This window comes from Emticicia sp. 17c, from assembly GCF_037153985.1.
Classification (GTDB): domain Bacteria; phylum Bacteroidota; class Bacteroidia; order Cytophagales; family Spirosomataceae; genus Emticicia.
Window position 1 is genome coordinate 57,672 of the sequence record NZ_JBBAYI010000005.1, and the last position, 115,343, is coordinate 173,014.

The following is a 115,343-nucleotide window of genomic DNA, read 5'->3' on the forward strand; positions in this document are numbered from 1 at the left end:
GCAACCGCTGGTATACCTATGAGTTTGATAAACCACAGGCTATGTCGCGGGTGTTTGGCCCTTTGGCGCGTTATAAGTTTTATCATTCAAAAGATGATAACGCACACTGGAAACTCGATTTTCAGCACCCCAATAAATATGTCTGGAACTACTTGTGCCAGAAAATATATGAGTGCCAGCAAGCCTACCATTTCGATTTTATGCGTGGCGATATGGCCCACGTGCAGCCAAGAGCCGAAGGAGTGCCTGCTACCATTGACGACTACTATGACCCCCTTAGGGCAGTTAAAAAGTATGTACAGAACAACGGCGTGCCTTATTTTGGTTTTTTTGCCGAAACCTTTCTGGCTGAGCCTGACAGCATGAGCTATGGCGATGAGCGGCAACATCTGGAAGCCATAGAGGCCGATTCAACACTGGGCGATTTACAGTCGACAATTGTTGGCTCGGCAGAATATATGCACAAATTTGCCAATTATCGGGCATGGTTGAGAAACCAGCGTTTTGCGCCCTGTTATACACTTATTACGGCCGATAGAGATGCCCCCCGATTTGATGTGTTTTATCAGACCGGAAACCATCTGCGGTTTTTTATGGGTTTGTTTCTGACAGATATGCCCAGTTATATGAGCTTGGGCTTTGAAACCCGTAACCTGCACCTCGAACGAGGCCCTAACGAAGAGTATAGCAAGCTATATGTGTTTGAAATAAAAGACCAGAATGAAACCGACAAGGTAACAAATGGCCTCTTTAGTTGGGGGAAAAACTTTGAACAATTTGCTATTTTTGAACAAATTCGGGCATTGGCCGAAAATATATGGGACGAAATTAAAACAAGAGAGGTGCGCTGGTTGTTAGAACCTCATGAACAGCAAAAGCTGATGGTGTGGACATTGCAGGATAACGCCAAGTATGTTTTTGTGGCAAATCTGGATGCCAGCCAGCCCATTGACGACCACGTACTGAAAGAAGTAACATTTAACCATCCGCTTACGTTGCTGTTCGATACCGCGCATTATTCTGCCCAACATGAATGCAGGGTATATGCACTAAATTAAGACTGACAAACACATAACTTTGGCTTAAGGCCGCTATAAAACTTACAGCAATGGACTTCGGAAAATTACAGGATATTTCAGGGGTAGATTTTACGCTTCCGCCTGAAAATCTGTTTACAGCTAGCATATTATCTTCGATTAATACGCCTGAAAACCCTGAGGTTTACATTGGCCCACCTATATGGGCTAATAAAGACTGGGTGGGTAAGGTGTATCCGTCAAACGCTAAAGAAAAAGACTTTCTGCATTATTATATCAGGCAGTTTAATACCATTGAACTGAATGTAACGCATTACCAAAGCCCCACACCAGCCATGATTAGCCGCTGGAAAGAAGAAGCCACCAAAGGTTTTAAGTTTTGCCCCAAGTTTCCACAGGCAATCAGCCACGACCGGCAACTGATAGGAACAGAGGCCCTGACAGCCGAGTTTTGCCACGCGGTTTTGCAGTTGGGTGATAATCTGGGGCGGACCTTCCTGCAACTTTCGCCAGCGTTTGAGCCTAAACAACTGAAAACCCTCGAAAAATACCTTAAATCGTTGCCGCCGGCTTTTCCGGTTTCTGTGGAGTTCAGGCATGAAAAATGGTTCAGTAATAAGGCCGTATGGCGGGAAACCTGCACGATGCTGGCCGAACTCGGCGTAGGAACGGTGATGTCGGACGTATCGGGGCGCAGAGATGTACTGCACATGAGCCTGACCAATAACAGCCTGATGCTGCGCTTTGTAGGGAATGAACTACACCCAACCGACTACACAAGGGCCGATGAATGGTGCTTGAAAATAAGTGACTGGATTAAACGAGGTTTGCGCCACATTTACATTTTTATTCATTGCGGCGACAACAAATATGCCCCCGAGCTAACAAGCTACTGGATAAAAAACTTAAATAAAAACGCTAACCTTCGTATACAGGAGCCTAAGATTACACCGCAGGTTGTACAGGGAAGCCTCTTCTGAAAAAATTCTTGCATTATTACGCGTAAGTCTATAACTTGCAGAAAATTATACTAAAGTCTTGAAGTTAAATTTTATATTATTTCACAAAGATTTTAGGAAAAAAGCCATTGAAAACTCAAAGATTTTTTTTCCTGACAAATTTAGCGAATAAATAAGCCCAGCATTTTGTTGGGTTTTATTTTTTTGCGCTGTTGGGCAAACGAAAAAAAACCAAAAACAAATAAAATCTTGATTATCAGCCAGTAGCTTGGCCGAAAACCCATTTTGAAAGTAAATCTAATGAAAAGCATTTTAGTGTATTGCGGTGCAAATACGGGTAAAAACCCCGCCTATAAACTAGCCGCCGAAACTTTAGGCAAAAAACTTGCAGAAAATAATATAAAACTGGTATACGGAGCCGGTAGTGTGGGCTTGATGGGCGTTGTTGCCGATGCCACACTGGCACATGGCGGGTATGTGGTAGGGGTAATTCCTGATTTTCTGATTAAAATGGAAGTAGGGCATAAAGGGCTTTCGGAACTACACGAGGTCGAAACAATGCACGAGCGCAAAGCCTTGATGGAAAAACTATGTGAGGGCATTATTGCGCTACCCGGTGGGTATGGGAGTATTGACGAACTCTTTGAAATACTAACATGGGCGCAATTGGGTTTGCACAGTAAGCCAATTGGTATTTTAAATGTAAATGGGTTTTATGATTTTCTGCTGAAACAGCTAGACCTTATGGTGCAAGAAGGCTTTTTAAAACAGGAAAGCAGAGATTTATTGCTCATAGCTGATAATGTTGACGACCTGCTTCAGAAAATGGATGACTTTAAGCCTGTTCCACACAAGAAATGGCTTAACCGAGGCGATGCCTGATAAGCATCGTTCTGTGTTTTGTAAGTAGCATCTTAAGGTTTTCAGGTAAAATACTTCATAGACATTTGGGGCTGCCTTACTAAGAGTATATATACTAAAGGTAGTATAAATGAGGCTTGTCAATTAGCCACATATATTAAAATTATAAACCTTCTCCTGCGCAAGCAAAGCCTGTAAACGCTCGGCTAATAAGAACGTCGTACCGATTTGTATATGGCATCATGACTTTTATTGACTTTGAGCCTGCTGTTGTATTTAATAAACTTATTTCCTGACTTGTCGGTCATGAAAAACAGGTCAGGGCAGAATCATCGAAAAAATGCTTGGCATAGCCATTTTAAAGCCCCACCCGCAAGCCCTTTTATTCAATAACGGATAATCTTCTCTTGGCCCTTCGTGTTTCTTGTAGCTTGTTAGGTCTATTACTGCATTCCAATAATAATGTATAGGGTATTCTCAGGCAAAAGTTTCAGCTTAAGCAACTGTAAATAATAAAATACTGAACAGGTATAGGGGGAGATGTTTTATTGAGTTGTCATGAAAAAGACCCGCAGATTGGTGTTTACTTCTGTAATGCAGACGTTCATCCTTAAAAAATTCTGCTTTATCATATAAAACTTTGAGTGCTTCACGGGCGTTAATAGTTTTGTAGCCAAACTATGTTTTGTTTTATTTATTAGCTTATAATACATTCACAATCAACGGTAATTACTTGAAAAAATCCAATTTATGAAAAAAATACTCCTATTTATTTTGAGTTTATTTTACTTCACTAATCTACACGCCCAAGATAAACTAACAGTAAGCGGTTATGTAAAAGATGCTGCTAACGGAGAGGGGCTTATTGGCGTTTCGGTATATGTGCAGGAAATGAAAACAGGTACACAAAGCAATACTTATGGCTTTTATTCGCTTACACTCCCCAAAGGCACTTACAATCTGGTTTTTACTTACATAGGATATGAAAAAGTGATAAAAACCATCGATTTATCGGCGCAGGATATAAAACTGGATATTGAACTGAAAGACGATTCAAAGGTTTTACAGGAAGTGGTAGTGAGTACCAAAAAAGCCGACGAAAACGTGAAAAGTCTGGAAATGTCGGTCAATAAAGTAGATATTAAAACTATCCAAAAAATGCCGGCATTGCTAGGGGAAGTAGATATTATTAAAAGTATCCAGTTTTTACCCGGTGTAACGTCAGTAGGTGAAGGAACCTCTGGTTTTAATGTGCGCGGTGGGGGTATTGACCAGAACCTTGTCCTGCTCGATGAAGCCCCCGTTTATAACTCTTCGCATTTATTCGGGTTTTTCTCGGTATTTAATCCTGATGCAGTTAAAGACGTTAAACTCATCAAGGGTGGGGTTCCGGCGCAGTATGGCGGTCGGGTGTCGTCTATTCTGGATGTAAGAATGAAAGAAGGCAATGCCAAGAAACCCCAGTTTTCGGGCGGAATTGGTAGTATTTTTTCAAGATTCACTTACGAACGGCCTATTATTAAAGACAGGGGTTCGTTCATTGTTGCGTTGCGCCGTTCTTATATTGATATTCTGGCAAAACCTTTCCTGAAAGACGACCTGAAAGGCTCGAGGTTTTATTTCTATGACTTTACGGCCAAAGCAAATTTCAGGATGAATGAGAAGAATACCTTCTTTTTATCGGGTTATTTCGGGCGCGATACCTTCGGGGCCGACTTTGGCTTTAACTGGGGAAATGCCACCACGAGTTTCCGCTGGAACCACGTATTTAATAATAAGCTCTTCCTGAATAATACGGTTTTTTACAGTAACTACGACTACGCGCTGCAATCGGACCTGAAAAAAGAAAACAAACAGGATGCTTTCCGCTGGAAATCAAACATTATTACGTATAGTATCAAGCCTGACTTTACTTACTACCCCAACACCAATAACACCATTACCTTTGGCGGGCAATTAACTTATTATACATTTAACCCGGGGCAGGCAGTAGCTATTTCGGGTGGTGTTGAAAGAGCCATTGGGCTGGCCGATAAGTTTGCGTCGGAAGCAGCTTTGTATGTAGGTAACGAGCAGAAAATCGGCTCGAAGGTTTCGCTTCAATACGGCTTGCGGTACTCGTTATATAACTACATGGGCAAAGGAACAGCACTACAACTAGGCGATGCCCCCGCCGCAGGCGAACGCCGCACCATTATAGACAGCAAGTCGTATGACTGGGGGCAGTCTATTCAGAAATATGGTAACTTTGAACCCCGCTTTGCTGCCAATATAGGGCTGGCCGAAAATAACTCTATCAAGCTGAGTTATAACAGACTGGTGCAATACCTGCATTTGTTGTCGAACACCACGGCTTCGTCGCCGTTGGATGTCTGGACTCCGAGCAGCAATAACATTAAACCACAGCTAGCCGACCAGATAGCACTGGGGTATTTTCATAATCTGGCCGATAATATGTATGAAACATCGGTGGAAGTGTACTACAAGAAGCTGTATAATCAGATTGATTATGTTCGGAATGCCGATTTGTTATTAAATCCGAACGTGGAGGCCGATTTGCTTTTTGGCGATGGCAGAGCCTACGGTGCCGAATTTTATGCTAAAAAAACCAGAGGAAAAGTAAATGGCTGGATAAGCTACACACTTGCCCGCACCGAGCGCAAAATACCCGGGCTTAACCAGAACAATTGGTTTCCGAGCAGGATTGACAAAACGCATAATCTGGCAGTAGTTGGTATCTATGACATGAACGACCGCTGGACTTTCTCGGCCAATTTTACCTTTAGTACAGGTACGCCGGCCAGTTTCCCGACCAATAAGTTTGTTTGGCAGGATATTGCCCTTCCGCATAATTATTATGATACCCGCAATAATTACCGGATTCCGGCTTCGCACCGACTGGATTTATCGGCTACCCGCCAAAACAAGCACGCACTTTTCGAGAAAGGCACTAGCGAATGGGTATTTTCGGTTTATAACGTGTATAACCGCCGCAACCCGTTCTCGGTATTTGTAAGGCAGAACGAGAACAACCAAACCCAGACAGAAGCCGTGAAATACGCCATTTTTGGGTCAATTATTCCGGCAGTTACCTATAATTTCAAATTTTAATAAATCCAACTTCCGTAATTCATATTTCAGATGAAAAATAACATATTAATTCTGTTCATAACCTTTGTTTCGTTGCTACTCGTCTCGTGCGAAGACGTAGTGCAGATTGAAGTGCAGGACGGCGTATCTCAGCTTAGTGTCGATGCCGTAATTACGAACAAAGCCGAACCGCAAACTATTAAGTTAAGTTTATCGCAGGCATATTTTGACAACTCGCCTGTAAAGCCCGCTTTAGGTGCAAGCGTTATTGTATTTGATGAAGACAGCGTAGCGTACGAGTTTGTAGATGTTAAAAACAATGGTAGCTATGTGTACGATGCCAAAACCAGACCGCTCAACAAGATTGGTAAACAATATGCCTTGTATGTAAAATACGAGGGCGAAGAATTTGTTTCGTTATCAAAACTGAACAGGGTTCCAAAAATAGATTCTATTGATTACAAGGTTGAGCGTTTCCCGATAAAACCAGAGAATGGCCCACAGGAAGGATTCTTGCCACAGTTTTATGCCACCGACTTTGAGGGCGAAGGCGATTGCTACTGGATAAAAGCGGCTAAAAACCATAAATATTTTTCAAAGTCGAGTCAGATTAGTGTAGCCTATGATGCCGGTTTTAGCCCTGGCTCAAAATCAGACGGGCTGTTGTTTATTTTGCCCGTTCGGTTGTCATTAGGGGGGGAGCTATATTCAGATAAAGATACCCTTACTGTTGACCTTCATTCTATTACTAAAGAACAATTCTATTATTTACAGATAGTGCAGCAGGTTTCGGCAAATGGCGGGCTTTTTTCTACGCCTCTCTCTAATTTGCCTACCAATATTATTAATCGCAATGCCCAGTCAAGCAAAAAGGCAATCGGCTTCTTTGGTATATCGGCCGTTAGTTCGATGGAGGTCGTGATTGATAAAAATAAAGCCAAACCAAAAGACTAACCGAGCATTTATTACAGTCAAAATCCGGCAGTATCTGAGCAATAAAGGTACTGCCGGATTTTTTGTTGGCTGTGCTGGCAGCTTATTATAAAGCTAGGCTAGCCGAAGCCTGAAAGAAGTTGATAGAAGCTAATGGCTCTTATAACTGCAAAATACCAGATTATATCGCAGAGCAGATTTAATTTATCAAACTTTTGCCTACTTTTATACTATTCATATCAATACTACCATAAAATTCTCATGAAAAAGTACTTCATCATTTACTTATGGCTCCTCTGCACAGGGTTTGTACTGGCACAGGACAAACCTAAACCCGCGCTTACTTGGAAAGACGTATCGAACTGGAAAGCCATTCCGGCTTTTGGAGGCACACAGCTTTCGTCGGACGGAGCATGGTTTGCTTACATACTGAACCCAAACGAGGGCGATGCCGAACTGGTACTCAGAAAAACCAGCGATACCACCCAAATCAAGTATCCTGTGGGAGCAAGTTCGTTTTTTAGTATGAGCTTTTCTGACGATGCCAAATGGTTCGCCTTTAAGGTTTATCCGAAAGATAAAGATAAAAAAAGTAGTGCGAAAGGCCCAGCACCCAAGCCATTGCCCGAAAAAGTGTTTTTAATTAACCTCTCGAACAAAAAGAAAACAGAGTTTGAAAGGGTAAAATCTTTTTCGTTCAACGGCGAGATGTCGACCGTACTGGCTTTGCACCTGACACCCGCCGGAGCCCCTGCTGGCCCTGATGCCGCCAAAGGTTCGGACTTGTTGCTGTTCGATTTGGCTTCGTCAAAAACACAGAATATCGGTAACGTATCGGAATATGCCTTTAATAAAAAAGGTGACTGGATGGCCCTGACAATAGATGCCGCCGAAAAAGCCGGAAACGGTGTATTGGTGCGTAACATGAACACCAACGTGGTGATGATTCTGGATAACGACAAAGCAACGTATAAATCGTTAAACTGGACTGAAAAAGGCGATGGACTGGCTTTGTTGAAAGGCATAAAGGACGAAAAATATAAAACAGAGCTTAACAGCGTTTTAGGAATTAAAAACTTTGGCGGAATGCCCGAACTGGTAAGCTACGAGCCTAAAAAAGATACAACGGCCTTCCCGAAAGGAATGACTATCAGCGGTAACAGAAGCCCGTTCTGGTCAGAAGACCTCAGCCGTTTGTTTTTTGGTATAGCCAAAACCGAGCTAGCCAAAAAAGAAACTCCTAAGCCTGCCGCCAAGAAAGATTCGGCCAGAAAAGACGGCAACGACCTCGACAAGCTAGCTAAAATAAAAGCCGATACCACTATTAAAACCCTCGACGACCTTGCCAAAGCATTAGCTAAAGCCAAACCCGACTCGAGCAAGAAAGTAGCTGCCGCAGCCCCTGAAGCAGATAAAGAAAAACCAGATATGGCTATCTGGCACTGGCAGGATAAACGTTTGCAGTCGCGCCAGCAAGTACAGGAAAATCAGGATAAAAACTTTAGTTTTGTTTCTACCTACGATGTAAACAATAAAAAGTTTATCAGGCTAACAGACAGCACTCTTAAAAGCCTGAACATTGCGCCTAAGCAACTATACGGCATAGGGCAGGATTTAACCAACTACGAACTGGATAATAACCTGAGCGGCCAGACATATACCGACATTTATGTGGTTGATGTAAATACAGGTAAACGTACAAAAGTGATAGAAAACCACTATGTACCTAATTTTCTGGCTAATCCTACTGCCTCGCCCGATGGCACTAAATTCTTGTACTGGAAAGCAGGTAGCTGGATGGTATATGACATGAAAAGCCAGACCTCACGCATTATATCGGATAAAGCCGCTACCTCGTTTATTGATGTTGAAGATGACCACAACGTGAGCAAGCCACCGTATGACGTAATGGGCTGGACAAACGACAGCCGCTTTGTGCTGGTAAGCGATGGCTGGGATGTGTGGCAACTATCGGCCGATGGCTCGGCTGCTCCGCAGAACCTGACAACAAACGGCAAGGCTGAGCAAATCCGTTACCAGAGCCGTTATGTGCTTGACCCCGAAGAAAAAGGAATTGACCTGACCAAAACGCAGTATTTCAGAATATATGGCGAATGGACCAAGAAAAGCGGCTTTGTTGCCCTCGAAAACGGAAAAGTAAAAGGCTTGCTATGGGAAGACACCGCCTTGAGCGGCTTAAACAAAGCTAAAAAAGCCGATGCTTATGTGTATACTCGCCAGACTTTTATAAGCCCAACAGACTATTACCTGACTACTTCGGCTGATTTGGGGAATGGCAAAAAAATAAGCGAAAATGCGCCTTTGATGAATAAATATGCGTGGTCGCCGTCGGTAAAACTTATCGATTATAAAAGCGATAAAGGCGATAAACTACAAGGAGCTTTGTTTTTACCAGCAGGCTACGAAGCCGGTAAAAAGTATCCTACAATTGTGTATTATTACGAAAAACTATCTCAAACGCTCCATAACTTCGCAAATCCGGTGTTTTCGGGTACGGGCTGGAGCCCAAGTATGTATACCTCGAATGGCTATGCTGTGTTTATTCCAGATATTGTGTATAAACTCAACGACCCGGGTATGTCGGCGGTTTGGTGTGTAATTCCGGGAGTAAAAGCTGCGCTTAAAACCGGAATCATTGACGAAACCAAAATTGGTATTCATGGGCATAGCTGGGGTGGGTACCAGACCAGTTTCCTGATAACCCAAACCAATATGTTTAAAGCTGCGGCAGCAGGTGCGCCACTAACCGATATGATTTCGATGTATAACCTGATTTATAAAAACAGTGGGTCGTCGAACGGAGCTATTTTTGAAGCCTCACAAGGGCGTTTGCTTCCACCGTGGGAAAACTGGGAGGCATACAACCGTAACTCGCCTTTATACCACGTAAAGAAAGTAAACACGCCTTTATTGATGTTGCATAACGATGCCGACGGAGCCGTAGACTTTACGCAGGGGATAGAATATTACAATGCCTTGCGCCGCCTGAAAAAACCAGTAGTTTTAATTCAGTATAAAGGCGAAAACCACGGGCTGGTAAAATTGCCTAACCGTAAAGATTACGCTGCCCGTATGATGGAATTTTTCGATTATCATCTGAAAGGTAAACCTGCACCAGACTGGCTTGAAAAAGGTATTGACCGCCTGACATTAGACGAACACCTCGATAAAAGGGTAATGGGCGAAGAATAACGCCTTTTAGGTATATATTATAAAAATCCTGTTGTGTATAAAACTGCAACAGGATTTTTGTTTTCAGGGCTTTATGGAGTGTCGGCTTAAAGCAATGTTACTTATTTTTCATAAAAAAAATCTTTAAAACTAGTTCTTTCAGGAAATGGTCTTTAATTTGTTACTTCAAAAATGAACCAATCTTTTACTGTTGTATGACTAACTTGTATCCTCCTCAACCCAAAATTACAGATTATTCTTTCCTGAACCCCTCGAAAAACTTTACCAAAAATGTTAGAAATGTGTTGTTGGCAATGGCGTTGTTTTTTGTTACTTACCTTTTGCTTATTGCGCTAGCCTTAGGGCTGCTTTATGTGGCTGTCTGGGTAGGGATAGGTATAATGGCTTACAGCATTAACTGGATTACTGTTGTCATAGGTTGTGGTATTATTTGTTGGGGTCTGATGTTTCTGGCGTTTTTGTTGAAATTTGTTTTTTCGGTGCAGAAAGATAATAACGATAGTCGGGTCGAAATTACAGCACAACAACATCCGCATCTGTTTGATTTTATTAATCGCCTGGCGGCAGAGGTAAAGGCATCTTCACCCAAAAAAGTTTTTATTGTGCCTAATGTAAATGCAGCCGTTTTTTATAATTCAAGTTTCTGGAGTATGTTTCTGCCCATAAAAAAAAATCTGGAAATAGGGCTGGGGCTGGTTAACTCACTTAATATAAGCGAATTTAAAGCGGTGCTGGCACACGAGTTCGGGCATTTTTCGCAGCGGAGCATGAAAATAGGCAGCTATGTGTATAGCGTTAACAGGGCAATTTATAACATGGTATATGAATATGACGAATGGGATAAACTGCTAGATAAATGGGTAGACAGTGGAGGTATTTTCAGCCTGTTTGCCCGAATTACACGCAAAATGGTAAGTGGGGTTCGCTTACTATTAAAAAGCGCATATAAGCTCATTAATATCCGTTATATGGGGCTTTCGAGAGAAATGGAATATAACGCCGATTTAATAGCTGTAAGTGCTGCCGGTAATGAAGCTGCTATTTCGGCACTCAGGAGGGTTATTTTTGGAGATGAGGCTTATAAGCGCGCCATTGACCAGCTTGCTTTTTTAATGAATAACCAGAAACGCACCGACAACATTTATGAAAAACAACTGGCCATGATTGAATACATGGTAAAAGATAAAAACCTTGTGGTGCGGAATCAACGGCCGGTATTGACCGACCATTATATGCAGACAACAGCCCCTAAAAACAGGGTTTATTTTAAAAGCCAGTGGTCGTCACATCCTGACCAGCAAGACCGCGAAAACAATATAAATACTGTGCATATTCAAGCCGAAGTGAATGAGGAATCGCCATGGCTTTTATTTAATAATGCCGAAAAATTACAGCGCGAAATTACAAAACGATTTTATGCAGAAGTAAAAGAAAATGAGGATAATACTACCGAAATTATTAACAAAACGGCCTTTCTTTCGAGTGTGGACGAACGGTACGAGCAGTACAAGTACCCGCCTGTGTTGAGGCATTTTTATGATGACCGATTTTTGTTTGAAATTAACCTTGATGCGCTTGAGTTGCAGGATGAATCAGTGGAAATGGTGGGGGTGTTCAGCGAGGAAAACAAAAAACTGCTCGATGTCTATTACCGAAACCTTGAGGATAAACAAGTGCTGGAGGGCATTAGAGATGGGCATATAGAAACGCAATCGTTTGATTTTGACGGAGAGAAATACAATAAAGAGCAGGCCGAGAGGATTTGCACACAACTGGACCAAGAAATTGAAGAGCAGAAACAGAACCTTGTAAAGCTCGAGAATCAGGCCGCAAGGCTTGGGTATCAGGAAGCTGTAAAAAAAGGTAATGCGCCGGAGTTTAAAACAAAAATTGAAATCTATATGGTTTTAATGGAAAAACTTAAAACGGTTGATGTGTTCAGAGAGCGAATAGAACAGCTTACAAACTATATCAGGGCTAATCTTCCGTTTGACGAATACAGCATACTACCCGTACAAGAGGCTATTAATACCTTATACAAGGATGTTTTGCAGGAACTGGAGGCAATGAAACAAATAACAATGCCAAAACAAATAAGAGAGGCTTTTATTGGGGAGTCGTTTCATGAATATGTGCTGAATGAACCTCTGGAAGCAGCCGGAAACGGCTTGTTTTCGTTTGAAAAATTCAACAGGTTTTATAACCAGCTATATTTGATAAACCAGCGAATTAATTACGCCTGTGTAAATGCCTTACGTGACTTTATTTATTTGCAGGGCAGCCTTTTTGAAGTGTCTGATAAATGAACGGTATAATTCATAAAAAATGCCCTCTCGTACGAAAGGGCATTTTTTATAGTATACACGCAATTTATTTGATTCTGAAAGCGGCTTTCATTTTATAGCTTAGCTTTATTTTCTGATACTCAAGGGTGCTGTCGTCCATAGGGGCCATATCTCCGGCAGCCATCATTCTTGTGTTTGCCAGCATAGGGCGAGGTGAATAAAACTGGTCGTCAAGCTCTTCAATGAGTAATACTTCTCCTATTTTTTCATTGATAGAATCGAGCAGGTATGCTGCTTTTTCTTTGGCAGCCTGCAAGGCTTTTATTTTGATTTCTTTTCTGTATTCTTGTATCTTCGAGTGGTCTACGTGGTCAATGGTTACGTATTCGATGCCTCGGTCGTCAACTCCATCCAGAATTACGTCTGACTTGTAAAGATTATTCATTTTCAGAATATACCTTTTGCTTTCCAGAAAAAACTGTGGCTTTTTTTTGTCGACCCAGTTACGGTAACCAGCTACTGTTCCGATTGTGAGGTTTTCACGCGGGAAGCCAGCCTTCGAGATGGAAGCAATGAGTTGTTTTTCCAGTACATCAATAGATACTTTGTCTTTCTGGTTTTTTTCATCTTTGAAATATTCCTTGAGCGAAATAGCAAAATAAATTTCGTCTGGTACAATTTCCATTTCGGCGGAACCTGTTACGTCAATTTTTTTGATGGGTTCTTTTTCCATTTTGTCTTGTGCCTGAGTATTAAATATAAAGCCTGAAAGCAGGAAGGCGAAAATCAGTCGTTTCATTGTTTTTAGTTTTATGTTAAGAATAAACGTTGTGTTTCGCAAGCATAACGCAATAGCCTGAACAAATGTTACATATCAGGGCAGATAAATAATAAAGCTCAGCACTTAACGATTAAACTGTAAACGTTGCCCGCGGTGGGTTTCATCGAATTTGCCATTAGCGAAAGCAATGTTACCCGAAACAATGGTATGCGTAACTTTTGAGCGGAAATTGGCTCCTTCAAACGGCGACCACGCACATTTACTGTATAGACTGTCTTTATCTACTGCTGTGTTCTGGTTCAGGTCTACGAGGGTCAGGTCGGCCCAGTAGCCTTCTCTGATATACCCCCGACGGTCAATCTGGAAACACTCTGCCACGGCATGAGCCATTTTGTGGGCAATTTTTTCGAGCGATATTTTGCCATCCTGATAAAACTCAAGCATAACATTAAGCGAGTGTTGCACTAATGGTAAGCCTGACGGTGCCTGCCAGTAAGACTGTTGTTTTTCGTCCCAAGTGTGTGGGGCGTGGTCGGTGGCAATAACATCGAAGTGGTCGTCGAGCAAAGCCTGAAAGAGTTTTTCCCGATGGTTATGTTTAATAGCCGGATTACACTTAATCTGATTGCCCAGTTGTTTATAGTCTTCGGCATCGAACCATAAATGATGCACACAAACTTCTGACGTAATGTGTTTCTCGGCAATAGGCCCCGACTGGAATAAGGGTATTTCGTCGCTGCTCGAAATATGCAGAATATGCAAACGGGTTTTGTGTTTTTTGGCTAGTTCTACGGCTAAAGACGATGATTTATAACAAGCCTCTTCGTTGCGGATAATGGCATGAATATCATACGGAGGGTTGTCTGCATAAAGGGTTTTGTATTTTTCCAGATTGGCTTTTACTGTGGCTTCGTCCTCGCAGTGTGTAGCAATCAAGGTAGGGAAATTGGCAAATACTTTTGATAACACATGGGCGTTATCGACCAGCATATTTCCCGTCGAACTCCCCATAAATATCTTTAAACCGCACACATTCCGAATATCAGTCCGCATTACCTCATCGTAATTATCGTTTGAAGTACCCATGTAAAAAGAGTAATTGGCCAGCGAGGTTTCGGCGGCTATCTGGTATTTATCGGCTAGTAGTTCTTGTGTGAGTGCATTAGGCACGGTGTTGGGCATTTCCATGAAACTGGTGGTTCCGCCGGCTATGGCTGCCTTTGCTTCTGTATAAATAGTGGCTTTGTGGGTTAAACCCGGCTCACGAAAATGCACTTGGTCGTCAATTACGCCCGGCAGCAGGTATTTACCAGTGGCATCAATCATGCGGTTGGCTTTCAGGTGGGCCAAATCTGGGGCAATTTTCTCAATAAAACCATCTTTAATAAACACATCGCGTGGTTCAATTTTACCTTCGTTCACCACAAGGGCATTTAATATAAGAATTGTCATAAGGTGCTGGTTATAGTTTCAGGGACGAAATTAATAAAAATAATACGAGCAAAGTCTTTTTAGGAAAGATATTGGCTCGAACCCGTTTAAAATAAAACAAGATAACCGCATGGCAGTTATCCTGTTTTATTGAGCCTATACATTGTAAGGTTTTTATATCATGCGTTTCAACCTGAACGAAGTAAAGCGTAGTTCGCCTTTGCGCCTGATGAAAAGCTCTACCTCTTTGCCTTCTTTTCGTGACAGAATTTTATATATTTCGCTGATAGCCATGTTTTTGACGTTCTGGTTATTGACGAAAATGATTTCGTCGCCCTCTTTCAGCCCTGCTTCGTCGGCGGGTGAGTTTTCAATAACTTTATTGACGTAATACTGGTTGAACTGGTCGCCGCGGGCGCGTACATCTAGCCCGCTCATGTCATGCTCGAAGGTTTCGTTGATACGGTTTTTAATGGGTTTCAGAATCATGTAGCCGTCGCGGTAATTAAGGGTTACATTAAAGCGGCGTAACAGTTCGCAGCCGATGCTTCCCTGACGGCCTTCGTTTGAGGGCGGGAATTTCATGCTGAACGATAAGCTATCAGGAAATGAAGCCAGAATGTTTTTCATTTCGAGTGTACCCATTCTGATTTTATCTACGCGGCCAATATGCCCGTTAATTTCGCCGTTAAGCCCTCGGCCCAGATTGGCCCTCATTACCTTGTCGGGTAGCTGAATGGCTTCTTTCTGGCTTGCGCTGAGCAGAAGTGCGTGCCCCGCTCCGGTGTCGATTACGAGGCGCATCGGAATTTCCTTGTCGTTACTTACCATTGCGATGGCATCGGTATAAGGCTTCGACTGGGTTAGTACGATAGGGTAAATAGTGCCTAGCGAGCGTTTGTATTTAAACTTGTTGGGGTCGTAGAGGTAGAGCATTTTATGCTCAAAGTCGATAGTTACTACGAAATTACTGAAAATATCATGCCCGAAGATACCGTGTATAGGCACACCCAGAAATTCGGATAGTTTCAGTACGTCTTCGTCGAGCACCACAATGTTCTGCTGTGTTGCTACGATGTCGCCCATTTTGATGGTATGCCCCACTGATACGTTAGCCATTAGTTCGCCACCTTCGCCTGCGCCTGCAATTTTAACTCTGCGTACATATTTTACGTCGAGGGTCATGGCGCGTTTGGGGTCTGTAACAATGGTAGAGGTAACTCCAGTATCCAGAATGAAACGAAGGGTATCGGAGTCGTCAAGAGTTGCTTTTAAAACAATAAGGTTAGCATGTAGGTCAAAAGGAAATTTGGCAAATTTCTGTTTCTTCCCTTTAAAATGGTACCCATAGCGGGTGTCTTTCTTCCTGTCTTTTTGAGCAAAAGCCCATAGGCTAGTAATCAATAAGATAGCTATCATGCAGAGTCGGTAAAACTTTTTCATAGCTATTGCTTTTTCTATAAATCTCTGGTATTAAAATTCTAAGGAAATTTAGAATAATTTTTATAGAAACAAAAGTTTTTTAAAAAGAGTTTTGGTTTTTTAGCGCATTTTTAATCCTTTTTCGGAAAAAACGCTAAAAAACCATTTTTTGGCTCAAGCATTAGGCTTTTTTAGCCGATTTTTACCGATTTAACGTAGTTTACAACGTCGGTTTTGAGGTCGGAAGCCGATTGTAACACACGAATAAACTGGCTGCCAATAATGGCTCCGGCGGCATACTGCGAGGCTTTCGTGAAGGTTTCGTGGTCTTTAATGCCGAAACCGATTAATCGTGGATTTTTCAGGTTCATGGCATTTACCCGATTAAAATAAGCCTCCATTTCGTTAGAAATTCCTGAGGTTTTGCCCGTAACGCTGGCACTACTTACCATGTAAATAAAGCCGTCGGAGATTTCGTCGATACGGCGTATACGCGCTTCGGTGGTTTGCGGTGTAATCAGGAAAATATTCAGCAAGCCGTATTTATCAAATAGTGGTTTGTATTCGTCATAATACTCGTCCATTGGCAGGTCGGGCAGAATGAGGCCATCAACGCCTGTTTCCTGACATTTCTGGCAGAAATTCTCAAGCCCGAACTGTATCACAGGGTTAATGTAACCCATGAGTATAACGGGTATCTGTACTTTCTGGCGCATATTTTTCAGCTGTTCAAAAAGCACTTTCAGGCTCATGCCATTGTCAAGGGCAATCTGGTTCGATTGCTGAATGGTTTCGCCGTCGGCCACGGGGTCAGAATAAGGCATACCGATTTCTGCGATGTCGGCCCCTGCTTCCTGAAGGGCTTCCAGTATAGGTAACGTATCGTTCAGGTTTGGGTAGCCAGCCGTGAAATATAAATTCAATACGCTTTCGAGCTTGGTTTGAAAAAGCTTTGTTATCCGATTCATAAATGTATAAGAAGAAAATAAGCAGAAGAAGAAAAAAACAGGCGAGCCTTACAGCCTAAGCGTTGGCTCGCCTGAGCGGGGGCTATTATTATTTGCTTGTCCAGTAGTCGAGCACCAGAACTTTGTCCAGATGTGGCCCTAATACTTTGCCAAATGCTTTATGGGCTGGGTGAGGTAAATACACTTCACGGTCTTTTTCTGACTTGAATGTCAGAAAAAACATGTGTGTATAACCTTGATTGAGGTTTTCGGGGCTGTTGTTGGTTCCCCATTCAAAACCAGAGATTTCCTTAATCTGACCCGGTAAAGCTCTGAAAGCATCTTCTACTTTTTTGATGTCTTCGGGTGTGCTTGAGTCTTTAAACTTGAATAAAACCGCGTGGCGAAGCACTTTCGCCGGTTCTTTTTTTTGTGCGTTTGCCATGTAGGTAAAAGATAATAAAGCGATTGCTAATAGAAGGGTTCTCATTGGTATTTCCAGTTTTAAGATAGTTACAGATATTTCATATAAGTAGCCAGGTCTTTATCGCCCCGACCTGAAAGGTTAACTACGACGGTTTCGTTTGCTCCGGCTTTAAGGTAAGGCAGAACACCCAGTGCATGTGCCGACTCGATGGCTGGAATGATGCCTTCAAGTTTGGCTAGCTCGAAACCTGCCTGAATGGATTCGTCGTCGGTGATGGCATAAAACTGCGCACGGCGGGAGTCCCACAGGTGGGCGTGTAAAGGGCCTATGCCCGGGTAATCAAGCCCTGCCGAAATGCTATGGGGTTCTACCACCTGCCCGTCTTCGGTTTGCATCAGAATACTTTTGCTGCCGTGTAAAACACCGGTTTTGCCCAGAAATGTGGTAGCAGCCGACATACCCGACTGAATGCCATGCCCGCCGGCTTCGGCGGCAATGAGTTTCACGTCGGTGTCGTCCAGAAAATGGTAGAAAGCTCCGGCGGCATTCGACCCCCCACCTACACAGGCAATAACGTAGTCGGGTGTTTCTTTGCCTGTTTTTTCGAGAAGCTGAGAACGGATTTCGGCCGAAATTACGGATTGAAATCTGGCTACCATGTCGGGGTATGGGTGTGGGCCTACCACACTACCGATGATATAATGGGTATCAACCGGATTGTTTATCCAGTGCCTCATGGCTTCGTTGGTGGCATCTTTCAGGGTTTTTGAGCCGCTTGTTGCAGGGCGAACCTCCGCGCCTAGCATTTTCATACGGGCCACGTTTGGGGCTTGTCTCTGGATGTCAATTTCGCCCATATAGACGATACATTCCAGCCCCATAAGCGCGCAAACGGTGGCTGTGGCTACACCGTGCTGGCCTGCGCCTGTTTCGGCTACTATTTTGCGTTTGCCTAGCCTTTTGGCTAGCAATATTTGCCCAATGGTGTTGTTTACCTTGTGCGCACCTGTATGGCAGAGGTCTTCGCGTTTGAGGTATATGCGGGTATTGTATTTTTCAGACAGGCGGTTGGCAAGATACAAAGGGGTAGGGCGGCCTACATAATCTTTTAAAAGCCCCTGAAATTCTTCCTGAAAATCGGGCTGGTGAATAATGGTCAGGTAGTTTTGTCGTAGTTCTTCTACGTTAGGGTATAGCATTTCAGGAATATAAGCTCCACCAAACTTACCATAGTAGCCTTTTTCGTTTACACCAAAGGCTGATTCTGTTTCCTGTCCTTTATGGTTCTGTATGCTTGTCATTTTGTTGAGTTGTTCTGTGTCATTTAAATCTCTCAGGTATCCTGAAGCCTCCTTCGCCCGTGGCGATTACTCAAATGGCTGGCTCATTTCTGGGGCATTTTATGCTTACTTGCGCCAGAAAGGGGTTTGCGTTTACTTGAGATGTTTGCTTACAGGGGTGTTTCGTTGGCTTCCTGAATTTTACTGATAAGTGTTGCTATTTTGTCGATGTCTTTCACTCCGGGCGAAACTTCAAATTTGCTGTTTATATCAAAGGCATAGGGCTTTGGTTCGAGGTCAAGCAATTCGCTTACGTTGTCGGGGCTGATACCACCTGCCAGAAAGAACGGTTTCTGGTTGTCGTATTTTTTCAGCACGTTCCAGTCGAAAGTAACCCCGTTGCCGCCGTAGCCTTCTCCTTTTGCATCGAAAAGGAAAAAGTCAACATGGGGTTTATAATTGTTCAACTGGCTGAAAATAAAGGCTTCGTCGACCCGAAACGCTTTAATGATATTGACCCCTTTTAACCGCAGGCTCTTGCAAAAATCGGGTGTTTCGTTGCCATGAAGCTGTGCATACTGTAAGTTGTACTTCCTGACGGTCTGCAAGATGTAGTCAACAGTTGCATTTACAAAAACACCTACTTTTCTGATTTCTCTGGGTATTGCCTGTATGACATCAATATCAAGTTGATTTCCGACAAAACGAGGCGATTTATCATAAAAAATAAAGCCCATGAAATCAGGTTTTAATTCAACCAGTGCTTTGATATTCTCGGCATCGCGCATGCCACAAACTTTCAGTTTCATAAAAATATTTCCTTGCCCCCAAAGGAAATTTGATGGTTACTCATACCCGGGACTAAGCATGAATTTTAGAAAAACCTACAAAAAGACATCAAAATTAACACTTTTTATCAGATTTTAGCAATAAATTCAGCGAGTTTTGCACCAGGGTTTTGGTCTTTCATGAAAGTTTCGCCAATCAGAAAACCTTTGTATCCGGCTGTTTTTAGCAAATGAATGGTTTCGGGCTGGCTGATACAACTTTCAGAGATTCGGACAATCCGGTCAGGAATCTTGTCGGCCAGTGCTAACGAGGCATTCACGTTGTTTTCTGCAAAGTTTTTCAGGTTACGGTTATTTACTCCTATAATATCGATATTGTCGAGCGGGCTTTGGGCTAATTCTTCTTCGTCATGGATTTCCAATAACACTTCCAGCCCTAGCTGGTGTGCCTGCTGGCTTAAAGTTGTAATCTGCTCGGGGCTTAAACAGGCGGCTATCAGTAAAATTACGTCGGCTCCCCATGCTTTGGCTTCATAGACCTGATAAGGGTCAATCATGAAGTCTTTTCGTAGAATGGGCGTATCTGGGTTGGCTACGCGTGCCTGTTGCAGGTCGGCTTTGGCTCCACCGAAAAACTCGGTATCTGTAAGTACCGAAAGGCCCGATGCTCCTGCCTGTGCATAGCCTTGTGTGACAAACTCGACGCTTAGCTGATTGTTAATAATGCCTTTCGAGGGCGACTTCCGTTTGTGTTCGGCTATAATGCCCGTTGCCGTTGGTGCAGCCAACCGTGCAGCCAATGAAATTGTAGGTCGGTCAAAGAACGCCTCACGCATGAGGTCGTCTGTCGATACCTGTGCTTTGGCAGCGGCTACTTCAATGGCTTTTTGAGCAACTATTGTATCTAATATGGTCATTGTGGTTTTGTGGTTACGCTTCAATTAATTGCTTCAAGGCGTTGAGGGCTTTTTTACTCGCCAACGACTCTTTGGCTTGCTCGATTCCCTCTGCTATGGAAATACCACGGGCCACGCTTAAAGCTACTCCGGCATTGGCCAATACAACATTGGTCTGGGCGGTGGTTCCTTTGTTTTCAAGGATGTTTATAAGAATACGCGCCGAGTCTTCAACGGTATTGCCTCCGTGCAGGGCCGACTGGTCGGTCAGGTCAAAGCTAAAGTGTGTGGGCGAATGCACCACTACTCCGTGGCGTGTGCCTATGTTGAAATCGTTGGTAAACGAAATTTCGTCATAGCCGCCCATGTCGTAAATAATACCAAATTGCACCGCCGACCGATTAAATAACTGTGTGTAGAGGTCGAAAACCTTCATGTCGTACACGCCCGTGAGTTGTTTTTGTACTTTGGCAGGGTTGAGCAATGGCCCTAACATATTGAAAAAGGTTTTCAGCCCCAGTTCTTTACGGATAGGAGCCACGTATTTCATGGCCGGATGAAACAGTGGTGCGTGCATATAGCATATACCTGCGGTTTCTATTTTGCGTTGCAGGAAATCGGTATCGTTTGTAAACTTCACGCCGAGGTATTCGAGCACGGTGCTTGAACCTACGGATGACGACACCCCATGATTACCGTGTTTGGCAACAGCCTGCCCCGCCCCAGCTACCACAAAGGCCGAAGTGGTAGATATATTAAATGTATCTTTGCCGTCGCCTCCGGTGCCACAAACATCCATGGGGTCAAAGCCGGATAAATCGATAGGCACTGCCAGTTCGAGCATGGCTTGCTGAAAGCCCTCTAGTTCTTCGACACTTACGCCACGCATCTGAATAGCCATCAGGAAGGCGGCAATCTGCGAATTATTGCTTTCTCCGCGTCCTATTTGCAGCAATGCTTCGCGGGCTTCCTGAGTTGAAAGCTGCTGGCTCTGAAGTAAAATTTGCAAGTATTGTTTCATAGGATTTTACTGATTAGGCGTATTAATTTTTCATCCAGTTTTCAACCATTTTTACACCGTGCTGTGTCAGGTAGGCTTCTGGATGAAACTGTACTCCTCTGACATCGTATTGCGTATGTGCTTCGGCCATGACGAAGCCTTTCTCGTCGATGGCTGTTACTTTCAGTTCGGCAGGCATGGTTTCTGGTACAACCGTCCATGAATGATAACGGCATACTTCTATTCGGGGCGGAATACCCTGAAAAAGTTTTTCGCTGGTATCGGTAATAATGCAAGGTGTAGTAACGCCATGCAGCACGTCGCCCATGTTGTGCAAACGCGCACCGAAGGCTTCGCCAATGGCCTGATGACCCAGACAAACCCCGAAAATGCTTTTGCTTGGAGCGTATTCACGAATGAGGTCGAGCATGATTCCGGCTTCTTCTGGGATGCCCGGCCCGGGCGAAAGCAGAATTTTATCGTATTTGGCTACTTCTTCTAAAGCTATTTTATCGTTTCTGAATACATCTACGTTCCCGCCGAGGTCTTTCAGGATATAGACCAGATTATAAACGAAAGAATCATAATTATCAAGAACCAGAATTTTCATCGTATGCAATTTTTATTGATGGGTTGTTATGTCTTAACTTGTTAACCAAAAACACTTTAAATGTCGCTTGCCATTTCAATGGCTTTTCGCAGGGCTGCCAGTTTCAGGTGAATTTCTTTCATTTCGAGTTCTACATCCGACTTAGCCACTACGCCCATACCTGCCTGATAAAACAAGGTGTTGTTTTTGCTCAGAAAGGTGCGTATGGCAATGGCATGGTTAAAATTCCCTTTGAAATCCATGAAACCAATGGCCCCGCCATAAATGCTGCGGTTGGTAGGCTCAAAGCGGTTAATGATGGTCATGGCGTTATGCTTGGGCGCGCCAGAGAGCGTGCCAGCCGGAAAGGTGTCGGCTACCAGTTGTAAAGGGTTGGTGCCTGTGTGCATTTTTCCGGTTACTTTTGAAACCAGATGAATCACATGGCTATAAAACTGTACTTCCTTGAAAATATCAACTTTTACTGAGTCGGAGCTTCTGGATAAATCATTCCGGGCAAGGTCAACGAGCATTACGTGTTCGGCCGATTCCTTGGGGTCGGCATGAAGCTGGCGGGCTAGTTCGGCATCGCTTTCGTCGTCGCCGGTTCTTCTGAAAGTGCCGGCAATCGGGTGAATTTCGGCTTGACCGTCTTTGATGAAAATCTGTTTTTCGGGCGAACTGCCGAAGATGTGGTAATCGCCACCATCGAAATAAAACAGGTAAGGAGAAGGATTAATGGAGCGAAGCGCGCGGTAAACGTTGAAGTCGTCTCCTTCAAATTTTCGGGCGAAACGTCTGGAAGGTACAATCTGGAAAACATCGCCGCGTAAACAATGCCCGATACATTTATTGATGATTTCGCGCATATCCTCATCGTTGATGTTGGTTGTTTCTTCGGTATCGGCCTTGAATTTTGAAGTGGTCATTTTTGGGTTTTTAACGAAAAACTCCAGTGTTTCAAGCCCTTCTTTCATCGGGGCGGGTTCTTGCCCTTCGGGTGTATAGGTATGCTCAAAAATATAAAGCTCGTCTTTGAAATGGTTAATGGCAATAACATAGCGGTATACCCGATACAGGATTTGCGGAATAGTGGTTTCTGGACTTTTGGGCTGAATTTCGATGTCTTCAAAATATTCAACCGAATCGTAGGTGATATGCCCGAAAAGCCCGTTGGTTATGAAAGGGAACTCGCTGGCGGGTTGTTCAAACTTGGCGGCAAATTCCTGCAAAACACCTACGGCATCTTTGCGGTTGGCGAGTGCAAAAGTAGTGTTTTGCCCATTCGGAAATTTCTGGGTAACAACATCGTTATCAAGCTGAAAACTGGCTACTTCGTCGCAGGCAATATAGCTGAAACTATTGTGCATGGCGTGGTAGTCGGCACTTTCAAGAATAACCGAATGAGGGTAGTGGTTACGGATACGCTGGAAGATTCCGACAGGCGTGAGCATATCGGCCAGTAAGCGTTTGTATCGGGTTGTTATACCAAATTTTTGCATTGCTATTAGAGATTCGTATGAATGTTTTTATTAATCGTTGTCAGGGTTTCTATGAACTCGTGTTGCCTTTGCGGCGATATAATGATGGAGTCATATTTGCCGTAATATATTTCGATCCGGTGGCTCACCGACAAGGCCGGAGAACTAAGCGGGCTATTGGTTTTTTCAACTTTTTGGATGTCGTGCACATTAATTTTTAGTTTATACACAAAGCCACAAACAATGGTAAGGGTGTTGTCTTCAATGAGGTAGTAGGTTCGGCCCAAAAGGCTAAGTATAAATAATGTTACTACCAGAAGCACCACAAGCGGTATCCATTGGGTATCGAGTATGCTTTTTATCTGCAAGCCTACCAAAAGGCACAAAACCGGTACAAAAAGCCAGAAACTTATTTTTGAATAGAATTTATGGTTCATAGCATAAAAAAAGCGGCTTACAGGATGAACCGTAAGCCGCTGAATATATTTTTAAATTAAATACATAGCCAAGCTGTTCATCCTGTGTAGGAAGAACGCCACCACCAATTGTTAGCTATGATATTTTGTTGAGTCATTGTCTGTGTTTAAAATCTTGCTACAAAAGTATTGAGTAATTTTTAAAAACAAAATTTTTTTGAAAATTTTATCAGATAAGATTTTTAACTTGCCAGAACCACGGGTTTTTGGGCAGAATAACTGGCAAAAACCTCATAAAACCAATTATGGGGTGTAATCGACGGGGAGGTCTTCGGCTACTAGTTCCCAACTCCAATAGCCCTTGTAATGAATACCGGCGGCATCGAAATACTGCCCGTCGCTTTCGATAGTTATATTGGGTCTTAGCAGACTAATGGTTGATACCTGTGGCGTAGCCCTGAAAACATCGTTAGGTTTCTGGTTCCGCTTGAAATAGGCGAACGGTTCAGCCTCGTTTACGTAGGTTACTTCCAGCAAATTATTAAAGCTCAGTAATGGGTGAACCCTTGTTGAAAGCGTGCTGTCAAGAATGTGCTTGTATTTAAGGGTTTGCTGCGGGAGGTTGTTTTTATTGAAAAGTTTTGTGGTTATATAAACAGTCGAGTCGCCGGGGAGTGCCACCAGCAGGGTGTCTCGGTTAGGGAGGTACTTCTTCACAACTTCCCGGAGCATGAAGCCTTCTTCAACCAGTTGCCGTTGATATAAAGCCCGCATAAAGTGCATAACCGAGCCATAGTAGGCTTTTTGTCGGTTTTTTACCCATTTTTGTTCTTCTTCGGGGTTGTTCGGAATCAGCGTTTCATAAACTACATGGCCGCTATAAAAAATCCGCTGTGTTGTTTTATTTAACGAGTATTCGTCTAACTGGAATTTTAGCCGATACCCCAAGCCTCGGTTTTCGATAATAACAGGCTCCTGAGCTTTTGTTGTAAACTTTTCGGGTGTGTTTTCAAAATACAAAACCTCGGGGTTGAGCAGTTTGCAATGAATGGCGTTTTCGCTTTGACCGATGAAGTTTCTGACGAAAAAATCGACGTTTTCCTGCCAGTCGAGTCCTTTTTTGCGGCGTGCTTTGATGGTAACTGCATCTAAAGCATGGGACGACGGAATCAGATTAATGCGATAGGTCTTGCGGCTTTCGGCCTGAAGGGGTATCACCAGTTTTTCAAACCCAATGTAGGAAACAACCAACTCGAATTTTCCGGCCGGAATGTTCCTGAGCGAAAACGTACCGTCGGCTGAGGTTTGTGTGCCTTTGGTGGTGTTTGCCAGAAACACATTTGCCCCCGGCAGGGGTGTCTGGTCCTGATTGTTAATGACGATGCCCTTTACCTCAAACTGTGCGTAAGCTACAAATGAGCCTGGCAGCCAAGTGAGCAAAAGCAAAAATAAGGGCTTCATAATTATAAAACAGGTTTACTTGTAGGTATCAATAATACCTCCGTTCTGAAACGAAACTTCTTTTACAAGGCTGGCGGCATTGAAATAGAGCATCATTGAGCGTGCATTGGTTGGGTTCTGGATGTACTCACATTGAGGGCCTTTTTCCAGAAAATAAACAAAAACCTTTTCGTTGCGGCGGCTCAGAATCTGGTAGTCGTAACGGCCGAAGTTTTCAACCACCTGATTTTCGGTTAAGCCCATAATTTTTGGCCGTAAGCCTTTTAATTCGTCTATCAGTTTATCTCTTTTGCCTTCGCAGCCGCCTCGGTCAGTTTTGAAACTCTTTAAATCAAAGGTGCCTAAATCTGCTTTCTTTTTTTCGCACGCCCCCAGCACTATAAGAGCTATAATTAATATTTTACGCATACTTCTTTATTTATATTTTTACTTCTACCATCTGCTTACTGAGGCGACTTTTCTCGGCCATAAAGCCCATTACGTGGCTTTCAATAGAGGCATCAATCGTCGAGGTTAATAATTCGGGTTTGTTTTGTGCCACAGCCTGCACAAAGTTTCGGGCCAGACCGTAGTCGCCCCCTGCATGGCCCGATGCCTGACTTTTGTATTCGGGCAGCTCGCTTGCGCGCCATTTGGTATTTTGCTTGGTACGGAAATCATAGGTTTGTATTTCGTCCATATCGCCCCAGACTTCCCCGTGCGAAAACATCAGGCGGGTTTTACGGGCTTCAAACGAAGTAAAGGCCTCCATAGCAAAGTTTACGGTAACGCCCCCCTCAAACTCCATTGAGGTAGTGTAGTGGTCGGGCTGGTCGTTATTCATTCTGTAAACACAACGGCCATAGGGCGATGTTTTCAGTTTTTCCAGAATTTCATCACCTTGTTTGGCGGGGTCGTCGGTTACGTCAAGCACACGAATACGCAGGCGTTGTTTATGATAAATATTAATGGCCGAGAAAGGGCATTCGGCTTCGACCTTACAGCCGTCTGTGCAGCGTTCGGTGCTGCCTTCGGGCGCGTTTTCTTTTTTAAACCAGCTTAACGACCCATGAGCCGCTATGCTTTTGCAAGGCTTGCCGATAATCCAGCGCAGAATGTCGAGGTCGTGGCACGATTTCGCCAGAATAATCGGGTTGGTGTCTTTGGCTACGTGCCAGTTGCCGCGCACATACGAATGCGCCATGTGCTGATACTCGATACCCTCCAGGTGGTTTACGCTGATGAGCTTACCAAACTGGCCACTCTGGGCAATTTCCTTTAGTTTTCTGAAATAAGGGGTATAGCGTAAAACGTGGCAAACGGCAATAATCCGTTTGGTTTTTTTAGCCATAGCCAGAATATCGAGGCACTCCTGATAAGAAGGCGAAATGGGTTTTTCGAGCAATACGTGGTAGCCCATTTCGAGGGCCTTCATGGCTGGGCCATAGTGGAGGTCATCGGGGGTTGAAATAATAATGGCATCGGCAAACTTGGGTACTTTAAAAACATCTTCCCATGTTTTGAAGCGGTTTTTTTCTTCAATATTATGTGCTTGTGCAAAGCGGTCGTTACGAAACGGAACAGGCTCGGCCACACCTACCATGTCTAGCTCGTTCGGAAACGCCAATGCAAAACGGCCATATACATTGCCGCGGTTACCAGCACCTAACACAATGGCTGTTACGGGGCGGTCTAGGGTAATGAATCGGTCGTCGAGTGGGAGTTCAATAGGGTCATTTTCGGGGTTTTCGGCAAAGGCATCTGCGTTCAGGAACGACAAGCCACTGGCTGTTAACCCAAAAGTTTTTAATATATCTCGTCTTGAAAAACTGTCCATAGCGGGGTAGAATGGGTAAAACTTTTTACATCTGCAAATATAGTATAAACACAACTATATGTACCGCTGCAAGGTAAAATAGAAAAAATACTGCCCAAGAAAATGCTGGTAGTAATGAATGAGTATTGCGGTAGTTTTTTGTAGCCTGTTATACAGACAACAAAGAACTGGCACTTGTTGTTCAGAAAGTTCAGTTCTTTGTTGCGCTTGTTGTTGGCATCGTAAGCCTATTTTTAGTTTGTCGGCGGCGTTGCCAGTAAAACAAAAATACCTGAGCCGTAGGTAGAGCTTACTCTTGCCACTCCCATACTTTGAGCTTGGTTACTTTAGCTCTGCCATTGCGGCTGAATAACTGCCAGTCTGATTTGCCTCCTTCCGGAAAAACAAGGCTGGTAATAGTGGCTTCGCCGTCGTTGCCAAAGACTTCAACCGATGATTTATCGACAAATATCTGCATCCTGACCGTTCCTCGGGCTGTTTTCATCGGGATGGCATCCATAGAAGGGAAGTTGGCCGAAATAATTTTACCCGAATTAATGCGGTTTACATAGAGTTGTTCGGTGTCTCGCTGGTATCCTATGAGGGTTTCCTGATTAGTGCTTTGGTTACGAAATACTTTTACGCCAACTTCGCTGGCTCCTGACAGTTCAAATTCTACATCAATCATATAAGCACTACTCTGGTTGTGCCACATCATGCCGTTATCTTCTTCAATACCCATTTCTTCCATTTGTACAATACCACGCCAGTTTTTGGCTTTCAGGATTTCGTCGGCAGGTTTTTGTACAAGCCTTATACCTTCGGGCATTGCTTTCAGGCTTATTTCACGCGGGATACTCATCTGGCCTTTCCACGGGAAAGTCGGCAGGGCATCGGTATATTGCCAGCTTGCCATCCAGCCTAATAGGAGTTTTCTTGGCGTGTTGTTAAACGGAATAGCCGCATAAAAATCCTTGCCATAATCGACATACAGTTTTGTATCGGGCTTGTTGGTATTGGTAAAGGTTTTGCCATCGAAGTTTCCTACGAAATACTGCATCCCGACGAAATCAGGATGTGGATTACTAGCCGATATAAACAAAACCCATTGGCTGGTGGCTTTGCCTTCTACCGGAAGCTCAATCAGGGCGGGGCATTCCCATATTTTGGTAATATCGCCCTGCTTGCCAAATTCGCTCAGGAAATTCCAGTTCAGTAGATTTTTTGAGCCATAAATGTGTATTTTAAACTCGGTTGGTAGGGCAAGTGTCATTATCCATTGTTTGCTGGGTTCGTGCCAGAATACGTTTGGGTCACGGAAGTCTTTCATAACCTTGCCGTCAGGGAGAGGCGCGGCAATTAGCGGATTCTTCTTGTATTTTGTCCAAGTGCGGCCCTTGTCGGTTGAATACGCCAGATGCTGATTTTCTTTTTTGCCGTGGTAGTCGGCCGTATAAATGGCTATCATGCTGTTTGCGCCAAAGCCGCTGGTGTTGTTTTTATCGACCACAACGCTTCCTGAGAAAATCCAGACCGAATCTTCAGGGATAGCCACGGGCAGGTGTTCCCATTTAACCAAATCTTTGCTCACGGCATGGCCCCAACTCATGTGGCCCCATTTGTTTTCAAACGGATTGTGCTGATAAAATATGTGCCATTCGCCATCCAGAAAAACAAGTCCGTTGGGGTCGTTTGTCCAGTTTTGGGCAGGCGAAAAATGAAAAGCGGGCCGCCATTGTTCGGTAGGGGTTTGCTGGGCATACGCCACACCGACTATGAGCGAAAGCAAGAGTAGAATAATAGGTCTCATAGGTTATGAATTAAGGGAATATACCTACAAACATAAAATAAATTCCTAAACCAAGAAGATTCTGCGATAAATAATTTATCATAATTTCATTTTTTATTGAAAATTCAGAAATATTTATTTGTATATTCTTTCTAAAAAAGGCTCAGATTGGTTTCAGGAGGCATTCGGGCGGTGTTTTCATTCCATTTCAGGTATGTTTGTTTTCCCGTGTTTCCTTTGTACCTTTGCCCCATTATGCAAGAGTTTTTTACAGATTCCGTACAGAAGTTACGAGAATTTAAGGATTTACTGGCCTCGCCCAAGAAAATTGTTATCACTACTCATCAGAATCCCGATGCCGACGCACTGGGGTCGTCGCTGGGGTTAGCTGCTTATTTAACCAAGAAAAATCATGCTGTAACGGTTATTACGCCTACCGATTATCCTGAGTTTTTACAATGGATGTCGGGCGAGGAGCAGGTGATAAATTTTGAAAGCGAGAAACAGGAAACAGCCAAAAGGCTGATTGCCGAAGCTGAGATGATTTTCTGCCTTGATTTTTCGGCCCTGAACCGTATCAAAGGTATGGAAGAATATATAAGAAACGCCTCTGCCCGAAAAGTACTGGTTGACCACCACCAGCAACCCGAAAACTTCGCTGATTTTGTGTTCTGGAACGAAAAGGCGGCGGCTACTTGCGAGCTGATTTTTTTGTTGATTGAAATATTGGGAGATAAAGCCCTGATTGATGTTCCGGCTGCCGAATGCCTTTATGCAGGGTTGGTGACGGATACGGGTTCGTTCAGGTTCGATAGCACTACCAAAGACGTGCATCGGGTGGCTGGCGAACTGATAGCGATAGGGGTGGTAACCAATAGTATCCACCGAAAAATTTTTGATAATAACCCACTGGAAAGAATGCAGTTTCTGGGCTTTGTATTGAGCCAGAAATTAACATACCTGCCCGAATACCGAATTTCTTACATGGCTATATCGAAAGAAGAACTTGCCAGATTCGGCTCCAAAAATGGGGATACCGAAGGCATTGTAAACTATGGGCTTTCGATTAAAGGCGTAACCATGACCGCCATGTTTGTAGAACGAGACGACATGGTGCGGATTTCGTTCAGGTCGGTGAAGGATTTTTCGGTGAGCGATTTCGCCAGAAAACATTTTAACGGAGGTGGGCATAAAAATGCAGCCGGAGGGCGTTCTTATGTGGGGCTGGCTAAAACCGTTGAGGCTTTTCTGAACCTTCTGCCCGAATATCAGGCCGAATTGCTGAGCGGAGAGTAACGGTTTTTATAAAGTATTTTTATTTAGTAACAAATTATAATTTAATACAATTTCATGACAAAATTTTTGAAATCAACTCTGGGCCTTGTAATCACAGGGGGCTTACTTTTCTCTTGCGGGGAGTTCAAAGTAAAAGAAGAAAACGATGGCTCAAAATACCAGATACACCAAGCAGGTAGTGGTAAAAAACCAAAGGTAGGAGATTTAGTAACCTTCGACTTGGTAATTAAGGCTCCGAACGATACAGTATTTACAAATACCTATAAAAGAGGCGAGCCAATTAAGTTTGCCTTACCAAAAGGCGTATTTAAAGGCTCGTTCGAGAACGCCCTTTTACACTTGACAGAAGGCGACAGCGCAACGGTTTTTGTTAGCTCTGACTCATTGTTTCTACGTGAACAACAACCGATGCCTCCGGGGGTAACAAAAGGCTCTGAAATCAGATTCATCGTAAAAATCAGATCGGTTCAATCGGTTGAAGACTACCAGAAAGAACAAGAAGCCAAGAAAAACAACGAAGTGAAAATTATGGAAGAGTATGCAAAGAAAAATTTCCCTAATGCCACTAAAACACAATATGGTATCTATCGTGTCGTTGTGAAAGAAGGAGCCGGTGCAACCATTGCACCCGGAAATTCCGTCAAAGTAGAATATACAGGTAAATTAATGAATGGAAGGGTTTTCGACTCGTCGGTAGGAAAACAACCAATCGAACTTACTGTCGGACAAGGGCAGGTAATTCCGGGTTGGGAGCAAGCCTTACAGACCATGAAAAAGGGCGAAAAATGTATTTTCTTTATTCCATCTAATTTAGCTTATGGCGAGAGTGGCGCAGGCGGTGTAATTGAGCCGTTTTCTCCATTAATTTTTGAAATGGAAATTATAGATGTTAAATAATAATTATTAAGTAATGAAAAAGGTTATACTTGTATTAGTTGTATGTTGCGCTGTGTTATTAGGTGCCTGTGGTGGTTTTCTGGAAAATGATGCTGAACAAACCATTAAGCAGAACGACCAAGAAATGGTAAATTATATTGCCGCGAAGGGTCTTCAGATGACAAAGGCAAATAATGGAATGTATTACAAAATCACAAAAACCAATCCTTCTGGCGATAGCGTAGGTATTGGCGATGAAGTAAAAATACATTATACGATTTCATTATTGGATGGAACCAAAATAGACAGTACAGAACGCTTGAAAAACGCGCCATTTACAGGTATTTATGGAGGAACTATCGGACTACAAGGCGTACTTGATGCCATTTTTCTGTTGAGAGAAGGCGAAAGAGGTTTCTTCCTGCTTCCTTCTTATCTGGCTTATGGTAGCCAAACACAAGGTAAAATTCCGGGTAAATCGGTTATTGCCCTTGATTTGGAAATAGTGAAGTACCGCTCTGAAGAAGAGCAAATGGCAGAATATATTGCTACGGGTACAAACACAACGTTTGTTTCGACCGAGAAAACAGCCTCTGGGGTAAACGTACTCAAAATGATTGAAAAAACAGGTGATTTGCTTAAATCTGGCCAAACAGCCACGGTGAAATATACGGGGTATCTGGCAAGCAATATCAAACAGTTCGATACAGGTCAGATTGATGTATATCTGGGAGGTGGCACGGTAGTAAAAGGCTTTGAAGAAGGCTTGTTACGCCTAAGAGTAGGCGAAAAAGCTGTGTTGGTGTTCCCGTCGTCGCTCGGATACGCCGCCAAAGGTTCACAAAACCAACAAACCGGCGCGTATATTATACCGCCCTATTCGCCGCTGATTTTCGTTGTAGAAGTTAAAAGTGCTATATAATAGCTACTCTTGATAAGTTTTTTTGTAAAGCCTCTGAATTTTTTCAGGGGCTTTATAGTTTAATGGGAAAATACGTTGATGCCTTATGCCAAAAATTACTAAAGAGCTTGAAAAAGCTATTCAGGGGTTGCCTGCCAAAGAAAAAGATAAAATGTTGCTCCGTTTAATCGGTAAGAACGATTTACTGGTGCAGCAATTACAGTATCAGCTACTGGAAGACGAATCTTTTCTGGAAGAAAGACGGGCAGCCGTGAAAAAAAGTATTTTGTCGGTATCGAAAATGTATCATGATACACCCGGCTGGATGATGCAGGATATGCGCAACCTGAATGCTCAGATTACCACCCACGTAAAAGTAACCAAAGATAAATACGGCGAAGTGGAATTAACACTTTACTTACTTAATACTTTCTTTGAAAACCAGTTTAAATTGCTTGAAAAATATAATAGCAAGTCGGATACGCTGGCTTTGTATGTTGCCAAACGTACCGAGTTTGTGCTGAAAAAACTGCCGAAGCTCCACGAAGACTATTACATAGAATTTGAACGGGAGGTAAACAAACTACTCGAAAGGGTGCATTCTTATGCGCCTGCTTACTATGCCCGTGAAATGAAACTCCCCAAAAGCTGGGAGTATTGAAAGGGTTCTTATCATACCGATTACTTTTGTATTCTGAAACAATTGTTTGAAAATCGTAAGTTATGCTTTGATTTTTGTTTAGTAAGCCCTGTCTGGAGAAAGTAATTTTGCAGCAGAAACTTACTACACAATAAAACAGATGGTTTTTTTCCGCTCAGGAAATCTTAAGGTCTTCCTGCTATTTATTTCGACATTCCATTTTTCGGGTCAGGTTTTTTCCAAAAACTCAGACAGTACTCAGAGCATCGGTCGTTTTAGCGGTGCTGTGAGTGTTACTAACAACGGTATTTCATTGTTACCCTCTTTCTCGTTGGGTAAGCCAGCCGCTATTTTCGATCTGGTACTGGCCCAAAAGAAACTTAGTTTTGAGCCACAATTGCGTTTTTCTATGGAAGGCAAACCCTGGACATTCCTTTTCTGGTGGCGTTATCAGGCCGTACAAATGCGTAGGTTCCTGTTAAATGTTGGGGTGCATCCTGCCATTGCTTTTAAGGAGAAAATGGTAATTGTAGATAACAATAGCAGACCTATAGTACAGGCGCAAAGATTTGTGGCTGTTGAGGTATTGCCCACTTATATACTTACCAAAAAAATCAGTATTGGTTTTTATTACCTGTATTCACGTGGGCTTGAAGCCGATGCCACACGTAATACTCATTTTCTGGCTGTAAGAACTAGTTTAGCTAATATTAAATTACCTAAGCAGTTATTTTTAAAATTTATGCCTCAGGTTTATTATTTAAAAATGGACCAGAAAGATGGTTTGTATGTTAACTCAAACCTTACGTTAGGCAGGCAGAATTTCCCGCTTTCGGTTGCATCAATTGTCAGTAAGAGTATCCGAACCCATATTAATACAGGCAAAGCTTTTGTCTGGAATATTAGCCTGAATTATTCTTTTGGAAGAAACTATATCGGAAAATGAGCAGATATGCCTATTTTAGTAGAAGCCTGTTCCTATAAAATGTTTTATTACTATGGAAAAGATTGAAACCATTGAAGAGCTTTATCAAAGAAAATTCGACTGGATGCCCGAAAACATCCGTAATGAAATGGGGCATTTTAATGTGTTCAGGCTTGAACCCTTCGTGGGTGATAAAGCCAAACCTGTTCCGTACAAACGACGGGATTACTTCAAAATAATGCTTGTAGTGGGCAAGAGCAGAGTATATTATGCCGATAAAGTGATTGAAGTGCAGAAACAGGCATTGAGTTTTTCTAATCCTCAGATACCTTACAAATGGGAGCATACCGAACAGATACGTAGCGGCGCGTTTTGTATCTTTAACCAGCATTTCTTTCACCAGTTTGGTAGGCTGAATCAGTATGAGGTTTTTCAGCCCAGTGGTACGCATATATTTGAGCTTTCGGATGAGCAGGTAGAGAAAGTTAATGAAATTTTCGATAGAATGTTTCAGGAAATCAACTCGGACTATATTCATAAATATGACGTGCTTCGAAATATTGTGTTTGAATTACTGCATTTCGCCATGAAAATGCAGTTATCATCAAAGTTTGACAAGCAGCCCATCAATGCCTCTCAACGTATTTCTACGCTGTTTCTTGAATTACTCGAACGCCAGTTTCCTATTGATGATACCCACCCCCATGTACAGTTACGAGCAGCTTCTGAATTTGCGGAGCAACTTAATATTCATGTGAATCATCTGAACAGGGCAGTAAAAGAAGTAACTCAGAAAACAACTTCGCAGATTATTGCTGAGCGGATATTACAGGAAGCAAAAATTCTGCTAAAATATAGCCAATGGAATGTAGCCGAAATTGCCTATGCCTTGGGTTTTTCGGAAGTGACACATTTTAATAATTTCTTTAAAAAATATGTACAGCAAAGTCCGGTTAAATTCAGAAATGCCTGATTTACATTCATTTATTTTAAGTAGGAAGAACTATTTACTTAACAATATTTTACCATAAGGTATGCCGGAGTTATGCACGTAGAAATAAGAAGTTGAATATTGCAAACGGTGTAACTCGGTAGATTGTTATGCGCTACGTTGCTTTGTGTTTAAAAAAATACTAGCAAATAATTTTTTATTTTAACTTATTTTCAATTAAAAAATATAGCAAAAATGCAAAAGCGCAAACTTGGAAACAGCGGCCTTGAGGTGTCGGCACTTGGGTTAGGGTGTATGGGCATGAGTTTTGGTTATGGCTCAGTAGGAGATAAGAAAGAAATGATTCGGGTGATACGTGCTGCCGTAGAACAGGGCGTAACCTTTTTTGACACCGCAGAAGTATACGGACCTTTTATTAATGAAGAATTGGTAGGCGAAGCCCTTACGCCCTTTAAAAGAGATGCGGGTGTGCGGCTGGTTATTGCAACCAAATTCGGATTTAAGCCTACCGTAGCCGGAGAAACAAGGTGGGGTGGGCTTGATAGCAGGCCACAGCATATTAAAGCAGTGGCTGAAGCCTCACTCAAAAGGCTAAATATAGAGTCGATAGATTTATTATATCAGCATAGAGTTGACCCCGAAGTGCCTATTGAGGAGGTAGCCGGTGCAGTAAAAGACCTGATTCAGGAAGGAAAAGTGAAGCATTTTGGTTTGTCAGAAGCTGGTGCAGAAACCATTCGTAAGGCTCATGCTGTGCAGCCTGTTACGGCCCTGCAAAGTGAGTATTCGTTATGGACCCGAGAACCCGAAAAGGTTATTATACCCACCCTTGAAGAATTAGGAATTGGGCTTGTGCCGTTTAGTCCACTTGGAAAAGGCTTCCTGACTGGGCAGATGAACGAAAACACCACCTTTGAAGGGAACGATTTCAGAAAGATACTCCCTCGGTTTACACCAGAAGCTCTTAAAGCCAATCAGGCTTTGATTAATTTATTGAATAAAATTGCCAGCGCAAGAGAGGCTACTCCGGCGCAGATTGCGTTGGCTTGGTTGCTGGCGCAAAAAAGCTGGATTGTGCCCATTCCGGGTACCACAAAACTGAGCCGTCTGGCAGAAAACAATGGGGCTGTAAATATCGGGCTTACCAAAGAAGAACTTTACGAAATTGACACCGCTCTTGCACAAATTGAAGTGGTGGGGGCCAGATATCCTGAACATATAGCCCGTATGACAGGCCGTTAATAAAGCCAAAAGCCTTTGCTTTATTGATGAGCAAAGGCTTTTGGCTTATATGAAATGTAATATTGTTTAACTGAAACTTTGGATAGTATCTGTAATGATGTCGATACAATCCCATAATTGGGTTTCGGTAATAACCAAAGGCGGGGCTAGACGAATTTTGTTGCCATGTGTTGGCTTGGCTAATAAGCCGTTTTCTTTCATTTGCTGGCAGATGTCCCACGCAAGGTCTGAATCTTCGTCGGTATTAATAATAAGAGCATTTAACAAGCCTTTGCCACGTACTTGTGTTACGATGGAAGTGTTATCGACGAGCTTCTGCATTTCCCGACGGAAAATGTAGCCTAGTTGTTCGGCATTCTGAGCCAGATTTTCATCTTTCACTACCTTTAGGGCTTCCATTGCTACGGCGCAGGCCAATGGGTTACCGCCGTAAGTAGAACCATGTTCGCCGGGTTTAAGGGTGAGCATGATTTCGTTGTCGGCTAATACGGCCGATACGGGCAGCACACCGCCCGAAAGGGCTTTGCCCAGAATAATCATATCGGGCCGGATACCGTAGTGGTCGGTTGCCAGCATTTTACCGGTGCGGGCAATACCCGTCTGGATTTCGTCGGCAATAAAAAGCACATTACTGGCTTTGCATAGCCTGTAAGCCTCTGGCAGGTAATTATCGTCAGGTACAACTACGCCTGCTTCGCCCTGAATAGGCTCTACAATAAAACCAGCCACGTAGGGGTCGTTAATGAGTGCTTCTTCGAGTGCTTCAATGTTGTTATAAGGTACTACTTCAATGCCTGTCATGTAAGGGCCAAAGTCTTGGCGGGCCGTTGGGTCGGTAGAGGCAGAAATAACCGAGAGCGTGCGGCCATGAAAATTGCCTCCGGCAAAAATAATTTTGGCTTTGTTTTCAGGAATCCCCTTTACCTGATACCCCCATTTGCGGCACAGTTTCATGGCTGTTTCTACGGCTTCTACGCCTGTATTCATGGGTAGAACTCTGTCATAACCAAAATATTGGGTAATGTATTCTTCAAAATACCCAAGCATTGAATTGTAGAATGCGCGCGAAGTAAGTGTTAGTTTCTGAGACTGCTCAATTAAAGCATTAATAATGCGTGGGTGGCAATGCCCCTGATTAACGGCAGAATAGGCCGAAAGGAAATCATAATAACGTTTGCCCTCTACATCCCAAACATATACACCTTTGCCACGGTCAAGAACAACCGATAGTGGATGATAATTGTGGGCTCCATAGCGTTCTTCTAATTCCATTAGTTGTTCGCTCAAGTGAGTAGCTACTAGCATAATTTTCTTTGGTTTTATTTTATTCCGATGTTACAAAAGTGTTAAAATGACTTATGAATGTCAATAAATAAGTTATATTTACTTTATTATTGTTGCTTTAAGCGAATATTATTTTGAAATAAGTTATTTAAATATATTTTGACTTATGCCAAGTAGCGAATTTTTAGATGAATTTGACAGGCAAATTCTGATTCAGCTTGAAAAAGATGGCCGGAAACCGTATTCAGAAATAGCCAAAACACTTAATATTTCTAATACGATGGTGCACCAACGTGTGGCGCGTATGAAAAAGGCGGGGATTCTGAAAGGAGCCGGAATTATTCTTGACGAACGTAAGTTAGGTTATGAATGGAGTGCCTTTACCGGAATTATTCTGAAAGAAGACTCAGACTCGAAACTGATTATTGAAGAACTCAGGAAAATTCCTGAGGTAACGGAGTGCTACTACATTACGGGTGAATATACGCTTTATGCCCGAATTGTGGCTAAATCGAGCGAACACATGCGCAAGGTTCTGTATGATAAAATCGATAACATTGACGGGGTATTGAAAACCGAATCGATGATTGATTTTGGTGCGGCTTTCAAGCGGAATGTAAGTGTAGAACTCTGAACAGGCTAGTAGGTGGTTTTTGCCAAATAAAATTTGCTTACTCTAGTTGTTTTGTGGGTTGTACAATAAAAAAACAATCATTAATTTTGCAAAAACCAAATAAAAAATGCCTCGTATATATCTTGATAACGCCGCTACGACACGTCTGGACGACGAAGTTCTTCAGGCTATGTTGCCTTTAATGACCGAAAACTTCGGGAATCCTTCGTCGATTCATGCCCACGGGCGGCAGGTGCGTTCGGCCATCGAAAAATCGCGCAAGACCATTGCAGGTTTGCTGAAAGCATCGCCCTCAGAGATTTTCTTTACTTCTGGCGGAACCGAGGCCGACAATACAGCCATTACTTGTAGTATTGATACTTATCAGTTAACACATGCCATTACCTCGCCAACCGAGCATCATGCGGTGCTGCATACGTTGGAGCATCTGGCTAAACAGGGTATTATTGAGCTAAGCTATGTAAAGCTTGATGAAAAAGGGTATGTAAACCTGACGCATCTGGAAGAGCTTCTGCGTACAAAACCACGTTCGCTGGTGTCGTTAATGCACGGTAATAATGAAATTGGTAACCTGCTCGACTTAAAACGTGTAAGCGAAATATGCAAACAGTATAATGCTGTTTTCCATTCGGATACGGTGCAGACAATGGGGCATTATACGCACGATTTGCAGGATTTAAAAGTGGATTTTCTGGTTGGGGCTGCACATAAATTTCATGGCCCTAAGGGCGTGGGGTTTCTGTATATCAATGCCGAAAATAAAATACATCCGTTTATACACGGTGGCTCGCAGGAACGCAATATGCGCGGAGGCACCGAAAATGTGTATGGTATTGTAGGAATGGCCAAAGCTCTTGAAATTGCGTATCGTGACATGGAAGTACACCAGAAGCATATTAAGGGGCTTAAAAGCAAAATGATAGAAAAACTAAAGGCGAATATTCCGGGGGTTTTGTTTAACGGCGACTCGGCTAATATGGAAAACAGCCTTTATACTGTATTGAATGTGAGTTTCCCGCCCGGCGACGACAACGATATGCTTTTGTTTAACCTTGATATAGCTCAGATTTCCTGCTCAGGGGGCAGTGCCTGCTCGAGTGGTACGGATGTTGGCTCGCACGTGTTGGGGGCTTTAAATGTGGCTCCTGATAGAGGAAATGTTCGTTTCTCGTTCGGTAAATATAACACCGAAGAAGAAATTGATAAAGTAATTGATGTTCTTACCGAAATCTACGCCAAAAAAGTGCTGGCATAAACAATAAAAAAGGGCTTCGACGGAAGCCCTTTTTGTTTTATAAGGTGTTGTAATAATCAACCAGTGCCGCTACTGAGGCATCTTCCTTGAAGTTGGTTTTGTTATCTTTAATGTATTGCTCCAATTCAGCCGATTTGTCGCTTAAGGCTCCTAAAATTCCTTTTTTATCTTTCTTTACTTTCAGAGGGGTTCCGTCGGCTTTCAGTAGGTAATAATTGAGGTTTTCGGCAAATATCTTGGTTGCACTTGCCGAACCATAAGATTTTGATTCTCTGACAGCCTTGCTGACTTTTTTCAGGAATTTAACTTTTTTGCCATCGCTTAAAAGTTCAAAGTAAGGGTCGCTTGAACCATCTTTTATTTCAGGGGCCAGCACAAAGCTCATCAGGGCGTTATTCGGGTATAGCTTGAACGATTTCACGGGTAGCGTAAAGCCGAGGTCTTCGCCGTTTTTGCCTTTAAAAAACACGATGCCATCTACCTGATTGTATTTAAGGTCAAGTTCTTTGTAGGTAGTTCCGTCGCTAAGAACTACATCACCTTTGTTCCATGTTTCAAATAAGTAGGGGCTACCAACAACGTCAACGTATTTAGCCGATAACAGCGGTTTGCCGTTTACATCCTGCATGTACTGGGCCTGAGTTGTAAGGCACGCAAAAAAGAGGGAAAGGTATAAAAAAGCTTTTTTCATAGAGATAAAATTTTGACAAATGTAATCCAAAAAGTTTTAAATATGGTAGCCAAAAACTGATATTTTTGCCTTGTAAGGTAATGAATAATTTTAGGATAAAACGTAATTTTTGTGTTCTTTTATGTATGCTAAGCCATTAATATATGAAAGATAAAATAATTAACTGGAGTTTCTTTGTGGTAATGGTGGTTGTTTTCTCGAACAATTTTCTTTTCGGAACAAAGTATGATGTTTACAGGTATATTCCGGCAAATGTTATGCTGGTTGTTACTATGGTTGTGGGTACTGTATATTTCAATAATGCTTTATTGCGGTTGCCTTATTTTAAGAGCATTAAAAGAAGACTAATTATGATGGGGGCATCTTGTTTGTTTGCCATTGTTGTGGGGTTAATGGTAATCCGTATTACCGGATGAGATTGAACGTTATTGGTAAACAACCAAGCAAAATAAAAACCGACCTGAGTAATCAGGCCGGTTTTTGTTTTATCAATTCTCAGGAATTAATATCCTGGGTTTTGAGAGATATTTGGATTCGCGTTTCTTTCAGTCTGAGGAATTGGCCCGATTCTGAAATTGCTGGTGAAAGGAATATTTCTTACAGAATATTTACCACCTACACGAACGACGTCTCTTTTCAGACGGTTCAAATCAAAGTATCTGTCGCCTTCAAAAGCTAGCTCTTTTCTGCGCTCAAGAATGATATCTTCTATTAAAGCCGCACCTGTTGAAGCATAAGTTAAAGAGGCATCTCTTTGTTTTACTAATGCGTTCAGGTATTTTAAAGCATCGGCCTCATTGTTTGTACGAGCCGAAGCTTCGGCAGCAATTAGGTACACTTCTGAGATACGAATCACTTTTTTGTCGTCTCTGTCGCCACTTACGTTTTGGTATTTGTTTACGATGTAAGCAGGGTTTTCAGCTTGCGCTCTTGAACCAACAACGATTAGTTTTTTTCTAACGTCAGTATCGGCGTATAGTTTGTATAACTCTTCGTTTGCAAGGAGGTCACCGTAACCAGCTTGGTTGTAGATATAACCTAGCTCGTCAGTACCAACGTTAAGGGTAGCATCAGCCGAAACCTCGAACAATGTTTCACTTTTAACTGTTTCAGCGTTTGATGCTGGAGTAGCCCAGTATGACAACACTTTGTCAGAAGTTAGTAATGAAAAACCACTGTTATTGATAACGTCAGTTGCATAAGTTAAGGCTTTAGCGTAGTCTCCCTGATACAAGGCTACTTTAGCTGCTAAAGCACGCGCTGCATATTTTGACAATCTGGCAGAACCAGCGTAAGTAGTCATTGAAGTATAGGCTTTGTCGAGGTCAGCCGCAATTTGTGTATATACTTCCTGAACTGTATTACGTTTTGGTTTAAGTGTTGGGTCGTAAGATAATACAATCGGAACACCTTCAGCCGCTGGGTCGCCTGATTTGGCAAAGCTACGAACAAGGTTAAAATACAATAAGCCTCTTATTGCATAAGCTTCACCTTTAATCTGGTTTACGTTAGCGTTATCGGCCAGTTTGGCGTTAATTACGTTGTTAGCTCTCAGAATAGCTGTATAGGCGTTATTCCAGAAGCCTTCGTAATCGGCGTTTGCTGTTGTAATTACGTATTGGTCAAACGCGAAGTATCTTCCTGAGTTTCTTGAAGAAAGAAACACGTTGTCGGCACCGAGGTCTCCGATAACCGGAATTGTACGACCAAATAAGTTAGCACTTCTCAATTGTGCGTAAGTTCCTCTTAAGGCCACTAGTAGGTCGGCCTCAGTTGCAACGGCAGCTTCGTTCGGAACCTGTGTATATGGAGCAAGTTCTAAGAATGATTCTTTACAAGAAGAAAGGAAACTTGTAATAAGAACTCCTAAAACCAGTACTTTATGATTGAATCTTTTCATGATATTTTTTTTAGAAATTTTTTATTAAAACGCAACTTGTAAACCACCTGTGAACGTTTTAGGAAGATAAATATCTAAGTTTGTTGAACTGTTGATATATGTCTCAGGGTCATAAGGCAAGTTTTTGTCTTTAACCCATGTCCAGATATTGCTACCTCTCACATATACTTTAACATTGCTCAACTTGATTTTCGATATTAACGAAGATGGAAGTGTATAGCCGAAAGTAATATCTCTTAAACGGATATAGTCTCCACCATATAAATATCTGCTCGATAACGAGTTTGAAGCACTGGCTCCACCATATACATATTTAGGAACGTTGGTTACGTCGCCTGGTTTTTGCCATCTTTGTAACTGAACGGCAACTCTGTTGAATGTTGCGTTGTATCCGTCACTTTGTGTGTAGTTAGCCCAGCTATCACGTACTAAGTTACCAAAGTTATAGTAGAACAAGAAGTCTAAGCTAAGACCTTTGTACGAGAAAGTAGAACCTAAGCTACCGAATGCTTTTGGTGTAGCAGAACCAACGATGAATTGTTTAGCATTGTTATAAACGCTTGTTTTTTCAGTACGAGTTTGGTCAACGTACCAAAGTGGGCTACCATTAGCTGGGTCAACACCTGCCCAATCTCTCACGTAGAATGATTGGTAGTCTTCGCCTACTCTTCTGATAAACGCACCCGAAACTTGGTCAGCATTGTTTACAAGAGACAAAATTTTGTTTCTGTTCAATGAAACATTGAAGCTGGCTTCCCAACTGAAATCTCCAAGAATTAAAGGAGTACCTGAAAGGGCGATTTCGATACCTTGGTTTTGTAATGAACCAATATTGTTTTTGAAGCTGGTGAAACCTGTGGTTCTTGAAAGAGGCTCATCTAACAATAAGTTAGTAGTTTTTCTTTTGTACCACTCAACGGTAACGTTCAAGCGTTTTTTCAATAAAGTTGCATCAAAACCTATGTCCAACGGACGGTTTTCTTCCCAAGTAAGGTTAATGTTACCTACTGCGTTAGGGCCACTACCTGTTGCTCCCTGATAGTTATAGGCTGAGCCATAAGCATAAGTTGGTTGCCAGTCGTAGTCACCGATAGCGGCGTTACCATTCACACCATAAGAGGCGCGTAGTTTCAATTGGTCAATCCAAGTAAGGTCAGCCATGAAGCTTTCTTTGTGGATATTCCAAGCACCACCTACTGACCAGAAGTTACCGTATCTGTTGTTGCTACCGAATCTTGAAGAACCATCTCTACGGAAGCTACCTGACAACACGTATTTGTTTTTAACCGAGAAGTTACCCATTGCTAAAGCTGAAGCAAACGAGTAGTCGCTGTTTGAACCAACTGCTGAGTTATATACCGAACCAGCCGAAGGAACAATGATGTTCAGGTTAGCAGGTAAACCATAAGCTACTGCATTCGAGAAATACGTTTGTGATTTTTGTGCTTCGTAACCAGCAATTACGTTCAGTACGTAGTCATCGTTTTTAGTGATGTCCCATGTATAATCTGCAAGGTTTGTCCATACCCAGTTGAAATAACGGGTGTATAATCTTGACGAACGACCGTTGTCATTTCTACCGTCACCTACGAATGGGTTGTTGTAAACGTCTTCTTCGTAGTTATTATAATCGATACCGATTTTAGAAGATATTTTAAGGTCTTTCAATAACTGATACTCAAGAGCTACAGTTGTGATACCTTTTACACCTGTGGTTTTTCTTTTGTCCATTTCTGCAATTGAGATCGGATTGAAAAGCGCACCAGCAGGGAAGTCAGGGCCAGTGATATTTGGTGTACCGTCGGCGTTTCTTGGAGAATACGAAGGTAACAAGAAATACGCTGTTAATACTGGGTTAGCAAATAAACCACCAGTACCAGGGCCTTTCTGACCAGTTGAAGAAACCATTAAATTGGCTTTTAAAGTCAATTTATCGGTAATCTTGTTAGTCAGGTTAAGGTTTCCTGTATAACGATTGAAAAGTGACTGAATTACAGTACCTTCTTGTTTGAAGTAACCACCCGAGAAGTAGAATTGGGTTTTTTCGTTACCACCACTTGCCGAAAGGTTGTATTGTTGTTGTTGGCCAACACGTGTAACTTCGTCTAACCAGTTGGTGTTTACACCGTTGTTGGTTCTGAAGTTAGCGTCTACTAAAGCTAAAGCTGCTGTTTTGTCGGCCGCAGTTTTTGAGTTTACTAAACCTTCTGCTGTTAGGTCGCGCCATTCTGCAGTAGTTAGAGGGCGGTTAGCGTCGCTTAGGTAAGCAATGTCAGAAGCACCAATTTCAGTGTCAAAACGGATTTTGGTTTTTCCGGCTTTACCTTTTTTAGTGTTAATCAGGATAACCCCGTTAGCTGCACGTGAACCATAGATTGAAGCCGAAGCGGCATCTTTCAATACTGTAACGCTTTCGATGTCGTTAGGGTTAATACCCGCCAAAGCATTGGCTGTTGTTGTGTTTCTGGTTAGGTCACCAGAGTTAATCGGAATACCGTCAACTACATAAAGTGGGTCCGAACCGGCAGTCATTGAGCCAATACCACGGATTCTGATGTTTTGCACCGAACCCGGTTGGCCTGAACCACCAGCCGATTGTAAACCAGCTACACGGCCTTGAAGGGCTTTGTCGACTGAAGTAAATGGCGTGTTCTCGATTTTGTCAGAGTTAACTACACCAACGGCTCCTGTTTTTTTGATGTTAGAAGTAGTACCGTAACCTACTACGATAGCTTCTGCTAACTCCTGAGCGTCAGAGGCTAACTGTACGTTGATAGAACTACGGTTGCTTACTTGGACTTGTTGTGTAACGAAGCCAATGAAGCTGAAGGTTAAAGTGGCATTTCCTGGTACTGAGATGCTGTAAACACCTTCTGCATTTGTGGTAGTACCCTTGCTTGAGCCTTTTACAGTAACGCTTACACCCGGAAGGATAGAGCCGTCGTCGGCCGATGTAACCTTACCAGTGACTGTTTTGTCTTGTGCAAGCACTTGTACAGTCCAAAACAATACCAAAAAAAGGCTTGGTAGAAAAGATTTCCTCATAATTGTTTGTTTGGTTTTTGTTTGTATTGGTTAAAAAAAAATGATAGACTTTGCAATCTTCTTACAAAAATAATGTAGATAAAATTCATAATACAAGTGTTTTTTTTAGTAAAACCATTGAGAGGGTTTGAATATTTTAAAGAAAATATCAAAAACTTGTCATGTAAATACTTGATTATGAGGAACTTGTGAATTTTAAATTAGGCTTTTTTTTAGATGATATATTTGGCTACGGAAATATTAATTTTTTCTAAAGAAAACCAAGCGCAAACAAAAAAGGCAACCTAGTAGGCTGCCTCTTTGCGATATATGTGTTTCGGTAATTATGCTTGTTATTTTTTATCCCACCATACGCGGGTATCCTGTGTGTCGGCGCCCTGTGTAGCTAGTGCTTTGTCGTAATTGACTTTATTAAGGGTTTGCTCTGTTACCGGATAAGCCATCCGACGAGGGATTTGCCCGCTAGGATTAAGAGGGTTAGCGGCCGGAGTTAACACCGGATAACCCGTGCGGCGCCATTCTGCCCATGCTTCGTTGCCTTGGTAAAACAATGCTATCCATTTTTGTGTAGCAATTTGTTCTAAGGCTTTGGCGTCATTATATTTAACGTCAGGTTGTTGTAAGTAGGCGTTTACTACGGCATCGGTAGCAGAGGCTCCAATCCATTGCTGAATAGAGGCTTTAATGGCACTTTCGTATAAGGCCTTAGGGTCGTCTGAAATCCAACCTAATTTAGCCGCTTCTGCTTTCGAGAATAAAATCTGTGCATAGGTTAGCACATTAGCCGATGAGTTTTGCTGGCGAATGCTGCTAGCTGCTAACGATACATCTTGTGCTTTCCAGGTTGGAGGGAAAACCCCATAAGGTACACCTACATATTTTTGCAGGTTGTTAGGGTCAGCCATACCCGGAATACGGGGGTCGTTTATTTTCGACAGGTAATTCATGAACGTACTACTTACGGCAAAGTCTTTACGGTTTGTAGTAATGTAGTTGTTATAAAGCGGATGCTCGTTGTTAGCCTCTGACAAATACGTATATTTAATGTTGTCGGCATTTGAGGTTAACACGCCGTCGGCCATAGCTGCGGCAAATTCGGTTTTGCCTTTAGCGGGGTCAACTTTCGATATCCGAAGGGCCATTATCATGCGTAAAGAGTTGGCAAATTTTTTCCAGCGGGTAGCATCACCACCTAGCAGGATATCACCTTTTACGGCTGCGCCTCCATCAAACTGTGCCTGTGCTTCTTTTAGTTCCTTGAACAAGTCGGTATAAATGGCTTGTTGGGTATCATAAGCAGGGCTAAAGTTTTCTTTGCCTTTGAGGGCTTGCGAGTAAGGAATATCCCCCCAGCGGTCGGTCATCCACATATAGGTATAAGCCTTGGCTATACGGGCAACGGCTATCTGGTTGTTGTTCGAGCCATTGGCTGCCGCAGTAGTTTTGGTATCAGGGTTTGTGTTTAAATCAATAATTGACTGATACGCCACTAAAGGGCCTGCGTAGTAGTTATTAAAACTAAAGTTAATGGTTTTATAACGAGAATCCTCGATATAAGTAATGTCTCCGAATTGCTGCGTATAAAGGGCCGGAACCATTTCGGTTGTCATGGTTCCTATATTACGTAAAGCACCCGAGAGGAATCCGGCTGTATTAGGAGCCGAAGGGCTATTAGGGCTGATATTCATATTGCCGAAATCGCCGGGGTCACAAGAAGTAGTGGCAAGTGCTAAAGTAAGTGCCACTGCTAATGATTTATATGTTTTTATTTTTTTCATGTTCAATAATATTTTAATCCACAGATAACTGCTGATGAGCTAAAATTAGAATCCTAAATTAAGATTTAAACCAAATGAGCGTACAGGAGGTAACTGGCCACCTTCGGTCCAGTAAAGCTCTGCTTCTGAAATATCGATTCCACCGCCAGCAGCACTATATAGCAATAATGGGTTACGAACGATGAAAGAAACTTTAGCTGATTTAATGGCTTTACCACTCAGGATTGTTTTAGGAACATTGTAACCTAACGACACCTCTCTTAGTTTTACGTAAGTCTGGTTATAAATCCAAGCTTCGTTGAAAGCAAACATTTTATCTTCATAGAATGATTGTGTTTCAACACGTACGGTATTTGGTTTGCCATCGGCAGTTACGCCCGGTAGTAAGATACCACCACCGGCCGACACGGGGTCACGTTTTGGGTTGCCTAGTTCGTTCAGGCCGGCTGTTTCGGCAGCTAAACCAGCGTAAGCATTAAACATACGGGTAGTTGAGAAGAACTTGCCACCTACGATGAAATCGATGTTTACACGTAGTGAGAAGTTTTTATAAGTAAATGAGTTTAAGAAACCACCTTTGAACAGAGGGAGAACAGAGCCTAGTTTTTTGGTATCCTGAACCAGATAGTGTCCGTCTGGGCCAACTACTCTTTCGCCTTTATCGTTAGTTACGTATCCTTTTCCTTCTAGCAAGCCCCATTGTTCGCCTACACGTGCATTTACGGTGAGGGTTCTCCAGGTTGGGCCACCTAACTGGTAGTTGTTCAGGCCAGCGGCTAGTTCTACTACTTTTGAGGTGTTGCGGTCAAGGTTGATGTCCATGTCCCAAGTAAAGCCCGATGGTGATTTAATTGGTGTAGCACCAATGTGTAGCTCTAAACCTTGTGTTTCAATCAAACCAGCGTTGATAAGTGTTGAGGTGTATCCGCTAGCTGCAGGAACCGACAACGGAATGATTTGATTTTTATTACGGTTTTTATAGGCTGTAAACTCCAGACTGATGCGGTTGTTGAGGAATTTCAGGTCAACACCACCTTCGTATGCCGACGAAAGACCCGGTTTCAAATCAGCATTTGGTAAACGTGTTGGTAAATATAACGTAGGGTTAGAACCAAACGGGTTACCAATAGAATAAGTTTGGTAAATCTGGTAAGGGTCAACGTCGGTACCTACCTGTGCGTAGCTGGCTCTGATTTTAGCAAACGATAACACACTGTTTTTTGGTAGTAACTCTGAAATAACTATGCTACCACCAACTGATGGGTAAATGTATGAGTTATGTGCTACCGGAAGCGTAGACGACCAGTCGTTACGAACGGTTCCTTCAAGGAAATAGATGTTATCGTAGCCTAAACTTACGCTACCATAAAGGCTGTTTACTTGTCGTTCAAAGAGGTTGTTTGATACCGCAGGGCGGTCTTTTGAAGCGGCTATGTTATAGAAGCCCGGAGACGTAAGCCCACCCACAGTAGCTTCTGACAATACGGTTGTTTTAGAGTAACGGATGTTACCACCGGCATTGGCTACTACTGATAATTTACCAAAAGCTTTATCGAGCGACAACAACGCTTCGTGGTTGTTTTCGTAACCAGTAGTTGCATAGTTTGCATAAGCACCCAAGCCACCGGCATTTAGGGTTCCGGTAGCAATTCTACCTTCGCCGTAGTAGTTTCTCCAGTCACGACGAGTCGTTACCGAAGCTGTCAGGAAGTCGAAAATCTGATATTTCAAACCGAAACTACCATAAATACGGTCGTTGTTGTTAAGGTTTGTATTTTCATACATTTGGGTGAAGGGGCTGTCCCAGTATTTTGGTTTAGGGTCTAGCGGGCCACCGATGTTCCAGCTTCTGAAAGTACCGTCAGGGTTTTTGTAGTTTCTTAAGTCTTCAATTTTTAACTGACGTTGGAACCACTGGTTGAATGAACCGATGGTTTGGTTATAACCCACAGCCGCTACCGGAGGGCCTGTTGGAAGCCCCGTACCGCCTGTTGTACCACCTGAAGAACCGTAGTTGTCGGCAGGTACGTTTCTGGCACGAGTAGCCGAGTAAGTAATATCGAGTGTAGCTGAAAACTTCTTGTTGAGGTTGAAAGTGTTTTTAGCACTGATATAGTCGCGGAGTTGCTTACTGTTCGGGATGATACCGTTGTTGTCAAGGTGTGTATATGAAACACGGCTCTGGAAGTTATCGCCACCTCTCGAGAAAGCAATGTTAGTGTTGTGGCTGAAAGGTTTCTCGAAGAAGTCTCTTACGTTATTAGGCGATGCCACGAAAGGAGTTAACTGCCCGAATTCAGGGCCTGGTTGCCACGAGAACGCCGAGCGGTGCATTGAGCCGTCGAGTCTTGGGCCCCAGCTTTCGTCAGCAGAGTAGTCAAGTAATTTTTGTCCGTTGAATGATGCCCATGAAGCTGGGTGAATAGCCGGATTGTATTCGAATGTTTCCCAGTCTTGCGAGTAACCACCACCGTATTCGTTTTGGTATTTAGGTAGAAGGGCTACGCGGTCCATAGTAGTACTATGGTTGATGGTAAAGGTGGTTTCGCCTGCTTTTGCACGTTTGGTTGTAATAACGATTACACCACCCGAAGCACGGTTACCATAGAGGGCTGTTGCAGAAGGCCCTTTCAGTACGGTAAGGTTCTCAACGTCATCCATGTTTACGTCAGAGATACTTCCTACTGGTGTGCCGTCAACTACATAGAGGGGGTCGCCACCGGTAAGTGAGTTTACCCCACGGATACGGATATTAGGCGAACCAAACTTAGCACCCGACTGGCCTAGTACGTGTACACCGGCAATTTTACCTGCTAGTGCATTACCTACGTTGGCATCACGCGAGACGGTCAGTTTGTCGGAGTTGATGGTTTGCGCGGTATAAGTAAGTGATTTCTTTTCGCGGGAGATACCCAAAGCCGTTACCACTACTTCGTTTAATTGAGCGGCGTCGCCTTTCAATGTTACGTTCACAACCGACATATTGCCGATTTCGACTGTCTGGGTTTCAAAGCCGATAAAGCTAAAAAGGAGCGAAGCACCTTTAGGTGCAGCAATTTTGTAATTACCGTCTGCGTCGGTTTGTGTACCTTTGTTAGTACCTTTTACCAAAACGCTTACTCCGGGTAAAACGGAGCCGTCATCAGCAGTAACTTTTCCAGTTACGTTCACTTCTTGGGCAAAGATGCAGCTTGCCCATACCAGCAAAAAGCAGGTGAGTAGGAGTCTCTTCATACAGTTCGTTAGTTTGTTTTAACTTGTTTTTTCTGTACAATTTTAATTGTACTTTAATGCTAAGTTAAAGGCTTTTTCTGAAAAGTGGGCATCCCATATAAAAAAATAATTCTGCTGCTGCGATGAATCTTGCGTTTTTAGCGACTGTCCTTAGCCAATTCTCGACAAGCTGCGGAAACATAATTTTAAGCCTAAAAGCTATTTTTATAGAAATATGGCAATAAAAAATATTATTTTTTTTCTAAAAAACAACAAAGGGGCCTACGAATAGGCCCCTTTGCGGGAGTTTTTGAGGTGGGCGAGTGTTAGTCTACATCCCAGAATATTTTTGTAGCAAATACATCAATTGTCCCTTGCGCTTTTACGTTGTCTCCGTTCGAGCCTGACTCAGTGTTAGGATAGAAGAAACGAAGCGGGCGTTTGGTTTCGCCTACTAACTGGATACTTTGCGGAGTGTTCGGAAGGTTTGTTCTTCTGTACTCTGCCCATGACTCTAAGCCATTGAAGTTAGTTAGGGCAATCCATTTCTGAATAGCAATAGCAGCAAGTTTATCAGTAGATGCGTTCCAGTCATAATTTGCAATACCACTACCTTTGTAAGCCTCGGCACCAGCTACGTTCGCTCCTAATACACGGAACGATTGTTTGATACCTTCTTCAAAGTATTCTTTAGCTGTTTTAGGTAGGGTTACATCGCTGTATCTTTGTTTTGCTTCTGCCAGTAAGAACTGAACTTCAGAAGCTGTCATAAGGATATAAGGTCTGTTATATTCTCCTTTTACGATAAGGCTTGGCCCAAGTGACACCGTGTTAGCTGGCAAGTAACCTGAACTCACACCGAAAGGTGTACCGTTGTAGTTAGCCGAGATTTCTTTTTGAACACTTGTACCCGGTGCATTACCGTTTTCGCCACCGTTAGCGTAGGCAATTCTCTTCATACGAAGGGTGTCGCCAGCAGCTTTAAGGCTGTTGATAAGGAACTGCGTAGGGCGTGGGTAGTTGTTCAAGGCTCTTTTAGCACCGTTGGCGTCATATCCCCAGCGGTCATACACAGGGTTTAGTTTACCAGCAGTAGCCAAGAAGAAAGTAGGGCCACCTACGGTTGCTTCTTCACCTGTTAAGAAACCTGAACCTTCGCTCACGATTTTGTTGATTTCTGGTTTGATGTACGCATCTCTGCCTGCAATTTTAGACTGACGAATCAGGATTCTCATTTTTAATGAGTTTGCAAATTGTACCCATTTGGTAGTGTTACCTTTGAACATGATGTCGGACCCAACAAATGCACCTGCAAAACTATTGGCTTTAAGCTCAGTAATGGCTTCGTCAAGTAATTTAATCAGGTTTTCGTAAATTGCTTTCTGGTCGTCAAATTTCGGAGCCAATGAAGCTGTTCCTTTAAGGGCATCAGTATAAGGAACGTTACCGTACATATCAACCAATTGCTGATAAAGCATGGCTTTCATTACTTTAGCGGGGCCTGTCAGGAATTTCTGATTAGCTGTTGCTGCATTCTGAATTACGAATTCGTAATCTTCAAGGTTATCGTAGTAGTTATCCCAGTAGTTAAAATCACCGTTGGTGAAGTTATACGCAAACTGAGTAGTGCTGATGATATACCCGTTTCCTTGTGTCCATTGGCCTGCCCAATAGAAACCGATTTCGTTTGAACCCTGGGCGTTGGTATTACCCGAAATGTTGTTCGCCGTTGTATTTAAGGCATTGGTAAATACGTAGTTTGGCGAGGCAGTTGGTAGGGAGTTAGGGTTTGTGTTGATGTCAAAGAAAGATTCTTTACAGCTACTACCAACCAAAACAACCAGTGCTGATATGAATAATGATTTTAATTTCATGTTTAGTCAATTATGATGTTGATTAAAATGTAAGGTTAATGTTCACACCGTACTGACGTACCGGAGGCGTTTGGCTGGTGTTGTTAATACCCAAACCGTTACCTGTTGTAAAGCTGTACTCAGGGTCAGTGTAATAGTTCATTTTGTCTACGATAGTAATCAAGTTACGTCCGTATAAAGCGATACTTGCACCAGAGAAAATTTTGGTTTTAGAAAGTACGCTTTGAGGAATACTGTAAGAAAGGTTAATGTCACGTAATTTGATAAACCACGCTTTGTTTACGAAGTTTTCAGAGATATTACGGTAGTTATCAACCCATAGGGCGTATTCTGGTTCACGAACTTTAACAGTTGTGTTAGGCACAACTTTGCCGTCAGAAGTTAAATAAGCCGAGTTAGGGAATATCTGGTCTGTTCTGTTGTCAGTCCATTTACCCGAACCAGTGAAAGTCATTTGTCTTCCCAAGTCGCTGTACATATAGTTTCCGCCACGATACTCGAAGTTAAACGTGAAAGCGAAGTTGCCATAGCTCATTCTTGAGCCTAAGCCTACAATATGGCGAGGGAGTGTACCACCTCTAGGTGTAAGGGTAGTTTGGCGTAATGGGTAACCCGTAGTTGCACTTACTAAACGGTAGCCTGAGCCATCTGGCGCATATTGGTAACCGTCAGTTTTCAACATTGGGAAACGAGAACCTTTAATAACGTTGGTGTTAGCATAAGAATAACCACCAATCTGGAATTCGTTGATACCCGGGTATAGTTCAAGTACTTTGTTATCGTTATATGAGTATCTCACGCTGGCATCCCACGAGAATTTGTTGCCTCTTGAGATAATATATTTGAACTCACCTTCGTAACCCCAGTTTTTAGTTTCACCTACGTTAATTAACAAGTTAGGGAAACCAGTAGTGTTAGGAACCTTCACGGTAATTACCTGTCCTTTTGAACGTTGGTTATAAGCCGATACGTCGATGTTGACTCTGTTGTCGAACAACTGGAACTCACCACCAAACTCATACGAAGTTACCGATTCTGGTTTCAGGTTAGCATCTGGCAAGGTGTTACCTACGGTTAAACCTACGGTGTTGCCATAAGGGAAGCCAGTACCGTTAGGGTATGTCAGGTCAAGACCATAGAACGGAATGTTGTCGTTTGCGTTTTTGTTGAAGTTGGCGCGTAATTTAGCGTAGTTCAACACATTGCTTTTAAGCGACGGGAAGGCGTCTGTCGGGATAAACGAAAGGGCAGCACCATAGTATGGGTATGACCAAAGGTTTGTTGGGCGCGTAGGTTTGTAGAACAACGAAGTTTGGTCATAACGGAAAGTACCGTTCAGAATTAACCAGTTTTTGTAGTTAGCTGTTAAGTCGGCGTAGTAACCCACACGACGTTGCAAATAAGTGTTTTCAAAACCTGTTAACTCACCCTGACGGTTAGAAACGTTGTATACATCAGGTACTACAATTGAGCTAGAACCTACCTGTACTTCTTTGATATAACGTTGGTAAACGCTATTACCTAGAATTAATTTATTAGAGAACGGGCCAAAATCTTTTTCTAACAAGAGTTGGAACTCGTTATTTACTACGTTTTCAGTTTTGGTGTAGTCAGTTACTGAACCTAAGATATCAGTAATGGCACGGTAGATACCGGTACCGTCACCGTCGCGGTAGAATGGCGGCGCAATAAAGGCTTGTGACTTGGCGTAGTCGCTGTACAAGAATTTACCAGTGGTGTTTTTCTGTGTACGTGAGTTGTTCATGATACCCAAGCGGTTGCTAAATGTAGCCCACGGCGTAGCTTTGTAAGTAAAGCTTAAATTACCAGAGATGTTGGCATCTTTGTAAACCTGACGGTTGTTATCTGCATTGAAATAAGGGTTATTATAATAATCATTATAGTAACCATTAGGGTTTGCAAATTTATCAGTTTGCCAGTCGCGGTACAGTGTATAATCAAGATTACCGGGCTGGTTAATCACATCATTATAGAAATCAGAAGAAGTTCTGTCATATTTTGCTTGTGTATAGCTCGCATTGAAACCAACAGATAGTTTGTTGTAGTCTCTGGTTGATGAGAGACGCGCACCTGTTCTTTCACTTTTATCGTGAGGTACAATACCTTGAATTTTCTGGTTTTCTAATGACATATAGAAAGTGCCGGTTTCGTCGCCACCTGAGAAGTTAATCTGGTTGTTCATAGAAACGCCTGTATCAAAGGCTTTAAAGCGCGAATTTTTAACAGCTGCATAAGGAACCATGTTAACACTACCATCTTCAACACTACGACCTAACTGACGGATTGAGCCATCGAATGGGTCACCGAATTGTTGGTTTTCATACGCACGCCAGTTGCCTTGCATACGAACGAGAGGGTCGCTGCTATAACCTGCCGAACCAAAAGATGGGTAATAGTGTGAACCTGAACCGTATTTTTCTTGGAACTGAGGCAAGAAGCTGATTTGCTCAAAGTTAGTACTGTTTGAGTAGTTTACTTTCAGTTTACCTTTTGAACCTCTTTTGGTTGTGATAACCATTGCACCGTTGATACCGGCCGAACCATACAAGGTTGCCGCCTGACCGCCTTTCAGAATCGAGATGTTGTCGATGTCGTTCGGGTTAATTAAAGCCAGCATTGTAGAGGTAGTCTGAATACCGTCTACTACAATCAGGGCTTCGTTGTTACCTGTTAATGAACGGAAACCACGTAATACGATTTTTACAGAGGGGTCAACGCTGTTGTTTACGTTGTAAACAGCCAAACCTGTTACTTTTCCTGAAAGAGCTTGTGCTAATTGAGGAGAACGACCTACTGTTACGTCTTCCGTAGTTACTTTAGAGTAGGCGTAACCTACTTCGCGAAGGTTTTTACGGATACCCTGAGCAGTTACAACCACTTCATTTAATTGAGCTGCATCACTTTTTAGTGTAACATCAATAGTACTAGAGCTACCGATAGCCACTGTTTGTGATTCGAAACCAATAAAGCTGAATAATAGAGATGCTCCTTTTTTGGCAGAGATTTTGTAAGTACCACTGGCGTCAGTCTGAACACCTTGATTTGTACCTTTTACCACGACACTCACTCCAGGAAGAATGGAGCCGTCATCAGCCGTAACTTTTCCAGTTACATTGACATTTTGGGCATAAGCATAGCTACCCCATACCAGCATCATGCAGGCAAGTAGAAGTTTCCTCATACAGTTTGTTTAGTTTGTTTTTTAGTTTAGTTTAAATAAATATGTGTGTTAGGCCACATATTGAAGCGTTAAATTAGAAACTTTTTTTTTCAAACTCTAAACAAATATGAAAAAAAAATTAATTTTTAATTTTAACAGTAAAAAAATGTGTATTTAACCAACTATTGTAGGATTATTTAAAGAAAGACCGTTTAATAAATAAAACCTGCACAGGGTAAATATTCTGTGAAACATCTGTTTTGTAAAATATTATTTTGGCATTTGGTTGCGCATAATCTTTGAAAGTAGTTTCGGAAAAAATCGCTTCAGGTAGACTGCCAGCACTTCTTTGCGGCCTATATAGACTTCTTCCTTCTGATGATAGATAGCATTGACAATGCTAGCGGCGCAGTCTTCCGGCGAAATGCCTCCGGCCTGATTCTGGTCCATTTTGCCATGCTTGCTGCCATCGCCGGCAATGGCATTAACCGAAATATTTGTATGAATATACCCCGGGCAAACGAGCGTAATACCGATGTTCTCTTTCCAGACCTCGGCCCTTAACGAATCAAAAAAACCATGTAAAGCGTGTTTGGTAGCACAATAGCCCGAGCGCATGGGTGTACCTACTTTACCCGATATACTACTGGTTACGGCTATATGCCCGCTTTTTTGCTGGAGCATGGCAGGTAATACGGCTTTGGTAAGGGCTATTACCCCAAAAAAATTAATATCCATAATTTTATGGTAAACCTCCATGTCGCTTTCGGCTACTGAGCTTCTCTGAGAAATACCTGCATTGTTGAACAGCACATCAATTCTGCCGAAATGTTTTAGTACTTCGCTTACTTTAGCCGGAAACTCGGCTGGTTTTTCGGCATCAATGGGTAATACCAGTACGTCGGTATCGGGTAATTGGGTGTTTTTCTTTACTCTTTGTAATTCTTCCTCACGTCGGGCCGAAATCACCAGTTTGGCACCTTGTTTTGCAAATTCATAAACGGTGGCTTCGCCAATCCCTGACGACGCACCCGTAATCCAGACTACCTTATCTAAAAATCTTTTCATTTTGGTTTAATTCTTTCAAGCGTCAAAAACTTCTATTCGTTCAATTTTGTTTAGATAAACTAAGGTTTTGCCATGATAATTCATTATATCTTGGTAAAAGCCCTAAATATTTCAGAACTTTGCAAAATAGTTGAAGAAAACATGGAAAAACAAGATATAAGAAGGCTTTCTGTTGACCAACTGAAAACGTGGCTCTCAGAAAATGGTGAGCAGGGCTTTCGGGCTAAGCAGATTTCAGAATGGCTTTGGAAGAAGTCGGCACGTAGTTTTGACGAGATGACGAACCTTTCGTTAAAAACCCGTGAATTACTGAAAGACAAATTCGAGATAAGGCCCGTATCTGTCTTGAGAAAGCAGGTATCAAACGATAAAACAATTAAGTCGGGTTTCAGGTTGTTCGATGGCAATCTGGTTGAAGGCGTGTTGATTCCGGCCGACGACCGCATGACGGCCTGCGTGTCGTCGCAGGTGGGGTGTTCGCTTACGTGCAAGTTCTGTGCAACGGGCTATATGCCCCGTAAGCGTAACCTTGATGCCGCCGAAATATACGACCAAGTGGTTCTGATAAAAGAACAGGCCGAGGCGCATTATCAGGCACCGCTTACTAATATAGTATATATGGGCATGGGCGAGCCACTGCTTAATTATGCCAGTGTGCTGGAGTCGGTCAATCGCATTACCTCGCCCGATGGGCTGGGGTGGTCGCCCAAGCGTATTACGGTCAGTACGGCAGGCATTGCCAAAATGATTCAGAAACTTGGCGACGACGAAGTGAAGTTTAATCTGGCTTTATCGTTACATGCGGCCAACGATACCAAGCGTAACGAAATTATGCCCATTAACGAAACCAATTCGTTGAAGAATCTGGCTACGGCCCTGAATTATTTCTATAAAAAGACCGGAAACCGCATTACATTTGAATACATTGTTTTTAATGATTTCAACGACTCGCTGCAAGATGCCAAAGAGTTATGGGAGTTTACTAAAAAAGTACCTGCCAAAGTGAATATCATTGAGTATAACCCCATTGCCGAAGCCGATTTTATTAATACTTCGGAAGATAAGCTGGGTAAGTTTGCCAAGTTTCTGGAAGACAAAGGCGTGATTGTAAACGTGCGCCGAAGCCGAGGAAAAGATATTGATGCCGCCTGCGGGCAACTGGCCATTAAAGAGCCTACTGCCGCCTAAAATTGGAAGAGGTGCCTTTTGGCACCTCTTTTTTTATGTGTGTAGCTTTTGTATAAAGATGTATAGAAAAAGGTAGCAGAAAGCGGTATGCTAACCGAGGCTGGTATTGAGCCATACGTTCAGGGCCAGAATAAGCAGTAGGTGTGCCAGTGTGGTTAAGACAGTAACCACCTCTTTTCTGGATTCGCGATGCAAGACATTGGTAAAGATGGCTCCAACCAGAATGATACTCCAGATGGCAATGCCAAAAAAGCGTATTTCAGGAAAAAGAATCGATACGGCTGCAATGATTTCAACCACACCTATTACCTGCATTATTTTTATCGGATACCCCCACGCGGCAAATTTTCTGATTTTGGCTGGTTCTGCAATCAGTTTTACATAACCATAATAAAAAGTAGGGCCTACAAAAAGGGCCACTAAAACCCAAAGAAGCGTAGTTAATAGTTCCATAATTAAGGTTATTTATTGTTTTCATGACAAAAATAAAACCAGCCATTGACAACAGTATGTCAGTAATGACCAACATTTTTTGAAATTTTTTTCATCTTTGTCGGTATCCTATTCAAGTGTTTTTTTAATGAAATTAAATATACCACAAGTGCTTTCAGCCTTGCCGTACGATGCCTATATTTGTTGAATCTATCTTTCTTCAATACACTTACGCAAACAACCCCATGAAACACCTTTTCCTTTCTCTTTTAGTAGGTTGCTGGGCTTTTGTTGCCCTTGCACAAGAGCCGGTTAAATATCAGCAGACAACCTCGATGATTCCGATGCGCGACGGCATAAAACTGTTCACTACCATTATTACGCCTACCAACGTAAAAAATGCCGTGCCGATACTCATGGTAAGAACTCCTTACAGTGCCGAACGCCCCGCCGACTTTGATATTACAGCATGGCCTTATGTGGGCAATATGGCTAAAGAAGGCTATATATTCGTGATTCAGGATGTACGCGGAAAATACAAAAGCGAAGGCACAATGGAAATTCATAGCCCACTTACACACGCACAAGACCCTAAGAGCGTCGACGAAAGTACCGATACCTATGATACCATTGACTGGCTCGTGAAAAACGTGGCTAATAATAATGGCAAGGTGGGGCTGCTGGGGGTGTCGTATCCGGGTTGGCTGGCGTTGGTTGGGGCTGTTGACCCACATCCGGCATTAAAGGCATCGTCGGAGCAAGCCTGTATGAGCGATTTATTTCTGGGCGACGATTTCCACCATAACGGAGCCTTCCGCCTGAGCTATGGCTTTGAATATACCTATGGCCTTGAAGCAGATAAAGGTGGTAGCTCATTTGAGTTTCCGCAATATGATTTATACGACTGGTACATTAAGCTGGGTTCGTTAAAAAACGTGAACGACAAGTATTTTCATGGAAAAATACCTACATGGAATAACTTCGTGAAGCATCCGAACTATGATGCTTTCTGGCAAAAGAACTCCCCGCTTAGTTATGTGAAAGAACCACAGGTGCCTATGCTGCACGTAAGTGGTTATTATGACCAAGAAGATATTCTGGGGCCACAACTGATGTATAAGCACATGGAGAAACAGGATAAAAACCAGATGAACTTTATTTGTCTAGGGCCGTGGAATCATGGGCAGTGGTCGCGCGCGAAAGCCGACACGCTGGGTAAAATCGGGTTTGGCAGCAATACAGCCGAATGGTTTCAGGCTTTTCAGAAGAAATGGTTCGACTACTGGCTAAAGGGCATTGGCAACGGCAATTTTGACGAAGCATACGCTTTCCAGACGGGCAGCAATCAATGGAAAAGCTATCAGTCGTGGCCACCCAAAGAGGCCAGTATCCAGAAACTTTATGCACACGCCAATAATACCTGCTCGTTTAGCAAACCTGCCAAAAATGGTACAGTTAGTTATATAAGCGACCCCGCCAAGCCTGTGCCTTACCGCACACCTCCTATCGAAATGACCTACGGGCGTGGCAGCCGCTGGGGGGCGTGGCAGGTGGAAGACCAACGCTTTGTGTATTCGCGGCCTGATGTGGTAAGTTTCAGAAGCGATTCGCTGACAGAGGATTTGACCGTAACGGGCGAAATTATAGCGCACCTTTTTGCCAGTACCACTGGTTCAGATGCCGACTGGGTAGTAAAACTGATTGATGAATACCCCGCTTTTGATAGCCAGAATTATGCCATGAGTGGTTTTCAGTTACCCGTAGCGATGGAGGTGCTCAGGGGGCGTTTTCATAAAAGTTTTGAAAAACCGCAGGCCCTGACTCCTAATAAACCCGAAGAATTTAAAATTGATTTGCATCAGATTAATCATACTTTCAGAAAGGGGCATCGGATACTCATACAGGTACAGAGTACGTGGTTCCCTGTAATAGACCGTAATCCGCAGAAATACGTGCCGAATATCTTTGAGGCCAAAGACAGTGATTTCACAAAGGCCGAACACAAAATCTATTGTTCGCCTGCAATGGCAACTTATATCGAATTGCCAGTAATAAAATAACCTATGCCCTTTTGTCAGGCATGGGCTGCATGAGCCTTTGCCTGACAGAGGCATATTTCATGCTGTTATAAAACCTGTGTGCTAACTAATAATGTCAAAAACGTAAATCAATGCAAACGCAAAATCGGCGGGATTTCAATAAACAACTATTAGGCACTGCCCTTAACTTTTTTCTTCTGGAAAGCCTTTTTTCCTCACAGGCGTTGGCTGCACCTGTAAAACCCATTGCAAACCATTGGGCAAAACAACTGAACGAAATCTGTCATGATTTAAAACTGGAAAAAATTACACCCGTACTGTGGCAAAGCCACGTTGAGAAACTCTTTAACCATATTGACTTGCCAGAACTGCTACAATTTATTGATTTTAATGCCCTGACAAAAAACTTTGAGTACCCCGACCTCGGCGTGAATACCCGAATGGTTAAGTTCCCTGAGTTGGAGGGGCTGCCCGAAAAAACTGTTTTTGTGAAGAAGATTTTCGGCATGAAAAAAGGGCGGGCTATTATTCCGCATGGGCATTCAAATATGTCGTCGGCGCATCTGGTGTTAAAAGGCGAATTTGCCTTGAAACATTACGACAAAGTAGCCGAAGAAGAAAAATACCTGATTATTAAACCGACTATCGAGAAAACGGCCAGAATATCTGCTGCATGAACTACTACTCTCCCTATTAATCCTAGAGTGTCTACAATTAAGTGCCTTTTGCGACAATTAATATGCTTGTTGCCATCTATTCCTATCTGTTGACTGACAAATTAAATAGATTTAACTGTTTGGCTATCAATCGCATCGGCGAACCGCACATAACAAACTTGGTGTTTGTTGTTTACCTTGCCGTTTCCTCTCTATTTTGTTTAGTTTGTTATTTAATCTCTCTAAGGTACCATTGGCTTTCTACTTACGAAAATAATAGTAGATAACTTGCCAGGTAGCTTGTTATTCAAGTTTCTCCATTGTGTCCCTGTTCTTAAAACTTCTAATATTCTATTAATCACATCACGTAAATTATGTTTGCGTTTGCGCAAGTACGATTAAAAACATACAGAATGTAATTATCAATGAGAGTTTCTTTCAATTATTTATTCAGGATCTAATCATATTTGAGTCTTACTTTGAAATAAATAAGGATTTTGCCACTTTATTTGGATTTAGTGAGGCCGACGGGCTTGATCCTTCAGTGCCTCATGCAGTCTTAAAAATTACTACTGAAGATTTATTGATAATTTTTAAGAACTATCAGGTTCTAACTAAATTTTCGTTGGGATTGCATGCTTAAATATTACAAAAAGAAGGGTATAGAAAAGGTACAAAAATAAAATCGATATAAAAACATTGAAAAATTAATAGAAGAAATAGCTTTTGCGTGAAGTAGAATGGAGTTCTCAAGCTCCTATGTGACCGGAAGTGGAAATAGTTATAAGGGTTTTTTATCAAATGGTCAAGAAGTTATTTTTTATATTGCAAGCCCAAATACTGCTCCTAACGGAGGCACTTGGATTCCATCAGTTTTTCCTGTATTTTAAAATAATGAAAATATTAGTCGGATTTATTATTGATACTCACCTAAGCTATACTTTGATTATTGAAGTGGAAGGCTTTCCAAGAGTAATTTTGAAATTTTCAGATATTCAAAATATAAATATTTTTAAAAAGAATATTTTGGAAATAGATTTTGAATCTAGCCCCAACTATTTAGATCAATTTGAATTTACCAAAAAAAACTTGATTATTAACAATCCCAATTTAAACGATAATTTACTGATTTTTTCCTTCTTTAAAAATATAAAGATTGAAAGTCAAATAAATGAAGCATTACTTAAGCTTTTGCTTCTTACTGAAGTGAAAGACCAGTTACAAAAAATTGAAAATAATGGAAATACAATAAAATCAGTATCCTATGAAATTCAAGTGATTAATCCTACGAACTCTTATGTCATTTGTACTTTGGAAATTATCTTCAATTTCGAGTCCACTGTAATTTCTAATGGCAAGAGAATTAAGATTAATGAATATTCAATCCAAACAGATGGTACCATACTATTAACTAACTCAACTTTAGATTTAGAATTAGCAATTGAATTAATAATTAAAAATATTCAAGAAGCTTTTGATGAAACTGTTGATTGTTATCAGCTACTTATTGAAGATCAAATAATGTATGATGCTTATTTTAAGATTAATAAGACATTTGCTACTTTATATGGATTTGTTGATGATGAAAATATTAATCCTTTAGAACCTTATTCTATTTCAAAAATAAACACAGAGGATTTATTAATAATTTTCAAAAATTATAAAATCATAACTAAGATTTCAAAGGAATTACGTCCTAGGTTATTATAGAAATTGCAGGAATATTGTTCGAGATTTTTAATAAACGAAATAATGGAGTAATAGAGTGGAGTCATGGGATGTTTTATGATGGAACTAGAAAAGCTCAATAATTATGAAACAAAAATTTGCAAAATTTTATAATTCTGTTAAACACTTTGTAATTGACACTTGAGAGTATGTTTAAATTTTGATAAAGGGTATCGGTTACTTAAATTGTAAGTGACCAAACTGTAAATTTAATGCAAACTCATTTTACTGAATTGACCGATTATGAATTATAGAAAATATAATTTTTAAACATGTTCTAAACTACTAAACTGAATTTCTATGAAAAAGAACCTCTTGTGGGCCTTGTTGCTAATTTCGGGGGCAGGCTTTGCTCAAACGCAGTTTTCGGTTACTGTGCCTAACCAACAGGCATTGCTCGACGGCCGCTTGCTGGTGATGCTTTCGACTAATCCGGCCAAAGAACCACGCTTTGAAATAACCGATGCCCTCAATACTCAACTGGTATTTGGTATTGATGTTGAAAACTGGAACGGCTCTCAGGCCAGAGTCGTAAACAATAGCAACGGATTTGGATACCCGAAAAGATTTTTGAAAGAAGTACCCGCCGGCGAATATTACGTGCAGGTGTTGTTGCATAAATATGAAACCTTTCACCGCAAAGATGGCCATACAGTAAAAATGCCTATGGATAGGGGAGAAGGCCAGCAATGGAACGAAGCCCCCGGAAACCTGTACTCAAAGCCTGTAAAAATAAAATTCGACCCTAAGGGTACGTCTGTCGTAAAAATAAGCCTCGACCAGATAATTCCGCCCATTGAAGAGCCTAAAGATACCAAGTATATCAAGCATATTAAAATACAAAGCAAACTCCTGACCGAGTTCTGGGGTAGACCAATGTATGTAGGGGCGCATATTTTATTGCCCGAAGGCTTCGACGAACACCCTGAGGTGAAATACCCGCTGGCTATTTTTCATGGACACTTTCCGGCCGATTTTGATGGGTTTCGTACTACCCCGCCCGACGAAAACCTGCCGAACGATTATAACGCGCGTTTCAGGGTATATGGGTATGCCAAAACAGTGCAGCAGGAAGCCTACGATTTTTATAAAATCTGGACAGGCAAGGATTTCCCGCGCGTAATAGCCATTGAAATTCAGCATCCATGCCCGTTCTATGACGATTCTTATGCCGTTAACTCGGCTAATATCGGGCCGTATGGCGATGCCCTCACGTACGAACTGATTCCTGAAATTGAAAAACGATTCAGAGGTATAGGCGAAGGCTGGGCGCGCTTTACCTACGGAGGTTCGACGGGAGGCTGGGAGGCACTGGCCGTACAGGTTATGTACCCCGACCAATACAATGGCTGTTATGCCGCCTGCCCTGACCCTATCGATTTCCGTGCGTTTACGACCGTAAATATTTATGAAGATAAAAACGCCTATTGGTATGATAGCCAATTTAAAAAATTACCCAAACCCGGCCACAGAGATTACCTCGGGCAAATATCGGCTACGGTGGCCGAAATGAATATGCGAGAGTTGGCACTTGGTACGAAAACCCGCAGCGGCCAGCAGTTCGATATCTGGGAGGCTGTGTACTCGCCCGTTGGGAAAGACGGGTATCCTAAACGAATATGGAATAAAGAAACAGGCGTAATAGATAAAGAAGTGGCCAATTACTGGAAAGAAAACTATGACTTGGCCTATATCATGAAACGTGACTGGGCTAAAAACGGCGAAAAATGGAAAGGCAGAATACATATTTACTGTGGCGACATGGACAACTATTACCTCAACAACGCGGTGTATCTGGCAGAAGAAATGTTAAAGGGTTTATCGAACCCTGTGTATGATGGAGAAGTAGACTACGGCGATAGAGCCGAACATTGCTGGAATGGCGACCACACGCAGCCCAATTCTATTTCGAGGTTGCGGTATCACCGGATGTTTATTCCGAAATGGGCCGAAGAAGTAAAGAAAACAGCCCCTAAAAGTGCCGACCTGAAAAGCTGGAGATATTAACAAGTATGTAGCAACAGGGTGAACTATATGTTTGCCCTGTTTTATGAATAAGGTCAGAATATTTAATTATGCTGGCACAATTAATTTTGTTACTTTTGGCGTTCTTATACCAGAGAAAAAGTTTTAACCAAAGGTAAATTATATACTTGTGATACGACTAGAAGGCCGTTTGGCTAAATATAAAGAACTGATTTCGTATTTTCTGATTGCCTGTTCGGGTGTAGTTATACAGCTTATTGTTAGTTCTCTCACACAAAAACTCTTCGGTTTTTCATTTGAATTATCTATTGCAACGGGTTATATCATTGCTTTTATTATTGGCTTTTTTCTTACCAAGATTTTTGCATTTAATCAGCGGCATTCAAAAAACTCATTTAGAGAAGGAATTAAATTCCTGATAGTATCATTTTTTTCGGGGCTTATAACCGTAAAAGGAGCCTACTACTGCAAGTACTTGCTGGACGAATGGGGTGTTTTTGGCAAAGAGCAACTACTATTTAACAAGAGTATCGATATAGCCGGCCTTATTTCTCACTTCTTCGGAATGGGCATGAGCTTTGTTGTGAATTTTATTTCGCACAAGCATTTCACTTTTAAAACAACAGGTATTTATGATAATTTCCGTTTGTTGTTTCAGCGGAAGGCTATCAAACCAAAAAATTAAATACCTTTTTTTATAACTGACAGGAGGCAAACATAACATTCACCTCCCGGTCAGTATCTTGCTTAGAATTCGTCTTTTAGTTTATCATAGAGCCGCTCAAATTTCTGGTGTAATTCCTGATATTTATCGGCAGTAGCGGTGTCAGGAAAAAACGTTTTTCCTACGCTTACATGATGGGTGTCTTCGCTCATGCCGAGGGCCTTCATGGCTACCAGAGCCGCCCCCCATGCCGAGCCTTCTACTGTTTCACAGATAACCACTTTCTTCTGAAAAATGTTGGCAACGAGTTGCAACCAGAAATCGCTTTTAGCAAAACCTCCGCTGGCGTATATTTCATGAATGGGCTGTTGTTCCATCAGTATTTTACCAATAGAATACATATTGAAAATAAGCCCTTCCATAACGGCTCGTACCAGATGCGCCTGTGTGTGTGTAATGCTTAAGCCAAAAAATACGCCTCTGGCTTCGGCATTCCAGATAGGGGCCCTTTCGCCCAGAATGTAGGGTAAAAAAAGTAAATCCTCGCTGATACCTAGTTGCTGCGCTTCGTCAATGAGGCGGCTAACGGCGTTTTTCAGACCAAAAATCTGTTCTTCAAGCCATTGCAGCACAATACCGCCGTTATTGGTAGCACCGCCAATAATATACTGGTTCTCGAAGAGAAAAAAATTAAAGGTACGCATCTGAGGGTCGGTATAGGGCTGTGGCACGCACATACGCACGGCTCCGCTGGTTCCCATTGTAAAAGCCATTTGCCCGGGTTTCATGGCGTTTGAACCCAGATTAGCCAATGGACCGTCTCCGGCACCAATCACATAATTAACTTCGGGGAAAACACTATTGTTTTCGTTTTTCTTGATATGGGTAGTTGGCACCAGTGCGGGCAGTTTGTCGGCCGAAATACCTAGTAGCTCGAGCGCAAGCGTATCCCACGCGTTTTCTTTGAAATTGAAAAGCCCGCTACCCGAAGCCAGCGAGTAGTCGATGGTGTATTCGCCAAACACACGAAACCACAGGTATTCTTTAATACCTATAAACTTATGGGTTTTGTTAAAAACCTCCGGCTGGTTTTCTTTCAGCCACAAAATTTTACTAAAAACCGAAAACGGATGCACCGGAATACCCGTGCGTTGGTAAAGCTGCTGGCCTGTGGCTGTATTTTTAAGCTGGCTGGCCAGTTGGCTGGCGCGGTTGTCGGCCCAAAGAATCAGGTTGGTGAGTGGTGTGCCGGTGGCATCAACGGCTATAAGGCCGTGCATGGCCGACGAAAACGAAACAATACTGGCCTTTGCCACCGAGGGCGGAACTATCTCCTGAAGGGCTTCCTGAAAAGCCTCGTAGATATCTTCGGGGTTTTGTTCGCTCCAGTTTGGGTGGGGGTGCAGCATATCGTAGCCCACACTGTGCTGGCGTAGTACGTTTCCGTTTTTGTCGAAAGCAACGGCTTTGGTGGTGGTAGTGCCAATGTCAATACCTACAAAATATTCAATTAATGCCTGTTCCATGCCTTTACCCGTTGGCTTTTTCTACGGCGTGGCCTCCGAACTCGTTTCTGAGGGCTGCTACTACCTTGCCCGAGAAAGTATCGTCCTGTTGTGAGCGGTAACGCATCAATAACGAAAGCGCAATTACGGGCGTTGGTACGCCTAAATCAAGGGCGGTTTCGAGTGTCCACTTGCCTTCTCCCGACGAGTGCATAATGCCCTTGATGGCTTCAAGGTGCGGGTCTTTTCTGAAAGCGTTTTCGGTAAGCTCCATGAGCCAGCTTCTCACAACCGAGCCATTGTTGAAAAGTTTGGCAACGGCTTCAAAGTTAATGTCATACGCCGACCTCTCGAACACCTCAAAACCTTCGGCAATGGCCTGCATCATGCCGTATTCGATGCCGTTGTGTACCATTTTTACAAAATGCCCACTGCCCGATGCCCCTGTATATAGGTAACCGTTCTCGAGCGAAATATCCTTGAACACACTTTCTACATAAGCAAATACGTCTTTTTCGCCGCCAACCATTGTGCAGGCTCCATGTAAAGCTCCGCTGGTGCCGCCGCTGGTGCCACAGTCCAGAAAATCAATCTGGTGGCTTTTAAGGTACTCAAAACGTCTGACAGATTCTTTATAATGTGAGTTACCACCATCAATGACGATATCATTTGGCGAGAGGTAGCTCAATAATTCTTCAATAACGCTATCAACGATGGGGCCTGCCGGAACCATCAACCAGATAACTTTTCTACCTGATAGTTTTTCGCATAGTTCCTTGAGCGAATAAGCGGGTGTAATGCCGCCTTCTTCTCCGATTTTCTTGACCGATTCGGCATTAACATCCTGTGCGACTACGTCATACTGATGATTACGTAAATTAAGGGCTAGATTATAACCCATTTTACCGAGTCCAACAATTCCGATTTGCATACTTAAAAGCCCAAACGGGTGAGGTTTAATGATAAAATGATACAGAATTCGGGGTGTTTGGCAAATACCTTAACGGGCGTTATACTAACCTGATTGATACTAATTTTAAACAGATTAGCTGCTGGTGTTTCAGGTTAAGCCACTAAGGTAGCCCCGACACTGTGCCAAAGCTACAAAAATTTCTGTTGTTGCCACAATAGAATAAGCATTGCCGCCAAATATGGAAACATAGCAACGAATTTACGAGCGAATCAGGATTTGATTGGCTTATGGGGTTAGAATAAAACATATATTCGTTATCTTGCAGAAATAAACCCTATTCTATTATGAAACAACGCCTGACGTCGCTCGACGTTTTTAGGGGCATGACCATCATGCTCATGACTATTGTTAATAATCCCGGTGACTGGGGGAATATTTACCCACCACTCGAACACGCCGAATGGCACGGCTGCACCCCTACCGATTTGGTGTTTCCGTTCTTTTTGTTCATTGTGGGTATTTCAACGGTATTAGCCATGCCTGTGAAGCGGTTCGATACGGCGGTGCTGGAGAAAATAATTGTTCGTGCCTTGCGGATTTTCCTGTTGGGGCTGTTTCTGAATTTCTTTTCAAAAATACATATCGGAGAGTTAAAGGGCGTTCCGCTGATGCTGATTCGGCTGGCTTTTACTGCTCTTATTACAATTGCCCTGCTAGGCGACTATGACCGCAAAAAACAGTTTCTGGTTGCCGTTGGCCTGTTTGTGGGTATGATAGGAATGGCATTTATGCTGAATGATTTTAAAGAAGTGCGGATTCCGGGCGTATTACAGCGCATTGCAATAGTATACCTCATTATATCGGTTATTTATGCTACTACCAATACCACAACTCAGGTTATTATCGGGCTGGTGTGTTTGTTGGGTTACTGGGGGCTGATGAGCCTCGTTCCGGTGCCGGGTGTTGGGCCTGCCAATTTTGAGAAGGGTACGAATCTGGCTGCGTGGCTGGATAACTTTTTATTGCCGGGCCACTTGTGGGTTACTTCCAAAACCTGGGACCCTGAGGGTATTCTGAGTACCATTCCGGCTATTGGTACAGGCATTGCGGGTGTGCTGGCAGGTAGTTGGCTGAGCAGCCGGTTTTCGGCAAACAAAAAGGCGGCTTATCTGATACTGGCAGGAGTGTTGGGCGTTGGCCTCGGAATGCTATGGAATATAGTGTTTCCGATTAATAAGGCACTCTGGACAAGCTCTTTTGTGCTTTATACCTCCGGATGGGCTTTATTGGTGCTGGGCTTATTGTATTTTCTGATTGATGTGATACGGTTCGATTTCTGGACAAAACCTTTTGTGATTTTTGGGGTAAACCCTATGGTGGTGTTTTTCTTTTCGGGGATTATTCCGCGCGCCCTAAACATGATAGACATTCCTGTGCCACAAAATGGGGCTGAGGCCTCGACAGGGCTGGTTTCATGGCTTTACGAATACTGGATTGCGCCGTTCTTTTCAGCACCCAAAAATGCTTCGTTGGCAGGGGCTATTGTGTATCTGGTAATCTGGTTTATTATTCTGATTTATTTTTACAGAAGAAAATTGATTTTTAAGGTTTAAATTTTGTTCCTTAGCGAAATTATTTTCAACGAGTATCAACCTTCTATTTTGACAATGAAAAAAGTACTGATTTTAGCTTTAGCTCTGGGTGCAACAAGCACGTTTGCACAAAAAGGGAAATGGGTTAAGTTGTTTGATGGTAAAACTACCAACGGATGGCATTCGTGGCATTCGGCCGAGGTAAAGGGCTGGCACGTCATGAATGGCGTGTTAATGACACACGGCGGCAGCGGCGACCTCGTAACTGATAAAGAATACGAGAATTTCGAGCTTGAATTTGATTTTAAAGCAGCACCTAAAGGCAATAGCGGTGTTATTTATAAGGTAATTGAAAAACCTGAGTTTGGTGCTACGTATACGTCGGGGCCAGAGTATCAGATAATTGACGACAAGGGGTATCCGTCGCCCATTAAAGACACTCAAAAAACGGCGGCCAATTATGATATGCAGCCAGCCAATGACCTGAATATAGTAAAACCTGCCGGCCAATGGAATAAAGGTAAAATTATTGTAAAAGACGGCCACGTTGAGCATTGGCTGAACGGCGAAAAGGTAGTGGAGTATGAATATGGCAGCACCGACTGGATTGCCATGGTAGCCAAAAGTAAATTTGCCAACTGGGAGTACGCCAATGCTCATGCCAAAGGTAAAATAGCTTTACAAGACCACGGCGATATGGTTTCGTTCAGAAATATGCGAATCAGAGAGTTATAAAAAAACAAAAGGAGGGCTTCAAAAACCCTCCTTTCTGTTTATTACTAATAAGTATTTTTATTAGAATTTGAAAGTAACCCCGAATGAATTATAAGGGAAGCCTAACTCTGCATAAACGCCTAGTTTTTCTTTGAAATAATATCTGGCTCCTAAATACCCAATATATACCGGATTAGTGTAAGTAGATGAATAGTTGTAATAATTAGTGTAGCTGTCGCTATATTTCTGAATTTTTACACCTAAGCCTATTCCTACATAGGGGTCAAACTTATTGTCATCAATATTCAGGGCTTCGTTTACGAATTTCCCGAAATGGAGTGCGCCTCTTGCGCCTACGGCAGTACTTGAAACATTGTAATTGCCCCAGCCAAAGCCGTAATGTCTTACATTATAGCCGCCCATCACACCAACGCTGATTAGTTCGTGTATACCTACATCAAAAGAAGCGTTTACGCCTATACCGTATCCTAAACCAAGCCCAACGTTTAAATTCTTTGTTCCTTTGTCAAAAGCTTGTGCTTGTGTGTTTTCTGCAAAAAATAAGCACATAATTGCTACTGCAGTAATTTTAAATAAATTTTTCATAATAACTAAATTTAATATTGAAGCGGAAAATTATAATACCTAGACACATAAAACAACGTTTACCCTACTGAAATAGCAATAAAATATATTTAACGGCAAAAAACGTTGTTTGAACTGGAGAAAATAGGAGCTATTTTTTATCTGGAAACCTCATCAAGAATCTGGTTATAAACCTTAGACCTGCGTTTCTTTTTCTGATTTTCAGCAATTACTTCGGCTTTTTTATAGCCACCCATATAGTATCGTTGAAACCAGGGCACCATAGAAATAAAGATGTCGAGTGGAGCGGGGCTTTCAATGGCTGCCAGAATCCCCCATGTAACTATTCCACCTGTCAGTAAAAAGGAGTTAAAGCCATTTCTGAGGTCACCGGCATAAAATTGCCCTAGTCCGGGTAATATCATGCTTAAAATACGGGCTTTTCTGGGGCTTAATTTGTTGATTTTATCATTTTTAACAAAAAGCTGCTCTATTTTCTGTTGGGCTTCTTTGTTATTGGGGTCAGTTAAAGAAAGAAATTCTTTTTTGGCTTCGTCATATTTTTCTGTTGAAAAATGAAGAATAGCCGAGTAGAATACTTTTCGTCGTTGCTGTTCGGTGTTTAGCTTGTCAGGGATATTTACGAGTTCGATTTCGGCATACTCAAAGTTATTCAGAATCAGAAAGCATGATAATTTCCTGAGCAGAATTTCAGCTTTTGAGCTATCTGTTTTTTGTTGATAAAAAGCCAGTTCGTAATAATCGGCAGCTTCTTCATAGCTCTGAATCTCATAGAGGCAGTCAGCAATATTTTTATAGCAAAGTTTGCGGTATTCTTCAGCCTTATCAAAGAAAATTACACGTCGGTAGGTGTTGGCTGCTCCTTCATAGTCTTTTTTTGCAAAAAGCTCATTGGCAAAAACAAATGTTTGTTGGAGGTCCTGCGCCTCTACGAACAGAGGAAATAATATAAAAAATATTTTTAGAAATTTGCGCATACAAATAACAAATGAGAGGGGGTGGATTTTTTAGAAATAGCTATTAAAAAGATTTTCTATCTTATTTTTAATGCTTTGGTGGCTTCTGCGGTTATAGGCTTTGGCTGATACAACTGACCCATGTATATTACCTAAATAAAAACCTAGGCCCACGCTGCCGTATATCCAGCCGCGGGTGCTTTTAACCCCACTCTTACTAAAACCTCTGATTGACTGAAAAGCCATTGTTCCTATAAAAAACATTGAAACTACGCCATCTTTCCAGTCTTTTGTATAGAAACGACCTGTACCGGGTATAATGGTTGACATAATGCCCGCTAAAGCAGGGCTTTTTCGTTTGATACTGATTGCCTGATTAGCCAGTGCTTTATAGTCAGGTGCCAGTTTATGGTCGTTGGAGTTGAGGGCATCCAGAATTTCTTTGGCGGTTTTGTAGTTGTCTTGTAATATTTCAGCAGTAGCCGATAAAATAATTTTATCAGGCTGAGCCATCTGCGTATTAACGGCCCAAAGGTCTTTGGCTGCTTTATAGTCGGTTTTTAAGAGTAATGTCCGGCTGTATTCGATAGACGGTAACGAGGGCATTAGCGTAAAGTCAGGATACAGTTGTCTGGTTCGGGAAACAGCCTCTTCTAGTTTTCCAGACCGACGATACATTGATAAAAGCAATGTTTTGAGGGTATCACTTTGCGGACGCATAAAAACCAGGCGTTCATACTCGCGGGTTGCTAACTCATACTGGCCGGCTTTAGAAAGATATTCGGCAAATTTTCTGGAGTTATCGTAGTTGTAAAGGTCTTGTGCGGAAGAATTTATAAATTTGAATAATATGAAAACGAATAATAGTTTTTTTTTCATCAGATTAGGGTTTATCAATCAATAACTTGGCCTTCATGTCAATCTCATATTTGGTTGGACTCAAGCCATTGCATCTGGTGAGCCTATCCATTGTTCTGATTCCACCCATTACAACGCCATACTTTTTAACAGATAAAATGCCGTATTCTGAGCAAGATGGGGTAAAGGTACAGACGGTTAAATCCTGAGACGAGAAAAAGCTCTTATAAAACAGAAAAAGCCCTGAGAACAGATACTGCACTTCATTTTTATTGCCTTTAGCCTCTTTGTATACTTTTTTAGGGGCCTGTTGTATGATGTTCCTGTGCAGGTTTATTTCATCCTTACTTTGGGCTATTGCCTGATTTAGGCAGAACAACAACAGGAGTAGGGTGGTTGTATATGTTATCTTCGCCTGTTTCATCGATAGCAATGTTTTTATAGGTTGTTTGCTGTATATTTTGTGTACCGTCTGAATTATAAGAAATTTGTGTTACCTGCCTAGGGAAAATCACTCCTTTTATATTAACATAATCTTTAAAAAACTGCTGGCTAAGTAGTTTGTCAGACACATCATAAAACGCTATGGCATCTAATTTTTTGTCAATATTAGCCATTTTTATTTTACCAAGAATCTTTACAAGGCGTTTTTCTACTACTTTCCATGTAGTTACAATTCTTCCGTCGGCTTCTTTTTCTACTTTTTCTACTTTATAGACACCATTAATTTTTCCTGAATTTATACCGTAGTCGGCTAATCTTCCTGATAAAGATAAATGAAAAATCGAGAACTCGTTCATGATAGTTACACTTTGGGAAGCTAGCAGAGAGTCATTTTTGTTTAATCTATACAGTGTGGTGTCTTTAATTATAATGGTTTCCTGTTGCGGAAAATGCAATTTATAAATCAGGGTCAAAGAGGGTTTGTCGTAATAAACTTTACCAACCGTGAGCCTGTAAGCACCTGTGGCTAATTTATCTTTTATGGAAACGTCGGCTTTCAGACGGAAAAATTCTTGTGCAAACGTGAGTTGAAAAGAGCAGACAAAAACCAGAAATAATATCTTTTTCATTATTTTCACTATATATCTTAAACAAAGAAAGCCCAACAAGGGGTTGGGCTTTCCTTTATGAATTTCATATTAATTAAAACCAGAATGCGCCTCCGCCAATCAATACTACGAAAATCCACCATAGTAACCAAACACCAACCCATACTAAACAGCCATAAAGTGCTTTTTTAGTTTGGTCTTTGTCTTGGTCAGTTACGATATATACTACCAATACACCAACTAAGCCAAGTACACAACCCCACCAGAAAGCAGGAATGTTTAATGGAAGGTCACCAGCAGCAACAGTAGAAGTTACATTGCTGTCAAGTTTCAAATCTTTAGTTAATTCAGTATTTTGTACATCTTCAATTGTAGTGCTTTCGTTAGCATTTACATACTCTTCAAGTTTGTTTAATTTTTCAAACTCAGCGTTGATGCTTTTTTCATCATATTTCAATGCTTGAACCTGCGCAGGAGTAGTAACATCGTTTGATGCTGTTAGAGATTCTGCCGGATTTGCAAGTGTTGTAGCAACCACTTCTTCTGAAGTAGCAACAGGAGTAGCTTCAACTGCAGCTGGCGTAACTTCTGCAATAACCTGAGCTTTAGCTTTTGGTGCTTGTGCGTAAGTTTCAACAGTGCCTTTTTGAACAAAAGCATATTGTTTTTTCTGACAAGCTACGAAAAAGAAAGAAATAGCTGTTGCGAAGATAATAGATAGTTTTCTTTTCATTTACTTAAAGAGTTTTAAATGGTCAAAAGATAGTTTTTTTCTGTTCGCAATATACTATGGTATTTTAAAAAAACGAGATTTTTCAAAGATATTTTTTCTTAAAAATTTACTTAATGGTAAAAAAAATGGTAGCTATAAACAAGAAGTTGGTAGCCACATAAAATACTTTGATAGCTTTTTGAGAAGATTTTTCGGTAACAGCAGGTTTTTTGTTAGTACTTTTATTGGGTTAACTGCAAATAGGATTTATTTAATAAGATGCCGCGCTGATGAACTTTTATAGATGTTTGTTAATGCTACCGTTTACACAATATAACGCTTAATAATAAACTTTTGATCGCTTGGCTTGTTTTGTATGCGATATGCCCATATATAGAGGCAGGGTATTTTATGTATTAAAAAAAACAGCTTTGGCTAATAATGCCCTATTGTTTTAATTTGCATTTTCATAAAATTTTATACCTAATATAGCATCATGAAACACTCTCTCCTTGCTTTAGTAAGCGTTTGTTTGCTGTCGTTAATGTCTTGTCAGAAAAAGCAATATGCTTATTTCCAGAACAGTGCGCAACCACAATACGCACACAACGTTAAAAAAGCCCCAGTAAATGCTGCTGACACAAAAGAAATTCAGGCTACCGAAACAGAAATAGCATTGCCTTCGGCTCCTGCTGAAACTTTTTCGGCTAGCAGCACAGAAGCCATAACAACTGAAACCGTAACAACGGTAGCAGTTGCTGAAAAAACTGAGAAATCGGACAGCAAAACAGTTACACCTCAGGTTGAAGCCAAGAAAAAACTAACGTTCAAACAAAAAGTACAAGCAGTTAAGCAACTTAGAAAATTGTCGAAGCTAGCCAAAAAAGCAAACGCAACCAACGCGGCGAATCCGAAAGGTAATTCCGATACACTGGCTATAATATCGTTAATTGCAGGTATTCTGGGGCTAATTGTTCTGTTTTTATTGCCTCTTGCTGGTATCTTGTTGGGTGTTCTGGCATTGGTGTTTGGAGGGGTAAGTGTAGGTCGCACCAATAAAAGAGGTTTTGCTATTGCTGGTATTATACTTGGGGCTTTGTTAGTGCTCTTTGGGCTTATAGTTGTTATTTTTATAGCTGCCTTTTTTGCCGCTATCGTCTGAGGTAGATGAGCACCATGCTCTGTTGAAATCGCAGTTATCGAACGATAGCTGCGATTTCCTGTTTTAGGGCGGTGTGTATTAACATAATATAAATTCCTGCACGAATAGGAATAGCTTTTGTTTTTACCGAAAAAAATTGTAATTTTGCACCCCGAATGGAATACCCATACGAATTTTTATAAAAAATCAATATTTTTTGTTGATAAATCTTTTTTAGAAACTCTTTATATTATATAAAAACATGAATATTACAGCAGCAGATGTAAATAAACTCCGTCAGATGACAGGCGCTGGTATGATGGACTGCAAAAAAGCCTTGACAGAAGCTGAAGGCGATTTCGACAAAGCCGTAGAAATTCTTCGTAAAGCAGGTCAGAAAGTAGCAGCTAAACGTGCTGACAACGAAACTAAAGAAGGAATTGTTTTAACAGATGTAAGCGAAAATGGTCAGAGTGCTACTATTTTGGCACTTGCCTGCGAAACTGAGCCAGTTTCAAAAGTTGAGGCTTTCCGTACTCTTGCTGAGGAAATCCTGAAAGCAGGTGTACAAAACAACGTAAAAGATAAAGAAACACTACTTGGCATTACTTTGGCAGATGGCCGCTCGGTAGAAGAAAATATTACAGAATTGATTGGTAAAATCGGTGAGAAACTTGTAATTACTGATTATGCTAATCTGGAAGCAGCACAAGTGGTTTCGTACAACCACTCAACTGGTAAACTAGGTGTATTAGTAGCTTTTGATAACACGCAAGGGAAAGATGTAACGGAAGTAGGTAAAGATATTGCGATGCAAATTGCCGCTATGAAACCAGTTGGTTTAGATAAAGACGATGTTGACCCAGCCGTTGTTCAGAAAGAAATCGAAATCGGTATGGAAGTGGCTCGTCAGGAAGGTAAACCAGAAGCAATGTTGGAGAAAATCGCGATGGGTAAATTAGGTAAATTCTACAAAGAAAACACCTTGTTGAATCAGGAATTCGTGAAAGATAGCTCTTTAACTATTGCTCAATTACTTGAAAATACACAAAAAGGTTTGAAAGTTACAGCATTCAAACGTGTACAAATCTAATTTGTAGCACGATTTTGATAAGTTGTTTAAGTGAAATAAGCCCCTTTCAGCAGAAAGGGGCTTCGTTTTTATTATTCACGGTAGCCAATCGGGAACGAAAAGCCCGCCGAAACCCCTAGCGAACGATTCCGAACGGGTAGTTGTATCATCGGGATGTCTAGCACTCTGGAGAAACCATGCTGGTAACGCCCTTCGATAAAAATATTGCCATTGCCAACAGGGAAATCAACGCCTAGCCCGCCAACACCGCTGAACTCGAACCGATGGAAGAAATCGGTGCTGACAGATGGGCTTATCGGAAATATCCCCAATACCTTGATAACAGCTTTGGCATTGCCCATATAACCCACACTTGGCCCTGCCAACAGGTAAGCATGTGGGGCATTAGGGTTGCCTAGTTTGAATTTGGCTAGTACGGGTATTTCATAATAATTGGTTTTGAAGGCCAGCGTTCCGCCCACCGGAATATTGATTCCGAGGAAATCGGCTCCACCCATCGAGAGTGATTCTTTCACTAAAAAGCCTTTTTGTATATAAGCCAACTCAGGCCGCACCGAAAACTTGTCGGTTATGGCAAAGTCGGCAAAAATGGCCCCTGTACCTGAAGGCATCAGCCTGAAAGTAGGGGTAATGTTTTCGATGAGGTCAAACTTGGTCATGGTCGACCAACTGGCGCCCCCTCTTGCCCCAAGCTGTATACGCTGCGCAAATGTCAGATGTGTAAAAAGTAGCAATGCAAGTGTTTTGAAAATGGTTCTCATTTTAGTAATCAGTTTTTAAATTTGTAAAAAAAATTGGTATTGGTCTTGCAATAGGCTGATAGTCTTATATCTGAAAAAACAATGCTGTAAACAAGATGTCGTTTTGACGGATGAAGTTGCAGTATTGTTGTTAATGAAACGTTAATGAATTTACCTGAGGCTTTTTCGCTGCAAATGCAGCAGATTCTGGGAGATGCGTATCCGGCTTTTGTCGAAAGTTTATCAATGCCCGCTCCTACTACTATCAGGCTTAATAGCCGCAAACCATTAGCAACACCCCTTGCCGCAGGTGAGCCGGTTTTGTGGCATCCGCAGGCTTATTATCTGGCCGAACGGCCTGTTTTTACGCTTGACCCCGCCTTTCATGCCGGAGCTTACTATGTGCAGGAGGCATCGTCGATGTTTGTGGCAGAGGCCATTAAACAGGTGGCCGATACTACGCAACCTTTAAAAGTAATGGACCTTTGTGCGGCTCCGGGTGGAAAAAGCACGCTGCTGGCATCTTTACTGAACCAAGACAGCCTGCTGGTAGCAAACGAGGTTATCAAAAGCCGAGTAGGGGTGCTGAAAGAAAATCTGGAAAAATGGGGGTATCCGAACTACATTGTGAGCAACCATGACCCCGAAGAAATGGTCGATTTGGAAGGTTTCTTCGATGTTGTCCTGACGGACGCGCCTTGTTCGGGCGAAGGGCTTTTCAGAAAAGACCCTCAGGCCATGAACGAGTGGTCTGAAAACAGCGTGCAACTGTGCTGTGCGCGCCAGAGGCGTATTCTGCAAGCTGCCGCTATGTTGGTAGCACAGAATGGTATTCTGTGTTATTCGACCTGTACCTATAACGAGAAAGAGAATGAGGCCAATGCCCAGTGGCTTACGCAGGTGGCCGACTTTGAGCCTATCAAACTAAATATACCTGCCGAATGGGGCGTAACTGAACGCAAATACGGGTATCAGTTTTTTCCGCATAAAACAAAAGGCGAGGGGTTTTATCTGGCGGTTTTCAGGAAAACCAAAGGCGAAAAGCAGGAGTCAAGAGGGAAAATAAAGCTGAACCGCCTGCCACAGAAAAAAGCTGAAACCCTGAAAGAGTGGCTGAAAGAACCCGCAAGGTTTGAGTATTACGAAAAACCAGACGGCCAGATAGTGGCTATTCCGGCAGGTTTAACACACCATTATGCAACGGTTTTCAGGGCTTTGCAAAAACGTTCGTCAGGGCTGGAAATAGGGCAGTTTAAGGGTAACGATTTTATTCCGAGCCACGGGCTGGCACTAAGTACAGCTATTGCTACGGACTTGCCCGCTGTTGAGTTGTCGAAAGAGGATGCCTTGCGTTTTCTGAAAAAAGAAAACCTGACTGTAAGCCTTGCAGACCAACCCAAAGGCTGGCTACTGGCACGTTATGAAGGGCTGAATCTGGGCTTTATGAAGGTAATCGGCGACAGAATCAATAACTATCTGCCAAAAGAATGGCGTATCAGAATGGAAATACCTGAGTGATACATAACAGCTTTACAGGTTCCCCCTGACTGGTAGTTGCCTACTGGTCAGGGGATTTTTTTATGAGTTAACCCCAATATACTTTTTCATTAGGTAGTCGGTTTGTACTTCTTCGCCCAGCACAAAGGTGTGTTCGCCAAAACGGGTATAACCCATTTTTTCATAAAACTTCATGGCTTTCGGGTTGTTTTCCCAAACGCCTAGCCATATTACCTCAAAATGCTGTTCTATGGCCCAATTGGTGCAGAAATCGATGAGTTTCCGGCCTATCTGCTGCCCATGAAAGGCTTTAGCTACGTAAATTCTTTCTATTTCCAATACCCGTTCTTCTGTAAGCCCCTGTGTCGAATGGTTTTTAACCATTTTGGCAAAGGCTATGAGCGCATTGTCTTGCTCAACTAGTACATACTGGTTGTCAGGCAGTTGTAGTTCTGCCTGAATCTGTGCCAGCGAAAAGTTTTTTGCCACGTGTTTCTCCATGTTTTCGGGCGTATTAAATTCCGTATAGGTATCACGGAAAGTGGTTTCTGCTAAAGCTCTTAAAGCAGGGGCATCGGGCAGTGTAGCAAATCGGATGAGCATCAGTCGAATGTTTTTTGCAAATAAAACTCAAAATACGGTATTGTACAATTTATCAGACGGGCAAAGGGCCAGTAAAGCCCCTTTAAGTTCCTCATGGGTAATTATTTATCAGCAAAATAAGCGAGCCTGAGAGTAGTCAAAAATATGGGTTTTAATGTAATAAGAATTGGATAAAATGTTTACATTTAAGTTTTAAACCTAAGCCCTAAAAAAATGAGTGAAACCAGCCCTTCACAAAGACTTTATTCGCTTGATGCACTACGTGGTTTTGATATGTTCTGGATTATGGGTGCAGAAGATTTTTTTCATGAATTAATGGAAGCTACGCACCATCCGGCGGCTATCTGGATAGCCACTCAATTGTCGCACGTGGGGTGGAACGGCTTTCGTTTTTATGACCTCATCTTTCCGCTATTCTTGTTTATGTCGGGGGTTTCAACGCCTTATTCGGTTGGCAGAGATTTAGAGAAAGGGCAGGAGAAATCAAAATTACTGATGCGAATCATCAAACGGGGGGTAATTCTGGTTTTGTTAGGGATAATCTACAACAATGGCCTGCATATTAAGCCTTTGGCCGAAGTTCGTTTTCCGAGTGTTTTAGGCCGCATAGGTATTGCGTATATGTTTGCCTGTATTATTTATTTATATGCCAGCCAGCGTTTTCAGTACGTATGGTTTGTAGGGTTGCTACTCGGCTACTGGTTATTGCTGAAATTTACTTCTGCACCGGGTTTTCCGGCAGGCGATTTGAGTATGGAAGGAAACTTTGCTTCGTGGCTCGACAGAACCATTCTACCCGGGCATTTACACCGAGGCATACACGACCCCGAAGGGTTGGTGTCGGCTATTCCGGCCATCGGAACGGGCTTGCTGGGGATATTTGCTGGTAATTTCCTGAAAAATAACCCTATGCCCCAAATGCGTAAAGCCCCTTCGTTAGCTTTGGCAGGTATAATCTGTTTGATAGTGGGTGGTTTCTGGGATTTGTTTTTTCCGATTAACAAAAACCTCTGGACAAGCTCTTTTGTGCTTTATGTAGGCGGATGCAGCCTGTTATTACTAGCTATTTTCTATTATGTGATTGATGTGCTGGGCTACCGCCGCTGGGCATTTTTCTTTATGATTATTGGCACGAACTCCATTCTTATTTATATGTCGGGTAAATTTATTAACTGGTATTATACCTCTAAGGGCTTCTTCCAATGGCTGGCCGATATTGCCGGCGAAAATTATCAGGGGGTGGTTCTGGCTGCTGGCGTAATAGCTGTTAAATGGGTTTTCTTGTGGTTTATGTACAATAAAAAGGTTTTCTTACGAGTATAGAAATAGCCAATGCGGAGGCGAATGCACCTCAAATGTATACGTTTGAGGCTAGTTAAAGGGCTTGCTTATGAGCAAAATAAGCCTCAGGAATACGAATGTATAGGCCGCCCTAGTGGAGATAGGTTTAGTGCTACCAAAATTGAAGATTTATAGTAGCTAAAACCCTTTGCCATTCTGGTAAAATGTATAATTGATTTTGAAAATAAACATTGCTGAAAACTCGTTCGGTCGCAAAATGCCGAACGAGTTTCTTTTTTGCCCGCTAAAAGAGCCGATAAATAACAATTTGCCCTTTTCTTTCAGATTATTAATTTTTTTCTTAATCTTTGGATGTGACTAATTCTTTCGCTTCGGCTGGCCAAACACCTAAGGCTTTGTAGTGCTATTGTAAAAGCAGAACCTTTTAGTCTTTCAGGATTGATTCAACACCTTAAAAACTAGCGTGATGGTTTCAGCAATTCTCATTTATAGTGCGGATAAACATGATGCAAAAGTTATGTGCTGGCATAATTGTAAGGTAGATGATAATTATGGCTGGCTTGACCTAACAACAACACTTGGCCGTGCTAAAGTTAGCCATATCAGCACCAGTAACCCAGATGCTGACGGAGCCGTAACTATTACCATAACCCTCGAATACACCTAAGCCATTATATCATGGAAATCCTGAAAACGATACTTTACTCAATAGGTATTCTTGTTTGTTCTGCCTTAATATGGGCAATCGTCTATCATGGTACAAAAGTAATTTTGTATATACTGATGGTTGGGCTGTTATTGGGCATAGGTTATCTGGCTTATGAAGCCCAGAAGAAAGGCATCTGGTACGAACAAATTATATGGGCAAGTGCTTTGTGGTGTGCGGTTTCAATTCCGTTGACAATTATTGGCGAAGGCATAAAAATGTATGATAGAACAACCCAGCACGAAGACCGAATCAGGAATCTGGAAAATATGCTTCTAACGTATAAGAGAGAAATTGACGAATTAAAAAAATTAACAACAACTAATCATACCTGAAACTATGCCCTCAGCAATATTCACTTTTTCGGTTAAGGTGAGCGAAATATCCAACGAGGCCTTTGCCTATAACGGAGATTACAATTCGCCTTACAACCGGAAATTGAAAAATTTTTTGGAAGAAGGCTACGAAATTGTTCAGATGCAACAGTCACAGCCCACCGCCGATGGCTTTATTGCTATAACCCTTGTGCTGAAAAAATAAAACCTCCTGCGCAAAAGAGTTGCTACGCCCCTTTTATTTTGTTGATTAACTCCGACAAAACAAAACTGCCTATCAGAATGGCAAAGAATATGAGTGCCAGCATAGGGTTATAGATAATCATAGCCAGTAAGGCAATGCAGGCAATAATTAACGCCAGCATTGGCGATACCGGATATAGCGGTACACTGAAAGGGCGTTTAAGGTCTGGCTCTTGCTGGCGCAACACAAACAACGATACTATCGAGAAAATATACATGGTTAGTGCGCCAAAGGCCGACAACACAATAATGCTCGCCGTGGAGTTGGTTAATAGTGCAATAATACCCAGTACCATATTTACCACGAGCGCATTGGCGGGTGTTTTAAAGCGGTTATGTACGCGCCCCAGAAAGCGGGGAGCATTGCCCACACGCCCGAACTCAAAAGTTGACCTTCCGGCGGCTAGCACCAAGCCATGAAACGAGGCTATCAGCCCGCAGGTACCAATACCCACAATGACCTGATAGATGGTACTTTGCTGGTTAATAACTTTGAGCATAGCCATTGGTAGGGGCGAGTCAGACGTGGAGCCGTCGGCTTTATAAACGATGGTTTCCCAGCCGTTCACACCAACGGCAGCAATAAACGTAATGAGGCAAAGCACTACCAACGTAGCCATAGCCGAACCAAAGCCCCACGTAATATCCTTTTGCGGGTGTAACGATTCCTCGGCAACATTGGCAAGCCCTTCGATACCCAAAAAGAACCAGATAGCAAACGGCAAGGCCGCAAAACTACCTGCCAGACCTTTAGGCAGCGTATTGATAGTGAGGTTTTTAAACTGAAAATCAGGCAGTACAATTACCCAGAATATAATCAGACCCAACACGGCCAGTATGGTAATAATTAACTCGAAGGCAGAGGCCAGTTGTGTACCCAGCACATTGAGAAGCGTAAATACCAGATAAGCCCCAATAGCGATGCTGATAACCGAAAACTGCGGAAAAATTACATTGAAATAAGAGCCAATACCTACGGCAATGGCGGGCGGAGCAAACAAAAATTCAATATTTTGGGCCATACCTGCCAGAAACCCCCATTTTTTACCTAAGGCCCTGTTGGCATAGTCGAAAGCACCACCGGCTTTAGGAATGGCACAGGCTAGCTCGGCATAACTCAGCGAGAAGCAGATGTATAAAATAATCACAACAAACGTGGCAATGGCCATGCCTAAAGTGCCACCTTGCTCAAGCCCTAAATTCCAGCCAAAATACATGCCTGAAATAACGTAGCCTACGCCTAAGCCCCATAAGAGTGTAGGGGTGAGGCTTTTCTGTAATTTTTCTTCGGATGATTGTGTCATGTGTAAATTTATAAAATACTTTCAATATATAAAATGCCGCCGACACGATATATTTTCAGGAGGGTGCTATGCCCTTAATACCTTATTTACAGGTAATTGAACTACTCGTAAGAGCAAAAAACTTTTTTTTCGGAAATGGTAGGAAAACTAAAACAGACTCTTTAGCTTTGTACAAGACAATTTTATATCTATAAACACGCAACTAAATCCTTTCGCTGGTATAGTCTTAAGATTGCCATCCCTTTTTTAATAAAGTTTCTTTCAGAAATTCCTTCTATCGATAGCGTATAACAATAACTAAGTGATTGGCCTATGTGCCGTTTGTTTTTTAGTTTGCTTGCCTTGTGCAGCGGGTTTATGATGAGTAGAATATTAACAACTTTATTCTAATGAGAACAATGAAAAAATTTGCCATGACTATTAACACTAATACTGGAACGGATTAGTATTACCAAATTAACTATGCGTTACCAAAACCATAGAAACGCTTTTGACTGTGGGCTTGCTTAATTTGTCAACAACTTTATTCTAATGAAAACTATGACAAAAATCTGCTACGCCTCCGAACTCCTGATTGATTGCTGACACGGAGTTATCAGCCCTTTTATTTGTATTATGCCAGTATATTTGCTTTTATACTGACACGAAAAACTTTGTCTGTGGGTTCGTCTCTATGGGTTTTAATAAAGGTTTTTCTCTTATTTAACCACCAGAACAAACTGCCTTAACCGGATTCGCTAGAGCAGGTTTGCATTAGCAAAAAGGTTCTTTTACCGCTTTTATCGGCCTTGTATAGACCATACGAGGAGGGGCTTACTTTGCCGATAGCTTAGTTAAATGAATGATTAACGTTTAAATTTCACTGCCTATGTAAAAAAATCAACATACTTCAATGTGGCTTGCGGGCTTGGAGAAGCTCCACACACAACTTTATGAAAAGAAACAATCGGTTTAAACCCTGATTGACTGATTGGCTTGTGACTAAATAATGATAGTACATATTATTATTTTAATAACCCGAGTATATATGCTATGCGTATATGGTACATCGGTATGAATTATATTGCCTGTTTGCTGTGTACTTCATTAGTTTTTATGTCTTTGGCTGGTTTGTATGGCTCATACAAATAGGGGCATACTATGCCAGTAATTGTGGCAAACCAAATTAACTACCAACTTTTTTATTTTAATTTTATGCAAAACATACATTTGTTATTACGGCCCTATCGGCAATGGCTGTATCAGGTTCTGGTGCTTTTATGTATTTCTTTGGCGGCTAGGGCGCAAGACCACGTGCTGGCTGTGCAACTACCCGAATGGGGTTTCGATAACCCCACTAATATCAAAACACAAATAGATGAAATGGCTAACAATGGCGTAACGGCTGTGCATTTCAGAATTAGCCTTTCGGACCTTTATAGTTCTTATATCGAGCTTACAAGTGGTACCGGAAATACCACCAAATGGGGGCAGTATGATGAAGTTTTTAATTATGCCTATTCAAAAGGGATGAAAGTAGCCCTGAGTATAAATGTAACGGTGCTTAGAGAAAATGTTGACGCTTTTTTTGGCGGAAGCAGTTATCAGTATCTGGCTAAAGACCAATGGGATAAACCGGCACTAATAAACCCTAACGGACAAAGTTTCGGGATAGTGTCGTTGGCATATAGCAACGGTGTAGATAGGCTTAAACTGTTTGTGAATAAAGTGGTTAGCCATTTTAATAATTTACATTCGGATGCCATTGTCTGGACTTCGGTTACTACTACGGCTCAATGGGAGTTTGGCTACAATTACGAAAACCATGATAAAACAGGTGCAGGGGCAACTTTTAAAGAGTATAGTGCCGTGTACGATTATTCCAGTTATGCTGTTGATGCGTTCCGTACGTGGCTGTCAAGCAAATATGGCAACAACATTAACTCGCTGAAAACCGCGTGGGGGTCTGATGCCAACGGCTATGGGTCTTTTAACGATGTGCAACCGCCGAAATTGAGTGTGTCGGAAGCCAACAGGATATATGTAGATATTAATACTTCAAGACAGGTATTTACGGCTAATGTTAACAGGGGGAAAGACTGGTACGATTTCCAGCAGTCGCTCATCAAGAGTTTTGCCTCAGCCATCAAGTCGGAGATACAGGGTATCAACAGCAATATTAAGTATGTGCAGGAATATGGCAGCAATGTAGACGAGTATGCTTTGCTAAGAATTGCCTATGACCTGAAAAGCATTTCGGACGACGTAGACGGCCTGAAAACACAATTCTCGGATTTCCAATGGGATTCCACCTCTCCGCTGATTGCCTCCGATTTGGTCAGAACCAACACAAACAAGCCTATTTATACCGAAATAAATCCGCACGATGTAGTTACACAGAGTTCGGTGCCGCAGGAAACCGCCAATATTACAGAGGCCATGCTCAATGCAGGTAAGTCGGCTATTAATAATGGCTGTAAATGGGTTGATATTATTGTGCCATCGTGGCATCAGCTTAACCAGAATAGTCTTCAGGATAAAGAATATGCCGCATCGAAGCTCGTAGCCAGTGGTTTAAGAACCTACACGCCTGTATACATTACAGCCAGCACCAGCCAATGCGTATCGGTACAGGATTTGATAAGCAATTACGGCACCGTTATCAGCAACTGGATGGGGGCAAATAACAGTGGCAATACCCGTGTAAATGTTACCCTGAGCAACGGCAATAAATGTTTGAGCGTGTCTAAGCAGGATTTACTCGTGGGGAATTCATCTTCTACACAAACATTTAAAATCTATGCAAGTAATATTTCTTCATGGAGTGTCTCAACGGCCGACTCATGGTTGAGTTTCAACACAACGTCGGGAAGTTCTACGACCGATATTAACGTTACCTTACAGGCCAATAGCACCGGAGTAACAAGAAAAGGCAAGGTAACGGTAAGCGGCGACGGCTTTACACGTTATATCAATGTGTATCAGAATGCAAGCACCACAACAGTATTGCCAGATAGTTGTTATACGATTAAAACAACTATTGCAGGAACTAACTTGTATGTGGCCCCTGCATCGGGGAATCAGATACAGCAGGCAGCTCCGAGCGGAACCAATACACAGGCATGGAGAATAACCACGGTTGAACCCGGGTATTACAAAATTGTGAATGCCGCTAACCCAACTCTAGTATTGGGGCTTGATGTAGAAGATTGTACAACGCTGGGCGATAAACCTGTGCTTAAAGCATGGGCAAATAACGATTATCAGAAATGGCAGATAATTCATGTAAGTGGTAATAACTGGACTTTCCTGAATAAAGCTATCTGTAAAAGCAGGGCTATTCTGGTACCCGGCAACAGCACCACTGCCGGCACTATTTTATCGACTTACGAGTTAATTTCGCCGAGTGATGCGCAACAGGTTTTCACGCTGTCGTTCTCGAGCCTTTGCCCTTGTGTACCTCCGGCTGCGCCAACGGTTACGGCTAGTTCGTCAACCATTTGTACAACCAACGGCACAAGTTCTACCTTAACTGCCAGCGGGTGCAGCGGCACTGTTACATGGAATGGCGGCCAGACAGGCAGCACACGTGTGGTAAGTGCCACAGGTACTTACTCGGCCACTTGTACGGTATCGGGCTGTGGTACGGCTTCTGCGGCTTCTAACGTAATTACTATTACAAATTCATGCCCTGTACCTCCTACGGGTTGTTATACAATTAAAACAACTATTGCGGGTACTAACCTGTATCTGGAGCCAACATCAACCAACCTGATTCAACAGGCTGCGCCAACAGGTACAAACAAGCAGGCATGGCATTTTATAGAAGTTGAAACGGGGTATTTCAAAATTGTCAATTCGGCCGATACTACCCTTGTGCTGGGTCTGGAAATTGAAGATTGTATTACTTCGGGCGACAGAATAAAACTACGAAGCTGGACAAACAACGACTATCAGAAATGGCAACGCATATTGGTGGGTAGCAATTATAGTTTTGTAAACAAGGCTTCATGCAAAAACAGGGCTATTCTGGTGCCAGATTATAGTACAGCCGCAGGAACCATTATTAGTACTTATGACCTGATTTCGCCGAGCGATGCCCAACAGGTGTTTACTTTGGCGGCTTCGTCGCTTTGCCCTGCGTGTACGCCTCCGGCTGCGCCAACAGTTACGGCTAGTTCGTCAACAATCTGTACGTCAACGAGTACAACTGCAACCCTTACCGCCACCGGATGTAGCGGCACCGTGACATGGAGTACAGGCCAGACAGGTAGCACACGAGTAGTAAGTGCCACAGGAACATACTCGGCCACTTGTACTATTTCGGGTTGTGTTACGCCGTCGGTAGCCTCAAATGTGGTAACTATTAGCAATAGCTGCAAACTTTTGCCGGGTTGTTATACCATTAAAACTACCATTACAGGCACTAACTTGTATCTGGCCCCTGCCAGTGCTAGCCTGATTCAGCAAACTACCGCCAGCGGCACCAACACACAGGCATGGCAGTTTATTGAGGTTGAACCCGGGTATTACAAAATTGTAAATGCCGCCAATACTAGTCAGGTGCTAGGCTTAGAAATTGAAGATTGCAGTACTTCGGGCGACAGAATCATGCTCCGAAGCTGGACAGGCAACGATTATCAGAAATGGCAGGCTATTCTGGTAAGTGCCAATAATTATACGTTTGTTAATAAGGCATCGTGTAAGCAAAGAGCTATTCTGGTGCCGGGGTATAGTACTAGTGCCGGTACGATTCTTTCGACCTATGACCTTATCAGCCCAAGCGACCAGCAACAAGTGTTTACGCTCACTACTACGTCGTTGTGTTCGGGTTGTACGCCTCCGGCTGCGCCAACAGTTACAGCTAGTTCGGCAACGGTATGTAATGGCTCAACGGTTACCCTAACAGCCAGCGGATGTAGCGGCACTGTGACATGGAGTGGTGGGCAAACTGGCAGCACGCGTGTGGTAGGTACAGCAGGCACTTATTCGGCCACTTGTACGGTGTCGGGGTGTAGCACAGCTTCGATAGCCTCAGAGGTAGTTACTATTAACAACTGTTCGTTTCAGGAAGGGTGTTATACCATTAAAACTACTGTTACGGGGGCTAATCTGTATCTGGCCCCTGCCAGTGGCAATCTGGTGCAGCAGGCGAGTGCCAGCGGAACCAATACGCAGGCATGGCAGTTTACAGAGGTTGAGCCGGGTTATTACAAAATTGTGAATGCCGCCAATACCAGTCTGGTTTTAGGGCTTGAAGTCGAAGATTGTAGCACCACCGGTGACAGAATTATGCTCAGAACGTGGACAAACAACGACTACCAGAAATGGCAGGTAATACAAATAAGTGCCAATAACTACACGTTTGTTAACAAAGCATTGTGCAAACAAAGGGCTATTCTGGTGCCGGGTTATAGTACCAGTGCCGGCACGATTCTTTCGACCTATGACCTTATCAGCCCAAGCGACCAGCAACAGGTATTTACCTTAACGGCTTCTGGTTTATGTAGCGGCGGGGCGCGTATCCGAAACGATGTGCCACGGAATGACGTAAGTGTAAGCGATGAACCGAGATTTGAGTTGAAAATGGTTACGCCGGTATCGTCAGAGTTACAGGAGAATCAGTTTGTGTTGTATCCGAATCCGGCCCACGACCAGATTGAAGTGAAATTCTATCTGCCGTCTGCCTCAAGGGTTTCTTTTACACTCTATAATGTACAGGGAATCCAGCTTGATAAGCATGATGTACAAGGCGAAGCGGGTATTAACACGCACATATTTAAGTTGCATGATTTTAAAAACGGCATTTATGTGCTAAAAGGCGTTTTTGGTAGCAAGCAAGACAGCAAGAAATTTGTGATTGAAAGGTAAAAGGCTTGTTGTTTTTTCGGCCCTCCATGGTATGCAAATACACTGGAGGGCTTTTTGTTTGTGCCACAACAAAGCCGCACACCCAGCCTAGCGTTATAAATAGTTGCGGTGATAGCCCCCACGCCGATACCAAAATACTTTACTGTTACTATTAAGGCTTGTGTTTTTGCCCATCAGGGGGCTTAATACTGAGCCATATAGGAGCTGTAACGGGCTTGGAATTTAAAAAATACAATTTATTTTGGCGATTTGAATTAGCAAACTTAAATTTGTGCAAATTTAAAGACCATCATTATTTAACATGAGAAAGTTAAGCGTGTTATTGTTTGCAGTAGTTGCGGTTTCATTGGCATCATGCGACTATCAAAAAAATAATAGTATTGAACAAAAAGATGTCCGTAAGGGAGATCAGTGGGTATATGGTGTAAGCCCTGATTCTGCTGCCAGACAATTAAAAAATAAATATACGGCTAATCCAGAGCTTGAGAAGGAAGCTAACGCTATCCGCGAGAAACTGTATGGAAAAGCAGGGGCTTAATTGTTAGCTCATAAGATAGGCAAATTACAATCTTCATAGCTGTATAAGCTATTGTAAGCATGTAATATGCCTATTTTATTTTTCACACCCATCATAAACAAAACAAAAACCCAAAATGAACATAGCATTAGTAACAGGTTCGGCAGGTTTGATAGGTAGCGAGTCGGTAGCTTTTTTTGCAGAAAAATTCGATTTAGTTATTGGGGTTGATAATAACTTACGTTCTTATTTCTTCGGCAAAGAGGCATCAACAGACTGGAACCGTAATCGCTTGGAAGAAAGATTCAGCAATTATAAACATTATAATGCCGATATCCGCTCGGAAGAACAAATCGGTTCGATATTTAAAGAATACGGCCACGACATTAAATTAGTGGTGCATACGGCTGCTCAGCCAAGCCATGACTGGGCCGCACGCGAGCCTTTCACCGACTTTACGGTAAATGCAAACGGAACCCTTGTGATGCTTGAAATGACACGCCAGCATTGCCCTGATGCCGTATTTATTTTTACGTCTACTAACAAAGTATATGGCGATACGCCTAACTACCTTCCGTTGGTAGAACTGGAAACCCGTTGGGAAGTAGACCAGAACCACCCATATTATCAGAACGGTATCGATGAGTTGATGTCAATCGACCACTCGAAACACTCTATTTTTGGTGCCTCGAAAGTGGCGGCAGACGTAATGGTGCAGGAGTATGGTCGTTATTTCGGAATGAAAACGGCTGTTTTCCGTGGAGGATGTTTAACAGGCCCTAACCATTCGGGCGCGCAGCTACATGGTTTTCTGGCTTACTTAATGAAATGCGCCATTACCGGAAATCATTATACTATTTTTGGCTACAAAGGCAAACAAGTACGTGACAATATCCATAGCTGGGACCTCGTGAATATGTTCTGGCATTATTATAATGCTCCACGCCCAGGCGAAGTTTATAACGCTGGTGGCGGACGTTTCTCTAACTGCTCAATGCAGGAAGGGATTGCCATTTGTGAAGAAATTACAGGTAATAAGATGAATTACAGCTATGCGGAAGACAACCGCAGCGGCGACCATATCTGGTACATATCTGACCTTACCAAGTTCAAAACGCATTACCCAGAGTGGAACTGGAAGTATGACCTCAAAGAAACACTCGTGCAGATGTACGACAACATCAGCCAGCGTGTGTAAAAGTTATATAAACAAAAAAGGTTCTAATCGATCGATTAGAACCTTTTTTGTTTGAAGAACCTGCCTGCAATTTGTTGCTGTCTGGTATGTTGAATTTAAGGGGGGAACTCTTGATGATATATTTTAATGATACCACACAAGTATCTACCTAGACGCATACTGGTAAAAAATTCCGGTATCGAAAGGAGTCCAGAGGCTGGCTTTTTGCCCGCAACTTTTCAGGCCGTTGTTAGCCCACGTATTGCAGGTATGAAACAAATGATAACTGCCTTTGGCTTCATAGAAAGCGTCGGTGCTGCCATAATTGGCGTTCGTCCGAATGGGCATCAGATGCCCCTGTGCATCGGTCGTGAAACTCTCCTGAATATATTTCACCAATCTTGCGTATTGGTCTTTTGAAATATCAATCTTTACGCAGTCGGGCCCTTCTTTCATGTGTTTGTAAAAAGTAGCATGAATGGCCGACGTACTCAGCGCAAAGGCCGCTTTAAAAGCGGTACTGGCTTTGAGGTCTGCCCAAGTGGGTGTTTCCAGATAAAAACCTTTGTCGCCCCAGCCGAAAGCCACATAATTAAACGTGGTATCTTTGCCCGTTGTGTTAGCAAACTTTACTTCCTGGCTCCAGTCTAGCTGGTCGGTTTTAATAGGCACTACGAGGTCGGTATGCACGCCATTGGTCAGAATATAAACCGAAACATCGTTCTGAGTCTGATTTTCTTTATCAACACTCATTCTTGATAGCACATACGCAGCCAGCAGATAAATACCTAGCAGGCATATCAGGCTCAGCACAGCAAGCCCTGCGGCTTTGAGTAAAGTTAATGCAGTTTTCAAGTAATAATAGGTCAGAAAATTGAAAGACAAACAACAATTATCTCATTCTGTCGGCATCTCTTACTTTTCTTTCGTCACGACGAATCAATCGGTTAGAAATCCAGTTAAATACCAGTGCGGCAAAAGCAGCCCAGAAACCTATCCCAAATTCTCCTTGTTGGTCGGGGTTAAAAAATCTGGTAGCTTCAAACTGAATATGGTAAACGGTTGTGCCAAGTAATGCCGCGCCAATAAGCGAGTTAAGGGCTACGAACATCATCTGACGAACACGGTTTTTGTATTGAAAAATAGTGAAAACGGAAACTCCGGCCGAAAGAACGGCTAAAATTGCCAGATAAAACACAGGGCGGTTTACAGCAGCCAGTGTGCCTTTCATGTGGGCCATGTAGTAAGGGGTTAATATTGCTTCTTCGCCGGTGCCTACCTTGTGCCATACAGGGGGCGTTGCCAGATACAGAACCATACAAATGGCGGTCAGAAGTAATAATACTGATTGAGGGCGTTGTAACATTTCAACAAAAATTAATAATTATAAATAACAATTTCGGTACAAAGGTAAATAATCGTGCATATCCTGCATGAGATAGGCACTAAATTTTATCGGAGGTAAGCAAGTTTATGATTTCGGGGTGTTGGGGGTATTGTTGCAGTAAGGCTGCCCGACTAGCCAGCTCGAAATCTTCAAAACTGAAACCGGGTGCTACGGTACAACCCACCAGCGAGTAGCCGTCGGGCTGGGCGGGTTTGCTGCCAAACCACACACCTGCCGGAACCACCGCCTGAAAAACCTCGCCGTTTTCGGGGTTATTGCCTAGTTTGATGGTCTGTACAAAGCCCTGATTATCAATATAAAAAATATTGAGCGGAGTGCCGTGGTAAAAGTGCCACATTTCGTCGGACTGGATGCGGTGCAGGGCAGAGAACTGGTGGCCTTCGAGCAAAAAATAAATGGCGGTACTAAAATTTCTGTCTCCTCCGAAACGTTTAGGAAGAGCATCATGAGAGATAACTTCTGGCGAACGATACGTTTCTGCAAAATAACCTCCCTCGGGGTGCGCCTGCATACGGTATTTTTCTACCCAATATTTGGCTGTTTTCATATTTAATGTGGAAATAGATAAATGAATATCTTATTTTTGGGAAAAATAATAGAACTGGGTTTGTTTAATGAAAAGTAAATTTATAAAAATCTTATCTATTCTTGGCGGAATTGTTCTGCTAAATATACTGGCTTCGTTTGTTTTCTTTCGTGTTGACCTAACCGAAGAAAAACGCTATTCGATTTCGGATGCTACTAAAACCTTGCTCGAAAACCTCGACAAAGAGGTGCTGATTAAGGTGTATCTGGATGGCGACGAGCTACCCGGTGGTTTTGAACGCCTTAAGCGCGCCGTTAACGAAACCCTCGAAGAGTTTCAGGTGTACGGAGGTACAAATATCGATTTCAGGTCGTTTAACCCTAATGCCGAAAGCAATACCCAAAAACGAGAGCAGTTTTATGAAGAACTCTTTAAAAAAGGCATGACACCAACCCGTGTGGTTGATACTAAAAACGGGCGGCAGATTGAAAACATTATTTTTCCGTATGCAACGGTGAGCTATGAGGGCAAAGAAGTGCCGGTTTTGTTACTGAAAGGAACCGAGGGCGCAAGCGCACAGGAAAAACTGAACCAGTCGTACGAAAATGTTGAGTACGAACTGGCAAGTGCTATTCGGAAACTGACCCAGAAACAGAAAAAGAATATAGGCTTACTGACCGAATTTACCAAACTGAAACCTGCTAGTTTTGCTGACCTCATTGCCTCGTTGCATGAGCGTTATAATTTGTACATTATTGATGCCAAACAATCGCCTACGTTTCAGGGGCTTGATGCCATTATATTACCGAAGCCTGATTTGCCAGTTGATGATAGCACCAAATATAAAATTGACCAGTTTGTGATGAACGGCGGCAGGGCTTTGTTTTTTGTAGATGGCCTGAAAGTTGACTCAGTAGGGCTTGAAGGTACTTACGCCCAACCACTGGAACTGAACCTGACCGACTTGTTTTTCAAGTACGGGGTCCGAATCAACAGTAACATTATTAAAGATGGCAATAGCTCGGCGGCTATTCCGATGGTGGTGGGCAACATGGGCGACAGACCCAACATTCAGCCCATTCCGTATCGGTATTTTCCGGTAATTAATAATTTCGGCAAGAGCCTCATAACCAATAATATAGACCTCGTTTATTGCCGCTATGTGGCTTCTATTGATACCGTAATGGCACCTGAGGTAAATAAAATACCGCTGTTAATGACTAGCCCCTACACCAAAGTGCTGAATGCACCGGCATTGGTTACTTATAACGAAGCACATACCGAAACGCAGGAAAGCGAGTATAACGGCGGCGTTAAAACCATCGCTTATTTGCTTGAGGGTAAGTTTCAGTCATTATACAAAAACCGCTTGCTGCCGTCTGACCCCCGCTATGCCAGTTTCAAGGCCGAAAGCCAGCCAACCAAAGTGTTTGTGTGTTCGGATGGTGATCTGATTGCGAACGACCTCAACCCTAAAACGGGGAATCCGCTCCCTTTGGGTTTCGATAAAACCACCCAGCATATTTTTGGTAATAAAGATTTTGTGCTGAATGCCATCGATTATATGATTGACGAAAACGGCGTGATACAGGCGCGCGGAAAAGAAATAAAAATTCGACCGCTCGACAAACTTCGTATCCGTGACGAACGCACCAAATGGCAAACAATTAATATTGCGCTTCCGCTTGGGCTTGTGGTTTTATCTGGTATTATTTTGTTTATGCTACGGAAAAGAAAATTTGCCTGACGAAAGGTCTTTTTTTTCGTAAAAAAAGTACTACATTTAAAACTCGAATATATTTTTTTTCATCTTCTATCTACGACCGGTTAAACATGAACCTATTTGAAATTAAAGAGCAACCAAAAGTCTTTGATGTTGTCATTGTTGGCTCTGGTGCGGGTGGTGGTATGGCAGCATACCAACTTACTAAGGCTGGTGCAAAGGTTTGCTTGCTAGAGGCGGGCGGATATTTCGACCCCGCAGACCCTAAATACATTACACAATTAAAAAATCCGTGGGAGTCGCCTCGCCGTGGGGCAAGTACCCGTACGCGCCCGTTCGGTGACTTTGATGCTGCCTGGGGCGGTTGGGATATTGAAGGCGAACCTTACGCGGCTATGCCGGGTACGCAGTTTCGCTGGTTCCGTTCAAGAATGCTCGGTGGTAGAACCAATCACTGGGGGCGTATTTCGATGCGTTTCGGCCCGGATGATTTCCGCAGAGGTTCCATGACGGGCATCGGCGACGACTGGCCTACCAGTTATGATGACTACGCTCCTTATTATGATAAAGTGGATAAACTCATTGGGTTGTTCGGTACAAAAGAAGGTATCCGTAATGAGCCAGATGGTATTTTTCTGCCTCCTCCAAAGCCTCGTTTGCACGAGCTAATGCTGAAAAAAGCAGCTACTGGCATTGGTATTCCGGTTATTCCGTCGCGTATGGCTATGCTTACCAAGCCAATCAACGATTCACGCGGGGCTTGCTTCTACTGTGCGCAATGCGGTAGGGCTTGTCAGGCTTATGCCGATTTCTCGTCGTCATCGGTGTTGTGTATTCCGGCGGCTAAAACAGGAAACCTGACGCTCATTAACAACGCTATGGTAAGAGAGGTATTAACCGACCCTACTACTGGCCTTTGTACGGGTGTTTCTTATGTAAATAAACTCGATTTAAAAGAATATTCAATTAAGGGTAAAATTGTTGTGCTGGCTGCCAGTACCTGCGAAACCGCCCGCCTGATGCTTAACTCGAAATCGTCGAGATTTGCCAGAGGGTTGGCTAACGACAGCGGTGTAATTGGTAAATACCTGAACGACTCAACAGGGGCAAGCCGCTCGGCGTTTATTCCGGCATTGCTCGACCGCAAACGCTACAACGAAGATGGCGTGGGTGGTATGCACGTGTTTACGCCATGGTGGCTCGATAACAAAAAACTTGATTTCCCAAGAGGTTACCACATCGAATACGGTGGCGGTATGGGTATGCCCGGCTTTGGTTTCGGTATGGGTATTGAGCGCGTAAATGGCCTTATTACTGATAAAAACGGTAACAAGAAAAAAGCAGGTGGTTACGGTGCAAGCCTGAAAGAAGATATCCGCCGCACGTATGGGGCTTATATCGGAATGGCTGGCCGCGGAGAACCTATTCCGTTGGAGTCGAACTACTGTGAAATTGACCCTAATAACGTAGATAAATACGGTATTCCGACACTCCGCTACCACTACAAATGGAGCGAAAACGAAATAAAACAAGCCAAACACATGCAGGATACCTTTGAGGAAATCATCCACGCAATGGGGGGGATTCCGATGGGTAAAAAACCTGATGCAAGCAATAACTATGGTCTGGCACAACCGGGCGAAATTATTCATGAAGTAGGAACCGTGCGTATGGGTAATGACCCTAAAAAATCGGCTCTGAATGGCTGGCAACAAGCCCATGATGTGAAAAACCTGTTTGTGGTTGATGCTGCGCCGTTTGTATCGCAGGGCGACAAAAACGTAACTTGGACAATTCTGGCTAGTTCGTGGCGTACTTCTGACTACATTATTGAGCAGGTAAAAGCGAAAAACATTTAATCAAGACCATTTTCAATACAGACAAACATGAAACGTAGAGATACACTAAAAGCAATTTCATTAAGTTCGTTAGGAATGGCCGTTTTACCAACCAGCGAACTGGTAGCTGCGCCGGCACCAGACCCGAAGCCGTTTAAAACTACGCCTGCGCGTATTCCTGAGGAAATTGAGCGGGATAAAAAATTGATGGCCGAGAAATTCTTTACGGCTGGCGAGCTTACTACTATTGGTATCCTGAGCGATATTATTATTCCGGCCGACGGTAAGTCGGGGAGTGCTACCCAAGCAGGTGTGCCTGCCTTTATTGAGTTCATCGTGAAAGACCAACCCGGGTATCAAACCCCGCTCAGAGGTGGTTTGCGCTGGCTCGATAACCACTGCACCAAGCGTTTTGGCAAAGCCTTTGCGCAATGTACCCCTGCCCAACGCATAGAGGTAGTAGAAGATATTGCCTACCCTGAAGACGTTAAACCTGAGATGTCGCAAGGGGCAGCGTTTTTCTCGCAAATCAGAAACCTTACCGTAACCGGATTTTACACTACCCGCATGGGTTTTGATGATTTAGGTTACATGGGTAACACACCAAACGACTGGAAGGGTGTTCCGCAGGATGTACTCGATAAGTATGGCCTGAAGTATGACCCATTGTACGATAAAAAAGACGAATAGTGCCAGTGGCTACTATTCTGAACGAAAAAAATCCCCGAAAGAGCTTCTTTCGGGGATTTTTCGTTGTTATCAAACAACCAATCAGTACAGCATTCTGAACCTGATGGTTTCTTCCATTTCTTTTATTTCCTGCACAAACTCGTCGGTATAGCCTTTGTCTACATCCATGATAACATACCCGATGTTTTCGTTGGTTTTGAGGTACTGGCCATTAATGTTAATGGCGTGTTTGGCAAATATATTGTTGATTTTTGCCAGAATACCCGGTACGTTCTTATGAATGTGCAGCAAACGGTGCGAGTCTTTCAGTAACGGCAATTGTAGCTCAGGGAAGTTTACACTGCCCGTAGTGCTGCCGTTATTCATGAACTCAAGCAGGCGTTCTGGTACATAATGCCCAATGCCTTCCTGTGCTTCTTCGGTGCTTCCACCAATGTGTGGGGTCAGAATCACGTTTGGCAAGCCTCTTAATTCGTTTATAAACTCTTCGTTATTGGTTTTAGGCTCATACGGAAACACATCAACCCCTGCACCTGACACTTTCCCGCTCTTGAGGGCTTCTACCAAAGCAGGTACATCAACCACATGGCCTCGTGCCAGATTCAGGAACACAACGCCGTGTTTCATCATTTCGAACTCACGCTTGCCAAACAGATTGGTGTTATCCTTGCGGCCGTCGATGTGCATACTTACTACATCGGCTACACGGAGAACCTCGTCGAGCGAGCGGCATTTTTTGGCATTACCAATAGGCATTTTATCTACGATGTCGTAGAAATAAACCTCCATACCAAGTGCTTCGCCAATGACCGATAACTGTGTGCCAATATGGCCGTAGCCTATCAGGCCCAGTTTTTTGCCACGTACTTCAAAGCTATTGTTGGCTGATTTATCCCACGTGCCTGCGTGCATACCGATACTTTTCGGGAAAATATTACGAATGAGCATAATCATTTCGCCAACGGCCAGTTCAACCACCGAACGCGTATTGCTATAAGGAGCATTAAAAACGGCAATGCCTTTTTCGGTGCTTGCTTTTAAATCAATCTGGTTAGTACCGATACAGAAAGCCCCGATTGTCATGAGTTTATCGGCGTTTTCGAGTACTTTTCTGGTTACGTTGGTTTTTGAGCGAATACCCAGAATAGACACCCCCTTTATTTTTTCGGCCAGTTCGGTTTCGTCCATTGCGCCTTTATGAAACTCTACATCGAAGCCTTCGCGTTTGAAGGCATCAACGGCAACCGGATGCACGTTTTCGAGAAGCAGAACTTTGATACGGCTTTTGGGGTACGACTGGCTGCGGGGCAGCTTGTTAAGGTACAGAAACTCATCTAACGACGGCACTACGTGGTCGGCTTTGGCAATTACTTTTTCGCGCTCAACGTTTTCTGTAAAGGCATAAAAACGATTAGCCAACCCTGCTGCGCGTAGCTCGTAGTCGGTGTAGCCGTCGCCGAGGGCGTACACGTCGCCATCGAGTTGTAACGATGCCAGTAGTTTTACTTTACCTTTTTCGTGTGCCAGTACGTTGTTATCATCAACACCTACGATATTGCCTTCGTAGTCGAACTGAAAGGTGTTGGCGTATACGTTTTCTTCTTTCAGCCCCATTGCTGTTACAATAGGCACAATAAATTCTTTGAAACCACCCGAAATAATCAGGATGTTGTCGGCGTATTCTCTCAGGAATTTTTCGTTTCTCTGAAACGAGTCTGAGACTTTAGTATGCAGGAAATCAACCAGCTTTCCGATGTGGTCGCGGTTGGCTTTCAGTAATTCAATTCTGCGGCGCAGGGCTTCGGCAAAAGATATTTCGCCGTTCATGCCCATTTCGGTCAGGCTTCTGATTTCGCCTACGATTTTTTCCTGATTGGTATTGCCCGCAAGGGCTATATTGGCTAGTTCGTCGAGCCCTTCTACTTTGGTAAAGGTGCTGTCGAAATCTATGATAAAATAAGGTTTATTATTCATGAACCACTTAAATGCTAGGTAACTATATAATAGGTATTGCTGTTAAAACTATGCGTTAGTTGGGGTATCTGCCAAAGCAATTTTAATATGCTCCAGATGATGCGCCGAGTGCCATGCACCCATGTGCAGGGCTTGTGCGAGGGTCAGGGTTAGTTGGCGGCCTGCATGGAAAAACGTTTTGCTGAAATCCTGCGCTGACATTGATTTGAGCAAATGCGCCCAACGTTTGTGGGTGGCTTCCAGCAGTAGCAGGGCATCGGCCAGTGGCACGCTTGCTACTTCGGGGTTGTTTGCCCAGCCGTTAATATTGGGTATATAGCCTTGTGGGTTGTTTTCGCAGAGTGCCTGTTTGAAACGGGCAAAATGCAGAATGTGCATATCTGAGATATGTACAACCAGTTTGTGGATGCTCCAGGCGCCTTCACGATAGGTTTTTGCCAGTTCGTCTGCCGAAAGGGTACTTGTGAGCCTTTTATATTCGGCCGGATAGCTCTCAATAATGCTGATGTTTTTCGCTATTTCTTCTTCCGAATAGCTGTTTTCGGGTTTCCATTTACCAATTGGAAACTGGCGTTGCTCGAGGCTCATTGCTTCAGGGAGGTTTTGTTGCAAACTCAAATTTACAGACTATTTCAGAAGTAAAAGTGAGCTAAGCTATTGATTTTCAATAATTAAACAAATAGTCAAGATTTTTCTTGATAAAATACAATATATCAATAGTTGATGAAGAAGAAGTGCAAATATAGTAATTTTCAGGGAACTGGGTCATATCCATGGCCACCCCACGGATGACAACGCCCGATGCGCTTGATGGTGAGTAACAGCCCCTTGAAAAAACCATGTTTCTGGAATGCTTCTACCGAATACTGCGAGCAGGTAGGTGTATAGCGGCAGGAAGCCGGAAACCACGGAGAAATACCAACCTGATAGAGACGTACTAGAAAAATGGCGATGTATTTCATGGGCTTATGGCTTATTCAAATGAGATATATAAAGTAACGGTATGCGTAGTGAGGCGGTCGATGCCGGCAATGGCAGTGCCGCGGGCATTAACGGGGTCGATGAGGTTAACCAGCCCGTGCGAAAAATGGAGTTCGGGCGAGAACTTGAAATATTCTCTGAAAAACTCAATACCTGTGCCGTATTCTATGCTGAAATCGTTGTTTTTGGTAGTAAACTGCTGGCGGTTTTTACGGTTAACGGCGTTGGTTTCGACGGCATAGCGCAACCCGCCAAAAATATACATACGCACATTGCCGCGGCGTTCTGACTTATATTTGAGCATGAGGGGTAGCTCGAACCACGCGGTTTCGCGGAGTTCGGTTTTCTGGCCCAGTCGTTTGTCTTCAGGTACGTTAGCGGCTGTATTAACAAAGCGGTATTCGAGGCGGCGGCCATAAATGGCTACCGTGGGCAATACCCTGAAATCGAAATAGTCGTTAAGGCGGATATTGGCCAGCCCGCCCATTTTCAGGCCCATTGTGGCGGGCGAGGTAATGGCGTAATAGTTATCTTTGTTAACGAAGTAATTATTAAACCTGATATTGAAGTTTGTATAAGGCAAACCCAGAAAGTACCCGAATTTTAAGGTTTTGGCATCGTAATCTGCCTGAAAAATCCTTTTGTTTTGTTGGGCATAAAGTGTGTTTGCTGCCATTAAAGAAACAAACAGGCAACCTTTTACCACGGCAAAGGTTTTTTTAAGAGAAAAGCGATTATTTCTTGAAAAGGGTACTTTAATATTTTTCATCCAGACACTAGGTATGTTAATCCTGCTGATTCAATAGCATATCAGGGCTTTTTTCGGCCAATATATACCGTACAGATACCAAAAGTAAGGGGTACAGCTTTTACTTGAGTAAATCCGGCTTTTTCAAATACCCTCAGGAAGTCGTTGCCCTCAGGGAATGCCTTTACTGACTCAGGCAAGTAGCTGTAAGCTGCTTTATCTTTTGAAATTAGTTTCCCTATTAAGGGAACAATAGTAGAATTATAGAACCAATATAGCTGCTTGATAACGGGTGTTTTGGGCTTTGAGAACTCAATAATGAGGCACGTGCCACCGTTTTTTGTAACTCTGCACATATCGGTGAGCCCTTTTTCCAGATTCTCAAAGTTCCTTACTCCAAAAGAAACGATAACGGCATCGAAAGTATTGTTATCGAACAGTAATTTCTCTGAATCTCCACTTCTGAGTTCAATTACATTTTCCATGCCAATTTTTTTCATTTTCTCACGGCCGCGTGCCAGCATTCCTTCCGAAATATCAACCCCGATTACTTTTTCGGGTTTCAATTGTTTGGCTGCTTCAATGGCGAGGTCGCCGGTACCTGTGGCAATGTCGAGTATCAGCTTGGGGTTTTCGGGGCGTAGCATCGAAATGGCTTTTCGTCTCCACCACACATCTATTCCGCCGCTCAGAAGGCGGTTTAAAAAGTCATACTTGGGCGAAATGTTATCAAACATTTCGGCTATCTGCTCGCGCTTTCCGGTTTCTTTTTCTTTGTACGGTACAACCATCTTCAATAATCAAAAAAAATCAATGCTACAATAACTGCGGGCAAAGTTACAACCACATTTTCATATTAGATACGTTTTGTTCAGATAAATGCTTTAAAGCCAATAAATTATGGGGGGTGTATCTGGCACAAAAACTTTATTATGAGCTAAATAAGGGCTGCTTGTAAATGCCTTTACAACTCAACAAAAAAAGCGGTTTATAAGTTTTGGCCAATGGCCGCTTGTGGGGCTTTGGCATAAATTTTTTTCGTTTTTTATGTATCTGATTTTCAAAGAGATAATGGCAGTTGGGGTTAAAATTTAAAAAATAATTCCAACCATATTTTTTTAAACAGAATCCATGTAGGAAATAAACCAAAGAAAAATTTATGAAAAAAATTGTTTTAAGTATTGTTTCGGTAGCAGTTATGTTCTCTTGTACGAAAGAGGAAACCACCCCACAACTAGGATTTAATGACCAGTTTAATGTTTCGACACAGGGTTGGAGCGGAGATTTTGCGGATTATCCGGTAGGGGAGGAAGCGTTTTATGAATTGTTGATTACTAAAGATGCCAAATTGCCGGCTCCTTTAGATACTTTGAAGAAAGGGTTGCGTGTGTCGGGTAATAACCATAGCGATGATTTGTTTATGTATATCACCAAAAAACTGACAATGCCAAAGGCGAATCAGTTGTATAAAGGTACTTTCGAGATTGAATTTGCTTCTAATGCTGCTCAGGGCTCGGTAGGTGTGGGCGGCTCGCCAAGCGAAAGCGTGTATATGGGAATCGGGCTTACCTCAATTGAGCCTAAAAAGGTAGCTAACACCACTAGCAAGTATTATGAAATGAACATCAAGAAAATGCAACAGGCCACCAGTGGGCAGGATATGAAAGTGATTGGCAACGTGAGCAATGGCACGGCCGAAAACAAATACAAACTGGTGAAACGCACAGGCGAGTTTACGGGCAAGTCGGATGCAAACGGTAATCTTTGGGTTATTGTCGGAACCGACTCTGGCTTTGAAGCTACTACCACGCTATATTATACAGGCGTGAAAGTAGACCTGAAAGAAACAACAACTGCGGCGCAATAATGCGTCAGGGGCAGGTCGGAACTCTCCTTTGGATTCGACCTGCTTTTTCTGCACAACTTTTTTTACATTTATTATTCAATTACTCGATTACTCCTATGAAAAAATGGCTTGGTTTCTTTGGAATTGCTGGCGTTTTATGGCTGGTTGCTTGTGGAAAAGATACGGTTTTGCCTGAACCACAAAATGGTGGCTACCTGCCCTTGCAGGTAGGCAACTACTGGAAACTGGACGGCCTGAATACAAGAACTATTACAGAAACAAAGGTTTTTAATAATAACACGTACTTTGCCATTACTACAAGCTACGATACCATGTATGTACGTAAAGAGGCCGACAAAATTATGGCGTATTATCGGGGGAAAACATCGGTTCTGTTTGATTTGGGTGCTAAAGTGAACGATATTTGGATGTACCGCGACTACAACGTGAAGCTGATAAGCAAAACCGATAGTGTGAAACTTGGTAGCGAGACCGTTAAAAACTGTTATCAGTTTTTTTTCGATATTCCGGCTATGGCCGATGAAGAACACGCTATCTGGCTGGCACCCGGAATCGGGTTTATTCAACAGGCGTGTTATGGCGAATGTGTAGGCGGCAAGAAGAAACTGACCGAGGTAAAGCTCGACAACAAGGTGTATCGGTTCTGAAAGGTGTTACGTCTGAGCAACGTTTGAGGCAGGGTAATTCCTGCTTTTTTTGTTCGGAATAACAGCCATGTCTGCGGGTAGTGGGAGGGGTAAATACAATATTTTTGAGCAAAATGTATCAGGTATTTTTACTTGTTTTTATTAAAATGCGGACCATTGAATAATTTTTTTTGCACAAGATAAAATATATTGTTATTCTTGATGAAGGTTTTGCTGAAGAATGCTTTTTTGAAATTGAATGAGATGAGTAAACGCTGTTGTTATTGAGATGAAAGAATTTTCTACAAACCTTATTGGGTGTGTCTGAAAAAAAGATGCTCTTCGAGAAGTATTTCAATTGATATTATTGCTATCTATAATAAACGTCTGAACTAACCCATGCAGACATTCCCTTTTCATTATATGATATGGCTGCAAAAAAAAATCTTTATCAATGAAAAATTACTATGAAATATTAGGAATCAGCAATCATGCTGGCATTGAAGACATAAAAAGTGCGTTTCGGAAAAAATCAAAAGAGTATCATCCCGAAATCACGTGGGGTCGTCAGGACTCCGCCCGAAAATTTATTGAAGTCAAAGAGGCTTATGAGATTCTTTCAAAACAAACCTTGCGTACTGCCTATGACTCGGCGTTGCAGGGCAACACAACCGGTTTTGATTTCTCTGCCTTATATGCCCCACAAAACGCCCAGTATTATACATCAAAGCCGATGAAGTTTTTCGAGAAAGATTTCGAAAAATATATTCTTACATGGCTTTCGGAAGGCGAATACACCCCTAACGACATTCTTGACAACATCAGCAGCCAACGTAGTTTGTGCTTTTTGCCTTTTTATCATATACAAAAGGCATACTCGGGCGATTTCAGGGCGAGGCTAGGGCTTGACAAAACCCGAAACAGAACTATTTATAATTATAATACCAAACGATACGAAGAAGAGGCGTATCGGGTAACAGAATATTATCAGGTTGGGCATAAGTTTCATAACGAGGTTTCGCTTTTTGCGCTCAATCAGGAGGTTGGCAAGGGGTCTATGTTTGAGGCCATAGAAAAAGAGCTAAGAAAAAACCAGAAAACAATTGATGATTTATACCAGATTGATTTAAGTAGTTTTGATAAAAAACAGATTCATGAGCCTGAATACCAGCCAGAAGATTTGTTTGAACAGCGTTTGAAAAACGAATTAGTTAATCAGATAAAAACTCAGGAGCTACGCCAGTATAATTACAATACTGTTTCGCACGCCGACGTAGACGTAGATTTTACCAACATAAGTGACACCCTTTTTTATGTGCCTTACTGGGTACTTGTTTACACCTACAAGCAGGAGCAGCATTATGCTTTTATTAATGCCTCGGATACCTTGCAACGCGGTGGCACCAGACCTGTCGACAAAGAATGTAAAAAAACAGTGAGGGCAATAAACCTCAGCTACTGGGGGGCGGGCATAACCAGTACGGGCTTGGCTGCTTATGCCGCAGTATTGGGGTATCAGGATTATAACCAGTCAAATACCCTTGAAATGAACATTTACAGTGTCATTATTGCCATAGGAGGCTTGTTGGCCACACATTTGTTTTCAAAGAAAAAGATTAAGGCAATCAAGCAAACTTCTTATAATATCAGGCAGCATAAACTCAAAAGTAAACTTGCCACTCTTTTTGCTTAATCGGTTCTGGCGTAATTAACCCTTTGCCGAAACGCTTCACTCTCTGTTATTGGGTAGGTAGCTAAACACGGGCTTTTTCGGCCCCAGATACACGCCTGCCCAAACAAATACGAAACATTTACAGGCCCTATGTAATATTTGGCCGCTGCTTTTTGTTAGCTAATAAAGCCCCTTTTGCTCAACTGCCCTGATAACGCTATTGGCAGAAATTTTCGGGTTATGGGTAGGTTTATGCAACCCATAAGCTATTTCGGGAGTCAAATAGGTATTGAGGCAGGCTAAGGTGTTTGTTAAATAGTTATCTTTAACATTCTGAATATTAATTAGCTTAAAATTACGGATTTTTGCATGTCCTTTTTTCAATTTTCTGGAAGTAAAAAACAAAGTTCGCAGCCTCCGGTAACAGACGCTCCGGTTTCAGAACCCAAACCGGAAACAGCCGCAAAAATGTATGAATTACTGGGCAAACACGTGCCAGCCGCTGCTGTTGACTACTGTTTTAAATTATGGAAAGAACACCCTTTTTCGTTTAAAATTACGCGTACGCGCAGCACTTGTTTCGGCAATTATAGTTTTCGGAACGGGCAGCATACAATAACGGTGAATCATGACCTGAACGTATATGCTTTTCTGCTAACGTATATTCATGAAATTGCTCATCAGCGTGCATGGCTTGGCAAGTCGAGAAAAAAAATAGCACCCCACGGCAAAGAATGGAAAACTAGTTTTCAGGGCTTGATGTTACCCTTGCTGACCGAGCAAGTTTTTCATGAAACGATATTAGTGCCACTGGCGCAATATATGCGTAATCCGGCGGCATCGTCGGTAAGGTACGCGCCGCTGGCAATTGCCTTGCAGAGCTTTGATGCCGTGCAACAAAACGGTATTTTGCTGGTAGAAGTGGCCGACAAACAATGGTTTACGTTCAGGAATACCGTATTTCAGAAACTCGAAAAACGCCGCACAAGGGTGCTGTGTATGGAGCGAAACAGCAAACGCAGATGGACAATTCTGGCTACGGCAAGAGTAACGCTGGTTGAAGAATAAGCAGCATGGTAAACGAACAATGGCATACCAGATAAATAATAACAAAGATAAGTATGGCGCAGCCAAATGGCTCGGTGGTGGCTTCGGCTGGCTGTTGGGGTGTGTAACTATGCTATGGCCGCACCTGACCTTTAGCCAGACCTCGGTACTGAGCAAAGGCGTGTGGTATAAAATAGCTACGACACAAACGGGTGTGTATAAAATTGATGCGGGTTTGCTGACCAGAGCAGGCATTGACCTGACAAAGGTTAATCCGCAAAACATAAAGTTGTTTGGCAACGGGGGCGCATTGCTGCCACAACCCAACGCCACCGCGCGCCCACAGGATTTAACCGAAAACGCCATTGAAGTAGCAGGCGAAGCCGACGGCAGGTTTGATGCCGGCGACTACATTCTTTTCTATGCCGAAAGCCCACATACCATTAGCTATGACACCACCGCCAAACGCCTGAAACACCAGCATAATTATTATTCTGACTCGACTTTTTATTTTCTGACCATAGCCGACACCAAAGGGCTGCGGGTAAGTAATGCCAGCCTGACTGCTTCGGATAAGTCGGTTACGTCGTTCGATGATTTTCAGGTGCATGAGCTTAACCAGAAAAACATGATAAGCTCAGGAGCCAAAGAACTGAGCGGCTCGGGTAGAGAATGGTACGGCGAAGCCTTTGGAGTAAGCACCGAACTGAGCTTCAGCCAGACCATTGAGGGCTTATTGCCCGACTCGCCTGTGCTTATTGTGTCGTCGGCGGTTGCGGCGGCTTACACCCAAACACAGTTAAGCCTGCAACTGAATGGCACTTTGCTTGGCTCGCATACTTTTGGGGCTATCAGGGCAGGGCAGTACGATGAAAAAGGCGTTTATGACCTGAAAGGCATCGAAAACACGCGTACTTTTAACGGTAGTGCCAGTAATGGCAATACCCTGAAACTCACTTACAGTTTTAATAAAGGGGGGCAGTCGTCGGCAGTGGCGTACCTGAATTACTTTGAGATAAAGTCGAAACGGGCCTTGCAGTTTTATAGCGGGCAAGTACAGGCGCGCGTGCTGGAGAGCCTCAGTAACGAGGCAACTAATTTCAGGGTGGCTCAGGCCAATGCTCAGGCCCGAATCTGGGATGTTTCGCAGCCATTGGCTCCTCAGAACATTGCTTTTACGCTTAACGGCTCCGAAGGTAGTTTCGGCATACAAACGGCGGGCCTGCCCAAAACCTTCGCGCTGTTTTCGGGCAATAATCTGCTTACGCCGCATAGTATCCAGCCATTGGCTAATCAGAATTTACACGCCACAGCCGTACCTGATATGCTCATTATTACCTTGCCCGACTGGCGGCAACAAGCCGAGAGACTGGCCGAGTTCAGACGAAACCACGATGGGCTTTCGGTAGCGGTGGCAAACATTAATGAGGTATATAACGAATTTGCCTCAGGTAAACCCGACCCAACGGCTATTCGGGATTTTGCTCGTTTATTATGGCTGAAAGACCCCGCCCGTTTCAAGTATATACTGCTGTTTGCCGACGCAACCTACGATTATAAAAATAATAACAGGTTTGCTTATGTTGATACACGGATGTACATACCGACTTATGAAAGCCGTGAGTCGCTAAACCCTGTAATGACCTTTTCGTCGGACGATTACTTCGGGTTTCTTGAAAACAACGAAGGCGAATGGGCCGAAAACAGTCAGGGTAACCACACGCTCGATGTGAGCATCGGGCGGCTTCCGGCGAAATCGCCCGAGGAAGCCAAAGGTGTGGTGGATAAACTGATATATTATGCACAAAATGCCAAAACCTTTGGTCGCTGGCGCGGGAAGGTGAGCTTCGTAGCCGACGACGGCGATGCCAACGTGCATCAGAGCGATGCCGACCAGATTGCTACATTGCTCGAGAATCAGGATAAAAATCTGGTTATTAATAAAATTTATGTTGATGCCTTCCGGCAGGTGTCTACCTCGAGCGGCACTATTGCCCCTGACGTAAACAAGGCCATTAATAAAACCGTGAATGAAGGCAGCCTGATTGTGAATTATAGCGGACACGGCGGCCCCGACGGCTGGACAGAAGAAAAAATTCTGACAATTGACCAGATTGAAGCGTGGCGAAACCTGAATAATATGCCGCTGTTTCTGACGGCCACCTGCTCGTTTGGTCGTTTTGATGACCCCTCGGTGGTGTCAGGGGCCGAAATTGCCCTTTTAAGCGCGGGTGGTGGGGCCATAGGTTTGCTCACTACCACTAGGCCAGTTTTTTCGTATACTAATTTTTTGCTAAACAACGCTTTTTACTCGGCTTTCGTCTTGCAGAAAGAAAGCGGTAATACACGGTTGGGCGATATTTTCAGAATTACAAAAAATAACTCGGTGCTGAGTGTAAATAACCGTAATTTTTCGCTACTGGGCGACCCCTCCATGCGGCTGGCATACCCTACCGACAAGATAGCCGTTACAAGAATCAACGGGCAGTATCCCGACGGGCAGGTATTAAAGGCATTGGCCAAAGCAAGTATTGAGGGCGAGGTAAGAGACGCGGCAACCAACCAGCTAAAAAACAATTTTAATGGTACGGTGGTGGTATCGGTTTTTGATAAACCTTCGACCTTAAGCACACTGGGGCAAAAAACAAATAAATTTAATTATCAGTTATATCAGAACAAGATTTTTGAAGGAAAAGCCACGGTAAAAAACGGGGTTTTCGCGGTAAATTTTGTAGTGCCAAAAGATATTAACTATCAGTTAGGGCAAGGCAAAATAACCTGCTATGCCGTGCAGGCCGATAGTAGCAACGATGCTATCGGGAGTTTCGGGAAGGTAATGGTGGGCGGCAGCGAGCCTGTGGTTGCCATCGATACGAAGGGGCCAGAAATTGAACTTTTTGTAGATAAAAACAATGTGCTGGAAGCCCGAATAAGCGACGAGAACGGCATTAACGTGTCGCAGGCAGGTATTGGGCATGAAATGCTTCTTACGCTGAACGACACTTTGCAAGTGATTGTAAATCAGTACTTTATAAGTAGCGAAGATTATACGAAAGGTATACTGAAATATGCCTTCGGGAAGTTGCCGACGGGGGTTTTTACCGTTAAATTAAAAATATGGGATACCTATAATAATTCCACGGAGGTATCGTTAAAGTTCATAGTGGAGAATGAAAAGTTCAGGTTAATAAAAGCCTATAACTACCCGAACCCGTTTCAGGAAGCCACCAGCTTTTTAATTGAGCACAATGCGGAAGGAGAAGATATAGCCTTTGGAATCAGGGTTTTTGATAAACTCGGTAAACCCGTTTTTGAAAAGTCTGAAATGTGTTATGCGTGCCAGAAAACCATAAATATTGGCATGAATATTGACTTTAAAGATATGGCTATTGGAACCTACTTCTATCGGATTGATGCCGTTTTATTAAGTAATAACACAAAAACTTATACTTCGGGGAAACTAGTATTTTGGAAGTAAATAAGAAAAACTGTTATATTTGATGCCTTAAACTAACGGAATCCAAACATAATAATATTAAAAGCCCGCATACCTGGGCAGAATGAAAAACAAGCGCTCATGAAAAGCAAATTATTGGCCACTCTGGCAAGTGTAATTTTAATTAACTCTTTAACGGCTCAGGCACAGCAAAGAGCCATTTCCCCAGCTGTTCCTTTCCTTACAATTTCTCCTGATTCAAGGGGGGCTGCGCTGGGCGATGCAGGGGTAGCGTCTTCGCCGGATGCCAATTCAATGTATTGGAATACCGCAAAACTACCATTTATTGACCGTAGTCTGGGTTCGACGGTTTCTTATACACCATGGTTGAGAGATTTAGTAGATGATATGGGGCTGCTTCATGCGGCTATCTATAAAAAAGTGGGTAAAGACCAAGTACTGGGTTTATCGATGACCTACTTTAATCAGGGGCAAATACAGTTTACCACCAACACAGGGCAACCTATCGGAGATTTCCCTTCAAGAGATTTTAATATCACGGGCGGGTATAGCCGTAAGCTATCGCGCGATATTGCCATGGGGCTGAATATCAAATTTATTCACTCAAATCTGGTAGGTACGCAGGTAATTAACGGAACCGCAAGTAAACCGGGTAGCACCGTAGCCGGCGACCTCTCGTTTTTCTATATGAACGATTCGCCCGTGGTTAAAAACCGCGAGCGCGGAGCTGCATTTACAGCCGGTGCGGTTATACAGAATATTGGTGGTAAAATCAATTATGGCAGAGAACGTTATTATATTCCGGCTAACCTGAAACTTGGTGCTGGCCTTAATTACAGAATTGACCCCAACAATGAATTTAATTTTCTGATTGATGTAAACAAATTACTGGTGCCAACACCACCTTTGAGAGACAACAACGGTAATATCATAAAAGGTAAAGACCCTGAAAGCATAGGAACCGTACAGGCTATTTTCTCGTCGTTTGGTGATGCGCCCGATGGTTTCAAAGAAGAATTAAAAGAGTTTACAGGCTCTTTCGGGGTTGAATACTGGTATAGCCGTGTGTTTGCCGTGCGTACAGGTTATTTTGCACAAAGCGCCCTGAAAGGCGGTAACAAGTATGTAACCGCAGGCTTGGGCCTTAAACTGAAAAATAATTACGGCATTGATTTCTCATACCTGATTCCGACTACACAGGGCAGCCCGCTAGCCAATACATGGCGCATTACGCTGATTTTTGATATGCAGCCGAAACGCGCACTGGAAGGCTCGGACGACCCGACAGAATAAGAAATTTTACTTGCCCATAAAGGCTGTTAAAAACCTCATAGTTTTTCAAAAACTATGAGGTTTTTGTTTTTAGGTTTGTAACTTTACTGGCTCAACCTTATAATTCCTATAAATACTTTGAAACCGTTCTTTAAAAAATTTAATGACCCTCTCTTACTATTAACCTTTTTTGTTTTTCTGCCTTCCTTAATTATTGCCCAAAAGAAAAACGACAAAATTGAGTACCGTATTCATCGGGCTACCTCGCCCATTAAGGTAGATGGCCTGCCCGACGAGCGCGCTTGGGCCGATGCACAACTGGCTACTGATTTTTATCAGGTATTGCCTATGGACACCAGCAAAGCGTTTGTTCGTACTGAAGTAAAAATGACCTACGACAACAAAAACCTCTATGTGCTTTTTATTAATTATGAAAAAGTACCCGGGCCGTACATGGTCGAGTCGCTGAAAAGAGATTTTACTTTCGGGAAGAACGACAACGATTTATTGTTTATTGACACCTTCGACGACCAGACCAACGGCTTTACCTTCGGAGCCAATGCACACGGCGCACAATGGGACGGCCTGCTTTATAACGGTAGTGCCGCCAACCTGAGTTGGGATAACAAGTGGATGTCGGAAGTAACCTACGACGACGATAAATGGGTGTGGGAAGCCGCTATTCCGTTTAAGACCCTCCGTTATAAGAAAGGAATTACCCGTTGGGGCGTAAACTTTAGCCGCCTCGACCTGAAAACTACCGAGAAATCGGCTTGGGCGCCTGTACCGCGGCAGTTTGCCACGGCTTCGTTGGCGTATGCGGCCTCGCTCGTGTGGGACGAACCCCCGCCGCAGGTAGGGTCAAATATTTCTGTAATTCCGTATGCACTGGGTGGTGTGAGTGCCAATCAGGAGGCCAAATCTCCAACAAAATTCAGAGGCGATTTTGGCTTTGATGCCAAAGTGGGGCTTACGTCATCGCTTAATCTGGATTTGACCGTGAACCCCGATTTCTCGCAGGTTGATGTTGACCAGCAACAAACCAACCTCGACCGTTTTGAGTTGTTTTTTCCTGAAAGACGACAGTTTTTTCTCGAAAACGGCGACCTTTTCTCTAACTTCGGGTATCAGACCATCCGGCCTTTCTTTTCGCGCCGTATCGGCCTTAATGCGCCCATTCGGTTCGGGGCAAGGCTGAGCGGAAAACTAAATAAAGACTGGCGCATAGGCTTCATGGATATGCAAACAGGTAGCAGCTATGTGGGTGTGCCGGGTACAAGCAGCGGTTTGTTCGATTTACTGGGCATTAACAAAAAGAAAGACGGCGAAGAAGCCGCCGGAATTCCGCCGCAGAATTTTGGCGTGATAGCCCTGCAACGCCGTGTTTTTGCCCGCTCGAACATTGCCGTGATGTTTGTGAACAAAGAAACCCTGAACTACAACGGAGTGGCCGACGTAAACGCCATTTCGCGCTTTAACCGCAACTTGGGCATTGAGTATAACCTTGCCTCAAAAAATAATATCTGGTCGGGTAAGTTTCTGTATCTGGCTTCGTTTGTGCCTAATGGCAAAAGCAACGATGCCGTTTTTGCCGGAAACATTCTGTATACAGCCCGTAAATGGATTTACGGCTTGCAGGTTGAGCAGGTAGGCGGTAATTACTCGGCCGAAGTGGGCTATGTGCCGCGTATCAACTACGGAAAACTGAATCCGCAGGCGGCGTATCTGTTTTTTCCGAAATCCAAGAAAATCCTGAGCCACGGCCCTACGGCTATGCTGACGCACTATTTTGACAAAAACTTTTCGTACCAGACCGAGAACGAAATCCAGTTAGGCTACAAAATCAATTTCAGAAAAACCAATACGCTTTTTATGTGGGCAGGGCATAATTTTGTGCAATTGTTAAGGCCCTTCGACCCCACCAATTATGTAGGCGTTTACCTGCCCGAAGGCAGCCAACATAAATGGAACTCGCTGGGTTTTGATTATACCTCTAAGCCGCAGGCACTTTTTACGTATCTGGTCTCGACGAGTTACGGCGGGTACTACGCCAATGGCTCACGGCTGAAAATCAACGCTTCGGTGGGGTATCGGTTCCAACCTTATGTAGCCATTACCATGAACGCCAATTATAACCGTCTGGCATTTGAACAAGACCCGCTATTGCCCAAAGAATTAATAAATAAACAATATAATCTTTGGCTGCTAGGCCCTAAAATAGATGTTACCTTTACAAATAAATTGTTCCTGACTAATTTTGTACAATTTAACAACCAGAATAATAACTTTAATATTAATTCGCGTTTGCAATGGCGGTACAGCCCGGCCTCAGACCTGTTTCTGGTTTATACCGACAATTATTTTTCTGATACCTTCAGGGTCAGAAACCGCGCGCTGGTTGTGAAATTTACCTATTGGTGGAACGTCTGATGTTTTATTATTCAACCTTACATACACATGAAAACCTTATTGTTTTTTTTATTACCAGTTTTAACATTTGCTCAGACCATGACTTTCGAGATTGAGGGGCATCGCGGTGCGCGTGGCCTTGTGCCGGAAAACACCATTCCGGCCTTTAAAAAAGCTATCGACTTGGGCGTGCAGGTGCTTGAGCTTGATGTGGTTATTTCAAAAGATAAAAAAGTGGTGGTATCGCACGATACTTATTTTAATCCTGATATTTCGACCGACCCCAACGGCGTGCCTGTAACCAAAGAAACACAAGGAAACCTGTATTTGCTCGACTACGACGAAATCAAGAAATACGATGTAGGCTCGCGCGGGCATAAGGGGTTTCCTGAGCAGGAAAAAATGAAGGCTTATAAGCCTTTGTTAAAAGACATGATAAAAGAGATTGAGAAATATACCAAGCAAAAAGGCGTGCCTCCGGTTAAGTATAATATCGAAATAAAAAGCAGCCCCAAAGAAATAGGCAAAAGCCAACCCGAAATAGCCGAATTTTCGGACCTTGTGTATAACGTTATTGTGAAATCGTTGCCGCTTGAGCGGGTAAATATGCAGAGCTTCGATTATAACGTGCTGAAACACTGGTATGCCCAGATGCAGGCCGGAAAATACAAAAAAATAGCTATGGCCGTGCTGATTGAGCCTGTGGCTAACAACGATGTGCAGGTGAATCTGGACAAGTTGGGTTTCAAGCCCGACATCTGGAGCCCTTATTATACACAGGCTACGCCTGAGCGTGTAAAACAACTGCACGAGTTGGGTATCAGGGTTATTCCGTGGACAGTCAATAAAAGAGAAGACATGGAAAAAGTAAAAGCCGCTGGCTGCGACGGCGTTATTACCGATTACCCCGACCGCGCCAAAGGGCTTTAAAAGCAAATGTGTAAATGCTTAAAAATCAGAGGTTTATGCCTGAACAAAGAAAACAAGCCTTGCGAAATGATGTGAGAACAAAGAAAATTATATAATTTGGGTAGTTTTTAAAGTATATTTCAACCTGGCGTGAGCATCTTAAACGACATACTCGGTTTTTTCATCAAGCGGCGTATTGAGCGCATTGAAGAGTTTGTGCGGTATCCTATCGAAACGCAACACCGTATCTTCCATGAGCTTATCGAAAACGCCCGCTATACCGAATGGGGCCTGAAATACGGTTATGGCAGCATCGAAACCATTAAGGATTTTCAGGATAAAGTGCCCATTTCGACCTACGAAGAACTGTATCCTTATATTGAAAGAGTACTAAGAGGCGAGCAGAACATCCTGTGGTCGTCTGATATTAAGTGGTTTTCAAAATCGTCGGGTACGACCAATTCGCGGAGCAAATTCCTGCCTGTTTCGGAGGAGTCGCTCGAAGATTGCCATTACAGAGGCGGAAAAGATATGATGACCTTGTATCTGAACAACCGCCCCGATGCCAAACTGTACGAAGGCAAAGGCTTGTCGATAGGCGGAACCCTGCATAAAAACCCCTTCAACCCAAGCACACAGGCGGGCGATATTTCGGCGGTTATTATGAAAAACCTGCCCGCATGGGCCGATTTCATCCGTACGCCCCCTATTGAGGTAGCCCTCATGGAAAACTGGGAAGAAAAAATGGAACAGATGATAAACATCTGCTCGCAGGAAAACGTAACCAGTATTCTGGGTGTACCAACCTGGACGGTTGTGTTGCTCGAAAACATTCTGGAGCGCACAGGCAAAAAGAATATGCTCGAGGTCTGGGAAAACTTTGAAGTATTTGTGCATGGAGCCGTGGCTTTTCAGCCTTATCGGGAGTTATTCAGGCAGAAATTCTTTCCGTCAGACCAAGTGTCTTACCTTGAAACCTACAATGCCTCGGAGGGCTTTTTTGCCATTCAGGATGAACTCGGCAGGGTAGGCGAAATGCTTTTGATGCTCGACTACGGCGTTTTCTATGAGTTTATCCCGATGGAAGAATGGGACAAGACCCACCCAAAAACCCTGTTGCTCGACGAAGTAGAACTCGACAAAAACTATGCGCTCGTGATTTCGACCAACGCAGGTTTATGGCGCTATAAAATTGGCGATACCGTAAAGTTTACGTCAAAGTATCCGTTCCGAATCAAGGTAAGTGGCCGCACCAAGCACTTTATTAATGCCTTTGGCGAAGAAGTAGTAATTGAAAACGCCGACATTGCCATTACAGAAGCCTGTGCCGTTACGGGCGCAGCTATGGTTGATTATACCGCCGGCCCTGTATACATGGGCGAAGGTAACAAAGGCTGCCACGAATGGGTAATTGAGTTTTCAAAAAAGCCCGACAACGAGCAGGCTTTTGTTGAGAAACTGGACGACACCCTTCGGAAAGTAAATTCAGACTATGATGCCAAGCGTTTTAAAGATATGGCTTTGCTGGCACCTAAAGTGCATTTTGTTGAAAACGGTACGTTTTATCAGTGGATGTCGAAAAGAGGTAAACTGGGCGGGCAAAACAAAGTGCCGCGCCTGAGTAACTCGCGCGAGTATCTGGACGATATTCTGGACATGATAAACGCCTGACCTAACGTTTTCGGCAATCGTTTTAAAGCCACTGATTACTGAGAATGAGTGGCTTTTCTGTTTCCAGACCAACGTCGGTAATAATCATGAGCTTGTGAACACACCCACCAAACAGCGCAAAAGCTAAACACTAGAATGAAAATTTTACATACGGCCGACTGGCATCTGGGCAAAAGACTGGATAACTACCTGCGGCTTGACGAACAACGAGAGGTTTTGCAGGAAATATGCGAAATAGCCGAGCGTGAATCGGTTAATGCAGTGATAGTAGCAGGCGATTTGTTCGATAACTTTAATCCATCGTCAGAGGCGATGGAATTATTATATTCTACGCTACACCGTTTGTCGGCCAATGGCACAAGGGCGGTTATTGCCATTGCAGGCAACCACGATTCGCCCGAGCGTATCGAAGTACCCGACGCACTGGCCAGAGCCTGCGGAATTATATTTGTGGGCTACCCCAACGTAAGCGTGAAGCCCTTCCGCACACAGGCGGGGCTTGAAGTGACCAAAGCCGACAAAGGCTTTATTGAAATGAAAATTCCGGCGTGTGCGTTTCCGCTGCGGGTTTTATTAACGCCCTATGCCAACGAGCAACGCCTCAAGACTTTTCTGGGTATTGTTGAAACCGACGATGCCCTACGGGTGCATTTACAGAAGCATTGGCAACAACTGGCCGACCAGTATCTGGATAACGCCGGTTTCAACCTGCTGGCTACGCACTTGTTTTTTATGAAAAAAGGGGGCGAAATGCCCGAAGAACCCGAAGACGAACGCCCG

Annotated in this window: 94 protein-coding genes (2 of these 94 cut by a window edge); 48 read left to right on the forward strand and 46 right to left on the reverse strand. The window is 42.9% G+C overall.

Going from position 1 to position 115,343, the window contains the following annotated elements; genetic code table 11:
* From WAA15_RS11695 to WAA15_RS11725, 7 genes are all read left to right on the forward strand, one after another.
* Window positions 1–1,058, forward strand: the 3' portion of a protein-coding gene (locus tag WAA15_RS11695) for a hypothetical protein (protein ID WP_337042935.1). It extends 949 nt beyond the left edge of the window; the window shows 1,058 of its 2,007 coding nt (coding positions 950–2,007); its start codon lies off the left edge, out of view; it ends in the stop codon at window positions 1,056–1,058.
* A gap of 50 nt (window positions 1,059–1,108) precedes the next feature.
* The gene (locus WAA15_RS11700) at window positions 1,109–2,017 is read left to right on the forward strand and encodes a DUF72 domain-containing protein (RefSeq protein ID WP_337042936.1); all 909 of its coding nucleotides are present in this window, start codon (window positions 1,109–1,111) and stop codon (window positions 2,015–2,017) included.
* Between the two features lie 279 nt (window positions 2,018–2,296).
* Window positions 2,297–2,878, forward strand: a complete 582-nt coding sequence (locus WAA15_RS11705) for a TIGR00730 family Rossman fold protein (RefSeq protein ID WP_337042937.1) — start codon at window positions 2,297–2,299, stop codon at window positions 2,876–2,878.
* A gap of 729 nt (window positions 2,879–3,607) precedes the next feature.
* The gene (locus tag WAA15_RS11710; protein ID WP_337042938.1) at window positions 3,608–5,968 is read left to right on the forward strand and encodes a TonB-dependent receptor; all 2,361 of its coding nucleotides are present in this window, start codon (window positions 3,608–3,610) and stop codon (window positions 5,966–5,968) included.
* 30 nt (window positions 5,969–5,998) lie between these two features.
* Window positions 5,999–6,901 carry a DUF4249 domain-containing protein gene (locus WAA15_RS11715; RefSeq protein WP_337042939.1) on the forward strand — a complete coding sequence of 301 codons (903 nt, stop codon included), beginning with the start codon at window positions 5,999–6,001 and terminating at the stop codon, window positions 6,899–6,901.
* 240 nt (window positions 6,902–7,141) lie between these two features.
* On the forward strand, window positions 7,142–10,093 hold the full coding sequence (locus WAA15_RS11720) for a S9 family peptidase (RefSeq protein ID WP_337042940.1): 2,952 nt from the start codon (window positions 7,142–7,144) through the stop codon (window positions 10,091–10,093).
* Between the two features lie 194 nt (window positions 10,094–10,287).
* On the forward strand, window positions 10,288–12,399 hold the full coding sequence (locus WAA15_RS11725; protein ID WP_337042941.1) for a M48 family metallopeptidase: 2,112 nt from the start codon (window positions 10,288–10,290) through the stop codon (window positions 12,397–12,399).
* Window positions 12,400–12,463: 64 nt separating this feature from the next.
* Here WAA15_RS11725 and WAA15_RS11730 read toward each other — a convergent pair whose 3' ends face one another.
* The 16 genes from WAA15_RS11730 to WAA15_RS11805 all read right to left on the reverse strand — a co-directional run bounded on the left by WAA15_RS11730 (window position 12,464) and on the right by WAA15_RS11805 (window position 28,902).
* Window positions 12,464–13,177: an SIMPL domain-containing protein gene (locus WAA15_RS11730; RefSeq protein ID WP_337042942.1), complete on the reverse strand. Its 714-nt coding sequence runs from the start codon at window positions 13,175–13,177 to the stop codon at window positions 12,464–12,466.
* 105 nt (window positions 13,178–13,282) lie between these two features.
* Window positions 13,283–14,611, reverse strand: a complete 1,329-nt coding sequence (locus WAA15_RS11735; RefSeq protein ID WP_337042943.1) for a dihydroorotase — start codon at window positions 14,609–14,611, stop codon at window positions 13,283–13,285.
* A 153-nt stretch (window positions 14,612–14,764) separates the two neighbouring features.
* Window positions 14,765–16,033: an aspartyl protease family protein gene (locus WAA15_RS11740; RefSeq protein WP_337042944.1), complete on the reverse strand. Its 1,269-nt coding sequence runs from the start codon at window positions 16,031–16,033 to the stop codon at window positions 14,765–14,767.
* A gap of 170 nt (window positions 16,034–16,203) precedes the next feature.
* Window positions 16,204–16,980, reverse strand: a complete 777-nt coding sequence (gene trpA / locus WAA15_RS11745) for a tryptophan synthase subunit alpha (protein ID WP_337042945.1) — start codon at window positions 16,978–16,980, stop codon at window positions 16,204–16,206.
* A gap of 88 nt (window positions 16,981–17,068) precedes the next feature.
* Entirely contained in the window at window positions 17,069–17,449 is a 381-nt protein-coding gene (locus WAA15_RS11750) for a Dabb family protein (protein ID WP_337042946.1), read from the reverse strand.
* 23 nt (window positions 17,450–17,472) lie between these two features.
* Window positions 17,473–18,687, reverse strand: coding sequence for a tryptophan synthase subunit beta (gene trpB, locus WAA15_RS11755; protein WP_337042947.1), 1,215 nt, complete (start codon window positions 18,685–18,687; stop codon window positions 17,473–17,475).
* 149 nt (window positions 18,688–18,836) lie between these two features.
* A complete protein-coding gene (locus tag WAA15_RS11760; RefSeq protein ID WP_337042948.1) occupies window positions 18,837–19,475 on the reverse strand; it encodes a phosphoribosylanthranilate isomerase in 639 nt (212 codons plus the stop codon).
* Between the two features lie 107 nt (window positions 19,476–19,582).
* Complete coding sequence (gene trpC / locus WAA15_RS11765; protein WP_337042949.1) at window positions 19,583–20,371, reverse strand: indole-3-glycerol phosphate synthase TrpC; 789 nt, start codon at window positions 20,369–20,371, stop codon at window positions 19,583–19,585.
* Window positions 20,372–20,384: 13 nt separating this feature from the next.
* Window positions 20,385–21,371: an anthranilate phosphoribosyltransferase gene (gene trpD / locus WAA15_RS11770; RefSeq protein WP_337042950.1), complete on the reverse strand. Its 987-nt coding sequence runs from the start codon at window positions 21,369–21,371 to the stop codon at window positions 20,385–20,387.
* A gap of 22 nt (window positions 21,372–21,393) precedes the next feature.
* Window positions 21,394–21,960, reverse strand: a complete 567-nt coding sequence (locus WAA15_RS11775; RefSeq protein ID WP_337042951.1) for an anthranilate synthase component II — start codon at window positions 21,958–21,960, stop codon at window positions 21,394–21,396.
* A gap of 56 nt (window positions 21,961–22,016) precedes the next feature.
* Window positions 22,017–23,441, reverse strand: a complete 1,425-nt coding sequence (locus WAA15_RS11780; RefSeq protein WP_337042952.1) for an anthranilate synthase component I family protein — start codon at window positions 23,439–23,441, stop codon at window positions 22,017–22,019.
* A 5-nt stretch (window positions 23,442–23,446) separates the two neighbouring features.
* Window positions 23,447–23,857 (reverse strand): PH domain-containing protein, encoded by a 411-nt coding sequence (locus WAA15_RS11785; protein WP_337042953.1) that lies wholly within the window; start codon window positions 23,855–23,857, stop codon window positions 23,447–23,449.
* A gap of 282 nt (window positions 23,858–24,139) precedes the next feature.
* Window positions 24,140–25,297: a carboxypeptidase-like regulatory domain-containing protein gene (locus WAA15_RS11790; RefSeq protein ID WP_337042954.1), complete on the reverse strand. Its 1,158-nt coding sequence runs from the start codon at window positions 25,295–25,297 to the stop codon at window positions 24,140–24,142.
* Between the two features lie 15 nt (window positions 25,298–25,312).
* A complete protein-coding gene (locus tag WAA15_RS11795; protein ID WP_337042955.1) occupies window positions 25,313–25,705 on the reverse strand; it encodes a hypothetical protein in 393 nt (130 codons plus the stop codon).
* A 10-nt stretch (window positions 25,706–25,715) separates the two neighbouring features.
* The gene (locus tag WAA15_RS11800; RefSeq protein ID WP_337042957.1) at window positions 25,716–27,113 is read right to left on the reverse strand and encodes a Gfo/Idh/MocA family protein; all 1,398 of its coding nucleotides are present in this window, start codon (window positions 27,111–27,113) and stop codon (window positions 25,716–25,718) included.
* 289 nt (window positions 27,114–27,402) lie between these two features.
* Window positions 27,403–28,902, reverse strand: a complete 1,500-nt coding sequence (locus WAA15_RS11805; RefSeq protein WP_337042958.1) for a glycoside hydrolase family 32 protein — start codon at window positions 28,900–28,902, stop codon at window positions 27,403–27,405.
* A gap of 234 nt (window positions 28,903–29,136) precedes the next feature.
* On the opposite strand from WAA15_RS11805, the gene WAA15_RS11810 reads away from it, so the two are divergent.
* The 7 genes from WAA15_RS11810 (at window position 29,137) to WAA15_RS11840 (ending at window position 35,713) form a co-directional block, all read left to right on the forward strand.
* Window positions 29,137–30,177: a DHH family phosphoesterase gene (locus WAA15_RS11810; RefSeq protein WP_337042959.1), complete on the forward strand. Its 1,041-nt coding sequence runs from the start codon at window positions 29,137–29,139 to the stop codon at window positions 30,175–30,177.
* A gap of 54 nt (window positions 30,178–30,231) precedes the next feature.
* On the forward strand, window positions 30,232–31,074 hold the full coding sequence (locus tag WAA15_RS11815; protein ID WP_337042960.1) for an FKBP-type peptidyl-prolyl cis-trans isomerase: 843 nt from the start codon (window positions 30,232–30,234) through the stop codon (window positions 31,072–31,074).
* A 13-nt stretch (window positions 31,075–31,087) separates the two neighbouring features.
* A complete protein-coding gene (locus tag WAA15_RS11820; RefSeq protein WP_337042961.1) occupies window positions 31,088–31,975 on the forward strand; it encodes an FKBP-type peptidyl-prolyl cis-trans isomerase in 888 nt (295 codons plus the stop codon).
* Window positions 31,976–32,060: 85 nt separating this feature from the next.
* Window positions 32,061–32,615, forward strand: coding sequence for a hypothetical protein (locus WAA15_RS11825; protein WP_337042963.1), 555 nt, complete (start codon window positions 32,061–32,063; stop codon window positions 32,613–32,615).
* 139 nt (window positions 32,616–32,754) lie between these two features.
* The gene (locus tag WAA15_RS11830; RefSeq protein ID WP_337042964.1) at window positions 32,755–33,540 is read left to right on the forward strand and encodes a hypothetical protein; all 786 of its coding nucleotides are present in this window, start codon (window positions 32,755–32,757) and stop codon (window positions 33,538–33,540) included.
* Between the two features lie 52 nt (window positions 33,541–33,592).
* Complete coding sequence (locus WAA15_RS11835; RefSeq protein WP_337042965.1) at window positions 33,593–34,492, forward strand: helix-turn-helix domain-containing protein; 900 nt, start codon at window positions 33,593–33,595, stop codon at window positions 34,490–34,492.
* A gap of 213 nt (window positions 34,493–34,705) precedes the next feature.
* The gene (locus WAA15_RS11840) at window positions 34,706–35,713 is read left to right on the forward strand and encodes an aldo/keto reductase (protein WP_337042966.1); all 1,008 of its coding nucleotides are present in this window, start codon (window positions 34,706–34,708) and stop codon (window positions 35,711–35,713) included.
* Between the two features lie 66 nt (window positions 35,714–35,779).
* On the opposite strand, the gene rocD is transcribed toward WAA15_RS11840, so the two are convergent.
* Window positions 35,780–37,018, reverse strand: a complete 1,239-nt coding sequence (gene rocD, locus WAA15_RS11845) for an ornithine--oxo-acid transaminase (RefSeq protein ID WP_337042967.1) — start codon at window positions 37,016–37,018, stop codon at window positions 35,780–35,782.
* A gap of 145 nt (window positions 37,019–37,163) precedes the next feature.
* Between rocD and WAA15_RS11850 the strand changes: the two genes are divergently transcribed.
* Window positions 37,164–37,631 (forward strand): Lrp/AsnC family transcriptional regulator, encoded by a 468-nt coding sequence (locus WAA15_RS11850; protein ID WP_337042968.1) that lies wholly within the window; start codon window positions 37,164–37,166, stop codon window positions 37,629–37,631.
* 106 nt (window positions 37,632–37,737) lie between these two features.
* The gene (locus tag WAA15_RS11855) at window positions 37,738–38,886 is read left to right on the forward strand and encodes a cysteine desulfurase family protein (RefSeq protein ID WP_337042969.1); all 1,149 of its coding nucleotides are present in this window, start codon (window positions 37,738–37,740) and stop codon (window positions 38,884–38,886) included.
* Window positions 38,887–38,923: 37 nt separating this feature from the next.
* Here WAA15_RS11855 and WAA15_RS11860 read toward each other — a convergent pair whose 3' ends face one another.
* Window positions 38,924–39,577 (reverse strand): hypothetical protein, encoded by a 654-nt coding sequence (locus WAA15_RS11860; protein WP_337042970.1) that lies wholly within the window; start codon window positions 39,575–39,577, stop codon window positions 38,924–38,926.
* Window positions 39,578–39,720: 143 nt separating this feature from the next.
* On the opposite strand from WAA15_RS11860, the gene WAA15_RS11865 reads away from it, so the two are divergent.
* Window positions 39,721–39,993 (forward strand): hypothetical protein, encoded by a 273-nt coding sequence (locus WAA15_RS11865; protein ID WP_337042971.1) that lies wholly within the window; start codon window positions 39,721–39,723, stop codon window positions 39,991–39,993.
* Between the two features lie 86 nt (window positions 39,994–40,079).
* On the opposite strand, the gene WAA15_RS11870 is transcribed toward WAA15_RS11865, so the two are convergent.
* The 7 genes from WAA15_RS11870 to WAA15_RS11900 form a co-directional block, all read right to left on the reverse strand.
* Complete coding sequence (locus WAA15_RS11870; RefSeq protein ID WP_337042972.1) at window positions 40,080–41,477, reverse strand: RagB/SusD family nutrient uptake outer membrane protein; 1,398 nt, start codon at window positions 41,475–41,477, stop codon at window positions 40,080–40,082.
* Between the two features lie 24 nt (window positions 41,478–41,501).
* Window positions 41,502–44,522 (reverse strand): SusC/RagA family TonB-linked outer membrane protein, encoded by a 3,021-nt coding sequence (locus WAA15_RS11875; protein ID WP_337042973.1) that lies wholly within the window; start codon window positions 44,520–44,522, stop codon window positions 41,502–41,504.
* Window positions 44,523–44,854: 332 nt separating this feature from the next.
* Complete coding sequence (locus WAA15_RS11880; RefSeq protein WP_337042974.1) at window positions 44,855–46,300, reverse strand: SusD/RagB family nutrient-binding outer membrane lipoprotein; 1,446 nt, start codon at window positions 46,298–46,300, stop codon at window positions 44,855–44,857.
* Window positions 46,301–46,345: 45 nt separating this feature from the next.
* The gene (locus WAA15_RS11885; RefSeq protein WP_337042975.1) at window positions 46,346–49,534 is read right to left on the reverse strand and encodes a SusC/RagA family TonB-linked outer membrane protein; all 3,189 of its coding nucleotides are present in this window, start codon (window positions 49,532–49,534) and stop codon (window positions 46,346–46,348) included.
* Between the two features lie 305 nt (window positions 49,535–49,839).
* Window positions 49,840–51,387 carry a SusD/RagB family nutrient-binding outer membrane lipoprotein gene (locus tag WAA15_RS11890; protein WP_337042976.1) on the reverse strand — a complete coding sequence of 516 codons (1,548 nt, stop codon included), beginning with the start codon at window positions 51,385–51,387 and terminating at the stop codon, window positions 49,840–49,842.
* Window positions 51,388–51,409: 22 nt separating this feature from the next.
* Window positions 51,410–54,589 (reverse strand): SusC/RagA family TonB-linked outer membrane protein, encoded by a 3,180-nt coding sequence (locus WAA15_RS11895; protein WP_337042977.1) that lies wholly within the window; start codon window positions 54,587–54,589, stop codon window positions 51,410–51,412.
* Between the two features lie 249 nt (window positions 54,590–54,838).
* Window positions 54,839–55,636, reverse strand: coding sequence for an SDR family oxidoreductase (locus WAA15_RS11900; RefSeq protein ID WP_337042978.1), 798 nt, complete (start codon window positions 55,634–55,636; stop codon window positions 54,839–54,841).
* A 141-nt stretch (window positions 55,637–55,777) separates the two neighbouring features.
* Here WAA15_RS11900 and rlmN point away from each other — a divergent pair, with 141 nt between their 5' ends.
* Window positions 55,778–56,824, forward strand: coding sequence for a 23S rRNA (adenine(2503)-C(2))-methyltransferase RlmN (gene rlmN, locus WAA15_RS11905; RefSeq protein WP_337042979.1), 1,047 nt, complete (start codon window positions 55,778–55,780; stop codon window positions 56,822–56,824).
* Window positions 56,825–56,914: 90 nt separating this feature from the next.
* Here rlmN and WAA15_RS11910 read toward each other — a convergent pair whose 3' ends face one another.
* Entirely contained in the window at window positions 56,915–57,277 is a 363-nt protein-coding gene (locus WAA15_RS11910) for a DoxX family protein (RefSeq protein WP_337042980.1), read from the reverse strand.
* 224 nt (window positions 57,278–57,501) lie between these two features.
* On the opposite strand from WAA15_RS11910, the gene WAA15_RS11915 reads away from it, so the two are divergent.
* The 5 genes from WAA15_RS11915 to WAA15_RS11935 all read left to right on the forward strand — a co-directional run bounded on the left by WAA15_RS11915 (window position 57,502) and on the right by WAA15_RS11935 (window position 64,350).
* Window positions 57,502–59,316 carry a CocE/NonD family hydrolase gene (locus WAA15_RS11915; RefSeq protein ID WP_337042982.1) on the forward strand — a complete coding sequence of 605 codons (1,815 nt, stop codon included), beginning with the start codon at window positions 57,502–57,504 and terminating at the stop codon, window positions 59,314–59,316.
* A 110-nt stretch (window positions 59,317–59,426) separates the two neighbouring features.
* Window positions 59,427–59,972, forward strand: coding sequence for a hypothetical protein (locus WAA15_RS11920; RefSeq protein WP_337042983.1), 546 nt, complete (start codon window positions 59,427–59,429; stop codon window positions 59,970–59,972).
* An 873-nt stretch (window positions 59,973–60,845) separates the two neighbouring features.
* Window positions 60,846–61,661, forward strand: coding sequence for a hypothetical protein (locus tag WAA15_RS11925; RefSeq protein ID WP_337042984.1), 816 nt, complete (start codon window positions 60,846–60,848; stop codon window positions 61,659–61,661).
* A gap of 318 nt (window positions 61,662–61,979) precedes the next feature.
* Complete coding sequence (locus WAA15_RS11930; RefSeq protein WP_337042985.1) at window positions 61,980–63,686, forward strand: hypothetical protein; 1,707 nt, start codon at window positions 61,980–61,982, stop codon at window positions 63,684–63,686.
* 148 nt (window positions 63,687–63,834) lie between these two features.
* Complete coding sequence (locus WAA15_RS11935) at window positions 63,835–64,350, forward strand: GtrA family protein (protein WP_337042986.1); 516 nt, start codon at window positions 63,835–63,837, stop codon at window positions 64,348–64,350.
* Window positions 64,351–64,412: 62 nt separating this feature from the next.
* Here the strand turns inward: WAA15_RS11935 and WAA15_RS11940 are convergent, their stop codons facing one another.
* Window positions 64,413–65,855, reverse strand: a complete 1,443-nt coding sequence (locus WAA15_RS11940; protein WP_337042987.1) for a gluconokinase — start codon at window positions 65,853–65,855, stop codon at window positions 64,413–64,415.
* Between the two features lie 4 nt (window positions 65,856–65,859).
* The gene (gene gnd / locus WAA15_RS11945) at window positions 65,860–66,765 is read right to left on the reverse strand and encodes a phosphogluconate dehydrogenase (NAD(+)-dependent, decarboxylating) (RefSeq protein ID WP_337042988.1); all 906 of its coding nucleotides are present in this window, start codon (window positions 66,763–66,765) and stop codon (window positions 65,860–65,862) included.
* Between the two features lie 326 nt (window positions 66,766–67,091).
* On the opposite strand from gnd, the gene WAA15_RS11950 reads away from it, so the two are divergent.
* The gene (locus WAA15_RS11950) at window positions 67,092–68,360 is read left to right on the forward strand and encodes an acyltransferase family protein (protein ID WP_337042989.1); all 1,269 of its coding nucleotides are present in this window, start codon (window positions 67,092–67,094) and stop codon (window positions 68,358–68,360) included.
* Window positions 68,361–68,414: 54 nt separating this feature from the next.
* On the forward strand, window positions 68,415–69,074 hold the full coding sequence (locus tag WAA15_RS11955) for a 3-keto-disaccharide hydrolase (RefSeq protein WP_337042990.1): 660 nt from the start codon (window positions 68,415–68,417) through the stop codon (window positions 69,072–69,074).
* Between the two features lie 60 nt (window positions 69,075–69,134).
* Here WAA15_RS11955 and WAA15_RS11960 read toward each other — a convergent pair whose 3' ends face one another.
* The 6 genes from WAA15_RS11960 to WAA15_RS11985 form a co-directional block, all read right to left on the reverse strand.
* On the reverse strand, window positions 69,135–69,659 hold the full coding sequence (locus tag WAA15_RS11960) for a hypothetical protein (protein ID WP_337042991.1): 525 nt from the start codon (window positions 69,657–69,659) through the stop codon (window positions 69,135–69,137).
* Between the two features lie 137 nt (window positions 69,660–69,796).
* A complete protein-coding gene (locus WAA15_RS11965; protein WP_337042992.1) occupies window positions 69,797–70,636 on the reverse strand; it encodes a tetratricopeptide repeat protein in 840 nt (279 codons plus the stop codon).
* A 30-nt stretch (window positions 70,637–70,666) separates the two neighbouring features.
* The gene (locus WAA15_RS11970; protein WP_337042993.1) at window positions 70,667–71,494 is read right to left on the reverse strand and encodes a tetratricopeptide repeat protein; all 828 of its coding nucleotides are present in this window, start codon (window positions 71,492–71,494) and stop codon (window positions 70,667–70,669) included.
* A 4-nt stretch (window positions 71,495–71,498) separates the two neighbouring features.
* Window positions 71,499–71,855, reverse strand: coding sequence for a membrane protein insertion efficiency factor YidD (gene yidD / locus WAA15_RS11975; protein ID WP_337042994.1), 357 nt, complete (start codon window positions 71,853–71,855; stop codon window positions 71,499–71,501).
* Window positions 71,818–72,546 (reverse strand): hypothetical protein, encoded by a 729-nt coding sequence (locus WAA15_RS11980; RefSeq protein ID WP_337042995.1) that lies wholly within the window; start codon window positions 72,544–72,546, stop codon window positions 71,818–71,820. The genes yidD (WAA15_RS11975) and WAA15_RS11980 overlap by 38 nt, the downstream gene beginning before the upstream one ends.
* Window positions 72,547–72,619: 73 nt before the next feature.
* Entirely contained in the window at window positions 72,620–73,258 is a 639-nt protein-coding gene (locus WAA15_RS11985) for a hypothetical protein (RefSeq protein WP_337042996.1), read from the reverse strand.
* A gap of 475 nt (window positions 73,259–73,733) precedes the next feature.
* Between WAA15_RS11985 and WAA15_RS11990 the strand changes: the two genes are divergently transcribed.
* Window positions 73,734–74,399 carry a DUF4190 domain-containing protein gene (locus tag WAA15_RS11990; RefSeq protein WP_337042998.1) on the forward strand — a complete coding sequence of 222 codons (666 nt, stop codon included), beginning with the start codon at window positions 73,734–73,736 and terminating at the stop codon, window positions 74,397–74,399.
* 241 nt (window positions 74,400–74,640) lie between these two features.
* The gene (gene tsf / locus WAA15_RS11995) at window positions 74,641–75,471 is read left to right on the forward strand and encodes a translation elongation factor Ts (RefSeq protein ID WP_337042999.1); all 831 of its coding nucleotides are present in this window, start codon (window positions 74,641–74,643) and stop codon (window positions 75,469–75,471) included.
* 71 nt (window positions 75,472–75,542) lie between these two features.
* Here tsf and WAA15_RS12000 read toward each other — a convergent pair whose 3' ends face one another.
* Window positions 75,543–76,232 (reverse strand): porin family protein, encoded by a 690-nt coding sequence (locus tag WAA15_RS12000; RefSeq protein ID WP_337043000.1) that lies wholly within the window; start codon window positions 76,230–76,232, stop codon window positions 75,543–75,545.
* A 144-nt stretch (window positions 76,233–76,376) separates the two neighbouring features.
* Between WAA15_RS12000 and WAA15_RS12005 the strand changes: the two genes are divergently transcribed.
* A complete protein-coding gene (locus WAA15_RS12005; RefSeq protein WP_337043001.1) occupies window positions 76,377–77,729 on the forward strand; it encodes a methyltransferase RsmF C-terminal domain-like protein in 1,353 nt (450 codons plus the stop codon).
* Window positions 77,730–77,789: 60 nt separating this feature from the next.
* Here the strand turns inward: WAA15_RS12005 and WAA15_RS12010 are convergent, their stop codons facing one another.
* Complete coding sequence (locus WAA15_RS12010; protein ID WP_337043002.1) at window positions 77,790–78,311, reverse strand: GNAT family N-acetyltransferase; 522 nt, start codon at window positions 78,309–78,311, stop codon at window positions 77,790–77,792.
* A 213-nt stretch (window positions 78,312–78,524) separates the two neighbouring features.
* Here WAA15_RS12010 and WAA15_RS12015 point away from each other — a divergent pair, with 213 nt between their 5' ends.
* From WAA15_RS12015 to WAA15_RS12030, 4 genes are all read left to right on the forward strand, one after another.
* A complete protein-coding gene (locus tag WAA15_RS12015; RefSeq protein ID WP_337043003.1) occupies window positions 78,525–79,634 on the forward strand; it encodes an acyltransferase family protein in 1,110 nt (369 codons plus the stop codon).
* A gap of 445 nt (window positions 79,635–80,079) precedes the next feature.
* A complete protein-coding gene (locus WAA15_RS12020) occupies window positions 80,080–80,280 on the forward strand; it encodes a hypothetical protein (protein ID WP_337043004.1) in 201 nt (66 codons plus the stop codon).
* A gap of 11 nt (window positions 80,281–80,291) precedes the next feature.
* A complete protein-coding gene (locus WAA15_RS12025) occupies window positions 80,292–80,654 on the forward strand; it encodes a hypothetical protein (RefSeq protein ID WP_337043005.1) in 363 nt (120 codons plus the stop codon).
* Window positions 80,655–80,658: 4 nt separating this feature from the next.
* Complete coding sequence (locus WAA15_RS12030; RefSeq protein ID WP_337043006.1) at window positions 80,659–80,859, forward strand: hypothetical protein; 201 nt, start codon at window positions 80,659–80,661, stop codon at window positions 80,857–80,859.
* Between the two features lie 22 nt (window positions 80,860–80,881).
* Here the strand turns inward: WAA15_RS12030 and eat are convergent, their stop codons facing one another.
* Window positions 80,882–82,201, reverse strand: coding sequence for an ethanolamine permease (gene eat / locus WAA15_RS12035; RefSeq protein WP_337043007.1), 1,320 nt, complete (start codon window positions 82,199–82,201; stop codon window positions 80,882–80,884).
* A gap of 1,194 nt (window positions 82,202–83,395) precedes the next feature.
* On the opposite strand from eat, the gene WAA15_RS12040 reads away from it, so the two are divergent.
* From WAA15_RS12040 to WAA15_RS12050, 3 genes are all read left to right on the forward strand, one after another.
* Window positions 83,396–88,051 (forward strand): RICIN domain-containing protein, encoded by a 4,656-nt coding sequence (locus WAA15_RS12040; RefSeq protein WP_337043008.1) that lies wholly within the window; start codon window positions 83,396–83,398, stop codon window positions 88,049–88,051.
* A gap of 301 nt (window positions 88,052–88,352) precedes the next feature.
* Window positions 88,353–88,589: a hypothetical protein gene (locus tag WAA15_RS12045; RefSeq protein ID WP_337043009.1), complete on the forward strand. Its 237-nt coding sequence runs from the start codon at window positions 88,353–88,355 to the stop codon at window positions 88,587–88,589.
* Between the two features lie 115 nt (window positions 88,590–88,704).
* Window positions 88,705–89,766 (forward strand): NAD-dependent epimerase/dehydratase family protein, encoded by a 1,062-nt coding sequence (locus WAA15_RS12050; RefSeq protein ID WP_337043010.1) that lies wholly within the window; start codon window positions 88,705–88,707, stop codon window positions 89,764–89,766.
* Between the two features lie 144 nt (window positions 89,767–89,910).
* Here the strand turns inward: WAA15_RS12050 and WAA15_RS12055 are convergent, their stop codons facing one another.
* From WAA15_RS12055 to WAA15_RS12065, 3 genes are all read right to left on the reverse strand, one after another.
* The gene (locus WAA15_RS12055) at window positions 89,911–90,600 is read right to left on the reverse strand and encodes a TIGR02117 family protein (RefSeq protein WP_337043011.1); all 690 of its coding nucleotides are present in this window, start codon (window positions 90,598–90,600) and stop codon (window positions 89,911–89,913) included.
* A gap of 37 nt (window positions 90,601–90,637) precedes the next feature.
* Complete coding sequence (locus tag WAA15_RS12060) at window positions 90,638–91,111, reverse strand: DUF4293 domain-containing protein (protein WP_337043012.1); 474 nt, start codon at window positions 91,109–91,111, stop codon at window positions 90,638–90,640.
* 79 nt (window positions 91,112–91,190) lie between these two features.
* Window positions 91,191–91,700 (reverse strand): cupin domain-containing protein, encoded by a 510-nt coding sequence (locus WAA15_RS12065; RefSeq protein ID WP_337043013.1) that lies wholly within the window; start codon window positions 91,698–91,700, stop codon window positions 91,191–91,193.
* Between the two features lie 67 nt (window positions 91,701–91,767).
* Here WAA15_RS12065 and gldG point away from each other — a divergent pair, with 67 nt between their 5' ends.
* The 3 genes from gldG (at window position 91,768) to WAA15_RS12080 (ending at window position 95,930) form a co-directional block, all read left to right on the forward strand.
* Window positions 91,768–93,426: a gliding motility-associated ABC transporter substrate-binding protein GldG gene (gldG, locus tag WAA15_RS12070; protein ID WP_337043014.1), complete on the forward strand. Its 1,659-nt coding sequence runs from the start codon at window positions 91,768–91,770 to the stop codon at window positions 93,424–93,426.
* Window positions 93,427–93,512: 86 nt separating this feature from the next.
* On the forward strand, window positions 93,513–95,261 hold the full coding sequence (locus tag WAA15_RS12075; RefSeq protein WP_337043015.1) for a GMC family oxidoreductase: 1,749 nt from the start codon (window positions 93,513–93,515) through the stop codon (window positions 95,259–95,261).
* A gap of 27 nt (window positions 95,262–95,288) precedes the next feature.
* Complete coding sequence (locus WAA15_RS12080; RefSeq protein ID WP_337043016.1) at window positions 95,289–95,930, forward strand: gluconate 2-dehydrogenase subunit 3 family protein; 642 nt, start codon at window positions 95,289–95,291, stop codon at window positions 95,928–95,930.
* A gap of 81 nt (window positions 95,931–96,011) precedes the next feature.
* Here WAA15_RS12080 and serA read toward each other — a convergent pair whose 3' ends face one another.
* The 5 genes from serA to ubiE form a co-directional block, all read right to left on the reverse strand.
* Window positions 96,012–97,904, reverse strand: a complete 1,893-nt coding sequence (gene serA / locus WAA15_RS12085) for a phosphoglycerate dehydrogenase (RefSeq protein WP_337043017.1) — start codon at window positions 97,902–97,904, stop codon at window positions 96,012–96,014.
* Between the two features lie 48 nt (window positions 97,905–97,952).
* On the reverse strand, window positions 97,953–98,492 hold the full coding sequence (locus WAA15_RS12090; protein WP_337043018.1) for a DinB family protein: 540 nt from the start codon (window positions 98,490–98,492) through the stop codon (window positions 97,953–97,955).
* 164 nt (window positions 98,493–98,656) lie between these two features.
* Entirely contained in the window at window positions 98,657–98,866 is a 210-nt protein-coding gene (yidD, locus tag WAA15_RS12095; protein ID WP_337043020.1) for a membrane protein insertion efficiency factor YidD, read from the reverse strand.
* A gap of 11 nt (window positions 98,867–98,877) precedes the next feature.
* A complete protein-coding gene (porT, locus tag WAA15_RS12100) occupies window positions 98,878–99,654 on the reverse strand; it encodes a type IX secretion/gliding motility protein PorT/SprT (RefSeq protein WP_337043021.1) in 777 nt (258 codons plus the stop codon).
* A 41-nt stretch (window positions 99,655–99,695) separates the two neighbouring features.
* Entirely contained in the window at window positions 99,696–100,424 is a 729-nt protein-coding gene (ubiE, locus tag WAA15_RS12105; RefSeq protein ID WP_337043022.1) for a bifunctional demethylmenaquinone methyltransferase/2-methoxy-6-polyprenyl-1,4-benzoquinol methylase UbiE, read from the reverse strand.
* A 368-nt stretch (window positions 100,425–100,792) separates the two neighbouring features.
* Here ubiE and WAA15_RS12110 point away from each other — a divergent pair, with 368 nt between their 5' ends.
* From WAA15_RS12110 to WAA15_RS12120, 3 genes are all read left to right on the forward strand, one after another.
* Entirely contained in the window at window positions 100,793–101,500 is a 708-nt protein-coding gene (locus WAA15_RS12110; RefSeq protein ID WP_337043023.1) for a hypothetical protein, read from the forward strand.
* 95 nt (window positions 101,501–101,595) lie between these two features.
* A complete protein-coding gene (locus WAA15_RS12115) occupies window positions 101,596–102,147 on the forward strand; it encodes a hypothetical protein (protein WP_337043024.1) in 552 nt (183 codons plus the stop codon).
* 433 nt (window positions 102,148–102,580) lie between these two features.
* Complete coding sequence (locus tag WAA15_RS12120) at window positions 102,581–103,819, forward strand: J domain-containing protein (protein WP_337043025.1); 1,239 nt, start codon at window positions 102,581–102,583, stop codon at window positions 103,817–103,819.
* 159 nt (window positions 103,820–103,978) lie between these two features.
* Here WAA15_RS12120 and WAA15_RS12125 read toward each other — a convergent pair whose 3' ends face one another.
* A complete protein-coding gene (locus WAA15_RS12125) occupies window positions 103,979–104,182 on the reverse strand; it encodes a hypothetical protein (RefSeq protein ID WP_337043026.1) in 204 nt (67 codons plus the stop codon).
* Here WAA15_RS12125 and WAA15_RS12130 point away from each other — a divergent pair.
* From WAA15_RS12130 to WAA15_RS12160, 7 genes are all read left to right on the forward strand, one after another.
* Complete coding sequence (locus tag WAA15_RS12130; RefSeq protein WP_337043027.1) at window positions 104,168–104,866, forward strand: SprT-like domain-containing protein; 699 nt, start codon at window positions 104,168–104,170, stop codon at window positions 104,864–104,866. The genes WAA15_RS12125 and WAA15_RS12130 overlap by 15 nt on opposite strands.
* Window positions 104,867–104,885: 19 nt before the next feature.
* Window positions 104,886–108,323: a type IX secretion system sortase PorU gene (gene porU, locus WAA15_RS12135; RefSeq protein ID WP_337043028.1), complete on the forward strand. Its 3,438-nt coding sequence runs from the start codon at window positions 104,886–104,888 to the stop codon at window positions 108,321–108,323.
* Between the two features lie 99 nt (window positions 108,324–108,422).
* On the forward strand, window positions 108,423–109,595 hold the full coding sequence (porV, locus tag WAA15_RS12140) for a type IX secretion system outer membrane channel protein PorV (protein WP_337043029.1): 1,173 nt from the start codon (window positions 108,423–108,425) through the stop codon (window positions 109,593–109,595).
* A 117-nt stretch (window positions 109,596–109,712) separates the two neighbouring features.
* The gene (locus WAA15_RS12145; RefSeq protein ID WP_442892793.1) at window positions 109,713–112,004 is read left to right on the forward strand and encodes a DUF5916 domain-containing protein; all 2,292 of its coding nucleotides are present in this window, start codon (window positions 109,713–109,715) and stop codon (window positions 112,002–112,004) included.
* Between the two features lie 27 nt (window positions 112,005–112,031).
* The gene (locus WAA15_RS12150; RefSeq protein ID WP_337043030.1) at window positions 112,032–112,913 is read left to right on the forward strand and encodes a glycerophosphodiester phosphodiesterase family protein; all 882 of its coding nucleotides are present in this window, start codon (window positions 112,032–112,034) and stop codon (window positions 112,911–112,913) included.
* Between the two features lie 129 nt (window positions 112,914–113,042).
* Window positions 113,043–114,563: a GH3 auxin-responsive promoter family protein gene (locus WAA15_RS12155; RefSeq protein ID WP_337043031.1), complete on the forward strand. Its 1,521-nt coding sequence runs from the start codon at window positions 113,043–113,045 to the stop codon at window positions 114,561–114,563.
* A 135-nt stretch (window positions 114,564–114,698) separates the two neighbouring features.
* On the forward strand, window positions 114,699–115,343 hold the 5' portion of the coding sequence (locus tag WAA15_RS12160; RefSeq protein ID WP_337043032.1) for a metallophosphoesterase family protein. The gene runs 576 nt beyond the window's last position; the window shows 645 of its 1,221 coding nt (coding positions 1–645); it begins with the start codon at window positions 114,699–114,701; its stop codon lies off the right edge, out of view.

Coding starts and splice junctions, on each gene's coding strand:
- eat (WP_337043007.1), bottom strand. CDS start 82,201: ATGACACAATCATCCGAAGAAAAATTACAGAAAAGCCTCACCCCTACA.
- WAA15_RS11840 (WP_337042966.1), top strand. CDS start 34,706: ATGCAAAAGCGCAAACTTGGAAACAGCGGCCTTGAGGTGTCGGCACTT.
- WAA15_RS11780 (WP_337042952.1), bottom strand. CDS start 23,441: ATGCAAAAATTTGGTATAACAACCCGATACAAACGCTTACTGGCCGAT.
- WAA15_RS11960 (WP_337042991.1), bottom strand. CDS start 69,659: ATGAAAAATTTATTTAAAATTACTGCAGTAGCAATTATGTGCTTATTT.
- WAA15_RS11880 (WP_337042974.1), bottom strand. CDS start 46,300: ATGAAAAAAATAAAAACATATAAATCATTAGCAGTGGCACTTACTTTA.
- WAA15_RS11795 (WP_337042955.1), bottom strand. CDS start 25,705: ATGCGTAAAATATTAATTATAGCTCTTATAGTGCTGGGGGCGTGCGAA.
- tsf (WP_337042999.1), top strand. CDS start 74,641: ATGAATATTACAGCAGCAGATGTAAATAAACTCCGTCAGATGACAGGC.
- WAA15_RS12130 (WP_337043027.1), top strand. CDS start 104,168: ATGTCCTTTTTTCAATTTTCTGGAAGTAAAAAACAAAGTTCGCAGCCT.
- WAA15_RS11805 (WP_337042958.1), bottom strand. CDS start 28,902: ATGAGACCTATTATTCTACTCTTGCTTTCGCTCATAGTCGGTGTGGCG.
- WAA15_RS12075 (WP_337043015.1), top strand. CDS start 93,513: ATGAACCTATTTGAAATTAAAGAGCAACCAAAAGTCTTTGATGTTGTC.
- WAA15_RS11885 (WP_337042975.1), bottom strand. CDS start 49,534: ATGAAGAGACTCCTACTCACCTGCTTTTTGCTGGTATGGGCAAGCTGC.
- serA (WP_337043017.1), bottom strand. CDS start 97,904: ATGAATAATAAACCTTATTTTATCATAGATTTCGACAGCACCTTTACC.
- WAA15_RS11750 (WP_337042946.1), bottom strand. CDS start 17,449: ATGAGAACCCTTCTATTAGCAATCGCTTTATTATCTTTTACCTACATG.
- WAA15_RS11910 (WP_337042980.1), bottom strand. CDS start 57,277: ATGGAACTATTAACTACGCTTCTTTGGGTTTTAGTGGCCCTTTTTGTA.
- WAA15_RS11855 (WP_337042969.1), top strand. CDS start 37,738: ATGCCTCGTATATATCTTGATAACGCCGCTACGACACGTCTGGACGAC.
- WAA15_RS11920 (WP_337042983.1), top strand. CDS start 59,427: ATGCAAACGCAAAATCGGCGGGATTTCAATAAACAACTATTAGGCACT.
- WAA15_RS12065 (WP_337043013.1), bottom strand. CDS start 91,700: ATGAAAACAGCCAAATATTGGGTAGAAAAATACCGTATGCAGGCGCAC.
- WAA15_RS11950 (WP_337042989.1), top strand. CDS start 67,092: ATGAAACAACGCCTGACGTCGCTCGACGTTTTTAGGGGCATGACCATC.
- WAA15_RS11740 (WP_337042944.1), bottom strand. CDS start 16,033: ATGAAAAAGTTTTACCGACTCTGCATGATAGCTATCTTATTGATTACT.
- trpC (WP_337042949.1), bottom strand. CDS start 20,371: ATGACCATATTAGATACAATAGTTGCTCAAAAAGCCATTGAAGTAGCC.
- WAA15_RS11775 (WP_337042951.1), bottom strand. CDS start 21,960: ATGAAAATTCTGGTTCTTGATAATTATGATTCTTTCGTTTATAATCTG.
- WAA15_RS11915 (WP_337042982.1), top strand. CDS start 57,502: ATGAAACACCTTTTCCTTTCTCTTTTAGTAGGTTGCTGGGCTTTTGTT.
- trpD (WP_337042950.1), bottom strand. CDS start 21,371: ATGAAACAATACTTGCAAATTTTACTTCAGAGCCAGCAGCTTTCAACT.
- WAA15_RS12005 (WP_337043001.1), top strand. CDS start 76,377: ATGAATTTACCTGAGGCTTTTTCGCTGCAAATGCAGCAGATTCTGGGA.
- WAA15_RS11930 (WP_337042985.1), top strand. CDS start 61,980: ATGAAAAAGAACCTCTTGTGGGCCTTGTTGCTAATTTCGGGGGCAGGC.
- WAA15_RS12030 (WP_337043006.1), top strand. CDS start 80,659: ATGCCCTCAGCAATATTCACTTTTTCGGTTAAGGTGAGCGAAATATCC.
- trpB (WP_337042947.1), bottom strand. CDS start 18,687: ATGACAAGCATACAGAACCATAAAGGACAGGAAACAGAATCAGCCTTT.
- gldG (WP_337043014.1), top strand. CDS start 91,768: ATGAAAAGTAAATTTATAAAAATCTTATCTATTCTTGGCGGAATTGTT.
- WAA15_RS12000 (WP_337043000.1), bottom strand. CDS start 76,232: ATGAGAACCATTTTCAAAACACTTGCATTGCTACTTTTTACACATCTG.
- WAA15_RS11700 (WP_337042936.1), top strand. CDS start 1,109: ATGGACTTCGGAAAATTACAGGATATTTCAGGGGTAGATTTTACGCTT.
- porT (WP_337043021.1), bottom strand. CDS start 99,654: ATGAAAAATATTAAAGTACCCTTTTCAAGAAATAATCGCTTTTCTCTT.
- trpA (WP_337042945.1), bottom strand. CDS start 16,980: ATGAATCGGATAACAAAGCTTTTTCAAACCAAGCTCGAAAGCGTATTG.
- WAA15_RS11720 (WP_337042940.1), top strand. CDS start 7,142: ATGAAAAAGTACTTCATCATTTACTTATGGCTCCTCTGCACAGGGTTT.
- WAA15_RS11890 (WP_337042976.1), bottom strand. CDS start 51,387: ATGAAATTAAAATCATTATTCATATCAGCACTGGTTGTTTTGGTTGGT.
- WAA15_RS12150 (WP_337043030.1), top strand. CDS start 112,032: ATGAAAACCTTATTGTTTTTTTTATTACCAGTTTTAACATTTGCTCAG.
- WAA15_RS12010 (WP_337043002.1), bottom strand. CDS start 78,311: ATGCTCATCCGATTTGCTACACTGCCCGATGCCCCTGCTTTAAGAGCT.
- porV (WP_337043029.1), top strand. CDS start 108,423: ATGAAAAGCAAATTATTGGCCACTCTGGCAAGTGTAATTTTAATTAAC.
- WAA15_RS12040 (WP_337043008.1), top strand. CDS start 83,396: ATGCAAAACATACATTTGTTATTACGGCCCTATCGGCAATGGCTGTAT.
- WAA15_RS12025 (WP_337043005.1), top strand. CDS start 80,292: ATGGAAATCCTGAAAACGATACTTTACTCAATAGGTATTCTTGTTTGT.
- WAA15_RS11705 (WP_337042937.1), top strand. CDS start 2,297: ATGAAAAGCATTTTAGTGTATTGCGGTGCAAATACGGGTAAAAACCCC.
- WAA15_RS11715 (WP_337042939.1), top strand. CDS start 5,999: ATGAAAAATAACATATTAATTCTGTTCATAACCTTTGTTTCGTTGCTA.
- gnd (WP_337042988.1), bottom strand. CDS start 66,765: ATGCAAATCGGAATTGTTGGACTCGGTAAAATGGGTTATAATCTAGCC.
- WAA15_RS11810 (WP_337042959.1), top strand. CDS start 29,137: ATGCAAGAGTTTTTTACAGATTCCGTACAGAAGTTACGAGAATTTAAG.
- WAA15_RS11735 (WP_337042943.1), bottom strand. CDS start 14,611: ATGACAATTCTTATATTAAATGCCCTTGTGGTGAACGAAGGTAAAATT.
- WAA15_RS12115 (WP_337043024.1), top strand. CDS start 101,596: ATGAAAAAATGGCTTGGTTTCTTTGGAATTGCTGGCGTTTTATGGCTG.
- WAA15_RS11725 (WP_337042941.1), top strand. CDS start 10,288: ATGACTAACTTGTATCCTCCTCAACCCAAAATTACAGATTATTCTTTC.
- WAA15_RS11970 (WP_337042993.1), bottom strand. CDS start 71,494: ATGAAAAAAAAACTATTATTCGTTTTCATATTATTCAAATTTATAAAT.
- WAA15_RS11850 (WP_337042968.1), top strand. CDS start 37,164: ATGCCAAGTAGCGAATTTTTAGATGAATTTGACAGGCAAATTCTGATT.
- WAA15_RS11785 (WP_337042953.1), bottom strand. CDS start 23,857: ATGAACCATAAATTCTATTCAAAAATAAGTTTCTGGCTTTTTGTACCG.
- WAA15_RS12050 (WP_337043010.1), top strand. CDS start 88,705: ATGAACATAGCATTAGTAACAGGTTCGGCAGGTTTGATAGGTAGCGAG.
- WAA15_RS11860 (WP_337042970.1), bottom strand. CDS start 39,577: ATGAAAAAAGCTTTTTTATACCTTTCCCTCTTTTTTGCGTGCCTTACA.
- WAA15_RS12045 (WP_337043009.1), top strand. CDS start 88,353: ATGAGAAAGTTAAGCGTGTTATTGTTTGCAGTAGTTGCGGTTTCATTG.
- WAA15_RS12120 (WP_337043025.1), top strand. CDS start 102,581: ATGAAAAATTACTATGAAATATTAGGAATCAGCAATCATGCTGGCATT.
- rocD (WP_337042967.1), bottom strand. CDS start 37,018: ATGCTAGTAGCTACTCACTTGAGCGAACAACTAATGGAATTAGAAGAA.
- yidD (WP_337043020.1), bottom strand. CDS start 98,866: ATGAAATACATCGCCATTTTTCTAGTACGTCTCTATCAGGTTGGTATT.
- WAA15_RS11830 (WP_337042964.1), top strand. CDS start 32,755: ATGGTTTTTTTCCGCTCAGGAAATCTTAAGGTCTTCCTGCTATTTATT.
- WAA15_RS11865 (WP_337042971.1), top strand. CDS start 39,721: ATGAAAGATAAAATAATTAACTGGAGTTTCTTTGTGGTAATGGTGGTT.
- WAA15_RS12090 (WP_337043018.1), bottom strand. CDS start 98,492: ATGAGCCTCGAGCAACGCCAGTTTCCAATTGGTAAATGGAAACCCGAA.
- WAA15_RS12080 (WP_337043016.1), top strand. CDS start 95,289: ATGAAACGTAGAGATACACTAAAAGCAATTTCATTAAGTTCGTTAGGA.
- WAA15_RS12060 (WP_337043012.1), bottom strand. CDS start 91,111: ATGTTACAACGCCCTCAATCAGTATTATTACTTCTGACCGCCATTTGT.
- WAA15_RS11925 (WP_337042984.1), top strand. CDS start 60,846: ATGAAAATATTAGTCGGATTTATTATTGATACTCACCTAAGCTATACT.
- WAA15_RS11940 (WP_337042987.1), bottom strand. CDS start 65,855: ATGGAACAGGCATTAATTGAATATTTTGTAGGTATTGACATTGGCACT.
- WAA15_RS11730 (WP_337042942.1), bottom strand. CDS start 13,177: ATGAAACGACTGATTTTCGCCTTCCTGCTTTCAGGCTTTATATTTAAT.
- WAA15_RS11800 (WP_337042957.1), bottom strand. CDS start 27,113: ATGGACAGTTTTTCAAGACGAGATATATTAAAAACTTTTGGGTTAACA.
- WAA15_RS12020 (WP_337043004.1), top strand. CDS start 80,080: ATGGTTTCAGCAATTCTCATTTATAGTGCGGATAAACATGATGCAAAA.
- WAA15_RS11835 (WP_337042965.1), top strand. CDS start 33,593: ATGGAAAAGATTGAAACCATTGAAGAGCTTTATCAAAGAAAATTCGAC.
- WAA15_RS11895 (WP_337042977.1), bottom strand. CDS start 54,589: ATGAGGAAACTTCTACTTGCCTGCATGATGCTGGTATGGGGTAGCTAT.
- rlmN (WP_337042979.1), top strand. CDS start 55,778: ATGGAAAAACAAGATATAAGAAGGCTTTCTGTTGACCAACTGAAAACG.
- porU (WP_337043028.1), top strand. CDS start 104,886: ATGGCATACCAGATAAATAATAACAAAGATAAGTATGGCGCAGCCAAA.
- WAA15_RS12015 (WP_337043003.1), top strand. CDS start 78,525: ATGAGTGAAACCAGCCCTTCACAAAGACTTTATTCGCTTGATGCACTA.
- WAA15_RS11790 (WP_337042954.1), bottom strand. CDS start 25,297: ATGAAGCCCTTATTTTTGCTTTTGCTCACTTGGCTGCCAGGCTCATTT.
- ubiE (WP_337043022.1), bottom strand. CDS start 100,424: ATGGTTGTACCGTACAAAGAAAAAGAAACCGGAAAGCGCGAGCAGATA.
- WAA15_RS11760 (WP_337042948.1), bottom strand. CDS start 19,475: ATGAAACTGAAAGTTTGTGGCATGCGCGATGCCGAGAATATCAAAGCA.
- WAA15_RS11820 (WP_337042961.1), top strand. CDS start 31,088: ATGAAAAAGGTTATACTTGTATTAGTTGTATGTTGCGCTGTGTTATTA.
- WAA15_RS11815 (WP_337042960.1), top strand. CDS start 30,232: ATGACAAAATTTTTGAAATCAACTCTGGGCCTTGTAATCACAGGGGGC.
- WAA15_RS11900 (WP_337042978.1), bottom strand. CDS start 55,636: ATGAAAAGATTTTTAGATAAGGTAGTCTGGATTACGGGTGCGTCGTCA.
- WAA15_RS11870 (WP_337042972.1), bottom strand. CDS start 41,477: ATGAAAAGATTCAATCATAAAGTACTGGTTTTAGGAGTTCTTATTACA.
- WAA15_RS12110 (WP_337043023.1), top strand. CDS start 100,793: ATGAAAAAAATTGTTTTAAGTATTGTTTCGGTAGCAGTTATGTTCTCT.
- WAA15_RS11955 (WP_337042990.1), top strand. CDS start 68,415: ATGAAAAAAGTACTGATTTTAGCTTTAGCTCTGGGTGCAACAAGCACG.
- WAA15_RS11990 (WP_337042998.1), top strand. CDS start 73,734: ATGAAACACTCTCTCCTTGCTTTAGTAAGCGTTTGTTTGCTGTCGTTA.
- WAA15_RS11825 (WP_337042963.1), top strand. CDS start 32,061: ATGCCAAAAATTACTAAAGAGCTTGAAAAAGCTATTCAGGGGTTGCCT.
- WAA15_RS11965 (WP_337042992.1), bottom strand. CDS start 70,636: ATGCGCAAATTTCTAAAAATATTTTTTATATTATTTCCTCTGTTCGTA.
- WAA15_RS11710 (WP_337042938.1), top strand. CDS start 3,608: ATGAAAAAAATACTCCTATTTATTTTGAGTTTATTTTACTTCACTAAT.
- WAA15_RS11985 (WP_337042996.1), bottom strand. CDS start 73,258: ATGAAAAGAAAACTATCTATTATCTTCGCAACAGCTATTTCTTTCTTT.
- WAA15_RS11980 (WP_337042995.1), bottom strand. CDS start 72,546: ATGAAAAAGATATTATTTCTGGTTTTTGTCTGCTCTTTTCAACTCACG.
- WAA15_RS11875 (WP_337042973.1), bottom strand. CDS start 44,522: ATGAGGAAATCTTTTCTACCAAGCCTTTTTTTGGTATTGTTTTGGACT.